This is a genomic window from Psychrobacter namhaensis (assembly GCF_016107545.1).
In the GTDB taxonomy this organism is placed as follows: Bacteria; Pseudomonadota; Gammaproteobacteria; order Pseudomonadales; family Moraxellaceae; genus Psychrobacter; species Psychrobacter namhaensis.
In genome coordinates, this window is the sequence record NZ_JABASS010000004.1 from 1 (window position 1) to 115,343 (window position 115,343).

Here is a 115,343-nt window from a genome sequence, read left to right on the forward strand (position 1 = left end):
GTGGCTTGTTGCGTTCAAACTTGGCCTTTGCCATGGGTATTTCCTCTTTTTTTGGTGAATCTTTATCAATCAAAGATCGGTGAATAGCTGTTTGACGGTCTATGATATATATAAAACCATCAAACCGTTGACGCTATGGTTTATCTATCTAAACTATTTTGCAAAACTGTTTTTTGCTCTGTTACTGTCTACGTTTTGATCCAGTATCTGTGTGACCACTGAATACGTAGATATAGACATTATACGTGCTTTTTAATCTATTGAACAACGTAAGGCATTATACGCTACAGCAATGGTTATATTTTATCTTACTAGCAGTTATTAATGAAGCTGTCTTACAAATAGGGATATTATTTATTAATAAACTGACAGCACTAAAAGGCAACACCTCAGTGTCACCTTCAAATCATTACCTGCCACACTGTATTTATAATTTTCAATATCTTATGAATTCAATAACAACGCAAAGCTATATAAATAGCAAAACAAGCAAGTAGGGTTTCACTAATAAATGGAGCTCATATCGAGAATTGAACTCGAGACCTCTCCCTTACCAAGGGAGTGCTCTACCGCTGAGCTATATGAGCGTATATCAAACCTTTAAGCTGCACTAAAAAAAATATCACGATACAGCAAAATAACTGTGGTCGTGATGAATAATTAATAGGCTTTGCGACGGTGTATATATGGAGCGGGTGGCGGGAATCGAACCCGCGTCATTAGCTTGGAAGGCTAAGGTGTTACCATTATACCACACCCGCATTGACTCTCATTCAGATCAACTCTAATCGAGAGTTGTTAACTACAAAGAGTGTGCTTGGCGCTATGACAAACTTTAAAAAATATGGTGGTGGGGGAAGGATTCGAACCTTCGAAGCTTTCGCGACAGATTTACAGTCTGTTGGGTTTGACCGCTCCCCAACCCCACCTTAGGTTGCTTTGAACAAAAATGACTTTCATTTAAGACAAATTCATAAAAAGCTACTTTGAGAGAGATGGTGCCGACTGCCGGGATCGAACTGGCGACCTACTGATTACAAGTCAGTTGCTCTACCAACTGAGCTAAGTCGGCTTGTTCTCTCAAAGTGGAGGCTATTCTATCAAATATTTTGAGATGCGCAAGCCCTTTTTTATCTTTTTTATGATTATTTTAATAATAATTTTCAAGTAATTGATTATGCTGATATTTTTTATAATTAAAAAGATCGTTATTTGGCGCGTTTGTGACCTGCCCTATATTTCTCGGTTAAACGGCTAGCGAATGCGCAAACCATTACATGCCATTTTTACCGCTTTAACCAATGCCAACGCTTTTTTATTGGTCTCATCCCACTCCGCTTCTGGCACAGAATCAGCGACGACGCCAGCACCTGCTTGAATGTGGATCTCACCGCGGCGCATCACAGCGGTACGAATAGCAATCGCTGTGTCCATGTTGCCATGCCAGCCCAGATACCCCACTGAGCCGCCAAACACGGTGCGACGCACAGGCTCTATCTCATCAATGATCTGCATGGCACGGATTTTGGGAGCACCTGTCAGCGTACCTGCTGGGAAGGTGGCACAAAAAACGTCCAATGCGTCTTTATCCGGTGATATGGTGCCCTCCACATTGGACGCGATGTGCATCACTTGTGAGTAGCGCTCCACAAACATCTTTTCGGTGACCTTGACACTGCCATACTCACAAACACGGCCAATATCATTACGACCCAAATCAATGAGCATCAGGTGCTCGGCTATCTCTTTTTCATCATTTAGCAGCTCTTGCTCAAGCGCCAGATCTTCTGCTTCATCTTGACCACGTTTGCGGGTACCAGCGAGCGGTCTCACAGTCACTTTACCGTTTTCAATACGCGATAGTATCTCAGGCGAAGCCCCAATAATGTCAAAGCGCTTATGATCATCAAGCGTATAGCCATGCACCAAAAACAGATAAGGCGATGGATTTAAAAACCGTAGAGCGCGATAGACGGCCAGTGAGTCACCTGTATAGTCGGCTGTCAAACGCTGCGCTGGAACCACCTGCATGACATCGCCTGCTAAGATGTATTCTTTTATCTTATTGACGTCACTACAGTATTTATCTGCGCCGGTTTTTGACGTGAACTTTGGTGTGGGCATCACAGGGGCGCTCAGATTTGGCGTTTCTGCCAGCTTGTCTTCTATTTTTTCTAGATCACGAATGGCTTTACTGTGCCCATCCTCATCATTGCAAACGGCATAAACAATAATAGACAAGGTGTTTTCTAAACTATCGAAAACAATCACGCTCATGGAAAGCATGAGCCACATGTCTGGCATCGACATTGGATTGGGTGCATCAGACAGACCCACCGTTGGCTCTATGACACGTATCATGTCATAGCCAAAGTAGCCGACCAACCCCCCACTAAAGCTCGGTAACGCAGCAATATCGGCTGTCGTTGGCATCTTATACTGCGCCATCAATGTGCGAATAAAGTCAAAAGGGTCATCCACCGCATCGACATCGATATGATCATTTTTTTTGACCGTCATATGGCCGTCTGTATACTGCAAAATCAGCTCGCTACCCAGACCAATCATCGAGTATCGCGCCCAACGCTCCCCGCCGACGACAGACTCAAATAAATACGCAGAACCGTTTAAATCACGCACTTTAGAAAAAACAGATACGGGAGTTTGTGCATCCATTAAACGTTTTTTCACCAGTGGTGCGTGACTAAAGCCACGGTCTTTAAACGCTTGATACTCTTTAAAGGTCATCATAGTAACGCTCTCTTAGCAAAATATTGGCAAAAGATATAAACAGTAGAAACAATAATAAAAATACAAATGAAATATAGCGTCAACACTCTACTGAATGCTGACGCTATAAAAAAAGGCGGGTGATAAACAATGGTTAGAGTGACTGATAATCGATATACGAGTACACCAAAGCTCGCTGACGATCACGCTATCCATAAGGACTGGCCAGTTAGCCAAGCCCCTAACATTTACCCGTACTCACAGCTTGGCGCCTACGTAAAAACCAATTACGCACCGCCCATATTAAATAACCACAGCGCCAGTCCGATCACAAGAATGGCAAGAAATACCCAGATAAACCAACTGCCGCTCGGTTTTTTCTCTACCTGCCCTGCATTGGCTGGGTTACTAACGGCCTGATCCATCGCGTTATTCCCTTCGGTACCGAGATCACGAGACTGGCCTAGATTAGCCGTACCCGAAAACTGAGCGGTGGCCGCCTGCTTAGCACGCAGTACCTCAGGATCAGCTTCTTCTTGTAGTTCAGTTTTGGTCGTCTTATCGTGCTCTGGTTGGACTGCTGGCTCTTCATGTACAACTGGCTCTTCATGTACAACTGGCTCTTCATGTACAACTGGCTCTTCATGTACAACTGGCTCTTCATGTACAACTGGCTGCTCTACTAATGAATCGTTATCGACAGAGACTGTCGGTGTGCTTTGTTTGGTTGTCACAGCTTCCTCCTTGATACCAGTCGCTGGCGATTCTGACACGGTGGCAGCTTCGCTCGATGCTGACTCTACATTATCTGTCGTCGGTAAAAACTCTTCGATACCTGTTTTTTGTACCACAGGCTCTTTAACGGTTGGCTCTTCGTTCATGTGTGCTTCTTTTACAGTCTCAGCAGCTTCTGTTTCAGCCGTATTCGTACTAGCCGCTGTACTCTCTGCCGTCACTGGCGCCAACCCTTCAATATCTTCTGCCTCGTCAACAGGCGCATTCACCTGAAAGCGAAAGCTTGCAAAACCAATCGTATCGCTCACTTGTAAAAGGTGCGATTTATTACCCTCGATACGTTCGTCATTAATAAACGTACCGTTTGATGAGTCCAAATCTTTCACATACAGTTGACCCTCTAATACGCTTAGCACGGCATGGTTACGCGATACTTGCTTGCTGCCGAGCACCACATCATTATCACTGCCACGACCAACAGACAAGCTTTCACTGACCGTTAATGTCAACTCGCCAAGCGCCTCTGTTAGCGCATTAAGCTGCCAAGTGTCTGCGTCTACCGTCGTTTTCACGCTATCTGTATTATTCATTATGCTGTCACTCCTTATTTTCTATTAAAGTTCAAATGGTTCTAAAACAGTATGGCCAGTTTTCTCAAGATTTTTTAAGTATGTTGATGTGAGCTGTAATGCATTATGTAATGACTATTTACGTTATTTATTAAGTTATTTAGGCAAAAAGCGAGGCTTTATCACACCATCAAGCTTACTATACGGGATACTGAGCACGGGCATGCCGTAAGCATAGGGACCGATAGAATAATGCTGATAACGAATATTGATGCCTTTATCCGTCAGTGTCACATTGTCACTTAAGGTAAACGGCCAATTTTTCTCATAGCTGCTGATGTCATCGTCCACCGTTTTCACCCACGTTTTATAAGCATCATAAGCGAGCGCCTTAAAACGTGCCTTCTGACCTGATTGCAGCATGTCATTCAGCTGAATGTGTTTTTTGCTGCTGAGATCAAACATCAAGTACTCACTATAAGGCATACCGTGAGCGCCACCAGTGAAGACATACGTGTTAATTTCAAACAACTCAACGTCATTGATGTGACCTAAGTAGTCCGGCGTTACCGTCAGACTGTAAGCCCATGAACGACCCTCAGGCATGTCTCTCAACTGCGATTTAGCAAAATCATCGATAGCTGCTGTCACCTCTGCCTGACTGCTTATCGTCTTAATAGGCGCTGACTCAGTCGGTTTGCTGTTTACGACTAAGTGATTAATACGGGCGTTGGTAATATCATTTATCCAATCATGATTGGTCTGAAGATATTTAACCTCAATCTCTGGGCAGTTGTCTTTCTCAACACACTGCTCTTGCAGATTTTTAGGCAAAGTATAGTTCAGATAGTCAGTGCTACTAATCAGGCTGCCAGCGTTTGCGGACATAGCCATTGTCCCTAGTAGCACCCCACTCACTAGTAGACCTAACAGACGTGTAGGACTGGCGTTTATCGCTAAGCGCCCCGCCGTTTCTGGGGTTTTGATATCGAAGTGATTCGCAGCGTTCATATATCCTCTTTTATCCACATAAGACGTTACTGAATATTCTACCGTAACCATGGCAACGTATTGTAGGAACACTGTTTGTGTTTTTGAGGTGCTATTCCTACTGAGCACACCCCTAGCCTCATTCAATAGATAAATAATAGTTAATAAAAAAGACACGGCTGGCGTGTCTTAAGAGATGGCTATACCTTATATTTACGGATATTAGTGCTCACGCGTACTACTAAAGGTTACTTCTGGATAACGATCTTGCATCAGCTGCAAATTAACCCGCGATGGCGCAAGATAGGTTAAATAACCACCACCATCTAGCGACAGCTGGTCGTGGGCTTTTTTCTTAAACTTAGCCAGTGCCACTTCATCATCACAGTGAATCCAGCGTACCGTGGCAATCGAGACCGGCTCAAAGATACATTGTACCTTGTACTCTTCTTTGAGACGATGCGCGACCACCTCAAACTGTAGTACACCCACCGCACCCAAGATTAAATCGTTGTTAATCTGCGGCATAAACACCTGTGTTGCACCCTCTTCACTTAACTGCTGTAGACCTTTTTGCAGCGCTTTTGATTTCAGCGGATCTTTTAGCACCACACGGCGGAACAATTCTGGGGCAAAGTGCGGAATACCGGTAAAGTTCAACTCCTCGCCTTCGGTGAAACTGTCACCGATAGAAATCGTCCCATGGTTATGAAGCCCAATAATGTCACCCGGATACGCCTCTTCTAACGCTTCACGGTCACCAGCGAGGAAGGTCAATGCATCGGCAATACGCACGTCTTTACCCAAACGCACATGCTTCATTTTCATGCCTTTCTCGTACTTACCTGAGCAGACGCGTAAAAAAGCAATGCGGTCACGGTGACGCGGATCCATATTTGCCTGAATCTTAAAGACAAACCCACTAAAATCTGTCTCCGTTGCTGCCACTTCACGCTCTTGCGTGGGATGGGATTTTGGCGGCGGCGCATACTTCACTAACGTATCGAGTACCATATTGACACCGAAATTGCCGAGTGCCGTGCCAAACAACACAGGCGTCATCTCACCCGCTAAAAACGCCTCAACACTGAACTCTTCTAACGCCATTTGTACCAGCTCAAGTGATTCTTCAAAGGCATCAAACATCAATGTCCCTAGACGCTCACGTATATCCGGATAATCATAGCCTTCACGGGTCTCAGCCACCGTCATCTTACCGCCATGACCTTTTTGATAAAAGTAAGTCTTATTTTCGGTCAAATGGTACACGCCGATAAAATCTTGTCCCATGCCAATAGGCCAAGTCACAGGAATACATTTAATTTTTAGCACCGCTTCGATTTCACTAAGTAGCTCTAGCGGCTCACGAATCTGACGATCGAGCTTATTGACGAATGAGATAATCGGCGTATCACGCATCCGGCAAACTTCCATCAATTTGATGGTACGTTCTTCGACACCCTTGGCACCGTCCACCATCATCAGCGCGCTATCCACAGCGGTCAAGGTACGATAGGTATCTTCACTAAAGTCGGCGTGACCGGGTGTGTCTAGTAAGTTGACGATGTGGTCTTGATAAGGAAACTGCATGACAGAGGTAGTAATCGAGATACCACGCTCTTGTTCCATACTCATCCAATCTGAGGTGGCATGACGATCTGTTTTGCGGCCTTTGACTTCACCAACCACCTGAATCGCCTGCCCCCACAACAGTAACTTTTCAGTCATGGTAGTCTTACCTGCATCGGGATGCGAGATGATGGCAAAGGTACGGCGTTTGGCAACTTCTTTGGCTAATTTTTTTGGATCTACGCTCATAGTTTTCGGCTTCAACGGTTGTGTCATTTAGAAATCAATCTAAATAAATAGAATAAATAATGAGCGTATTGTAGCGGATTTAGCAGAATGGTGCAGAATAAGCGTATAAAAAAACCCGCTCTAATCGTCAAACACAGAGTGTCAGTCGCCTTTTTGGTGGCAATTTATGACAGGGTGTTTGGCCTCGTACTTACAAATACACAGTATATGTTTACGACTGACCTATATAGGAACTTCACTAGTTTGTTATGCTAAATCCCATATTAAAATTTACCGCTTAAATATAAAAATTCAAAATATTAAAATAAAGGATGTGTTATGAAAACATTATATTCTACTAAAGCTACGGTTACTGGCGGTCGCATGGGTACAGCAACGCTAAGCGATAGTGATCTTGAAATAAACATGGCACCGCCAGGCGGCAACCAGAAGGGCAATAATCCTGAGCAGTTACTTGCTATGGGTTACGGGGCTTGTTTTGATAGCGCCTTGGGTGTGGTCAAAAAAATGGAAAGCGCAAGCTTCGGTTCAACGACTGAAACTTCTGTTGATTTGTTACAAGGTGACAATCATGAGTACAAACTTTCCGTAAAAATTCACGTCATTGCTGATAGCACTGATCTATCAGCGGACGACATTCAAAAACTGGTCGAAAAAGCCCACCAAGTTTGTCCCTATTCAAAAGCGACCCGTGGCAATATCGATGTAGAAGTCACCTCAGAAGTAAAATAAGCAGTTAGGGCTTATCTTTACAGAAAAGGTTTCGTATAAAAGAATCCAGTCAGCGCTGGATTCTTTTTTATTTTAGATTTTGGAAAACCCTAGAATATCTCGTAACGGTTAAGCAGTTCGGCACGCGCTGATTTTAGCGTTATAATAAGCACATATTTTATCTAACAGATACTAAGTGACTTTTATGAGCGATAATATGAGCGACAGTAATCACAACTCCCACCAGGCACTCGACCCCAAAGCCCTACCAAACTTTGACACCATGCCCAATGTCGCGACCATGGACACCAGTCACGTCGACAAAGACCAACCGCCTTTTATTTTGGTTGATGGCTCTTATTATCTATTTCGTACTTATCACGCTTTACCAAAAACCATGCAAAACTCGCAAGGGCTGGTAACCAATGCCATTCGTGGCACGCTCAATGCGCTGCTAAAACTGATGCGTCGTTATCATCCAACCCATATGGCCGTGTGTTTTGATACCAAGTCGCCGACTTTTCGCCATCATATGTCTGCTGATTACAAGGCGGCTCGTCCACCCATCGATGTAGAGTTGGTAGAACAGATTCCTTACATTCATCGTTTAGTGATCGCGTTAGGCATTCCGCTGTTACGCATCGAAGGCGCAGAAGCCGATGACATTATCGGCACACTGGCCCACCGTGCGGTTGAACAAGGTCATCATGTGGTCATCTCCACGGGCGATAAAGACATGATGCAGCTGGTCAATGACTGCGTGATACTAGAAGACAGCTTTACTGGTAAAGTGACGGACACCCAAGCGGTCATTGATAAATTCGGTATCAACCCAAATCAAATGATTGATTTTTTAACTTTAATGGGTGACGCCTCTGACGGTATCAAAGGCGTGCCTGGTATCGGTAAAAAAACCGCGAAAGACCTGCTTATTGAGTATGGCACCATTGACAATATGTTAAAGCACATTGGCTTTATTAAAGGCCGCGGAGCCAAAGGTCTGATTGAGCACGCAGACGATATTCCGTTCAATGCAAAGCTGGCCACTATCGTCACAGATTTGGAGATCGGTCAAGACTGGAATGACTTAAAAATCAATACAGACCCTTGTGCCCACATAAATGAGTTGCGCGAGCTGTATGGTGAGCTTGAGTTTAGAAATGAGCTGGCATCGCTTGATCATCCCAACCATCCCGCCAATGCTAATGGGAACGGCTCGCAAAGTGTCGCTGATAGCCAAGCGGATGCCAAATCCCAAGCGCAAATCGCCAAATCGCTACAATCAACCAAGATCGACAATATCAAAGACAGTAAACATCATGACAAAGCATGGCACACTGTTTTAGATGAGCCGGCATTTGATAATTTGGTCAAATTATTAGAATCTGCGCCGCACTTCGTCATTGATACCGAGACGACCAGCGTTCACTGGCGCGAGGCACAAATCGTCGGTCTATCTTTTGCCGTACAAGCCCATGAAGCTTATTATATACCGCTAACGCACAGCTTAGAGGGCGATGAGCTGACAGCCAAGCAACTTGACCGCGACATGGTATTGGCACGCTTAAAGCCTATTTTAGAAAACCCAAGCATTGGTAAAATCGGTCAACATTTAAAATACGACGCTCATATCCTCGCCCACTCCGGTATTGACCTCATCGGTGCCATCCATGAGCAGCCAAATAACTGGGCAATGGATACCATGCTCGCCAGCTATGTGATTAATGCGGCTGTCACTCGTCATGGTATGGACGATCTGGCACGGCACTATCTGCAAACGCAAACCATCAGCTATGAAGATGTCGCTGGCAAAGGGGCGAAACAAGTCACCTTTGATCAAGTCGCCATTGATATCGCCAGTGACTACGCGTGTGAAGATGCCGATATCACTTATCAGCTGTTTGACGTGTTTAGCGTCGAGCTTGCTAATGACGCCAATAATGCCAAATTACTCCATGAGCTAGAGATTCCAACGGCCCAAATACTTTGTCAAATGGAAGCGCACGGTATCCTAATCAAACGCTCATTTTTGAACGAGCTGTCCAAACGCTTTGATGAAGAAATCATTGCCTTAGAAAAACGCGCGTATGAAGTCGCTGGCGAAGCATTTAACTTAGGCTCACCGAAACAGCTTGGTGAGATGCTGTTTGACAAACTGGGCGTCCCTGGTGGTAAAAAAACCAAGTCTGGTCAATACTCAACAGGTGAGGCGGTCTTGTCAAAGATTGACCATCCATTGGTTGAAATCGTCCTTGAATATCGCGGTCTTTCTAAGCTAAAAAGTACTTATACCGATGCGCTTGATAATGTGGCAGATGCTAAGACTGATCGCGTCCATACCAGCTACCATCAAGCATTAACCAGTACGGGCAGGCTGTCCTCAACCGATCCTAACTTGCAAAACATTCCGATCCGTACGGCCACAGGTCGCCTGATTCGCCAAGCCTTTATCGCACCAGAAGGTCGCGTGATCTTGGCCGCGGATTACTCACAAATTGAACTGCGTTTGATGGCGCATTTTTCAGGCGATAGCAACCTGACTCGTGCCTTTAACGAAGGGCTGGATATTCACGCGGCCACCGCGGCCGAAGTGCTTGGAAAGGATGTCTCAGACGTGACACCAACCGAGCGCCGTAATGCCAAAGCCATTAACTTTGGACTGCTCTATGGTATGAGCGCCTTTGGCCTTGCCAAGCAGATACAAATGAGTCGCGGCGAAGCGCAAGATTATATCGATATGTACTTTGAGCGTTATCCAGGCGTCAAGAACTATATGATCAACACGCGTACCAGCGCTTATGAGCAAGGCTATGTCGAGACGATACTGGGTCGCAAACTCTACACGCCCGATATCACTCACAGCAATCGTATGGTCAAACAGGGCGCTGAGCGTGCGGCGATCAATGCACCGCTACAAGGCTCTGCCGCTGATTTGATTAAACTTGCCATGATTGCCGTTGATAAAGTATTACCAAAAGATCAGGCCAAAATGCTGCTACAAGTGCATGATGAATTGGTATTTGAAGTTGATACGGATAAAGTGGATGAGATTAGCCAGTTGATTACCGATGCGATGCAAGATGTCTTGACCACGACAGCGGTAGATAAAGGTTGGAGTGTAGACTTTGCCGTGCCGTTACTCGTTGAGACTGATAGTGGGCAAAACTGGGATGAGGCGCATTAATCGCTGATTTCAGTTGGCTAAGATATAAAATGAGTTGGTTTTTTAAGCGCTCAAAAAAAAGCGCAAAGAAAGCCAACTCACCAGTGCTAATGCGCACTAACATAACAGTTTGGAGAGTACAGTCGATTCACTTTAAGAACGATATAAGGCGACTGGAATGAATTTTTCGCAGCCTCTGTATTAGCAGCAAGCAAGGAAAATTGATACCAGTCGCATGTCGCTATTAACGTATCAATTTTATTTTGTACTGCCTATAGTTAATCATCATACTTATGGTTAAACACGTTGTGCTGTCCAGCTTAACCTTTCCTTATGACCAGTTGGTTAATATAACTAACTGACCACAACAAATTTGGCGTTATAATAGCCGTCTATTAAATAGTATGTCATTGGATAATTTTCGATCTACGGTGAGCCTTTGCGCTCACTTTTTTATTTTTCAAAAACTAGGAGTTTCCTACTTTGGCTTCAGATGGCATCATTGAAATCCCTGGCAACTTGCTCTTGTTCGCCTGTTTGCTACGTTGCGCGCAATATCTTTGGCAGAGCCATCTTAAACAAACACGGGCTTTTTGGTTGGCTGCGGCACTGATATTTTTTACTGTGATACGCCGCGAATTGAACTACCTACCAGATTTATTTGTACCCAGTGACTTCTCATTTCTCAGCCAATCTTATGACTGGTGGGAAGATAGCATTTTGACCGTTATTTACCTCGTTGCGCTTGGCTTGCTGGCTTACTCAAGGCATTATCTTTATGCGGTATTGAAGCGCGTTCCTGTTTCTCTTTATCTCAGTGTCACGGCATTGGCGGTAATACAATATATGGGAGAAAATGCGATTATGTTCCCTCACACTATTGGCGGTATCGTCGAAGAGTTGACTGAAACGGTGATCTACACTATCGCTTTGGTTTATTTATGGCGATTGCACTTGAGCGATTATAGTGGTCAACCATAGAGCGTAAGCAAGCCATAACGTCCTCCGACATCACGAACAATGCCGCGACCCTCTTACAGACACTGGCCAAAACTGTGCCCAGCTCCTCGATGCATTTGGTCAATACCAGATTGGTGCCAACTAAGTCTTTAACATGATGTCATTACACCCCTCAAAAACTCATTATCATCTTATAAATTTCCATGACAGCTACTCAATATGAGTGGCCGTTGTTACTTGTCCTCACACGCTCATCGCTTGCGCTGCCGCTCTATTGATAAAATTACTGTCTCTCCTCTCTATACTCTAGCGGGTCTTCTTGAGTTATTGTTCGGGCTGTCTTACATTTTTTGAACATGCTGTGACAGCATACTACTATGAGTGGTCAATATAACGCGTCACACTATTCTTGATAAACAAAACCAATAATAACCATCGATAGTAAGGAACCCATTATGGACAACTCAAAAACCCCACTACCAAAAGAGATGGATCAAATTGATGGCAATGCCCGTCGCAACAATGACAATAACGATGTCACTCTAGATAACCAAGACAACCAGTTAGTCGATTTAGACAACCCTATGCTACATACAACTGATGATGACGACGTGATTGATAACAGGGCAGGTTTTGATAATTCAGAAGTCGGCACGGATGCAACTCAAGGTTTGACGCCCATACATCGTCAGAATATCGATGAAGCACGTGTTGATGAGGTGTTGGTTCAAGACAACCTTGATGACAGTGACTATCCAGATGTGGTAGACATCGCGGATAAAGAAGCGGCAGAACGTAGTAATGATGATGATTTTTAATAAAGCCACTTAAACCATTTTTTGGGTTTAGGCGTGTGTGCCTTATTTGCAACATAAAAGCCCCTTTATTGCTATTATTTTACTGTTATTAAAGGGGCTTTTGATACGAAAACAAACGTAACTATTTACGCCCAACCTTCTAACGTTCCCGCCCAGCCTTGTACTAAGGGCACACTTAGGGCTTCGAGCAAATCAATGTGAGCCTCATCAAGGTTTAGTGCTGGAATATAATGATACTCTTGCCCGCCAGCATTCAAAAAGTTATCACGGTTTTCAATCGCCAGCTCCTCTAACGTCTCGAGGCAATCCGCTGAGAAGGCAGGGCTGATGACTTGTACCGAACGTACCCCTGACTTGCCCCAATCCTCCAGCACCACATCGGTATAGGGCTTGACCCACTCTTGTTTGCCAAAGCGTGATTGAAAGCTGATAATCCATTCATCGGCTTGCAAACCAAGCGCGTGCGCCACTTGCGCCGCCGTACACTTACAACGCTTAGGATATGGATCACCTTTGTCCGCATAAGGTTGCGGGATACCATGAAAGCTAAACATGAGCTTATCAGGCTTGCCATGCTCTGCTTGAAAACGACGTACCGAATCGGCCAGTGCTTGAATGTACAGTGGGTGGGCAAAGTAATCTTTAACAATCGTATAGTTTGGCAAGTTGCGTTGCTTGAGCGTCCACTTAGTGAGCGCATCATACACCGCCCCACCTGAAGAAGCCGAATACTGAGGGAACAAAGGCAAGATGACGAAATGGTCAACCCCTTCACCGCGCAACGTATCCATCACCTCAGGCAATCCAGGATTACCATAACTCATCGCTGGATGTACAGAGACACGAAAGGGGCCCGCACTATCCCCCAAACGCGGCTCTAACAACTCAACTTGGCGCTTTAGTATCTTACGAATCGGCGAGTCCCCTTCCCAAATGCTGGCATAAGCCTTTGCCACGCGTTTAGGGCGACTGGGCAAAACAAACAGGTTTAGAATAATCGCCCACAAGAATTTTGGGATTTCAATCACCCGTGGGTCTGACAAAAACTGTTTTAGGTAACGACGCACCGCAGGCGCGGTCGGCTCATCAGGTGTACCAAGGTTAACTAATAGGACGGCGATACGGGGTGGCAGTTCAGGTTTCATAGCAGCACTGTTTTAGGAGTAGGTTAATTAGAGAAAAACATGGGATCATGTCAAAGATTAGCAGATAAAAGAGTGTTAAGTCATTATTGAATGAACGCCCGATTAGTGTAGCATTTTATCCCTTAACAACGCATGAGAAAAGATCACTTATATCGTATGATACTCGATCACTATTCTTTATCACCCACCATTATCTATCTATTATACCGTCACGATAAAAACTCGGCTCAAAAGATGTCCCTCGAAGGTTGTACTCATATGCGCATCACCATACAATAGGCAAGCGCGTTGTAGTAAACAAAGTGTAGGTAAAAAAACGTAGGTAAAAACAATGTCGGCAACACAGCCTATCGACATATTGCCATTTTATTTTATTGATGATTGTTGTCTTGCGAGGTAGCTTTGAACGCACGCCCTGATAATACCAGTGACCAGCTCCCAAAAGATGAAGCTGATTTGACTAGCCAAGTGGACACTGTTGGCTCAGTTGGGCTTGTCACGCCCGAGATTTTTCACTTCCCTGAGCCATTAACCTTAGAGTGCAATCGTACCCTGCCCTCGTTTGACTTGATCGTCGAAACTTATGGCACGCTCAACCGCGATAAGTCGAATGCCATACTTATTTGTCATGCGCTGTCAGGCAGCCATCATGCGGCAGGTTTTCATAGTGCCGATGACAAAAAGGCTGGCTGGTGGGACAACATGATTGGCCCGAATAAAGCCATCGACACCAATCAATTCTATGTGGTGTGTGTCAACAATATCGGTAGCTGCTTTGGCTCCACAGGCCCCACAACGATCAATCCAGACCGCGTCAGCTCAGACGAGCATCATTTAGACAAACCACATACAAGTGATCATAACGAAGCTCAAGTTTATGGGCCTGATTTCCCTTTGGTCACCATTAAAGACTGGGTAAAAACCCAAGCCATGCTGTCAGACCGCCTAGGCATTGACGTTTGGCACGCCATCGTCGGTGGCTCAATGGGCGGGATGCAGGCGCTACAATGGTCGGTTGATTACCCAGATAGGCTTAAGCGCTGTGTGGTGATTGCCAGTACCCCCAAGCTGTCCGCACAAAATATCGCCTTCAATGAAGTCGCGCGTCAGTCCATTCTCTCTGATCCTGACTTCAAAGACGGGCGCTACTTACAAGCAGGCACTTATCCTCGTCGTGGCCTGATCCTAGCGCGCATGGTCGGACATATCACCTATTTGACCGATGACGCCATGAAAGCCAAATTCGGCCGTGATTTAAAATCCGGCAAGTTTATGTATGGCTACGATGTCGAGTTCCAAGTCGAAAGCTATCTACGCTATCAGGGCGAACGCTTTAGCGAAAACTTCGATGCCAATACATATTTGCTAATGACCAAGGCGCTAGATTACTTTGATCCGACGCGTGATTATCCAGCAGCACTGGCAACAGAATCGACAGAACCATTAGTCCCACTTGAGGACTCAATTGGCGCATCAGTCGAAGCCACCAAGAAAGCCACTCAAAATGCACTAGAAGAGACGGTAACCTCGATAGATGAGGGCGAGAATAACCGTCAGCAAGAGCTTAACGCACTTAAAGCCGCCTTTGCTCACACCCAGTGCCAATATTTGGTCGTGTCATTCACCACTGACTGGCGCTTTGCCCCAGAGCGCTCACAAGAGATTGTCGATGCGCTGATGGCCACGGGTAAGCCGGTCAACTACATTAATGTCGATGCACCGCACGGTCATGACTCATTCTTATTTGATATTCCGCGTTATATGGGCGCCGTCAAAGGGTTTTTAACCGCGCCATTTATAACAGGTAGCCTGCCGAAAAACAGCCGCGGTAACAGTCATCAAAAAACAGGAGCGCGCTCATGAGAATGGACCATCAGTTGGCTGAGCGCTGGATTGCCCCGCACTCACACGTGCTCGACTTGGGCTGCGGTAATGGCGAGCTGCTCGCGCACTTGCAACAAAACCGCGGTGTGTCGGGATATGGGCTGGAGATTGATGAAGAAAAAATCAATGACGGCATTGCCAAAGGTCTATCTATTATTGAGCAAGATCTCAATGATGGTTTAGCACGTTTCGCTGATAACAGCTTTGACACTGTCGTTATGGCGCGGGCCCTACAAGCGGTAAAATCACCAGATGTATTATTGCTTGATATGCTGCGGGTGGCTCGCGAGGCCGTCATTACCTTTCCTAACTTTGCTCACTGGCAAAACCGCCTACACTTGGGACTAAAAGGCCTCATGCCCGTCTCAGAAGCTCTGCCTTATGAATGGTATAACACCCCAAATATTCATCTGTGTACCTTTAAAGACTTTGAGCAGCTGTGCGCCAAGCACGATATTCATATCATCAACCGCTTTGCGGTCAGTGACTCTGAGAAAGGTCACACGACTCTAATGAAGTCGTTGATACGACAAGCTCCCAATCTGTTGGCCGATGTGGCTATTTACCGTGTCACCAAACAACAGCCAAAATAATCCAAAGGTTTATTAATGAGCGTGCAGCGGTTCCATAAGGACAGTTTTTAACCTTAACACGGTATTAATCCTTTATTGCGCTTAAGTAACTCTATGATTTTATTGAAGACAATGAAGTACAAATAGGAATTAAATCGTGTAATTAGTATTTGAGTTTCGTAAGTTTGGGTGTTAAGCTAGCAAAATAGTGTCAATCGCACCATGTTTTTCACCGTTTATCGGTTGAATTCAGGCCATCTGCCATGACTTTATGCGTTGTCACACTACAATGATGAATGATATTGCTAATAATTAGGTAAGTTGCTAAAGCAAGATTTCACCTAATTGTTATCACCGTCTAAACGGATTTGACGGTACAACTTTTTCTTTTGCTTATTAACTGCCTAATTTTGGAGCTGCTATGAAATTATTAAAAGCTGCGTTGTTTACTGCCTTATTTTCTTGTGCCGGTATTGCCAACGCTGAGTTAATATCAAACGTACCACTGGACACGTCACGCTTTGAGCTGATGCCTATCAGTGAGCTATCCAATCGTGCGGCTCAAGGTAATGACCATGCTCAGTTTTACCTAGCCAAGCGTTTGCAAAAAGGTGAAGGGGTTGCCCAAAACACGCAACAAGCGATTCAGTGGTACACCAAAGCAGCAAACCAAGGCGTCGCTCCTGCTCAATTGAACCTTGCCATCATGTACTTACGCGGTGAAGGTGTCCAACCAAACTTGCAACAAGCCCGTGTTTGGTTAGAGAAAGCCGCCATGCGTGGCGATAACCGTGCTAGCTATACGCTTGCGTTGTTAGACGAAAAGCAAAAAAATCTTGTCGATGCGTATAAATGGTACGACTTGGCTGCCCGTGATGGTATGCTCGATGAAAAAGTCCGTAACAAAGCCCGCGGCAAAATCGGTCAGTTGGCATTGAACTTATCAAGTGCAGATATCGCGAGCGCCCGCAACCAAGCGGATACTTGGTTCCAGAGTAAGTAAGTTTAACAAAATACAATTTTAGTTTAAAAATAAAAATCCAGCCTTTGAGCTGGATTTTTTATTATTGGCTTCTTATTATTCATCATCATAAATTTGCTGTATCGTTTTACCACCTTTAAACTTAATAACTCTTTTAGTTATTTTTCGACCCTCACCACTTGCTCCTAAACTTAATCCTTCATTACTACCTCTAGCTCCAACGTGACCTTCGCCTGAAATATCATAATATTCTTCTATTTCTACTTCTTCAGCGTTTTCTATTCTTCTAGCAATAGCCATTTCTTGAGCAGCTTTAGCCTGATTCTGTAAAACACGTGCTCTAATATCCTCTTTGATAGATTCTTCTTCTAACACTTTCAAGTTAGATTGGTCGGTGTCATCGCTAAAATCTTGGATACGACTATTGAGAACTTCATAAAGCACCTGAGATGGAAACATTGCTGCTCTTAATATATTTAATGGATCTACCATAATAATTCCTAAAATTTAATCATAAGTAGATTGAATAATAGCATTAGTATTACTTTGGCATTTGAAAATTTTTTTCATCCAAAAGGCTTATATTTCTAGTTGCTAAACACCTTTAAAATATCATTCTGACTATGATATTTTAAAGGTGCTACTACAATGCTACATTCAATTAGAACATTAATATTTTTAAGTTTCAAAACCCACCCAAAATTTGCTACACTACGCGCGCATTGGCCAATTCCACAATTGCACCAATGTTTTATCACTTCAAAAAACTTAACGTATTGCACTAGGTTTGCGACCTAGCCAGCAGGAGAAAGACATGAGTACGACCCAAGATAGTAATATCCAAGATACCACTGTAATTGATGATAAGTCCGCCCCCGCCTACGATAGCGTCACTAATAATATCGTTGTGGCCGCTCTTTATAAATTCACGCGCTTTGCTGATTTTGAGCAATACCGTGAGCCAATTTTAAACACTATGCTCGATAATGACGTCAAAGGTACCTTGTTAATCGCAAGCGAGGGCATTAACGGTACGATTTCTGGCACGCGCCAAGGTATTGATACTGTCCTTGAGTATCTACGTAGTATCGAAGCGATTGGCAGCTTTACCTTTAAAGAGTCTTATACCGACGCCCAGCCTTTTTATCGCACCAAAGTAAAGCTCAAAAAAGAAATCGTGACTATGGGCGTAGAAAACATCGACCCACTACAGTCAGTCGGTCGTTATGTGAAGCCTAGTGAGTGGAATGCGCTAATCTCAGATCCAGACGTTATTCTCATTGATACGCGAAACGACTATGAGGTAAAAATCGGTACGTTCCAAAATGCCGTCAACCCCAACACGGAAACTTTCCGCGAGTTTCCAGAATATGTGGCAAAAGAGCTGGATCCCGCGAAGCATAAAAAAGTTGCGATGTTTTGTACGGGCGGTATCCGCTGTGAAAAGTCCACCGCTTATATGCGTGAGCAAGGGTTTGAAGAGGTCTATCATTTAGAAGGTGGTATCTTAAAGTATCTGGAAGAAGTCCCGGCCAGTGACTCTATGTGGCAAGGCGACTGCTTTGTCTTTGACAATCGCGTTTCGGTCAATCACAACTTAGAAAAAGGCAACTATGAGCAGTGTTTTGCCTGCCGTATGCCCATCACTGCTGAGGACATGCAGAGCCTTGCCTATGTTAAAGGCGAGTCATGCCCGCATTGTATTGACAAAGCCACCGATGAGCAAAAAGCCCGTTTCCGTGAGCGTGAGCATCAAATGCAGTTAGCCAAAAAACGTGGCGAAGCCCACATTGGTAGCGACGTCATCGATGTAATAGAAAAACGCAAAGCCGCTAAAATTGAAGCGCGCCTGCAAGCAGAAGCGGCTAATCATATCAAAGCTGACTAGGCTGTCGCCTGATGCCATAAAAAAAGAGATGACCTATTTACTAGGGCATCTCTTTTTTAACACAGTTTTTTATGGGGAGTTGTAGATTCAGGCAATCAACGCTGTTATTAGAACAAAATACGCACGCGGATGGTTTCTTCGACGTCTTTGAGCTGGTCTAGCGCGGCATCTGAATCGTTATAGTCAACATCCATCACCAGATAACCGACATCGCCTTCTGTCATTAGGCTCTGTGCGAGGATGTTAATCCCTGCTTCAGCGAACAGACGGTTGATCTGTGACAATACGCCCGGTACGTTTTTATGTATATGGAGCAGACGATGCGAGTTTTCTTTAAACGGTACAGAAACTTCTGGGAAGTTGACAGCGGTCGCGGTATCGCCTTGATCGGAATATCTGACGAACTTATCTGCGACTTCAAGGCCGATATTGGCCTGTGCTTCTTGCGTTGAGCCACCGATATGCGGTGTCAAGATGACATTGTCAAACTTACGCAGTGGTGATTCAAACTCTTCATCCGCAGATTTTGGCTCTTTTGGGAACACGTCAATGGCCGCGCCCAATATCTTTCCAGACTCAAGCGCAGCAGCCAGATCATCAATCTCGACACAAGTACCGCGAGCGGCGTTGATAAAGTAGCTGCCCTCTTTCATTTGCGCGAACTGCTCCGCTTTCATCATGTAACGCGTGCTTGGCACATCAGGGACGTGCAACGTCACGATATCAGCCGTTGATAGCAGCTCCTCTAAGCTTCCTACTTGTACGGCATTGCCTAGTGGCAGTTTGGTCACGGCGTCATGATAGATGACTTTCATACCGAAGCTTTCTGCCAACACAGACAACTGCGAGCCAATAGAGCCATAACCGACGATACCGATGGTTTTACCACGCACTTCATGTGAGTTGGTTGCAGACTTGCCCCAACCGCCGCGATGCACGGTTGCATTTTTTTCGGGGATACCGCGGTACAGCATGATGGCTTCAGCCAATACCAGCTCAGCCACTGAACGGGTGTTAGAAAATGGCGCATTAAAAACGGGAATGCCAAGATCACGAGCCGCTTCCAGATCTACTTGATTGGTACCAATACAAAAGCAGCCAATACCGATAAGCTTATGTGCGTGCTCAAGGACGTCGCGTGTCAACTGAGTACGCGAACGAATACCAATAAAATGGGCATCCTTGATTTTTTCGATCAGCTCATCTTGATCTAGGGCGTGACTGATATTCTCGATGTTGTGATAGCCCGCTCCTTCTAGTACTTTTAACGCATTGTCATGCAGGCCTTCGAGCAATAAAAACCGGATTTTGTCTTTTTGTAGTGATAACGCCATATGAGAACTGTCCTATAATTGCTTATAAAATTATCTAAGGGATAATCTATGATGGATGAAACGAAAACAGTCTAGATATCTTACACAAAATCCGACGTCGATGTTAGCAGATTAGATGAATTATTGATTATCAAGCCTGAAAACTTTTTATGCTATAGTGAATTATTCTGTTCAACATTGACTAAATTGCTTTTTTCTACTGACGCTCAACTATAGTTAACACACTTTAAAATAGGCGCAGGGCTACTGGTATTGATTTCGCGCAGCATCGAGCGGCGTAGGCACAGCACGCAAGGGAAATTAATACCCAGTAGCACTTGGCATAGTGTGTGCCAGTTTTATTCAGGATTGACTACATGTACACTAAATCGACCACTCTATAGTTACTCACGAACGAACATTTAGTTATACCCACACAATTATATAAACATAGTTATAGGCGTTTCGTTACAGCAATTTAGCGATATAATACTCCCCTCTATGCATCGCGCTTCCGTTAATACTGAGATTTGACCATGACTTCTTTATCTAGCCAAAGCACATTTGAAACCAACACAGCCGCTGTCCAAACTATTTTAAGCACACTGCTTGATGCTCATCAGTTTGACCCAAGCCAAATCAAAACTGACCTTGAGAGCTTAGAGCACTGGGGCAAAGACTGGACCAAACACTTTGCGCCAGCCGCCGCCGCCATCGTCTTTCCAAAGACCACCGAGCAAGTTCAAGCCATCGTGTTGCTCGCTAATCAGCATAATGTCGTTCTAACCCCAAGCGGCGGTCGTACGGGACTCTCTGCTGGTGCAGTAGCATCCAATGGCGAGATTGTCGTCAGCATGGATAAAATGAACCGGATCGGTCAGTTTTATCCTGCCGATCGCATGGTTGAGATTGAAGCAGGCGTGGTCACCGAACAGTTACAACAATTCGCCGAATCAAAAGATCTGTACTACCCCGTTGACTTTGCCTCAGCGGGCTCAAGCCAAATGGGTGGCAATATCGGCACCAATGCGGGCGGCATCAAGGTCATTCGCTACGGCATGACCCGTCAATGGATCATGGGACTCACCGTTGTCACCGGTAAAGGCGATATCTTGCAACTTAACCGCGGCATGGTCAAAAACGCCACCGGTTATGACTTGCGTCAACTCTTTATCGGTAGCGAAGGCACGCTAGGGCTAGTCACCCATGCCCAAATCAAGCTGGAACGTCAGCCGCAAGACTTAAACGTCATGGTACTTGGCATGGACAGCTTTAATGATGTCATGAATGTCCTATCTGCATTTCAAGCGCAGATTGATTTGACCGCGTTTGAGTTCTTTGATGATGTCGCCATTGATAAACTCATGGCCCATGGTCAAGTCCAAGAGCCGTTTGAATCACGTACCAAGTTTTATACTTTGCTAGAGTTTGAAGCACCATACGAGCCAATCATGGATAAAGCCATGGCCATATTTGAGCACTGCATGGAGCAAGGCTGGGTCGTCGATGGGGTCATGAGCCAAAGCCTCGCACAAGCGACAGAGCTATGGAAACTGCGCGAATACATCTCTGAGACCATCTCAGTATTCACCCCTTACAAAAACGATGTATCTGTACTCATCAGCTATGTGCCTGAATTTATCACTGAGATTGATCATATCGTCAGCAGCAACTATCCTGACTTTGAAGTCTGCTGGTTTGGCCATATCGGTGATGGTAACTTGCACTTAAACATCTTAAAGCCTGAAAATATGAGTAAAGACGACTTCTTTAGCGAATGTCAGATCGTCAATAAGTATGTGTTTGAGACAGTACAAAAATATGGCGGCTCGGTGTCTGCTGAGCACGGGGTTGGTATGACCAAAAAGCCTTATCTACACTATAGCCGCAGCGAGACCGAAATAAACTATTTGCGTGACATTAAAAAAGTCTTTGACCCAAACAACATTATGAATCGGGGTAAGATTTTTGATATTTAACTGACTGTCTTATCATCAGCCTGACATAAAAAAGACGCTAAACTGCAAAAGTTAGCGTCTTTTTTTACACGTTTGAGTTTATAAATACAGCAGTACCAAAGCCGCAATAAGTAACGTACTTAAAAAGCTTTGGACGATTAAACGGGCTTGACGCGGTGCCGCAATATGAAGACACAGGTTGCCCAGTGCACTTTTAGTAATGCCAATACGTGCGCTTTCTCACCTCCGATACATTGCAAAAAAGGACCACTGCCATAATATAAGACACCTGTAATGCTTGAATAAACAAAAGGTATTGACTCACAAAAACGTAGCAAATAGTTACCACGTTAGACTGTCATTGATAAGGCAGCTTGTTATGATAGCGAACAAAATAAAGGGTGCTAAAGACAAAGCCTTGCCAACTTGAGTACCGCCCCACACATATATTTGATACCACCAAAACCAGTAGAGTCCCACAACAGGAAAATTATGAGTAAAATAGAAAAATTAGATGATTTTCATCTTACAATCGCTGAAATCAAGAAAAAAGACTATCCGCAATTAAAAGCACTGATGGACCGTGTCTATGTAAACTTAGGCGGTGCTTGGTCAAAAAACACCATTCATGCCTTAATTGATGCTTTCCCTGAAGGCCAGATTGCATTATTTGACCACGATCAGCTGATTGGTATCGTCCTATCCATGCGTGTGGATTATGCCAAGTTTTCAAACCCGCATACCTACGATGATCTGATTGGACAAAAGGAAATTATCAGAGACAATCCAGAGGGTGATGCTATCTATGGGTTGGACGCCTTGATTGACCCTGAATATCGCGGTTATCGCCTAGGTCGTAGGCTTTATGATGCCCGTAAAGAGCTTTGTCGCCAGCTAAACTTCCGCGCTATTTTGGCAGGTGGCCGCATTCCTAATTACCATAACCACCAAGACCTCACCCCTGGCGAATATATTGACGCCGTGGCAGCTCGGGAAATACATGATCCTGCGCTATCATTTCAATTATCGAACGGCTTTATCGTCAAGCGTATCTTGACCGCTTATTTGCCCGATGACAAACAATCCAAAGGATTTGCGACTTTGCTTGAATGGGCAAATATTTATTATGAGCCACAAGATTACAAGCCTAGTACGCGTAAGTCTGAAGTGCGTATTGGTGGTATTCAATGGCAAATGCGTGAGGTCGAATCACCTGAGGAGTTGTTACAACAAGTTGAATTCTTTGTCGATGTGATGGCAGACTACAACTCAGATTTTGCTTGCTTACCAGAATTCTTTAACGCGCCATTAATGGGTTTGTGTGAATCGACGGATCAAAACATCGCTATTCGATTTTTGGCAGGTTATACCGAATGGTTCAAAAATGAGATTTCGCATTTAGCGGTCAGCTATAACGTCAACGTGATCACTGGTTCCATGCCATTACTCGATGAAGACGATACTTTGTACAATGTCAGCTACTTGTGTCGCCGCGATGGTACGGTTGAAGAGCAACGCAAAATTCATATCACGCCGCACGAGCGTAGCGCTTGGGTCATCGAAGGCGGTGATGAGGTTAAAGTATTCGATACGGATGCCGGTCGTATTGGTATCTTGGTCTGCTATGATGTTGAATTCCCAGAGCTTGCCCGCCTACTCGCGCTTGATGACATGGATATTTTGTTCGTCCCTTTTTGGACAGATACCAAAAACGGTTATCTGCGGGTGCGCCACTGTGCACAAGCACGGGCGATTGAAAACGAATGCTATGTCATGATTTGCGGCTCAGTGGGCAACTTACCGCAAGTTGAGAGCTTGGACATTCAGTACGCACAGTCGTCTGTTTTCTCACCATCAGACTTTGCCTTCCCCCATGATGCGATTATGGCAGAAACGACCCCCAATACTGAAATGATCTTCTTCTCAGACGTGAATTTAGATAAGCTCACCCACGTCCGTAACGAAGGCTCGGTACATAATTTGCTTGATCGCCGTGATGATTTGTTTAGCTTAAAATGGAAGCGAAAAGCCAAAATTCCAGCGAGCAAATTAACTGATGAAGAGCGCCGTGAAAACTCAGGCAGCGTACTGACCGGTGATCCGTTACAAAACCGCGCCAAAAAGCCTTAATCGATTAAGATAAGACATCTATCATAAATCGTTTGATAATACGGCTGACCACTCAGCCGTTTATTTTTATCTATAGTCAACTCGACATAAAAAAGCAGCCATGATGACGACTGATACCAAAAAGAAAAAAGACAAACCTAAAAAAACACCAACACAAAAGGCGTGGTCTGTCTTTAGAACCATACTATTATACGGTCTGGTATTCGCGGTGATTTATACAGCGTTTAACTGGTGGCGCCAACCGGTCATGCCAGCCAACCCGCAGCTACAGTTAACAGACTATCAAGGACAACCGGTTGATTTAGCAGCGCTGAGTCGTGAGCAACCAACGCTGGTGTATTTTTGGGGGACGTGGTGCCCCATTTGTCGTGTTACCTCTCCCACGATAGACAAACTTGCGGCACAAAACCATTATCCCATCGTCACTATTGCGATCAAATCAGGTTCTGACCAAGAACTCCATCGCTACCTCACTGAAAACAACTATCGTTTTACCACAGTAAACGACCAAGAGGGCCGTGTCTTTGCCGACTGGCAAGGGCAAGTGACGCCGTCCTACGTCATTTTAAAAGAGGATGAGATGGCACAAGGTCTGACAGGGATTCAGCCCCTGTGGTCATTGAAGTTACGATTGTGGTTGTCGTCCGTTTTTTAACGTTTAGCCAATTTTTTGGCGGTTATAAATAAACCCTCAACAGGGTCACACGTATGACGTGATAGGTGACATATCCCTGAGATAAACAGTTGATTTTGGGCAAAATACGCGCGACACTGGTCAGCTCTTTTTACCCTACCCTTTTTGTCATATAATAGCTGCCGTTATCATTGCACCTATTTAATGTATTCTTATCACGGTGTTTTGTGGCTGATAAACGTATTTTATGTTGCATTCGTCTCGTGAGCATTTATTATTGACGTAACGGGGCTTATAAATAGCATATCGCAGCCTAACCTTACAGTCACAGCACCACTAAATAAAGACGCTAACAGTCTGTGCTACTGGTAAAATCTTTTAGCGTGCGGTTCGCAAACATGACAGAGGTGGCAAAATTTTCATCGCATACACACCATAGCACCTTTAAAGCGTTTTAACCCTATTAGCAAAAAAACGCCTAGGCACGTTGAAACGATCAGCTAAGCGTTGCCTTAAATTTTACATCCGATTGTACACTGACCTTTTAATCCAATCCTAACCTACCTTTTAAAAAGACACCTTTATGACTGATAAAAGTACTGATACACCAAGCCACGATTATAAAGACACCCTAAACCTTGCCGACACGCCATTTGCGATGCGTGCAAATCTTGCTAAGCGCGAGCCTGATTGGCTGGCGGCGTGGGAAGCGGATGACGTGTATGGCAAAATTCGTCAGGCACGAGCGGGTGCGCCCAAGTACATTTTGCACGATGGCCCTCCATACGCCAACGGTCAGATTCACTTAGGTCACGCGGTCAATAAAGTACTCAAAGACATTATCGTCAAGTCCAAAACACTATCAGGTTTTGATGCGCCATACGTGCCTGGCTGGGACTGTCATGGTCTGCCAATCGAGCAAAAAGTCGAAGCCAAGGTCGGAAAAGTTGGCCAAAAAGTCTCGGCCACTGAGTTTCGTGGTCTTTGCCGTGAGTACGCCAGCACACAGATTGAATTGCAAAAAGCGGATTTTAAGCGCCTAGGCGTGTTTGGTGATTGGGACAATCCTTATCTAACGATGAACTTCCATCAAGAAGCCAACATCGTACGCGCACTTGCCAAAATTCATGAAAACGGTCATGTGACTCGTGGCATGAAGCCCGTCAACTGGTGCTTGGACTGTAGCTCTGCCTTGGCAGAAGCTGAGGTCGAATACCAAGATAAAGTCTCAGATGCCATCTATGTCAGCTTTGATGTGCTTGGCACTGATAAGGTTGCGGCGCTGGCTAATGTTGAAAGCCGTATTGCCGCTGTTATCTGGACGACGACGCCATGGACATTGCCTGCCAACCAAGCCATCTCGGTACATCCTGAGCATGACTATAGCGTGGTTGCCACTTCAAGGGGCAATTTGCTGTTGGCGGCTGATTTGGTTGAAACCGCATTGACTGAGCTTAAATTGGATAACAAAGGTATCCTTGCGACTGTAGCCGGACGCGAGCTTGAAGGGCTGCGCGCCCAGCACCCACTGATTGCAGAGCGTCAAGTACCACTTATCTTAGGCGATCACGTGACCACTGACAGTGGTACAGGTCTCGTGCATACCGCGCCGGGTCATGGTCTCGACGATTATATTGTGGGTCTAAAATATAACTTACCAGTGGAAAACCCAGTGAGCGGTACAGGCGTTTATTTAGACAGCGCAGCGGTATTTGCTGGTGAGCATATTTATAAAGCCAATCCAAAAATCATCGCAGCCTTACATGACAACGGTCACTTAATTAGCCACACCAAGATTGAACACAGCTATCCACACTGCTGGCGTCACAAGTCGCCGATTATTTTCCGCGCCACGCCGCAGTGGTTTATCAACATGGAAACCAAAGGGTTACGTGAGTGCGCGCTTGCTGATATCCCATCCGTCAATTGGACGCCAGCATGGGGCCAAAACCGTATTGAAGCGATGATGACAGGTCGCCCTGACTGGTGTATCTCCCGCCAGCGCACTTGGGGCGTGCCGATTACCTTCTTTACCCATAAAGAAACGGGTGAGCTACATCCAAACACGCTTGAGCTGATGGAGACGGCCGCGCAAAAAATCAATGAAGGCGGCGTGGAAGCGTGGTTTGATGCCAGCTGTGAAGATTTCTTAGGTAGCGAAGCCGCTGATTATGACAAAGCGACGGATACGCTAGACGTGTGGTTCGACTCTGGTACGACGCACTTTGCGGTACTTGAACAGCGTGATGAGCTGACCAACCCTGCCGATATGTACTTAGAAGGCTCTGATCAACACCGTGGCTGGTTCCAAACGTCACTACTAACGTCTGAAGCCATGTACGAGCGTCCGCCTTTTAAACAAGTACTGACGCATGGTTTTGTCGTCGATGAAAACGGCCGCAAGATGAGTAAGTCACTCGGCAATATCATCACGCCGCAAGAAGAGATCAACAAAACGGGCGCAGATATGCTGCGTTTATGGATTGCTTCAAGCGACTATCGCTATGAGATGAGCGCTGGTAAAACAGTGTTTAAAGGGGCAATCGATATGTATCGCCGCATTCGTAATACGCTCCGTTTCTTACTTGCCAACACCGATGATTTTGATCCGGCAACCAACAGCATTGATATCAATGAATTGGTGAGCCTTGATAAGTTCATCCTTGAGCGCGCGCAAACGGTACAAGCGCAAATCATTAGTGCATATGATGCGATGGACTTTCACCAAGTCACTCAACATGTGACGGCATTTTGTTCGCAAGATTTGGGCAGTTTCTATTTAGATATTATCAAAGACCGTCAATACACCACCCAGACTGATGGGCAGCCACGTCGCTCTGCGCAAACGGCTATTTATCATATCGCTCATGCCTTGATTCGCTGGATCACACCGATTTTGTCATTTACGGCGCAAGAGGCTTGGGAAGTATTGAATCAACGTGATACGGCTAAAGGTGGCTACGTCTTCACTCAAGAATGGTATGAGTTCCCAGAGTTTGAGCTCAGTGCCATCAGCAACGATGACTGGCAACGTATTATGCTGGCCAAGGACATGGTAAATAAACATATCGAAACCGCACGTGGCGAAAAAATCATCAATGCCAACTTATCTGCCGATGTGAGCCTATATGCGGACGGCGCGATGTTTGAGAGTTTGGCCAAGCTGGGAGAAGAGCTGCGTTTCGTCCTGATTACCAGTAGTGCCACATTACAGCCCATGAACGCGGCACCTGTTGACAACGTTGCCCTAGATGAGCAAGCTGACAGTGATACAGAAGCATCTGTAGAGTTAGTGGTGGATGTTAGTGCCGCCACGGGTACCAAATGCGTGCGCTGTTGGCACATCCGTGATGACATTGGCACAGATAGCGCCCACCCTGAAATCTGCGCTCGCTGTGTGACCAATGTCAGCGGTGATGGCGAGGTGCGTCACTATGCCTAACTCAACGGGTCCGTCAGAAAATAACCAGCCACGTGTAGAAGTCGATCATTCGCCCAAGCCTGCGCATGCAACGACGGGCAGCTCGACAACACCCAGAAGTCGCTTAACTAAGACGCCAAAGGTCATCGCTAATGGTCGACGCGCGTTTATGTGGTATTTGTTGGCATTGGTGGTGGTGGTCATCGATCAATGGACGAAGTGGTTGGCGGAAACCAAACTGACCTTTCATGTGCCAGTGCCTGTCATCGAGCCGTTTCTTAACTGGACACTCGCCTACAACTATGGCGCGGCCTTTAGCTTTTTGGCAGATGCAGGTGGTTGGCAAAAATGGTTTTTTTCAGGCTTGGCGCTGGTCATGTCGCTGTTTTTGATCATTTATCTGATTAAAGCACCGCGTAAAGCCACACTGCTATCGTTCGGTTTAGCTTTGGTGCTTGGCGGTGCAGTGGGTAATTTAATTGACCGCTTGCTACATGGTCATGTGATTGATTTTATCCATGTGCACAATGCCGACGTTTGGCATTATCCAATCTTTAACATTGCTGATATGGGTATTAGTATCGGTGTGGCACTGATTGTCATTGACATGCTGTTTTTGGAAAAGAAGCGCGGTACTTAACGCTTATTGCTCTAGATAATGCTATTAATAAAGGCGGGTGACGTGTACGTGACCCGCCTTTTTGCCATCTATCTTTTTAACTTTATAGTCTAAACTACGATCTTGTGACGCCCAAACACCAGTCTCTGCACGAATTGAGTGGGTATACTTGTATAAAGTAATCACTGAGATTCGCCTTTTGTGAACGCAACCGTTTTTAAAAAGTACAACTTATTATACTCATACCATTACAAGCAAACGCTAGAAAATCATTTAGAATATATGAGAAAAGGCGAAGACAAAATAAGTAAAAGGATATTCTCTATGTTACCTGCTCACCCAAACTCTGTTTTTCAAAAACGAATTACCATTTCCGATGCAGCGAATAACGAGCACACAATCACTAGAAAGTCAGTCACTTTATCCGTGTTACAAGCAGATATCACCACGCTAAACGTTGATGCCATTGTCAATGCTGCCAATTCAAGCTTATTAGGCGGTGGCGGTGTGGACGGTGCGATTCATCGCGCCGCAGGTCCTGAGCTGCTTAAATACTGCCGCACGTTAAATGGCTGCCCGACAGGCGATGCTAAAATAAGCCCAGCGTTTAATTTGCCTTGCCAGTACGTGATTCATACTGTCGGCCCTGTTTGGCATGGTGGCAATCGAGATGAAGAGGCGCTGCTTGCCAGTTGTTATCAAAAATCTCTCGCAATAGCGACTGAGCACAATCTGACGAGTATCGCCTTTCCCTCTATCAGTACTGGCGTCTATGGTTATCCTTTAGACCAAGCGGCTGAAGTAGCAATTGACGCCGTACAGGCCTATATAAAAGGCTATGAATCAGACGATAAACAAGCATCCAATCTCCCAATTCGTGAGGTGATTTTTTGCTGTTTCTCTGATAAAGCGGCAACCATTTATAAGCAATTATTAGAGAAGGAAGAATAAGTAAACTTGCATAATCGAGCCGCTATCAAATAAATATAGTGCTACTGAGATAAATTTTACGCAGCCTCTGTCTGCGCAGGCACAGCAAGCAAGGAAAATTTATACCAGTCGCACGTCGCCTTCAATGTAACGATTTCATATCGAACTGATTATGTCATCGATAATGTCTACAAGATTCCGTCTAAAAACGCCAAGCCGTCACCCGCTAAGATAAACAACAACCCTGCCATATTAATGACGACGGTCAAGTAATAGGTGAGGCGAAACTCCGGCTTTTGTGACTTATGACGCAAATAAGTCTGCGCGACCATTGCCCCGACCCAGCCGCCAAGGGCACTTAGCAAATGCAGCGTTGATTCAGGCGTTCGCCAATCGCCGCTTTGAGCCGCTGCCTTGTCTTTGGCGTACATCGCATAGGTTATGACTCCCAATGCCGCGTACCAAGCAATGATCAGCCAACTCAACTTATCTGTCGCGGCCAATAAAATTAACACACCATAAAACCCAATGCCTAAGAACAAGCGTTTCTTTTGTCCTGCTTCAAAGTCCGCTTGGGCACTACGCTTTGTATTACGCTGACGGATTTGCTGGTTTTTTTGGGCCATCTTTTGTTGTACAAAGCTCAGCTCTTGTACTTCTTTTGCTTGTATCCGTCCTTGATGGTCTCGCCCAAGCGTAAAGACGACTTGCTCACCGACCTCAGGCCGACGGCGTGCTTTAAATTCATTGATATGAAAAAAAACGGACTCACCATTCTGCGTTTCGATAAAGCCAAAGCCTTTGTCATCTTGCCACTTTTTGATGAGGCCTTGTTGCTTATTTGCCATGGATACTCCTACCCTCTTTTAGACTCGCCAAATATAGTACACTATTTGCGTTACACTATTTACGCTTACAACCTTTTCTAGATGGATTATCATTTCCGACATCTTGATGACCCTCACTTTCTATTCCAGCAACAGGTGGCTTTTACTATGACCGAATCACAGTTTATTAACCCCAATGAAGACACACGTATTACTTACGGCAGCCTTGTGAAGCTGCACTTTGAAGTATCCTTAGAAAACGGTACGGTGATTGATTCGACCTTTAACCGCGACGCGCCAGTGACCTTGACGATTGGTGATGAGAGCCTATTACCAGGCTTTGAGCAAGTGCTCATGAATCTACGCGCAGGTGACACCCGTACTGCCCATCTTGAGCCAGAGCAAGCGTTTGGCGACTGGAACCCTGACAATATCCAACATTTTAGCCGTACCCAGTTTGCGCTCGTGGCTGAAAACCCTGAAATAGGTATGATGGTGGAATTTGAGGACAAAGGTAAAAACACGCTGCCCGGTACCATCAGCGCGATCGATGATGACGAAATCGAAGTGGATTTTAATCACCCGCTTGCGGGGCAATCCGTCCTATTTAAAGTAAAAGTATTCAAAGTCACCCCGCCTGGCGTTACGGGTATAAAGTTAATGTAATAGTTTAATATAGTTATTTCACTATCGTTTATAAGCTATACAAGAGACACAGTGCTACTGAAATAAATTTTATGCAGCCTCTGTCTGCGTAGGCACAGCAAGCAAAAAAAATTTGTTTCAGTAGCGCATTATAGTGTACGTTTTTACTGATAACGGATTGTATAGTCGCTCAAATATCCTATCAACGACCACCAAACAAAAAACAAAAACGAATTTAAAAAGGACACTTACATGCAATATGAAACGCTGCCACAGCTGGATGAAAAGGTTTCTAAAATTTGCCTAGGTACCATGACATGGGGACAGCAAAACACCGAATCTGATGCGCATACACAGATGGATTTGGCACTCTCTGAGGGCGTGAACTTTTGGGACACGGCTGAGATGTATCCTTCACCACCAGATAAAGACAAGCAAGGTGATACTGAGCGCTTCATGGGCACGTGGTTTCATAAAACCAAGCAGCGTGACAAAGTGATCCTTGCCAGCAAAATATCTCCGATGGATTTTTTACGGGATGGTCAGACACGTTATACGGCCGAACACATTAGTCGTGCTATCGATGACAATTTAGAGCGTTTACAAACTGATTATATTGATATTTATCAGCTACACTGGCCTGAGCGTCAAGCGAATTTTTTTAGTCAGCGCGGTTACACAGAAGAGATGGCAGCGCAGCCGCTAGATGATTTAACGCCCTTTTTAGAAACCATCCAAGCGTTAAATGATGAGATTAAAAAAGGCCGTATTCGCGCTTATGGGCTGTCAAATGACACCGCTTGGGGTCTGATGCGTTACCTTTGGGAGGCGGATAAAAACGGCCTGATTGCGCCCATCACCGTGCAAAACCCTTATAGTTTACTCAATCGCTTATATGAAGTTGGTATGGCCGAAATCGCGCATCGTGAAAACGTTGGCCTGCTCGCTTACTCGCCGCTTGGCTTTGGCGTACTGTCTGGTAAATACCTCGACGGCAAACGCCCTGCTGGTGCGCGTCTGACGATGTATGATCGCTTTGCCCGTTATACCAATGAGCAAGCCAAGGCAGCCACCGCTCAATATGCCAAAATCGCGGCTGATGCGGGGCTAGATATGGCCCAGATGGCACTGGCTTTTGTCAACACGCGTTCGTTTGTCACCAGTAACATCATTGGCGCAACCACGACCGAGCAGCTTCAGTCCAACATCGACAGTATTCACGTTAATCTGACGACAGACGTATTAGAGGCAATTGAAGCGGTACATACACAGCATCCCAATCCGTCTCCTTAGAACGTTGCAATTAACTTAATTACCATTAAGCTTTGATGATTTACTTTAATTACTGGGATGAATTTTTTGAAGCCTCTGTCTGGCATAGCGCACAGCAAGCGAGAAAATTTCATCCCAGTAAGTCATTTTTATCAGTAGAGCATTCTTTGTTTTAAACTGACTAAATAAAAAAAAGGCGCCAATCGCGAGTATTATCACTGCGATTGGCGCCTTTTTCTTTGCGTCTGCTTTCTCACTTAAACGCAAGAAGTTACGCGTTAGGGGCTTTCGTCAATACCCGAGAATGCAGCTCAGCCAGACCTTCTTGCATCCGTGCTTGCAATAAATTGGTCAGCTCACTTTTATTCAGCCCTTTAGGATCTATCGGCTCAAGTGGTAAGACATAGGCTGTGACATCCTTGCTATCGAGCACCTTTTTTATGCTGTCTTTCATCGTCAGCTTACCGTAATAGGGTAACGCTTCGCTTAGAGTCCCATCTTTATTGACATAAGAGATAATGAGCGGACGAACAGGAACATCGGCATCTATTGCCGCTTGTAGCAATGTGCCATGTATGCGCTTGATTTTTTTACCATCCGTCGTGGTTGCCTCTGGAAAAAAGATCACCGAGAACCCTTCGGTCAAAAAACTGGCTATTTGCGCTGCGACCGAACCTGCATCCCCAGAGCCACGCTCAATAAATACCGTACCTGCCGCATGGGCCAGCTTACCAAAGATAGGCCAGTCCCCAATTTCAGCTTTAGATAAGAAGAAAGCAGGGCTTAGCGTGCCTACCACAGGAATATCCATCCATGACACATGATTAGATACCCATAAACCATGATGCTGCTCTACTGGCTCAACGGCGACGACCTTTACGCCAAAAGAGCCGGCCATTTTGCGACAAAACGTCTGGATATAGCGTGGCAGCGTTTCGCGTGGTGGCTGTTTAAACGCCCCGATACGTTGAGCGGCGCGCATGCCCCCAGCGATTGTCGTGGTCATGCCAGCAATTTGTCTGCCGCGGCCCAATTGTCGTTTGAGTGAAAAGCCTGACTTAGATTGGCTCATCTGTGTCCCTCGTGGTTAAAAAACTTATGATTATATATCTTAAACAAGCGCCATGAGTATAACAAAATTCAGTCAGTCAGTGACGATTTGTGCACTGAATTATAAATGGCTTTTGTTAGTATGTTGACCCTCGCCACAATAAGAGTGTGTGCTGGTTACAGCGATCCATTTGAGAATAAGACCTCCAATCATTGCCGTTGTAACATAAAACCATCGCTAATTATGATAATACGCTTTAATATCAAGTGATAAGGCCCTATATAGGAGATCATATGAACGTTATGTCAAAGCGTACTGAGGCTTACTGAGCTGGCTTACTGAATTGATAATAACGATATATTTATTTTATTGAATAGGTGATACTCTTTGGATTATTTTGAAAGACATGAAGGTGGCGAACGCGCCATTATCGTACATTTAGACATCCGCCAAATTCAAGATCCTGATGATCTTAGTGAGTTTGAACTGTTGGCAGATTCAGCAGGCGCAGATCGTTTGGCGCTGGTGACAGGCTCACGCTCACGCCCTGATGCCAAATATTTCGTGGGCAGCGGTAAAGCAGAAGAAATCGCAGAATTGGTGCGCGAACACGATGCGGATATCGTCCTTTTTAACCATAGCTTATCGCCCTCACAAGAGCGTAATATTGAAGCCCTGGTAAAATGCCGCGTCCTTGATCGCACCGGCTTGATTTTAGACATTTTTGCTCAGCGTGCCCGTACCTACGAAGGTAAGCTGCAAGTTGAGCTGGCGCAGCTGAACCATCTCTCGACACGTCTGGTACGTGGTTGGACGCATTTGGAGCGTCAAAAAGGCGGTATCGGCTTACGTGGACCTGGTGAAACCCAGCTGGAGACGGATCGTCGCTTGCTACAAACTCGCGTCAATCAGCTCAAAAGTAAGCTAGAAAAAGTCCGTCAAACCCGCGCCCAAGGCCGTGCTCGTCGCCAAAAATCTGACGTGCCAACCATCTCACTCGTCGGTTATACCAACGCCGGTAAGTCTACACTGTTTAATCGTTTGGTCGATGAAAACATCTATGCTGCCGATAAACTGTTTGCAACGCTAGATCCTACATTGCGCCGCTTAGACTGGCAAGGCGTGGGCCGAGTGGTGCTGGTCGATACCGTGGGTTTTGTCCGTCATCTACCGCATGAGCTGGTCGAATCTTTTCATGCGACATTAGAGGAGACACTAGAAGCCGATTTGCTGCTGCACGTCATCGACTCCTCAAGTGAAGATATGCATGAGCAAATCCAAGCGGTGAAAGCCGTACTGGCTGAAATCGACAATGATGTGCCAGTGCTCAATGTCTATAATAAGATTGATTTGACCGATGAGCCTGCACATATCGGTTATGCTAGCGAAGGTCAACCGAATCGCGTTTATGTGTCTTCTAGAGAAAATCTGGGCATGGAAGCACTGTCACTCGCTGTCCAGCAGTTGCTGACAGGTAATTTAACGACCTTTGATCTGACCTTGCCTTATAATGCGGGACAACTTAAAAACACCTTGTATGAGCTGGGCGTCATCTTAGAAGAAAGTTACAATGATAATGGTCATGAGTGCTTGACCATCCGTTTGCCAAGCGAGCGGCTAAGACAACTGCTGGGTCAAGCTGACTTAGATCCCATAGACGTACTACCGTTAGCACAGGCAACCCTACTGATGCCAGTACTTGAAGCGTTCGAAAAACCGGATGACAGTGAAGCGCCCACCATGACTGAAGCGCATGAGAAGGCTTTTGACGAGTTCGATGCGCTAAACTCTGTAGACGAAAACGTAGAGATGTCAGCAGCGAAAGAAACACCAACGCCTGACTCCCAGAGTTGATTCAGTGGCCAGCTTTTTAAAACTGCTCGTGTCTCAAAGTCACGTTATCAGCTAGTGGTAGATAATAAAAGGATGATATCAGTCGATATCATCCTTTTTTATGGCATGTGTTTGATTTTTAGTTTTTAGATTTTTCAGCTTCTAGATTTTTACAGTCTTCGCAAAGTAAAAAAGCCCTATTCCCTATAAACTTTATAATTTTGCCTACTCTCTATATAATCGCTTGTTACGTATTCAACAAATATTGATGTATAAGCCATCCTTATTAGGGCACTATTACCCATACTGCATCTTGTTGCTACTCTACTTATCCCTGACTTGGCCAGAATTTCTTATGAAATCTACTCCCTCCTCCCCTTTGCCGCTGTGGCTAGCAGTCATTTTGACCTTAGCGATGGTCATCTTTGTCCGTGAGTCTGCCGTTATTATTTGTCAGTGGGCTGGCATAGAAAAAGCGGCCAACATCGTCGGGCTGGTCGCGATGTTCTTTATTTTGATGACGTGGCGACTGCTCAAAGGATTACCGAGCTGGCTGACCCAAGCCAGTAATACCTTATTGGTCGATAGCGGCTTTGCCTTCTTGCCCGTCTCCGCTGGCGCAGGCTTATTGCTATTTGCTTTAGGTGATGAGCTATGGGGCGTGATGCTAACGATGATCATTAGTACACTCATACCACTTTGGGGGCTGGCCATACTTGCCAATCGCTGGCTAAATCACGATACGAGTAACGATCACACCACCGTGAACGAGCACAAGGGACAGCTGTGAGCTGTGTGAATAAGGAAATCTTATGAGTTTTGATAGTGTGTTTACAGCAACCCTTGCGGCGATATTGTTAACCTTAGCAGCCCATGTGATAGCCCGTGTCTTGGCACGTAAGCTTTCATGGTTGCCGATGGTCATTACGGCGCTTGTATTGGTCCTCGTGTTTTTATTCATTCTGCAATGGGATTACAATCACTATTACGGTGTGGCCAAGCCTGTATTTGATCATCTATTAGGATACGTCACTGTACTACTAGCAGTACCGCTGGCCGCGATGAATTTTAAAGGGCTACCCATCAAAAAACTCACGTTAATCGTCGCGCTTGCCAGTGTCGTCGGCGCGTTATTGCCGATGTCATTGGCTTATCTGTTTTCGTTAAGTCATGACACGATCCTAGCCTTTGCTACCCGTTCAGTGACGACACCCATTGGCCTGAGTGTGGCAGATTTGATTAAGGCCCCACTAGCAATGGCAAACTTAATTATTATTGTCTCAGGACTACTGGGAGGAAGTTTGGCGCGCTTCTTATTTCGCGGTATCGATGATGATCGCGCTAAGGGCCTCGCCCTTGGCTTGGCCGCTCACGCTTTTGGCACCGTAGAAGCATGGCAGATTAGTCACACTGCTGGGCGTTATGCGGCGTTTGGACTGGCAGTCAATGGACTAGTCACCGCTGTCTGGGTACCGATTTTTATCAGTGTGCTTAGTCATTAAGCACGCTATATCATTAGACTAACGTGGCGTCTTGGCCTTTGAGACGCCCCATTTGCTCTGTTTTTTGTACTACCACTGTTTAAATGTGCACAAGGTTTTATTGTGTTATAAAGGTCGAGTGAGTGACTCACACAATGGAAGGGAACGCCATAGCGTATTGATTTATCTAACGTTATTTTGGCATTTGTCTGCGTCAAAAAATTATTATATGTTATAGTAAATAACTATTATTTTTTGTATCTATTGCAAGTGGTTTTAGTTAGCCGTGGTTTTTGCGAGATCATCATAGCTGTTATGGCTATAAAGTCCTGCGAACCCGATAACCGCTTAAACGCGCAAAACGACGCGCTTATAGGCAAAGCAATTTGCTATTACTCGATAAAAAGTGATAACCCTATGATGAACGTTGCAACTTTAGTTACTCGCTGCATGTCTCCTATTTTACTAACCGCCGTTGCCCTATCTAGCTTACCCATTGCCGCTCAAGCGGGAAATATGTACATCTATAAAGATAAAGGCGGACAAGTCCTACTAACTAATGTCAATCCAAGTGGCAACTTTGATAAATTTACCAAAAAAGTAAAAGTGACTTACTACAAAGACTCTAAGATGTATGACGGCAGTAGTAGCAGTAATAACTACGGTAGCAGCTCTGCTAGCAGCAGTGGTAGTCGTAACGCTTATGACAACTATATTCGCGCCTCTGCCAACCGCCATGGCGTCGACCCTGCCCTTATGAAGGCAATGATGCATACTGAGTCAGCATTTAATCCAAATGCACGCTCGCCCGTCGGAGCGCAAGGTCTGATGCAGCTGATGCCAGCTACGGCTCGCCGCTTTAATGTAAGCAACCCGTGGAACCCTGCTGACAATATTGAAGGCTCAGCCAAATACATCGCTTGGCTCATGCGCCGTTTCAACAACAATATCGAACATGCAGTCGCCGGTTATAACGCTGGCGAAGGCAATGTCGATAAGTACGGTGGCATTCCCCCTTTTAAAGAAACGCGTAACTACGTCCAAAGAGTCATGAGCCGCTACCATAGCTTATATAAGAATGATGCAGGGCTTGCTGGTGCTAGTATGAGTGCTAGCAATCAAATGACTAATGCGAATACCACAAGCGGTGGGCTGCAAAATGTCAGCTACGGCACCAGCAGTAACAATAACGCCAGTTATAGCAATTCAGCCTACGCCGCATTACGCTAATATAAAGACAAAAAGATCAACTAAAAGACCAGACATCAAAAAGCCCGTTAATACCTTAACGGGCTTTTTGATACTTAAACACCAAACGCTACGTGTTAGATAAAAACTTATTTAACACTCACAGTATGGTCTACCGCTTACTTGTTAGCGGCTTGAGTGGCAGCAACTTCAGCAGCGAAATCTTCTTGTTTCTTCTCGATGCCTTCACCAACTTCTAGACGTTTGAAACCAAGTACTTTTACGCCTTCAGATTTTAGTACGTCACCAACTTTTTTCTCGTTGTCCATGACATACGGTTGACGTAGTAAAGTTACTTCGTCTAGGTACTTACGCAGACCACCTTCGATCATTTTTTCAACGATGTTGTCAGGCTTACCAGACTCTTTCGCTTTGGCTTCGATGATGTCTTTTTCGCGTGCTAGTACGTCAGCTGCCACGTCTTCGTCATCAACAGCAACAGGGTTGAATGCAGCAATGTGCATGGCAAGGTTTTTACCAGTCTCAGCGTCGCCACCTTCATAAGAAACCACAACACCAATACGTAGGCCATGACGGTACGATGCGATGTTAGCGCCTTCTAGCGTTTCAACACGGCGGATTTGGATGTTTTCACCGATTTTTTGTACGAGTGACACACGGGCTTCTTCAACAGTTTGGCCATCGCCATAAGGCAATGCAGAGATGGCAGCAACGTCAGTTACGTTGTTTTCTAGCGCAAGGTTAGCCACTTTTTCTGCAAAGGCAGTGAAGCTGTCATCTTTTGCTACAAAGTCAGTCTGGCAGTTAACTTCTAACAAGAATGCTTTGTTGTCGCCTTGAGCAATGATGATAGCGCCGTCAGCTGCGATGTTACCTGCTTTTTTGGCCGCTTTTGCTTGACCAGACTTACGCAAGTTATCGATGGCAACTTCAACATCACCATTTGATTCTTCTAACGCTTTTTTACATTCCATCATGCCAAGACCAGTACGGTCACGCAATTCTTTTACCATTTTGGCAGATACTTTTACTTCTGACATAAGAGTTACCTTAGTATAGTTATGTATGGGAGAGCTTAATTTTTACTTGATGTCTTTTTACTGCTCGTTTGCATAGTGTCGCCTGTTGTAGTCATGAAAACACTTTTGGTGCTTGTTTAATAGACATTGCGTCTAACAGGCGCCAACATAAGCGACAATACTCGCCTATGAACGAGTCGTCCATTAACAACAAGGCATGACGAGTAAAACTACATCATGCCTATTATAAGCTTATACGCTGTTAACGGCACTGTGGGGATGCCTGATAGCGACACTACCAAGGCAACCTGTCCATTATAGCGCTATTTACTGAGTCTTATAGATCAGCTTGTGCTTCTGCTGGGTTTTTTACAGCAGGGGCTTCTTCTGGCTGTTCAATAGCAGCTGGTGCTTCGTCAGTAGCAGCAGGCGCTTGCTCAGCTTTACCGCCAGCTTGAGTCTGTGCGTATTCTTTACCAGCGATGATCGCATCAGCCATAGAAGTCACATATAAAGTCACAGCACGGATCGCATCATCGTTCGCTGGGATGATGTAATCAACGTTGTCTGGGCTAGAGTTTGTATCAACGATACCGATCACTGGGATACCCAAGTTTTTGGCTTCTTTGATAGCGATCGCTTCGTGATCTACGTCTACAACGAAGATTGCGTCAGGTAGGCCGCCCATGTCTTTGATACCGCCTAGTGAACGCTCAAGTTTTTCCATATCACGAGTACGCTCTAACGCTTCACGCTTGGTTAGCTTCGCGAAAGTACCATCTTCTGCTTGCTTCTCAAGCTCTTTTAGACGGTTGATTGACTGACGTAGTGTCTTCCAGTTAGTCAACATACCACCTAACCAGCGATGATCAACGTATGGCATGCCAGCGCGAGCTGCTTGCTCACGAACGATGCCGCTTGCAGCGCGTTTAGTACCAACAAATAATACTTTGTTTTTCTTAGCAGCTAAGCCGTTTACGTAAGTCAATGCTTCGTTAAACGCTTTTACTGTGTGCTCTAAGTTGATGATGTGAATCTTGTTACGGGCACCGAAGATATATGGACCCATTTTTGGGTTCCAAAAACGTGTTTGGTGACCAAAGTGAGCGCCGGCTTGTAGTAAGTCGCGCATTTCGATTTTGGTTGGATTCTTTGTAGCCATGTGAATATATCCTATTGGTTGGGTTATGCCTCCACATCACAAAAACTGCCTATCTAGCGACACGCATCTGCTACCGGTTCGTTTTTATCAGTAAAGCACTAACGGTTCACAAATTAATCAAGTCGCCAAACACCCAGCAATTTTTTGCCATGATGTGTGTGTCATTGGTTGGTTTAAAAAAGAAGCTATCGTCAGAGGTCAGCAACATACTCACACCTGAACTATAAAGCGAATTATAAAAATAGCTGCGCTGTATTTTATCACATTATCGATTAAAACCTCCAGCAGTTTATTAGGCGCGTGACAATGCGATAAAAACAAAAGTACAGCCGTATCAAAAGACAAAAAAAGCGACACCGCAGCATCGCTTTTAATGGTTAGCTTGTTTTTAGACCACTTAACGCTCAACCCTCTCGCTTTGGTTGGCTCAGCGTACATCAGGTTATGTGATACAAATACCAATGACCGCTTTATAGCCACGCCACGTAAATGGGGTGACATAACTTTGGCGATCTTTTGACAAGTAAGACACACTTGGTGCCCCCTCAACGATATGAGGCGGCGAGATAATAAACTCTGACCCAAATTCAGTACGAGCATTACCAGAGATGGTATTGGCCATTTCCCCCAACAAATCTTTCATCATGGTAATGGAGGAATCAGGCTCGCCCATCACTTTGATGACCTCTCGCAACATCACACTCGGCGCACTCACATACACACAGCCTGCAAGCGGCCCTGATATCTGGATGATGCCGCTATAGTCATAACCAACTGCACTTTTATTGTTGTTCAAATAAGGGGTGTCAATCGCCACTTCTGAGCCATCAATCTGGGCAAAAAATGCGTTAATTGAACTGAGGAACACACCCAATTTTTCTACTTTAACCATAATATATTAGTATCCATCTGTATTACGTGGTGGCAGCATCATTAATCCTGCAAACAAACCACAATCTCGCCAACTTGCGAGCGCCAAGTGATGGGGATGATAAAAGAACGCTCGTCGTTCGGCAATACAATGCTTTGCGGAGAGCCTTTAAACACAAATGGCACAGAGATATGAAACTCTGAACCAAACTCTTTGCGCGCATTACCCGCGATGGTATTGGCCACCTCGCCTGCCAAATCTATGTAATTGGCCTCACTTTTATCAGTCTCACCCATGCTGTCCAATATAGAAGACAGCAATTGATGGGTTGCCGAAAAATACACCACGCCTTTTTGTCCACCTGAGATACCGATCACACCCGTATAGTCATGAACTTTTGGCTGGTTGTTCTCTAACAAGTAAGGGGTATCAGCGACGAGCTCTTCTCCACCGAACTGATCAAAATAATGACTGATAATACTTAAAAAAATCTGTAGCTTTTGTTCTTTCATAGTGACATCTGCTTTAGTCGATGAATGGTGTTAGTCTTGCATCAGCTCATACAAAGACTCTACAAGCTCTTCTTCTGAAAAAGGCTTGCATAAAAAGCCGCTGGCACCCAACGACAATGCCTCAATGCCAGTGGCTTTGTCAGACAAGGCTGACACCACTAAGATACGGACTTCAGGATCAATCGCAATGATTTTTTCAATACATTCAAGTCCATCCATTTGCGGCATGGTCAAGTCCATGGTGATCACATCAGGACGATGGATGTTAAACTTTTCGATGGCCTGAACCCCACTGGTGGCCGTGGCCACCAACATAAACTGGCCTGAATCATACGCGCGCTGAATACGGTTTCTAATAATATTTGAATCATCAACAATCATTAACTTATGCATAACTTATCTATTACCTTGAATGAAGGGCTTGTCGTCCTTGACAATGTACCTGCGGTTTTTAATTTTAATTAAGCTTTCGGTAACGTAATAACAAACCGTGTCATCTGACCCAGCTCGCTATTCACATTCAGCTTGCCATCATAATCTTTTACTTGCGCTTTAATGATGTCAAGCCCAACACCGCGGCCGCCATCTTCATCTGCGTGTTCTTTGGTAGAGAAACCAGAGGAAAACAGTTGCTTAAGTAAATCACCCTGACTGAGCTGATTTGCCTCTTCGGCACTAAAACGGCCTTCTTTGCTTAATTTGGTACGGATGCCATCGTAGTTGATACCTTGACCGTCATCTTGCACCATCAGCGTAAAATCTGACCCGTTGTCTTTTACTTCCAAATCAATCGTCCCGACCGCGGCCTTCCCAGCAGAGTGACGAGTACTTGGTGTTTCGATACCATGCACCACCGCATTACGTAGTAGTTGAATACTAATCTCTTTGATCGGCTTGGCAAGATGCGCTGGGATGTCCGCTTGTGTCAGTGTATTACTCTTGAGCTGTACTTGCTTACCTTGCCTTGTGGCAATGTCTTTAGCAAAGTCTTTGTAAAAAGACAGCCGATCATCTTCTGCGTCACCGTCCAGATCGATGTCCTGACCACCATACGTATCTATACTACCGATTGAGTGGTTTGCTGCCTGACTTTCAGTAACGACCGTTTTTGAGACGCTGTTTTTTACGATGTCGTTATCTGCGGCAAGCGGTGTTGGTACGTTGGTCGCTTGCGTAGCCGCTGGGGCTGGGGCTGGGGCTGGGGCTGAACGATTGATGCGTTCACCCAAGGTGGCAATGGTATTTGATAGACTTAACAAGTCATCTAAATGTACGGCCAATGGCAAGAAATCATTACCCGATAGCTGACCTTGATTTTGCAATGCATGTAGTTTGTCTTCTGCATCTGAGGCAATCTTGGTAAAGCTGTGCAGTTTTAACGCAGACGCCTCCCCTTTTAGGCTATGCATTTCGCGATAGATGGCTTTTAGCTTACCTTCTAGCTCGTATTGTGAACTACCCGGATTTTTTAAGATGTTGTTCATCTTTTCGATGTGCATCTGAGTGTTGGTAATAAACTCGTTGATGATCTTTGGATTCACATTCAAGATGGTGGTGAGCATCTCAATCTGCATATCGTTTTGCGACCGCTCTTTTTCTAGGCGCTGCTCTAGATAAACGGCGTCTGACACGTCGTTGACGTTGACCAAAATACGGGCAATGTCTTTGTTGTCATAAACACGCGAAAACTTAAAATCTAAGAAGCGATTGTTCAGCGCTTTACTGCCAGCGGTGTTGTGGAGCATCACTTTATGCAACGGGTTGAGCGAATCCACCAATTTTTCTTTGACTCGGGGGTTATAAAGCTGTTCAATAAACTGCTGTGTGGTTTTTAGGTCTTTATCAGAAATACGCCCACGCAAGACATTGGTAAAGTTCTCGCCTGCCAAACGATCAGCACCGATAATGTCGTTGAGTGCGCGAGAATGCTGCTGACCAATATTGAGGTCTTTATCAAGCAAGAATAGTCCCGTATTGACCGTTTGCATAATCTCTTGCGTTTCGCGACGAGCAGCAAATGCTTCGGCATCCGTCTCCCGTAAGCGGCGCACAAAGAAGAAAACAAAGATTAAGAAGTACGTAAAGATAGCGGCAACACCCAGCACCTGAATAAGACGAATGGTCGTCGCCTGACGCTCTGCACTATTGAAGACGTCTTTCGTCAGATTGTCTAACGAATCGTTGATAAACAAACTGGATGTCTTTGCCTGCTCAACCGCTTGCGTCAACGCATCGGCAGAGGGCACCATGACGTTGTCAGCATCTTTAAGATACGTTTGAATTTTAGGTTCTAGCGCTTGCCACTGCTCATTGGCGGCAGCAACGTTGGCTTGCGCCTTGCTATCAATGTTTGGCAGATCATAAGTATTGCCTTCAGCATCAGTGATCGTGCCACCTTGCTCAATAGCAGTCATAGAGCTGGTAATCAGCGCCGTGTTTTGCTCCAAGCGGCTCAGCACTCGTTGTATGTGTGGGGATTTGGTATCCTCACCATAACTACTGTCTAAGTCAAAGAGATCCTTGATTACCGCTTGCGCGCTATTAGCGACTTGGTTGGTTTGATCAATCAGCGCCGTGTTTCTTTCTAATAAATTTGAGGTATAAAACGTAAACGCTAGCAAAGCACCAATCAGCGATAAAAATAGGGCAATTGAAACAATTAGACCTTGATAGCGCTTATTGTCAACATGAGGTGTGGTTGCCATCTTTAGAACTCCTTAGTTCACTTGCTTAGTATTGGTGGCAGAAGTGCTCTTGTCAGCAGAGGTATCTACACCCAACCAGCGCTCTTCAATCTCTTTAAACGTCCCTTTTGCTTTAAGCTTCACAATACCCTCGTCCACTTTATTAATGAGCTCGTTATTGCCCTTGGCCATCAAGATCACTTGCTGCGCTGATGGGTTATCCTCTCCCTCATAAGGCACGATGGTGACATCATATTCTGGATGGTTTTTTGCGGTGAACTGTAAGATCGGTAAGTCGTGCAAAATGACATCGACTTTGCCTTGCATCAAATCTTCATACAACAAAAAAGCCGTGCTACGAGTCGTCATTTGGCTATATTTGCCCATGGCATTGAGCTGATCTTCTTGTTTTGAGCCTTCCATAGCAGCGACGTGCATACCTTGCAAATCTTCTATGCCATTGATGGTCACATCACTTTTTGCGTACATGATAGAGGATGGATTAAAAAAGTAAGGCGCGGATAATCCGTATTTTTCGGCGCGGTCATCTTTATAAGAAATACCTGAGATTGCTAAATCGCGACCTCCTGATGCCACACTATCAAACATGTTTTGCCACGTTTCTTTGTAAAACTCGACTTTGAACCCTTGTTCTTCACCAATCGCACGAATTGAATCGATATCAATGCCTTGCATATTGCCGTAGTCATCTTGGAACGAAAACGGAGGCATCGTGCCTGTGGTCGCCACTTTTACAGTGGGCGCGGTATCAGGCAACTGACTAACAAAACTGTCTTTTTTTTCTGTGACTGGGGTTCCAGTCGCACTGGCATTTTCTTGGGTGGCAGAGTTACCACAGCCAAATAAGCCCACACTCAACACCATTGGTAACACGCGATATAACTGCACCATAATCTACCCTTTAAACTTAACGTTGTTGTACATATTAAGGAATGACAATCTAGCAAGGTTAGGTAATATTTCTACAATATTTTCTTACAGAAAGTTACGTTCGATCATACTTGGGTAAATTTGCGATTGCAATAATTATGTTTAGTTATTACATACAATTTATTATAGGTAGGCCAGACTGCGATAACGCTTCATATCTATAGGTAGCTGTTTATAAAGGAGACTTGGCTATTAGGGAGCGCTGCTAGCGTTTTTAAAAGAAACCGACGGTAGTTTGGGCTAATAAAGTAGTCCATATATTTTTAGGAGGGCGTTGGTACCCAGTCAAAAGAATGAAAGGACCATAAAAAAGTACTTATACATAGGACGTATAAGTACTTTTTAGAATGTGGTGTAAGAAGCGTAATACTTAGCGCTTACTCAGCATCATCAAGATTTAAATTACGGTCTATTTGCCAGATTAAAAAGGAACCAAGGCTCATGAGAGCAAACATAGCTATACCTATCTTCAGTACGGGGTTGACCGGAAATAGATTTAGTAATAAACCACCAAAAATACCAACTGAAAACATAAGCGAGCCTTGTAGCGCACTTGCCATACCAGCACGGCGTTTTTGGAAGGCTAACGCAATGGCAGAGGCGTTCGGCTGTGTCAAACCCAAACCTGCGATACAAAAGAAAATACAGGCAAGTACCAAGGGCAGCCAGGCATCCGTACCCAAAAAGAGGCCGACCATAAACAACACACCCGCAGAAATAACCTGCATCATGGCACCAAAGCGTAAAATACTTAAAATACGAAAGCGGTTGGTCAGCCATTGGTTCATCTGTGTCAGACCCACAAAGCCTGCAGCATTCATCCCAAACAGCCAACCAAAGTGTGTCGCTGAGACGCCATAGGTATCCATAATCAGCTCAGAGGCCGAGCTGATGTAGACAAACATGGCCCCCATCAACAGGCCACCGCCAATCGCCGGATAATTAAAAGTGGGGTCTTTTAATAAGTCCCAATACTGACTGAGCACTTCTTTGGCAGGGCGCACATTACGGTTCTCTTCAGTCAATGTCTCAAAAAAGAAAAATTTAGTGAGTAATAGGTTGAGCGTACCAAAGGCTGCCAAGAACCAGAAAATAGAGTGCCAACTAAAAAACTGTAAAAATAGAGCACCAAGCGATGGGGCTAATATGGGGGCTAAGCCCATCACCAAAATCATAATAGAAAATGCTTTGGCGGTTTGTTTGGCTGTCAGGCGATCACGAATGGCGGCACGTGTAACCACTGCGCCCACACAAGCGCCAAGTGCTTGCATGGTTCGTCCAAAAAACAACACATATTCATTATTAGTGGTCGCACAAATAACGGAAGCGATGACATACAGTGTCATACCAATATATAAGGGCTTAACGCGGCCAACACGGTCACTAAAGGGGCCGTAAAACAGCTGACCAAACACCAATCCCAAAAAATACGCTGGTACAGAGTTGGCCATAAAGGCCGTGGAGACGCCAAAGTCATCGGCCATTGATGGTAGTGCTGGCAGATACATATCGATAGATAATGGTCCTACCGCTACGATAAGCCCAAGCATCATAATCCATGCGACAGGCAAATCAGCAGAACGCACACGCTCAGAGGCGACGGGTTTATTGGGGAGGGTAGATTTTGGAGCAGACATATTTAGACCGTTTTATATAGTGGTTATTATTTTATTATTCATGTTGTCTTTTTCGTTAGCGGTTATTAGGGCGTGTCCTCATATTAAAAATGGTGATAAAAATGAGATAAATTGCTGGCAAACAAGGAAAAGAGCGCAGATAATATCGAGATATTAACCAGCTATTTGACGCTGTTTGACAAAATTTAGCCATTTTTAGTCCATTTAGATGACTATCGATTGAACTGAGGACATGCCCTAGTACAGAAATCAACGGCTATTCACAACAGCCGTGCACCCCTGTATGCATCTGTGCAAACGGACAATGTTATGACAGGGTTATATTGTACTAGCGTCGCTTATACTTCAATAGTGGCATGACGTTAATAAAACAAATCTCAACCACTAAACACCATCAGAAAAATGCCTCAAAATAGGGCCAAGCGTTTAATGCCACTCTTGTTAGGATCGATTAACGGAACTGACGTTTGCCAAATACCGTACTGGCTTGCTTGGCTTTTCTGAGCGCCAGCTTACGGTTGCGACCGAGCATCATTTTTAGCTGCCATACTTTCTCTTTATATAAAGTAGCCTTAGGCTGCTGATGCATGGCATTGATGATGCGCTTACTCGCCAGCACAGCATCCGGAGAACGCTCTGCAAATTCAGCAGCGAGCTTTTGCGCCTGCTCAAGCGGCGTCTCACTACAATGACTGATAAGACCCAGCTCGCAGCCTTTACTCGCATCAATGATACGTGCACTCATGGCCAGCTCTTTTAAGGTGTCTTCTCGCACCACCCCAAACGCAGATTGGGTCAGCCCCATATCCGGTACTAAGCCCCACTTGGCTTCCATGATAGACAGTTTACAATCAGGATGACTGACTCGTACATCACACGCTAATGCCAGCTGTAGGCCTGCACCAATACAGTAACCTTCTAGTACCGCAATGACGGGCACAGGCACATCGCGCCAAACGAGACAGACTCGTTGAAATGAGCTCTGCCATGGTTTTATAAGCTCCCACACGGCAAATGCTTGGTTTTTTGGATGGTTTAAATCACCCAAGTCAATGCCCGCACAAAAGGTCGCTTCCGCCCCATTTAAAATGACCGCTCGTATTGTTTTGTCTTTGCTAATACGACCTGCCACTGCAATCAGCTCATTTACTACTTGAAAGCTCATGGCGTTTTTTTTGTGCGGACGATTTAGGGTAACCGTTAATATGTTATCAGTGATACTAACTTGTAATGTCTCATACTGGTAAGTGGCAATCGCGTTCATAACAATCCTTATTAAAAATAAACATAGTGTTGATAGCAGCAATATTAGCAGGCTTACCCCTATTCTACCGTAGCAATAACTGACTGCCACGGTACGCCCGACAAGACCGCTCTAAAATATCTATAAGATTCTGTCCACCATTTATCCGCAAATCGATTAAGAGCCCTTAACTTTTGAGCCACTGTCTTACCTACTATCTCGTTTATATCATCTTCCACGTCATATCGTTTTCACTTAAACGGTGATAATTCAGCTGAGGATAGGCGGACAGATCTAGCGCTTGTAAGTTGTTTAATGCGGTTAGCAGTGCCTCATAGTAAGGCTCGAGCATAGCAAACTGTGCGGGGGTGGTATGCTGGATATTTAACAAACACTTGTCTTCTAAGTCTTGACTGGCCTGACGTAACTGCGGTACCCCAGTATAACGACTACCGCCCAATATACGATGGGCAATTTGCGCCAGTGTATTACGATCACGCGCGATCCACGCTTGGGTTAGGGCTTGCTTCTCATCGTTGATCGTATCAAGCATCATAATGATAAGCTTGGCTGCTAGGTCAGGTTTGTTCGCCGACCGCGTAAGCGCATCTTGCCAGTCTAAAATGGCTAAAGTATCGTTAGCAGATCCCCCTACATTACCGCTGCTTGCATAACGATGGCTGCCTAAATCCTTTCTTTCTTGCTCAGATGCTTGTGAGTCCGTATGGGCTGTCATCGTATTATAAGCACTGGCTGCAGGGTTTTTCGGTGGGTTTAAGAGTGAGATGGTTCCCTGATTTTGCAAACGTAAACTCTCATAGCGCGGCTGAGTGTCACGCGGGGTTTCTCGTCTGTAGTCCTCACGAGGCTGACTATCACGCAAATAGTCATCCCGAATTTTTTTCAATGATAAAGGCCGCGTAATTTTTTGCTGACTTACCCTATCAGAGGCACTACTGCGATTGCTCTCCTCCCCTTTCACCAGTGGATAAGCCATCATGGTAGAGTCTGCAGGCCAACTTGAATACTTTTCAGCCTCTGCATTTTGCAAGTCCATAGTGTGCAAATCATTCTCTGGTGCGTCATTAGCTTGTAAGTCAACGCTATGTAGACTGGAATCAGGCAACACCGTTAGTTGAGGGGTGGTCGTTGTGCGTCCCAGCCATTTTTGCAGCACTTGCAGTAACTGAGGCTGGCTAATCGGCTTACCCACATAATCATTGATGCCGCTTGCGATCAGCTTGTCACGCTCATCGGCCAAGCCATGAGCGGTCAAGGCAATGATGGGGATTCGGCCATCATCGTGCTCAATATTGCGAATTTGTCTTGCGGCTTCATGGCCTGACATGCGCGGCATTTGAATGTCCATAAAGATTAAGTCAATATTGTTTTTATCCGGACTAGGGCCTTTATCGTCAAAACCTGCCTCTTCATAAAGTGCGCTGTTTGATTTCTTGTTTATTTCATCGCGCGTTTCAGCTTTAGAGATTTGGGTTTTATTCGATAGACTCTGCTTGTCATTTTTCGTGGTTTTGAAGTTTTTGGTTTGTTGTTTACTGATGATCTCGATGGCATCAAACCCACTACTCGCCGTAATCACCTGAATGCCAAGCTCGCTGAGCAAAGCATCGAGCACCAGTAAGTTGGGTAAATGGTCATCGACTGCCAGCACAGTCACGCCTGTCCAACGTGGTTCTTGCAGATTTTTTGGCACGCTGCGGTTTTGTGTATCGAGCATGGCGTAGAGTTGTCTTTTATCTAGTGGCTCATACAGTACATTGGCATGATAACGATTTAGTAGCGCTTGATCGGCGGCCACTTGATAACCAAATACCGCAAGCTTGCCTTGATAATGGAGACGAATCTGTTTGAGTAGCGCCATCATATCGTCTTGAGTATCATCATCAACGATGACCCAATCCCAATAGTTGCCACGCTCCTTTAATGACTCAAGCACCCCTGGCAGTGAGTTGGCTTGCGTCAATTTAATCGGTAAGTACTGCAAGCTGGCTTTGAGCACTTGGATGGACGCGGTATGATTGATCCAAACCAACACGTTGAACTCGTCGGTCTCACTTGCCAGTGGTGCCAAGACTGGCAGCTCAATCGTCTGACCAGTGGCGGCTTCTAACACATCGACATGTGCTGGCATGCGAAACCAAAAAGTGGCGCCTTGATTGGCAATATTTTCTTGGGCATTGTCATGAAACCCAATATCACCGCCCATTAGCCGGGTTAATTGCTTAGAGATGACCAGACCCAGCCCTGTGCCACCATATTGGCGAGTGATGGATGGATCACCTTGGCTAAAGCTTTGAAACAGCATTTTTTGATCGGCCAGAGAAATCCCTTTACCGCTGTCTTGCACACTGATCATCAAGTAATTGTCTCGGTGATCGTCTAAGCTGACGCGCACCACCACATCGCCGCTGTCGGTAAACTTAATGGCATTGCCGACGATGTTGGTCAGTACTTGTTTGAGGCGCAAGGCATCACCGTTGATGCGCATCGGTACGTCGTTATAAAACAGCACCGCCATACGTAGACCTTTTTCTGCAGCCACTGGGGACAGCATATCGACTACATCGTAAATGGTGTCATAGAGATCAAACTCATGGCGATCGAGTACCAATTTGCCGGCTTCTATTTTAGAGAAATCCAAAACATCATTCACGAGTGCGAGTAAGTGAGCTGAGGATTTGCGGATGGTCTGCACATATAAGTCTTGTTCAGGGTTTAATTCACCATGACGGGCCAGCAAATTAATAAAGCCATCAATACTGTTTAGCGGCGTGCGCAGCTCATGGCTAATATTGGCCAAAAACGCAGACTTGGCTTGGCTGGTCGAGATTGCCGCATCACGCGCATTACGGATAGAGATGTTCTGCATCTCCATCTCATCAAAAGCCAGGCGCAAATCATCTTCGGTTTGCTCAGCATGATCCTTGAGATCCTGAAAACTTCTGTGCAAGCGGCGCAACGTTTTGACCAAATCTTGCTGTAATAAGTTAAGCTCACCATCGGACTCAACCGGAATCGGCTGATACAGATTATCGACATGGGTGCGTTGCAGCTGTAAGCGTAGCTCATAGATTGGAGCGATCCAGCGTTTTGAATAGATGTTTAAACTTAGCAATAAAATTAAAATAGTGAATAAACCCGTAATCACCAGCGCCATGGCAATACGATACCGAGCAATATAGAGTGGCTCATTGTCCATATCGACGAGCAGCCATAGCCTCTGCCCTTCAAACTCTCCTAGCACACTGCCATAAGCCGTCCCAATAGGCGTTGGTCTTTGCGATAAGAAGTTCTCTGTTACATCTATCGAAGGCCACGCTTCATTTAATCCATAGCCTACTGCCGCGAGTACTTGATTATTCTCGTTAATAATAGCAATGCGCTGTACGTGCTGCTCGGATTGCATGCGTCCTAATTTATCTTGCACACCCTCAAGTTTAGTGAGCACGGTATTATCCGCATTGTCATCACGGCTTGCTTGCGAACGCTCCTGCTCTAATAATTCAGGAATCAGCTCAGCAATCGCTGGGGTGTAGCGAATCAGCACCGCTTCGGCCAACACTTCTTGCTCTGAGTTGCTGGCACGCATGGTTTCATAAAAGACCAAAATACCACCGACAGCCGCTAACACACAAATGGGCAAAAACACCAAGATGATGAGCTGACCATACGCACTACTGGTATCAAAACGTTTTTTGTATGCCATGCTAGCTTTACTCTCTACTGGGGTTTGCACTGTGTATAAATGACAGTGGTCAGTTGTGGTTGCCACTCATTAAATCTTAACGGCTGTAGGTATTTTAACAGTATTTATAAAGGTAGATACTGTCATCGCAAATGAGTGAATGGGCTGCCGCTATAGATTGTATGATTTTAACTGTCCAGCCGATATTAGACACGCCTCATTTACCAAAATCTCTTGATGCTCTCAGCGTAGCCAAAAACAAAATGATATAATGACGCAACTTCTTATTTTTTACCATTTTCTTGTGACTACAATAATATAATTGGCCACTAAATCACAGGCTTACACCGGTAGTCACGAGGTTAAGGCTTTTATTCAAAAACCAACATTAAATTTAAAAAATAAACCTCTGTTTAAAAATCAATTTTGAACCTAATAAGGATACCTTATGTCCGATACGGCCATGTCAAACGCTAACTTTATTACTCAGGTCACTGTCCTTGCCGATTGCGTCGGTCAGACACCATTGGTCAAATTGCAACGCTTACCTGAGCAAGCGCAAATGACCAACGGTGCAACATTACTGGCCAAGCTTGAAGGTAATAATCCAGCTGGCTCTGTAAAAGACCGTCCTGCTTTCAATATGATTTATCAAGCAGAACAGCGCGGTGACATCAAGCCTGGCGACACCCTGATTGAAGCCACCAGCGGCAATACTGGCATTGCCTTAGCCATGGTCGCTGCGATGCGTGGCTATCCGATGACATTACTGATGCCAACCAATTCAACTCAAGAGCGCAAAGACGCCATGATTGCTTATGGTGCAACCTTAATCGAGGTGGATGAGGGCATGGAAGCAGCACGCGATCTGGCATTGCAAATGCAAGCAGACGGTAAAGGTGTCGTGTTAGATCAATTTAACAACCCTGATAACAGCCAAGCCCATTACCTAACCACAGGGCCTGAATTATGGGCACAAACGGACGGTAAAATTACTCACTTCATCAGCTCAATGGGCACGACCGGTACGATTACGGGTGTCTCGCGTTATCTGAAAGAAAAAAACCCAGACATTAAAATTATCGGCCTTCAGCCTGATGAAGAAGCCTCGATCGCTGGTATCCGCCGCTGGCCTGCCGCTTATATGCCGGGGATTTTTGACGCCGATCTGGTCGATGAGGTTATGGATGTCGATCAGAGTGTTGCGGAAGTTTACATGCGCAAACTGGCTAAGACCGAAGGTATCTTCGCTGGAGTGTCTTCCGGGGCAGCCGCATGGGCCGCGATGGAAGTTGCTAAAGAAAACCCGAATGCCGTCATCGCTTTTATTGTTTGCGATCGCGGTGATCGTTACTTGTCGACGGGTTTGTACAATGTTGATGATAGCAATGTCGATAATAGTGCAAACGTTAACTAACGCCAGACAACACCGCCCAATATTGTTGAATCCACTTAAAAAACGTACAAAGCAACCGAGTGCAGACATACATGTCATACTCCAAGCGCAGTTAGCATCGTCACTCTTTATAGTGGATTCATTGTAAGCTTATAAATAGTCAGGACCACCTATGCCACAAGCCCTACCATCCGACCCTATCTTAGTCTTTGATATTGAGACTGTCGCTGATGTTGATGCAGCTCGCCGTATCTATCCCCAGTTGGCAGCGCTCAATGATGCAGATGCGCTAAGTGCATTGACTGCGATACGTACGCAAGAGGCTGGCCATGATTTTATGCGCTTACCATTGCAGCGCATCGTTTGTATTTCTGCGCTTTATATCAAAGAGGGTAAGTTATCGTTATTTTCGTTGACCGCAGATAAGTTTAACGAAAAAGACATTCTAGCCAAATTTTTTCGGGCGTTTAGTGACATTGAAACACTGCCTCAGCTCATCAGCTGGAATGGCTCGGGTTTTGATATTCCGGTGCTGATATATCGCGCCATGCAGTATGACTTGTCAGCCCCTTGGTTGTTTGAAGAAGGCGAACGTATCAAAAACATGCGATTTGATAATTACGTCAATCGTTTCCACACTCGCCATCTTGATTTGATGGACAGGTTTAGTCAGTACGGTGCCAGTCGCCGAGAAGCGATGGATGTGGTGGCCAGTTTGTATGGGCTCCCCGGTAAGACAGATGTCGATGGCAGTATGGTTGGCGATCTCGTCAGCAAGGGTGATTGGCAGACGCTATCAATATATTGTGAGTCTGATGTCATGAATACTTGGCTGATCTATCTGCGCTGGTTGCGTTTAACCGGTCAGTTGTCCTCAGCAGATTTTACTGCTTGGCAGCAGCAAAGCCATGATTATTTGGTCAACTATACCCAAGCAGATGGCAGTGCTCGCCATCAAGACTTCATTGCTGATTGGTCAACTGCGCCCAACACATAAAAAACCGCGTGACACATAGCGGCTTTTAGTGGCTTTCATCTTCATTTTTTAGTTATTTATCATTTATCATTAAGGCATGTTTATGCAACCCACCGATTCAAAAACATCTACAACGCTTGATGCGACGCAAAAAGCCAGCGATACCCAAACGATTGCCATTCCTCCTAATAAGAAAAAGTCTAAACCCTCATCAAAAACGCGTCGTCGTCTAAAAGACGCTGAGCCATTACCTTTTACAGTAGATGGCTTATCGCATGATGGTCGCGGCGTTGCCGTATATGGTAACGGCTTTGGGACAACGGACGGTCATATCGAGGACAAGCATGGCAAAAAAGTCTTTGTGAGCTTTGCACTACCCGGTGAAAGTGCGATGGTTAGACTGACCAACGTGCGCAACAGCTTTGAAGAAGGTGACGCTATTAGCATCACTGCAAACCCAAACCCTGAACGCGCCGTACCGCCCTGCCCGCACTTCGGGGTCTGTGGTGGTTGTAATTTGCAGCATTGGGAGCCTACAGGACAGATCAATTTTAAACAGTCCGTCTTGGCTGAAATGCTCCTACATCAAGCCAATATAGCGCCTGACCATTGGCTTGAGCCAGTCGTTGGCGATCGCCTGGGTTATCGCACCAAAGCTCGTCTTGGCGTACGTTATGTCGTCAAAAAAGAGACGGCTCTAGTCGGCTTCCGCGAGCGCTCAAGTAACTTCTTAGCAGAGTTAAATGAGTGTCATATCTTAGATCCCCGTATTGGTTTTGAGATTGAAAATCTAAAATCGCTGATTAGCACCTTAGAGAGCCGTGACAAAATTGCTCAGCTTGAATTGGCAATGGGTGAGCAAATACCGGAGCTACCCGATGGCGATCAACCTGTTGCCCTGATTGTGCGAAACTTGGCGCCGTTATCAGATGCTGACATTGATAAGTTAAAGACATTTTTTGCAGCGCGTCACTGGCAGCTGTATTTACAGTCCAAAGGCGTCGACAGTATTGAGCGCATCGCCTTGACGGACGCTGACGATATGAGCCAGCAGTTTGGACGCTTGTATTATCAACTGCCAGAGTACGATCTGACATTTGAATTTATTCCGACTGACTTTACCCAAGTCAACTTATCTGTCAACCGTCAAATGACCAAGCTTGCTTGTGACTTGTTGGATTTAAAAGCAGGTGAGCGCGTACTGGATCTGTTTAGTGGACTGGGCAATTTTAGCTTGCCACTAGCGCGCCTCGTTGGGGAAACCGGCTCGGTGGTCGGGGTCGAAGGTAGCGAAGCGATGACGGCACGCGCCGCTGATAACGCACGTCGCAACGGCATCAATAATACTGAGTTTTATAGCCAAGACTTGACACAAGACTGTACGGACAAACCTTGGGCCAACCAAGGCTTTGATGCGCTACTGATTGACCCACCGCGCTCTGGTGCTTGGGAGATTATGCAGTATTTGCCAAAATTTAATGCTGAACGCATCGTTTATGTGTCTTGCAACCCAGCAACGCTCGCCCGCGATACCAAAGCACTGTTAGAGCAAGGCTATCGTTTGACTCACGCTGGCGTGATGGATATGTTTTGCCACACAGGGCATGTTGAGTCCATTGCTCGCTTTGAAAAAATAGCAGTTTAATGCTTTTCTGCTTTACCTAAGCTGGCCAAAACGATAAATAGCCGTGTTTATAGTCACTAATGCTTGACCAAAATTGGGTTAAGCTAGGCTAATAAATGACGGCTCTTTATCCTGATTCACAACAGACATTACATAGCCTCGCTTGATTTGTCCCCTTAAAATGAGATAATAGCAAACAATCTTCCTATGTTTGTTGAATGAAAACTTAGTGAACGTTTGCACTCATAACTTTATATATTTTTCGCGTATTCTATAGCTGCTAAGAATCACAATTTTTAGCAGTTGTAGTGGTTTGTAGCTGACACTTTATGAGTGTCACTTCGAGGTTTTTGCGTAGTAAATGAGGTTATAATTAACTCAATATAGCTAAGAGGAGTCGGCTATGGTAAAGATTCGTGAAGGATTACCACTAGTGGATGGACAGACCACGCAAGCCGATAGCGCAGCACTAGCGGCACAACTGGTGGCGAGCCAACGCTCTCATCAGTCTGCCAATAGCTATGCCCAAATCCCCCTCGATATCAAATACCAGCTATCCACTCACAAGCTACACACCACTTTTGATCGCTCAGCATTACATGCTTTTCATAGTCATGACCCAAAACTTGAGAACGAGTATTCTGACAACCCGCTTCTAGATGAGAATAATACACTCTCAAAACAAGAGCTGGAGGCGGTTGATTTAGATCAGGTCAATATTGACATTCCGACTTGGTTAGACAATGTCGCCAAGCGTATCGGCCAAGAGTCCGTTCCTAACCTAAGCGCTGCTTGTGAGTTTATTCGCAGTCATATGAATACCAGTGAATCTGAGCGCTCAGGTGCTTATGTGACGGGTATTGGTATGACGGACATACTGACCTATCTTTATCAAGATGAAGATGCTCTTGTCGCGGCTATGCTATACCGCAGCGCGCGTAAGTCCATTATTAGCCTCGCTGATATCGAAAAAAACTTCGGTGCGGATATATCGACTTTGGTCAAAGACACCTTAGCCATGGGTAAGCTGTCTGAGATTATTGAAAGTAACAAACGCTTAGAAGACCACTTTGTAAACAATCAACGAGATCAGCTATCCAATATCTATAGCATGCTGATTTCTGTTACCAATGACGTGCGCGTCGTACTGATCAAGCTGGCTGAACGTACCTTTGCCATGCGCGAGTTGACCTTCTCTAATGAAGAACGGCAAAGCCGCGTCGCACGCGAAGTCATGACTATTTATGCCCCGTTAGCGCATCGACTGGGCATCGCCCAGCTCAAATGGGAGCTTGAAGACTTAGCTTTTCGTTATCTGGCCCCCCAGCGCTATAAAGAAATTGCCAAACTACTGTCTGAAAAACGTAGCGAACGTGAGTCCTATATTCAACGCGTGCAAGACAAGTTGAATGAAGCATTGCTGGACGCCAATATCGAAGGTGAAGTTTCTGGACGCGTGAAGCACATCTATTCTATCTACCGAAAAATGAAGCTCAAAGGCTTATCGTTTGATCAGCTTTATGACATTCGTGCGCTGCGGGTCTTGGTCAATAACCCCTCAGATTGTTATCACGTGCTCGGCTTGGTCCATGGTTTATGGCGTTATATCCCCGAGCAGTTTGATGACTACATCACTAACCCCAAATCTAATGGTTATCGCTCACTACATACAGCGGTTATTGCTGAGAATAAGTCACTTGAAGTACAGATTCGCACTCATGAAATGCACTTTGAGGCCGAGCTTGGCATGTGTGCGCATGTCAATTATAAAGAAGGCCTGAAGAAGAAACAGGACAACTATCTTAATCAAAGAATCAGCTCCTTGCGTCAGCTCCTATCTATCAATAATGAAACGCGCAATCAACCGCGCTCGTCGTTACTAACAGGCGAAGAAATAGATGACATGGGGTTTGATGAAGAAGAGCAAGTCGTTGATTTTGATGAGCTCGAACGCATTTATATCTTCAGTCGTGATGGCGATATTACCGAATTGCCAAAAGGCGCAACCGTCCTTGATTTTGCCTATTACGTACATACGCAAGTTGGTAATCGTGCGCAAGCGGCTCGAGTCAATCAGCGCTATGTGCCCCTGACCTACCAGCTCAAAACTGGCGAACAAGTTGAAATTATTACCAAGGCGTCACGCGAGCCCAATCGCGACTGGCTGGTTGCGTCACTCGGTTACATCCATACCAACCGCGCGCGCTCGAAACTGCGTCAATGGTTTAACAAGCAAGATCGCGATAAAAATATCGAGATTGGCCGTCAAATGCTCAGCAAAGAGCTCGAGCGATTGTCAGTGCATCCAAACAGCATTGATTTAAACGATTACACTCAGCATTTTCATGTCAATAATACCGATGATATTATCGTTGGACTGGTCACGGGTGACATTGGTCTCAACCAGCTCACCAGCCATATTTCTCGGCAACTACATCTAGAGCCTGAGATTCCGCCAGAAAGTTTTGTGCCAAATACGGATACCAGAGACGCAGGTAAACTTGATGCGTATAAAATTCGTATCGATGGTCTGGATAATATTGAAATCAACTTAGCAGGCTGCTGCCATCCTGTGCACGGTGAGCCGATTGCTGGCTATATCACCTTGTCACGGGGTGTCAGTGTCCATAACCGCGGTTGCCCTGAGTACTTACGCCTTATAGAGCGTGACCCTGAGCGCGAAATAGAGGCGGCTTGGCGGGTTCAATCTGGCCGCTATCAACCGGTTGATATTCACGTAGAAGCCTATGATAGACGAGGATTATTGCGTGATTTGACACAGATTATTGACAAAGAAAACGTGAATATTCGTCAAGTTGAGACACTGAGCAATGATGATAATATCGCCTTTTTAAAATTTCATATCGAAGTTTCAGGATTGGCACATTTATCTAAACTCCTCGCCAAATTGGAGCAACAGCACGGTATCTTACATGCACGGCGTGCTGTCGCCTAAGTAGCCCTGCTTTACCCTACATTTATTTAAAATAGAGTTCTTATAAAAACACCATGCCTGAATTGCCAGAAGTAGAAACCACTAAGACAAGCCTTGCACCATTGTTAGGGCAACGCGTCATCGATGTAAAAGTATTTCAACCAAAGCTACGCTGGTCTATGCCCGATGACTTGGATAGCTTGGTTCATTACACATTAGACAGTGTCGAGCGTCGAGCGAAGTATTTAATACTGAACTTTCTGCCATTAGCACCTAAGGATGACAGCACTGCTGCGCAAGCAGGAACATTATTACCGCGTCAGCTCTTAGTGCATTTAGGAATGTCAGGTAGCTTACAGCAGCACAGTGACGGTACTGATACACGTAAACACGACCATTTGGTGATAGTGTTTAGTGACGTGGACAACACAAAGTCGCAGCTACACTATTATGACCCCAGACGTTTTGGCTCAGTTTTATGGTATAAGGATTATGGGACGAAGCTGTTAGATCATCTAGGCCCCGAACCATTGGCGGATGAGTTTACTGCAGACTATTTATATCAGTTCATCCAACGCACAAATACAGCTGATATAGATGACACTGATAAAATAGGCCGTAAAACCAAATTAAAGAAACCACAGCCCATTACCCGCCCCATTAAATCTGTCATTATGGAACAACAAATTGTGGTTGGGGTTGGGAATATTTATGCGACCGAAAGTTTGTATCTGTCAGGGATCCATCCTGCTACCCCTGCCCATCACCTGTCTTACGATCAGCTCACTGTGTTGGTTGCCCATATTAAGGCAATCTTACAAAAAGCCATAGAGCTTGGAGGGTCAACCCTACGAGACTTCACGGTAGCAAGTGGCCAAACAGGTTATTTCCAACAGACATTAAACGTTTACGGCAAGCAAGGTGAGACTTGTCCGCATTGTAGTACAGTACTTGAGAACATCAAGCTAAATGGCCGCGCTAGTGTTTACTGTGCCAACTGTCAACCACTCATCTAAAGGCTGTTTTAGCAATGTATGTCTATGGCACCCTAAACATGGGTAGCCTGTTATATAGTCAGATTAATATAAAAGAGATACACGGGGCTGGGATAAATTTTTTGTGGCCTCTGTCGGCGTAGGCACAGCAAGCCAGAAAAAGTTGAACCAGTCGCGCAGCATAGTATCGTGTATCCATTTTATTCAGTATTGACCATAACAACTAAATACTTCCGTTTAAACGTTCTGCCTTTTTTATTACGCTCGCTACATAGTACGCATTTTTGTTGCTTATTCACGTACATCTTGCTTTAATAGTGCTAACAGCTACATAAGTCGTGCAGCTTTTTTGGTTGCCTGTAATATCAGTCTACCTATTATTTTATACTGTTTGTGCATAGCAACGGCAGCAGTCAGTAATCATACCCCTTATGAATTTTAGGACATCGTTATGACGGTTAAAGCCAAGAACCAACGCTCAGTTAAACAGAAAGTTTTTACTGTAGCTGCAAGTTTAAGTTTATTGGCCGCTAGTACGCAGCCTGCCTTGGCAGCCATAGAAATTGATGAAACAGACTTTGGTCCTTCGTATGAGACTATGGTGGTGGATACGGTTGTAGGTAAGCCGCTACAACTTGTCAATGCCGTTGCTGGTACTGCCGCCTATCTTGTCAGTCTACCCTTCTCGCTTATCGGGGGTAATGCCGATCAGGCGCAGCAGAAATTATTTGTAGAGCCTTGGGATGCGATGGGCCGTTGTCTAGGTTGTACTGTTGCCGAAGACAATTATTATAAATCACAAGCCACTAATGATAATGTGGTACGTATCGTTGTTGACCAACCATCAGAGATTTTGATTAACACTAATGATTATGTGATAGTCACTCCATAAGCGATTTGCTCTTTTAGAAGTTTTTAAACGGTACGTATGATTTAAAAGCTGCAACTTTATCAATCGACAATAAAAAAAGGCTAACATCGCGTTAGCCTTTTTTTGTTGCTTGACTCTTATTAAGCCAAACTATTAAGCACCTTTTTTACTACGACCATGACGCTTACGCTCACTTTCGGTCAAATAGCGTTTGCGGATACGTATGGCTTTTGGCGTTACTTCCACGAGCTCATCGTCTTGAATGAATTCAAGCGCCTGCTCAAGAGTGAACTTGACAGCTGGCGTCAACGTCAACGCTTCATCAGTACCACTAGCACGTACGTTGGTCAACTGTTTAGCAGTCGTTGGGTTGACCGTCATATCATCGTTACGCGAGTTCAGGCCAACAATCATACCTTCGTAAACTTCAAGCTGTGGCTCAGCGAATAATTTACCGCGTTTTTGTAGGTTAAACAGGGCAAAGCCTAGGCAAGTACCATTGGCCATAGAAACCAATACACCGTTAGAGCGACCACCCACATCACCGATCTTTTGCGGACCGTAATGTGAGAAGCTTGACGTCATGATGCCACTACCTGAAGTCAGCGTCAAAAACTCTGAGCGGAAACCAATCAGACCGCGTGCTGGCATCGTAGCTTCAATACGCATACGACCTTTGCCATCCAGCTCCATGTTAGTCATCTCGCCTTTGCGTAGACCAACCTGCTCCATGATAGAACCTTGATGCTCTTCTTCGATATCAAAGACAACATTTTCATATGGTTCTTGCAGCTTACCATCAACTTCTTTGACAATAACTTCTGGACCTGAAACACCCAGCTCAAAACCTTCACGGCGCATGTTTTCAATAAGTACAGACAAATGAAGCTCACCGCGACCTGATACTTTAAATTTATCAGGAGATTCTGTGTCTTCTACACGCAGCGCCACGTTATGAATCAACTCACGCTCAAGACGCTCACGAATATTACGTGAAGTCACAAACTTACCATCACGACCAGCAAAAGGTGAGTTATTAACTTGGAAGTTCATAGAGACAGTTGGCTCATCGACCGTTAGCGCTGGTAATGCTTCAACGTGATTAGGATCACAGATAGTATCTGAGATATTAAGAGCATCAATACCTGTGATACAAACGATGTCGCCCGCTTGTGCATCTTCTACTTCGATACGATCCAGACCATGATAGCCCATGATTTTTAGGATACGACCATTACGCGTTTTGCCATGCTTATCAATGACAGTAACTTGTGTATTGGTTTTAACCTTACCGCGCTGAATACGACCAATACCAATAACGCCGACGAAGCTATTGTAGTCGAGGCTTGAGATTTGCATACGGAACGGTGCATCTGCATCAACCTGTGGAGGCTGTACAACATCGACAATAGTTTTGAAAAGTGGTGTCATGTCATCAGCTAAATCATCGGCTTCTAGACCTGCAATACCATTCAACGCTGAGGCATAAACAACTGGGAAATCCAACTGCTCATCTGTGGCCCCTAGGTTGTCAAACAAATCAAAAATTTGATCCATGACCCAATCAGGACGTGAGCCCGGACGGTCAATTTTATTGATAACCACAATCGGCTTTAGGCCTTGCTCGAATGCTTTTTGCGTGACAAAACGAGTTTGAGGCATTGGACCATCAACCGCATCAACCACTAGAAGTACGCAGTCAACCATCGACATGACACGCTCAACTTCACCACCGAAATCGGCGTGACCTGGGGTATCGACGATATTGATACGGTATTCAGTTTCTGAAGTTTGATCTGTCCAGCGGATGGCTGTGTTTTTAGCCAAAATAGTAATACCACGTTCTTGCTCAATATCGCCTGAATCCATTGCACGTTCAGCAATGTTTGCACGGTCGCCAAAAGTACCAGACTGATGTAATAACTTATCAACCAAAGTTGTTTTACCGTGGTCAACGTGGGCAATAATTGCAATGTTACGCAGGTGTTTGATATCGTTCGCCATATAAAATGCTCGTTTCGTCTTAAAAAAATGCAGTAGCAGTAAGCGCCGCTGGATAAACTTTTATCATAAATCAGTTAGACATTGAATACCTAAATTTGACAACGGCACAATAGGGCAGTTAATCAAACAACTTCAATACAATCAAGTATCTACACTGATTAATTCATCATACAGATAGCTATGCTAAAGTACATTCTGTCAATTTACAGAATGTTTGGGCAGCTAGTATAACATTATTGCTTCATAAATTTATGTAATAACTTGCTTATATCAATACATAAATAAAAAAAGCCACCCAATGGGCAGCTTTTTTTGTAACTTCATGTTTGACTACATAACCAATTGGTTATTACTTACTGAACAACCATGTCTTTAGTTTGTTCAACAGTCATTGTTTTGTCACCAGTGATGATGGCATAAACACGACGGTTCATAGCACGGCCTTCTTCAGTGTCGTTTGGCGCGATTGGGTTGTCATAACCATAACCAACGGTTGATAGACGGTTTGGAGCAATACCGAATTCGTTAGTTAGCATAGATTTAACGGCAACGGCACGAGCTTCAGACAGACGTTGGTTGTAACGTGCTGAAGGACCAGTTTTAGAAGCATGACCTTCGATACGTGCGGTAGAGTTAGGATACTCGCGCATCTTCTCTGCTACTTTAGCGATTTCAGGCTTGTACTGGTTTTTGATAGCTGATTTGTCGTTATCAAAGAACACACGTAGTTCCATTTTCAGCTCATCAGTAATATCTACTGGTACTGGGCAACCGCGCTCATCAACAACCACATTCATTGGAGTGCCTGGGCATGCATCGATGCTATCAGGTACGCCATCACCGTCAGAATCAAGATCAGACTCAACAACTACTACTGGCGTAGTGTCAACTACTGGCTCTTGCATTGGTGGTACTGCTACCGTAGGCGCTAAATGGCCACCCAATACAACTTCTAGACCGGCCAAAGCCATGCCTTCCCACCAGTTGTTATCAAAGTTATGGATCGCACGAGCTTCACCACGTAGGCTTAGCGCGTCGTTAATGCGATACATAGCACCTAGACCTAGGTTACCGATAGTATCTTTAGTGCCACTAACTTTATCACCAGCCGCATCTTCGATTTCAATTTTAGACTGACCAGCACCAACCAATACATATGGCTTAAGCGCGTTGTCAGTATAACCAGTAAACTCTTCAGTACCGATTAAGAAGTTACCCGAAATCATTTCTTGTTCAGCGTCGTAAGAACCAGAAGCATTGCCAGGAGTAACATCATTGCTAGCAATAGCATCAGTGTTTGACACACCATATTCTACTTGAAACTGAGTAGAAGGCGTTAGCTCGATACCTAGTGCAGCACCTGTGTATAAACCGTCTTCTTTATAGTAGCTATTACCGTTACCGCTATAGTCTCCTAATAGTTCAGCTTGATCATCATCAGCTGCTTCGCTGTAGTGATAACCTAACAATAGTGGGCTAATAGTAACGCCAGCATTCGCTGCTAAAGGAGCAGCCGTTACGGCAACCAAAGCTAGAGCAATTTTATTCAATTTCATGGACTTCCTCCAAAGGATAATTTTAGTGATGCGTGAAGCAAAACCGATTTTCAAGACATTCTAAAGTAGACATCTTTTACGCATTTTAAGTTACAAAGCAAAACCAATTAAGAAGTAGCTTAGCGATTATCAATTCAGTTTACAACTTTTTTCGTTAACGAGCTACACATTATTACACGATAATGTTGTAACTAAAACACAATAACCTGCTGAAGTTACCTAGAACTAACACACCTTACGCTTTTTATCTTTTGTATGTCAGTTCACAAGAGATAGCAGTCTTAAAACTATCTATTGTCTGCGCTTATTTTAATATAGTTAGTAATTTTTCTCTATTACTAAAACCTTTCCTTCACTAATTGAAACATTTTTTGACAGTAGACATATATTCTGTTTATATTATATAAGTCAACATTATTTCACCCTATAGCCTAGTTGTTTTTTGCTTTAGATCTACACATTGCTATGTCCTTACAAGTCTATTTCAAAATGTTTAGATGAAAAGATAACTAGAGAGACAACGCTAAAAAATGAGCTTGCTCTATTGTATGGCACCAAACTCCTTCTCATAGGTAATAAAACCTTATGACCCCGCTTGATAAGACATCGTTAAGTGATAGAAAACTCTCTACCTCTATCTTACTCATATTACCTTTAGGTAAGAGTGGTTTGGTTCGTCACAGACTTTGGCAATATGGAACTCAGATCTATACGGCCTTTCGCTATCATTTTACAGTGAGCCAAATTCTCTCAGTAGACATGAGCGCTTATAGGTATAAAGGAAGGCAAGGTTTTACCTTGGTTGAGCTGATTGTCACCATAGCGGTATTGGCGATTATAATGACGATTGCAGCTCCCGCTATTCGTACACAGTTAGCGCGTATGGAAGCCAAACGTATTAAAAATCAGGTAGAAAACTCACTTACCTTGGCAAAAACGGAGAGTTATATCAGAAGACAGAATATCATTGTTTGTCTGTCTAACGCAGGCGGGCGCTGCCACAGAGACAGCGATAAGACACTTTTATTGTTTATAGACAAAAACGACAATAAAAATTTTGATGCTCAAACAGATCTTTTAATAAGGCAACGCGCTTTGAATCCTAAATACGCGAAGCTGAGTTTGCGCGTAGGAGGCAGGCGTCACTACATCAAATTTTGGGGTGATAGTGGAAAACCGCGAGGGCACTTCGGTCATATCAAATACTGTCCAACCGTGGCTTATAATAACGCAATGTATTTAATATCTTTTAGTCAATCGGGCAGGATTAGACAAAAACTTAACGAAAATCATCCCACGAAATGTGATCAATAGTAAGAATAGCAAGATTGGCACGTATTATGTTTTAGTTGACTTTGTACATCGCACTTTTCATCATAATGACCGCTTGCTCGATCCCCACGAATATAGCATCTGCAATGAGCGCATGACCGATGTTTAACTCATAAATGCCTTCAATTTGCGCAATAGCCCTGACATTATCACGTGTCAGACCATGACCGGCGTTAATTAAAAGTTTGTTATTTATACGTTGGGCACTGACGACTGCTTGTTTGATTCGTTTTAGCTCAGCATTTTGCACGTCTATGTTGCCTGCCAAGCCCGCCTCTGCATAAGCACCTGTGTGCAACTCAATAGCATCTGCGCCGCAATCTACGGCGGCAGCAATTTGTGTTTCTTCAGGATCAATAAACAAAGACACTTTACTGCCTGCAGCTTGTAACTGGCTAATATATTCTGTTAACCAAGTTACCTGCCCTGCCACATCAAGCCCGCCTTCTGTCGTCAGCTCTGCACGCTTTTCCGGTACTAAGCACACCCAAAATGGTTTTACTTTATTAGCAATTGCCAGCATCTCATTGGTTGCCGCCATCTCTAGATTCATTCTGGTGGTCAACTGCGCCGCTATCTCATACACATCTGAATCTTGAATATGACGGCGATCTTCGCGCAAGTGTATGGTGATGCCATCTGCACCTGCCTGCTCACAGAGTAAAGCAGCATCCAAAGGACTGGGATAGTTGACCCCGCGTGCTTGACGCAAAGTGGCTACATGGTCAATGTTCACCCCTAATAAAGGTTTTCGTGAGGTCTTTTCCGATAGAGGTAACGCAGAGGGGGGCATAAGAAATCCTTTTGATAACGATACTCAGTTGACTTATATGTAATGATAAAAAGGTACTATTTCACATGACTTCACATGACCTTAATTTAACAGCGGTGCTACTCAGCAAATATTCTCTTTACTGTTGGTAACGCTGCTGCTGTTGCCATAGCAAACGACTTTGTAGTGGTTGATACTCAAGCAAATGATCAATCAGCTGTCGATGTAGTTTTGACCAGTGATTTAGCGTGGCTTCAGTAATGCCCAATTTTGCCATCTGGATAATGTCAGTACCCATCAGAACCGTTTGTCCAGTAGCACTCTCTAAATGCTCAGACTGTCTATTATTCTGAAAGACAGGTACTAAGCCAACATCAGGCAAAAAACGATAACAGCAATCGGAAGCAATAACATCCTCGACACTGTCGTGCGTGAGCGTGAGCGTAAAACCCAGCTCGTTAAATAAATGATGCTCAAACTGCCGTAAACACAACCGTAACTCATTGGCGCTTAAAGGCTGCCTAAGTTGCCGTAAACTGTTCTCATAATGCTGCCACAATACTGGCATTGGGTCTTCAGTGGGTAGCAAGCGCCATAATATTTCATTCAAATACAACGCTGAGTACTGCTGCTGACCGGTAATATTTTCATAAGGCCTAGCGCTTAATACCGCCCCGAACGTGTTGGGCACACTGTCTTTTTGCGTCTCATCTGTCTGGGTAGTCGTTTGCGATGCGACACCAATTTGGCTGAATGTCTTTAAATCACGTTGACCTGTGGCAAAGAGCTGTAAAGGCATAAACAGTGGTGCGCCCTTTTTCCCCACGCCATGTATCACACCATGCTGCTGAGAAAAAAGATAATACAAGGCACGCTTTTCTTGGTAGGGGCGCTGATGTAATAAATAACCGATTAACGCTTCATTACGCATTTTTTATTACCTCAGCATCAAGCCTTTATACGATCGTAAAAAGGCGGTTATTCAATCACTATCAGTATCCCAGACTGGTCAACGCACGTTCGTCATCAGACCAGCCGCGTTTCACCTTCACCCACAGTGTCAGCATGATTTTTTTATCAAAAAGTTGTTCCATGTCTTTACGAGCGTCCATCCCGACTTGTTTAATACGCTGGCCTTTATCACCAATGACGATGGCTTTTTGACCACTGCGTTCGACATAAATAGTCGCGTCAATAAACGTACAAGCCTTACGTGGACGACCTGTTTTTGGATCAGTATGGGCAGGCTCATCCTTGAACGCATCAATCTGTACCGTTAAATCATAGGGCACTTCATCACCCGCACTACGCATGATTTTTTCGCGGATGATCTCACTGGCCAAGAAACGCTCTGAGCGATCAGTGATCTGTTCGGTATCATAGATAGGTGCCGCAACTGGTAGATGAGACGCAATCACTTCTTGCAGGCGATCGAGGTTTTGGTTTTTTAACGCAGATACTGGCACGATATCGGCAAAGTCAAAACTGTCGTTAAAGGTCTCAATCAGCGGCAACACGCTGCCTTTATCTTTTAAGGTGTCCGATTTATTAATCACCAGCACCACGGTTAAGTCCGTATCGCCAAGCTTTTGTAACGTTAGTAAATCATCATCACGCCACTGGTCTGAGTCGACAACGAACAACACCAAATCCACGTCTACTAGGGCCGATACGGCGGCTTTATTCATGCGCTCATTAATAGCTCGCACTTCATTACGGTGGATACCAGGCGTATCAACAAACACAGCCTGCATCTCATGGTTTGACAAAATACCATGGATACGGTGACGAGTCGTTTGCGGTTTACGTGAAGTGATAGATAGCTTTTGACCCAGTAAGTGATTCATCAAGGTCGACTTGCCAACGTTTGGTCGCCCAACGATGGCAACATAGCCAGACTTAAAATCATCAGCCATACGCGTATGACCGCTTGGGGCAAAGAACTCTTCAATTGCCATGTCATTTTCTAGCGATATATCTTCTGACTGATCGATACTCTTATTCGTTAGAGCAGCATTCGTTAGAGTGTCATTCGTTAGAGCATCATCTTGGCTTGGATGCGTCTCTGTTTTTTTGATCATATCGTTGGTACTGTCTTCATTATTTGATGGCACATCAGTACGATTGCTCATAGGTTAATCCTGTAGAGTTTATAACCAGCCAAACGGCATTTCATAGTGGATTGGGTATATCCGCACTAAAAAAATGACACCGTTATCGGCTGGGAAATATTTGAGGTTTTAAAATAAGTAACATTTAATATAAATAGAATAAGTGCTTACTAAAGTAAGAACCACTTAGAAAGATATCGTAAATGTAAAGTGAGGTTTGCCGCGAAATTTATACCCATTAAGAGCGCTTTTTGGCTGAACCTGGCAGTTTGTGTAATTGATTGATCATAAGCTCTGCCGCTTTTTGTTCGGCGATGCGGCGGCTCTCACCAGATTCAGTAATGTCAGGACAGTTATTGATATTAACATGGCAACGTACGACAAAAATTTGATGCGGCGCGTTACCACGCGTTTCCATCAGCTCGTAATGGGGCAAATCAAACTGCTTAGATTGTAGCCATTCTTGCAGTCGGCTCTTGGCATCTTTTAATGCTTTTTGATCATTCACGCTATCAATTAAATCCCCGTACCACGAGAGCACACAGTGACGCGTAATCTCCATATCTTGGCTGTCTAAGTAGATCGCTCCGATTAACGACTCCACAGCGTCCGCCAATATAGAGGCACGATTGCGACCACCGCCCTTGCGCTCCCCTATCCCCAATATGAGGTGATTAGAAAGCTCGAGATTTTGGGCAATAATAACCAATGACTCCTGACGCACCAAAGTCGCGCGCATGCGAGTAAGCCGCCCTTCATTTTGGCTAGGATAACGATGGTATAAAGCTTCACCCACAATCATCCCTAAAAGCGCATCTCCCAAAAACTCTAAGCGCTCATAGTTTTTTTTGCTATCAAATGAGCGGTGTGTCAATGCAAGTTTTGGGAGACTCACATCATTAAACACATAGCCTAATTTGCGTGTTAATACCGTTAAACGCTGAATAAATTCTGCGCTAACAAGCGTATCAACAGACGTGCTATTTTTTTGGGAAGTAGGAACCGCTTGGGAGTGCTGCGAAGTTGGTTTCATGCGAGGCTTATGGTTATCCCTTCTGTTTTACTGGTTTAATAAGTAATCGTAGTTAGTGGTTGGTTACGAAAAAAATGAACGCTCTCTTTCGTTATTCTGCTGTTGCCATCTCGATGTCACCTTCAAAACGATTGACGATATCAACATTGCCAAAAAAGGTATTGGTGACGGCGTACTGTTTATGAATCGCCAATTGTCCCGTTTTTTTATCAGTAAAAGTAAAGACGTCTTCTGCCTTGGTGTCATAGTCACCATTGATAGATAACTGTTTATTGACCCGTTCAACGAACTGCTTGGCCGTCTCATTGTTTTTATTTGACTCTTTAAGCTGAGCGCTTAAGGTCTTGCTCAATTGATAATCGCCAATCTGAGCCGGTACGATAGCAATGATTAATTTGGCAGCAATACCCAAAACGATAATGATTAAAACGATGCTCGTCACACTAGCACCACGCTGCGTGGACAAACCAGATAATTGCTGCATTATAGTCTCTCTCTACTGGTAAATGACTGTTTTTGGATACCTAGGTGCTAGGTAATCGCTGATTAAACAGCAACAATATTAGCACAAAATTATTATCGTTAACTCAACCAATAGAGCTTCTTATACACTTAATCAATCGTACCATTACGGGTAAAGGTTGGTAAATTTAGCCCAGGTGGTTTATGCATCCAAATATATACCGCCTTACCAGCTAAATTCTCATCAGGCACAAAGCCCCAGAAACGACCATCAGCACTGCGATCACGGTTGTCACCCATGACAAAATACTGGCCTTCTGGCACACGAATGCGCCAACTCGTCCCTTCTGAACTCACCACCTCTGGCGATTGCTGTTGTAAAAACGGCGCGTACTGCGAGCTATTCATACCATCTAAGTAGCGCACCAGATGCTTGTTGTCACCTTGCGTCTCTTCAAAGTACCTCGCTTCTTTCTCTTCTTGCTGCCCCAGCGCGGCAGCGCTTTCTTCTGTAAGCACTTGTCCTGGACCAATTTGACCTGGTAAATAAAGCTGTGAGGTCAATTCAGTATTTGCCGCAAAAGTTACCGGTTTAGTCTCAACTGGCACATCATTGATCGCCAGTGTGCCTTGATCATAGCTGACAGTATCGCCAGGCAAGCCAATCACACGCTTGATATAATAAATACTCGGATTTTCAGGATAACGGAATACGGCTACATCACCATGTTCAGGTTCGCCCGTATCCAAAACCTTATTATACGTCAGCGGTAGTCGCACGCCATAGGCGTACTTATTAACCGCAATAAAGTCGCCAGTATATAAAGTCGGTACCATAGAAGATGAAGGAATATTAAAAGGCTCAATCAAAAACGAGCGCACTATTAATACGACGGCCAGTACGGGGAAAAAGTCATAAGCCCAGCGTACTAGCAAACTTTCATGACCACGGCCACGAGTTTTACGCTGTTTGAGCGCCAACTTATCTAATAGCCAAACAATCCCTAAGCCTATAGTCAACGGCACTAAAATTAAATTAAAATCAAAATCCATACCAAATTGCCTATTAAAGAGCGGCTTATCTCACAGCTTTGACGATAAGACCAACCACACTTGACGTATTATGTGCAAAAATCAAATAAGATAGAGACAAGTATTAACTATCCACTTGTAATACCGCTAAGAAGGCTTCTTGCGGGATTTCTACGTTCCCCACTTGCTTCATACGTTTCTTGCCCGCTTTTTGCTTAGACAATAGCTTTTTCTTACGTGAGACATCGCCACCATAACACTTGGCTAAAACATCTTTGCGCATGGCTTTGACCGTACTACGACCAATAATTTGGCTACCAATCGCTGCTTGAATGGCGACATCGAACATCTGACGCGGAATCAACTCTTTCATCTTGGTCACTAGCTGATTGCCACGGAAACGCGCTTGATCTTGGTGCACAATCATCGCTAGCGCATCCACTTTATCGCCATTAATCAAGACATCTACCTTGACCAGCTTATCAACTTGATAACGCTCAAAGTTATAATCTAGTGAGGCAAACCCACGAGAGACCGACTTTAGACGGTCAAAGAAGTCCATGACCACTTCACCCATCGGAACATCAAAGATCACTTGGACTTGCTTGCCCATAAAGCGCATGTCTACTTGTACACCGCGACGCTCGATACACAAGGTCATGACATTGCCCAAGTAGTCTTGCGGCACCAAAATCTGACAACGGGCAATCGGCTCGCGGAACTCTTCGATATTATTAGGCTCAGGCAATCTCGATGGATTATCCACATAAATCACTTCGCCGTCTTTCTTTTCAATCTCATAGATCACTGAGGGTGCGGTGGTGATTAAATCCAAGTCATATTCACGCTCTAAGCGCTCTTGGATAATCTCCATATGCAGCATACCTAAGAAGCCACAACGAAAGCCAAAGCCCAACGCATCAGAGGTATCCGGTTCAAAAAATAACGAAGCATCGTTAATCTGTAATTTCTGTAGTGCTTCACGGAATTTTTCGAAGTCATTGGCATCTACTGGGAACATACCTGCATAGACTTGCGGGGTAATCTGTTTAAAACCAGGAATACGCTCGACATCAGGCGTTTTGGAATGAGTAATGGTATCACCAACTGGTGCGCCAGCAATATCTTTGATACCAGCGATAACAAAACCTACTTCACCTGCTTCTAAAATACCCGTGTCTAAGGGCTTTGGGGTAAACACACCGATAGAGCTGACTGGATGGGCATCGCCGGTCGATTTGATATAAATCTTATCGCCTTTTTTTACCGTTCCTTGGCGCACGCGTACTAAAGAGACCACGCCTAGATAACTATCAAACCATGAATCAATAATTAGCGCTTGCAGGGGCGCGTCACGGTCGCCCGTTGGGGCTGGAATAAATTCGACCAGCGCTTCTAACAGCTTATCAACGCCCAAACCCGACTTGGCAGAGACTCGCGGCGCATCAACCGCGTCAATACCAATGATGTCTTCAATTTCTTGAATAACACGCTCAGGCTCGACTTGTGGCAAATCGATCTTATTTAAGACCGCCATGACCTCTAGACCCTGATCAACAGCCGTATAGCAGTTGGCCACCGACTGCGCTTCTACGCCTTGCGCGGCATCAACGACCAAAAGTGCGCCTTCACAAGCGGCTAATGAGCGCGACACTTCATAAGAGAAATCGACGTGTCCTGGGGTATCGATAAAGTTCAGCTGATAACGCTCACCATTAGGATGGTCATAAAATAAAGTGACCGACTGCGCTTTGATAGTGATACCGCGCTCACGCTCAATATCCATGGAGTCAAGTACTTGCGCCTGCATCTCACGATCTTGCAAGGCACCGCACATTTGAATAAAACGATCAGCAAGCGTCGACTTGCCATGATCAATGTGGGCAATGATTGAAAAGTTACGAATATTGGCTAATGCAGTCACAAAGCGCCTACTAAATTAAGGGTGATAGAATAATAAAACTAAAGGCTATTCTAGCAGTTTTCCACTATAAAGTAAGGCGATTTTATTAGCAGTGAGGGGATTTACCAATGAAGTAACCAAGGCTTGACTGTGGGCAGAGAGTATTTAACACATTAGTAACGCATAGCAACCATTGCGACACTCATTTATTTTAGGCAAAAAAAAACCAATCACAAAGGATTGGCTTTTTAAATACTGCAGTCTTACTATAAATGGTGGCGATGAAGAGACTTGAACTCTTGACCTCACGATTATGAGTCATGCGCTCTAACCAGCTGAGCTACATCGCCATTTAAGGATCGGTATTATGCCGATACAGGTGACAGTCGTCAACCCCTAGTTAGCATTTTTTGCAAAAAATATGAATTTTATTCAAATTAAGCGCAAATATTCATATCACAAACAATAAAAAGGTTTGGTAAACCGATAAGCCGGGTTCTGTCGTGGACAATCATTCCTCTAGGCGTATCATCACTGATACGCTCAAGCAACCTACCCGCATCGAACGCGGGCCGCGCCATGCCGATGCCTATTTGGTCTTGCTACGCGTGGAGTTTACCATGCCGTGAGATGTTGCCATTCACGCGGTGCGCTCTTACCGCACCCTTTCACCCTTACCGATGACATTGACGTCTTGCGACAATCAAATAAGCCAAAGGCGGTCTCCTCTCTGCTGCACTGGTCGTCAGGTTACCCTGCCCAGCCGTTAGCTGGCACGCTGCCCTATGTAGCCCGGACTTTCCTCCCCTGCTCGTCTGTTGCCAGTGTGCAGCGGCGATTGCCTAGTCTACCAAGCGCGCTAGTATAGCAAACCTCACGCTTTGCTGGGAATCTCTTTTTGGTTTATTTTTAGTATACGTACGAATGTATTAGAAAACGTATTAGAAACGCGTTAGAAAAATTTAAATAAAATCTTTTGGCAAAGATAAGTCCATATCGTTCGAAGCATCATTCATCTGCTTAGCCAATGTCAACCACTGCGTCTTTGGATAATTCTGGTCTAAATAATTTTGTAAAAACTTCATGGTACTGGTGGCAATTTCAATGTCTGTATTAACATTAAAGTCGACATCATGAATATGGTTGTAGATGACGCTATGCACAGTGAGGCCGCGCGATTTTATGGCTTCCAAACTGAGTAACGTATGATTGATGCTGCCCAAACGCCCTGAGGTGACCAAGATTACAGGATATCCTTGAGTCGCAATATAATCTAACGTTAATAAATCTTTGGTTATCGGTACCAGCAGCCCGCCTGCCCCTTCTAGCAGCACCATGTCATAATCCACTTGTAAGGCTTTGGTAGCGTGGGTAATCACCTCAGGGTGGACAACGTCGTTAGCAAGGACGGCAGATAAATGCGGTGAGGCGGGTTTCTCATAGCGATAAGGACAAGTGGTAAAATTCAGATCACACGGCTGTAGCTCAACCCCCATCAGTTCGCGATGGGTCACAATATCATCAGCAATGTTCATTGTGCCGTTATCTGGATTTATTGAAACGCCTGTTTGCACCAGCTTTTGCGTGATGACGTTCACGCCTTGCTGAGTGAGGGCTTTGGCAAGCATGCCTGTCGCATAGGTTTTGCCAATCTCGGTATCGATACCTGAAACAAATAAAACGCTCATCATTGACCTTGCTTTGTTAAATATACGCGTATCACTTTTAGCAGGGCTTGGCATAAAGTCATCAGTTCATCATCAGTGATGACATACGGCGGCATAATATACACCAGTTTACCAAATGGTCTGACCCAAATACCGTGCTCAATCAATAAAGACTGAAACACGGGCATATCAACATCGGCTTCTAACTCGATAACGGCGACCGCACCAAGACAACGTACCTCAAAGACGCCCTCTAAAGTTGCAGCGACGCCAAGTTGTTGCTCCATAATGCGTTGCATATCGGCAGTACGTGCTTCGATGTCATAAGACGTAATCAAGTCAATCGACGCACAGGCGACTGCACAGGCCAGTGGGTTGCCCATAAAAGTAGGGCCATGCATCAGCGCTGGATAGTCACTATTATGAATGGTATCGGCGATTTTTCGGGTACATAACGTGGCTGCAAAGGTCATGTAGCCGCCCGTCAGCGCTTTGCCAATGCTCATAATATCAGGACTGATACCAGCATGCTCACAGGCAAATAGTTTGCCACTACGGCCAAAGCCAGTGGCGATTTCGTCCGCAATTAACAGTACATCATGCTCATCGCACAGTTGACGCAGTAATTGCAAATACTCAGGGCTATAAAAACGCATGCCGCCTGCGCCTTGAATGATTGGCTCAATAATAAAACCCGCCAGCTGCGCGCCATACTCTACAAAGAACTGAGACAGTGCAGTGCGGTCCTCTACTGTCAACGCGCGCTCAAACCCAAGTGGCGGCGCAGGGACAAAGTGTTGCATCGGCAACTGCTTACCATACAAGCTATGCATACCATTAATAGGATCGCAGATACTCATCGCGTGCCATGTATCACCATAATAGCCTGAACGCGTCGAGGCAAACTGCTGCTTATTGGGACGATTGCCGGCTATTTGATATTGCAGCGCCATCTTTAGGGCAACTTCTACGGCGATGCTGCCACTATCGGCATAAAATATGGCGTCAAGTCCGGCAGGTACGATTGAGAGCAGTTTTTTACCCAAGTCTATAGCGGGCTGATGGGTCAAGCCACCAAACATCACATGCGCCATTTTGTCCAATTGCTCCGTAATGGCGGCATTCAGTTTTGGGTGGTTATAGCCATGCACGCTCGCCCACCATGATGACATCCCATCAATAAGGCGGGTGCCACCTTGGGTGACAATATGGATCCCATCGGCATGATCAATCACGATATTGGAATAGGTCGGTGGCAGGCTGGCGTATGGGTGCCAGAGATGCTGCTGGTCAAAGTCGCTCATTGACTGAAGTGTGTCTGTCGTCATCGTTTTGTCCCTAAAACACTTTTACATCAACTTTTATATGTAGTCAGTTCTAAATCAAACCGATACGCTAATACCGCTGTGCTACTGGTGCAAATTTTTCTTATGGGCTGTTCGCAAGCGTGACAGATACTGCGTCAAATTTATCCCAGCAGCCCTGTATCGTTTTCATAGTGAGTCAACTACCTGTTTCTTTAGTAACTTATTGACCCGTAATGCGCTTGTATTTGGCAAGCAAATCACTCTCGGTTTCGACATGGTTTGGGTCATGAGGAATACAATCAACAGGACAAATCACCACACATTGCGGTTCATCAAAATGACCCACACATTCGGTACACAGATTAGGGTCAATGACATAAATATCATCCCCTTCTGAGATCGCCTCATTGGGACAGGCAGGCTCGCAGACATCGCAGTTGATACATTCATCAGTGATTAGTAGCGCCATAACTGGCTCCTTTTGTGTGTTACTCGTATCAGTCGCAACGGACAATTTTTAACGGTGGTCGTCAGTATAATCAGCACATAAATCTACTTCAGATTCAACTTTTCTACAAAGGCTTGCGAGACACAGGGAGGGACAAATTTATTGACATCACCCCCCAGTTTGGCAATTTCTCGAATCATGGTCGATGAGATAAATGAATAGTTCTGAGATGGCGTTAAAAAAACGGCTTCAAAGTTTTCATCAAGCTCACGATTCATATTGGCCAGCTGAAACTCATACTCAAAATCGGACATGGCGCGCAGACCACGCAACACTGCCGTGGCCCCTTGCACACGCATAAAATCGACCAGCAACCCTTCAAAACCCACGACCGATACTTGCGGCAAATCAGCAAATACTGTCTCGACTAAGCCGACGCGCTCCTCGAAACTAAACAAAGGCTTTTTGTGATGCCCTGAGGCCACTGCGATCACGACCTCGTCGAATAGCTTAGTGGCGCGTGTGACCAAGTCCACATGACCATTGGTAATGGGGTCAAAAGTACCAGGGTATAAAATTTTGGTGTGCAATTTTGAAGAAGTAGGAAGGCTCATAGCTTGGCTAATATGTTCGGTAATATTAGGCCATATGCTAGCAAATTTTGCTCAAACTTAATACTTATCTGCTACATTTGTCCTAACAGCTGAGTTACATTTTTGCCAGAGGCTTTGCTACAATAGTGGGTTCGACTCATCCGTCTTATCATCCCTTTATACGGCAATGCTATTTATGGGGTTAGGGTGAGGAATCAGTAGGACTAGTCAGATAAGGTGCCTGTATTTTTTGGGCCGTCCTTATGGAGAAATTATGTCAAAAAAATCAAAAAAGCCTGACAACCAAATTTGCGCCAACAAAAAAGCGCGTCATGAGTACTTCATTGAAGAAACGTTTGAGGCAGGGTTAGCATTACAAGGCTGGGAAGTCAAAGCCATTCGCGCAGGTAAGATGACGATTACCGAAGCGTATGTCATCTTTCGTAATAATGAAGCTTTCTTATTTGGCGCGCATATCCAGCCGCTGCTATCTAGCTCAACGCATGTAAGCCCAGACAGCATTCGGACGCGTAAGCTACTGCTTAATCGCCGCGAAATTGAAAAGCTCTTCGGTGCCGTCAATCAAAAAGGCTATGCTTGCGTGCCCTTATCTTGCTATTGGAAAAACTCACTCGTGAAATGCCAAATTGGCTTGGCACTGGGTAAGAAACAGCACGACAAACGTAAAACGCTCAAAGACCGTGACTGGGAACGTGATAAGCAGCGCGGCTTTAAACAGCATTTAGGTTAAATGATGGGTTAAAAAACCTTTAAATGTGCCATGAAAAAAGGACGATTCACTATTCATTTGAATCGTCCTTTTTTATTGCCAAATCGGTGCTATTCAAGGCTTTACACCGTTTTAACCATTTTTCTCATGTGCATTCCTTTATGAACACCGCGCAATTGACGCACACCGTGAGCAATCAAACAGGCAATGCCCAGCCAGATCAACCCGTAACTATAAACCATCGCTGATTCAAACGGGTTGCCCAATACGGTTATTGCCAAAATAAATAACAGCGCTGGCTCTAAATAACTCATCATACCGTAAACGTTCACTGGCAGCATCTGGCTGGCATCCACGTTGGTTTTCATGGCTAAGACACTGAGCACGCCCAATCCCATGAGCATCACAATAAAAAATCCCGACCCCGTCACGACCATCACACTGCTGGGTGCAAAAAGGAATAAATAAGCCACGGCAAATGGCGCAAAAACCGTCAAATCAACCAGCAATCCAGTCACGGCACCGATACCTTGTAGCCTACGAAGAATATAATAAATAGGATAGGTGCCACATACCCACAGTGTGGCCCAAGAGACGCTTTGCGTGCGTACAATCTCACTACCCACTCCTAACGCTGCAAATGCAACGGCAAGCCACTGTAAACGGCTCAATTTTTCACCAAAAAAAACACAACCAAACACCACCATCATCAGGGGGAATAGAAAATAACCCATCGCCGTTTGCACGCCTTGACCATTGACGGGCGCCCACATAAACAACCAAAATTGGCTCAAGAATATCGGCGTTGGCAAAAGCAGCCATGCCCCCTGCTTTACCGTGCGCAAGGCTTTTAACTTATCAACGTGTTGACCCAAGCCACCATTAATAAGCAAATAGCCCATGAGTACCGCCCACATCGCCAGCATACGCCAGATAAATACTTGCGTGCCTGACAAGGGCGCTAAAAAACTGCTATACGCGTAAAGCACGCCAAACAATACGTTTGACAATACCGCTAGGCCCACACCCAACATCAATGTGCGTTGCTGCGCGCTCCCCGTTGTCCAAATCGCTGGCAAAGGCAAGCGTGACATCGTGGTGGCATTAAATACATTAGCTAGTGTTGAATTGGACATATAAGCACCATAGTGTTGAGTAACGGTTAAAAATCAGCGGTTATTTTTTATAGCGATGCGTTGTTTGTTATGGTCTATTCTACTGAAGCGCTAAGATATAATTTCTCTATATATCATTAATATTGGTTAAAATTATTAATTTATCTTCTATAACTGAATTATTTATCATTTTTTAATTTATAATGATAATTACTATCAACATATCTAACCAGCACGTTTCTTTGAGGGAAACCTATGAGCCAACATCTAGATGACATCGACAAAGCCATTTTAAACTTGCTACAGGATGACGCGACACTACCGCTAAAAGCCGTGGCAGAACGGGTTCACATCTCTATCGCAACGGCTCAGCGCCGTATTCAGGCCCTGTTAAATAATGGGGTCATTACCAAGCAAGTCGCGATCGTCGATCCCAATAAGGTCGGTTACGGACTGACGGCAGTGGTCATGATCGAGATGGAGCGCTCCAATACGTCGATGCAACATCGGTTTGAGCGCTTGATGGATGCCCAATCGCAAGTGATGAGCTGTTATGAAGTATCGGGCGATTTTGATTTTATGTTGATGGTCAACGCCAAAAACATGAGCGACTATCATCAGTTCACCCGCAGCTTGTTAACGTATGAAAACAACGTCCGCAATTTTAAAAGTCAGTTTGTGATGAACTTTACCAAGAGTGGCACAAAGATTGTGTTGGATTAGACGATGCCGTTGGATTAAACCTATCTACCAGTTTTACTGTCACCGTCTTAGCACTCAAAAACCATAACCGTACTCTTGTAGATTATCTTACGCTATCAATAACTTATCCCTGCCTGAGTCGAATTCATGTTAAAATGAGCGCTTTTAAATTAGCCATTAATCCCAGCATTAACCCAATCGTTAATGTCGGCTATATTTTTAGTACATTTTTTCTAATCAACAGGTCCGCCCATGTCTGCCGATACCATTGCCCGCACCGCCTTTAAACAAGGCACCAAACCTCTTTATGACTACGACAAACATTGGGCGAGCTGCTACGAGCCTGCGCCTTATCTGCCCATGAGCCGCAAAGAGATGGACGATTTGGGCTGGGACGCCTGCGATGTCATCATCATCTCAGGCGATGCTTATGTCGATCACCCAAGCTTTGGCATGGCCATCATTGGTCGCCTACTAGAGTCGCAAGGCTTCCGCGTGGGTATCATTGCCCAGCCCGACTGGAAGAGCAAAGACGCTTTTATGGAACTTGGCAAACCTGTCTATGCTTATGGCGTGACCGCAGGCAACATGGACAGTATGATCAACCGCTATACCGCTGATCGCAAGATTCGTAGCGATGATGCCTACTCTCCTGGCAACGTGGCCAATAAACGTCCTGACCGTGCGGCTATCGTCTACAGCCAGCGCTGCCGTGAAGCCTACCCTGATGTGCCCATTATCTTGGGCGGTATCGAGGGTAGCTTACGCCGTATTGCGCATTATGATTACTGGTCGGACAAAGTCCGTCGTAGTATCTTGATGGACGCCCGTGCTGATGTTTTGTTATATGGTAACGCTGAACGTGCCATCGTCGATGTGGTACATGGCCTATCAAAAGGCTATACCTTTGAACAAATGAGCAAACTGCGCGGTACTGCGTATCTGTTGACCCCGACACGCCGCCATTGGCAAGAAGATATGACCGAAGTCGCGAGCAATGATGTCGATACCGTTGGCCGCGTTGACCCAATTATCAATCCCTATGTGATGACAGAAGACGTCGATCAATGCTCCATTGAACAAGACAAGACAAGCGACTCACCGGTTGGGCAGTCGATGTCTGCGCAGTATCAGGGCTTTGTCGCAGAGCCTGTGACCAATAAAGTCATCAACGCTCATCAAGTGGACGAAGAGACGCAGGTGGTACAAATGCGCGGCTTTAATAAGCCGATGACGGCGCGTAAGCACAAACTTAAGATGCCACCACGTGAGCAAACGGTGATTCGTCTACCTGACTACGAGCACGTCAAATCTGACCCCGTACTGTATGCGCATGCTAGCCGTATCTTGCATCTTGAGACCAATCCGGGTAACGCTCGTGCGCTCGTGCAACGTCACAGCAGCGGTGCTGGTAACTCACATACCTCCATCGATGTTTGGCTAAATCCACCACCGATTCCACTCTCGACAGAAGAGATGGATTATGTGTTTGACTTGCCTTATGCCCGCTTGCCGCATCCAAGTTATGGCGATGCGCGCATCCCTGCTTATGACATGATTAAATTTTCGGTCAATATCATGCGCGGCTGTTTTGGCGGTTGTACCTTCTGCTCGATCACTGAGCACGAAGGACGCATTATCCAAAACCGCTCAGAAGACTCAATCTTGCGTGAAGTGGAAGCCATTCGCGATACCGCGCCAAACTTCACTGGCGTGATCTCTGATCTTGGTGGCCCCACGGCCAATATGTACCGTCTAAACTGTAAAGACGAGACCATTGAAAAGAACTGCCGTAAGCCCTCTTGTGTCTACCCTGACGTCTGCGAAAACCTGATTACCGACCACAGCAATTTGACCAAGCTGTATCGCAAAGCGCGTGACATTAAGGGCGTGAAAAAGATCCTGATTGCCTCAGGTTTACGTTATGATTTGGCGGTCAAAGATCCTGAATACGTGAAAGAATTGGTCAGCCATCACGTTGGCGGTTATCTAAAAATTGCGCCTGAACATTCAGAAGAAAACGTCTTATCAAAAATGATGAAACCTGGCATGGGCAGTTATGATAAATTCAAAGCCATGTTTGAGCAGTACAGCCAAGAGGCAGGTAAAGAGCAATATCTGATTCCTTACTTTATCGCCGCCCATCCGGGTACCAAAGATGAAGACATGATGAATCTCGCCCTTTGGCTCAAAAGCCACGGCTACCGCGCCGACCAAGTGCAGGCCTTCTATCCTAGCCCGATGGCGACGGCGACCACCATGTATCACACCCATAAAGACCCCCTACATAAAATCAGCCGTAGTGAAGGTGATATGGACATCGTCAAGTCTGGTAAACAGCGTAAACTGCACAAAGCGTTCTTGCGCTATCATGATCCAAAAAACTGGGTCATGCTGCGTAAAGCACTACAAGACATGGGACGCAGTGATTTGATTGGCAAAAACCGTGGCTGCTTGATTCCACCATTTAACGCCAGTTTGGAAGGCCGCGATGCCGCGCAAGACAGCTATCAATCAGCGCGCAAAAAGAACAGCCGTCTCGGCAATGACTCGGTCAAACGTAGTAATAACTCAGCTACCAATAATGCGTCGAACAACACGGGCAAAAATACTGCTAGTAAAAATACCAAAAAGCGCGTGAGTAAAGGTAACTTCCAGACTCAGCACACAGGTCTACCACCGCGTAAAACCAAGTAGTAATAACGTCTGAATCTCGCTCCATAAAAAGCGCCTATCGGCTAACAACCGATAGGCGCTTTTTATTTGCATGGGTTTATTTGCCCACTTTATTATTCAAATTTGGCTGTCTCCTATAATACCTTAAATATAACGTTACATTACTCAGAGGTTAAATAACCCCGCGAACACGTAACAAACAATTTCTAACATTCTCCAACAATCGTATTCGTTACTATATGCGCTATATGCTTAACGCATTGTTAAAAACAAATACACTATAGTTTTGCTATCTTTGGAGAAAGCCATGAAGACGTTAACGAAAATTGCGACCGCCTTACCTGCCCTTGCCCTACTAAGCGCTTGCGCAACTACCGCCCCTACGGCACCAAACGGATCAGACACGCCTGCCTCAGAAAGCGTCACTGATGCCGCGTATGATCGTATGGCACCTGCCCCTTATACTTGTACTGACGACAGCAAAATCATGGCAAAACAATCCATCAATAAAAAACAAGTCATGCTAAACGCAACCTTACCTAAAGTGAAATGGACAGAGCAGCCCATTATTTTAAACGGGGAAGTACAAGGTGATGTAGCAAGCTATGTCAACGACTCAAACCCAGAGGCGGTCTACGCATGGCACATGAAAGGTGACAAAGGCATCTTTGCCATCAAATGGGCAAATGGTAAAGAGTACCAAGTAAACTGCCAAATTTAGTAAACCAATCATCAGTAAACTAATAATTGGTAAAGAAGCACCATCAATATAAAGCAGCCATCATAGAATGGCTGTTTTTTTATGCGTGTTCATTAACAACGTAGATAAGGAAAAGCTGTGACAGGAAAGTACGTTTTTGCTAGGGCGTATTCTCATTTTAAAAATAGTGCAGATAATATCGAAATATTAATCAACTATTTGCCGCTGTTTGGCAAAATTTAGCTATTTTTAGTCCATTTAGAGGACTATCGATTGAATTGAGGACACGCCCTAGACGGCTTAACGCTTTTGCCTAGAGAAGTATAAAGAAACCTGTCAAAATAGAGCATATATGACACAGTTCACGCCTGATAATACAGAGGATATATCGATGACTAAGCGCCTAATAACTATGATGATCATCACGACTGCCAGTGTGTGGGCGCTGACTGGTTGCGACAACAGTGCTGAGACTAATACTCAAACGCCTGAGATTGCCAATCAAGCTGCTGAACCAGCCGTAACAACAGCAGAGCCTTCAACATCAACCTCAGCGCCACAGACGGTGGACTGGTCGCTAGTCGCCAGTGGTGAAAAGCCTGCTGACCTTGCTAATTATCAGTATCCATTCGCACTCGACAGCCAAAACGTCCGTGATTATGCAGAGTATTTCGATGTGAGTAACGCCACCGCGCAGCACAATCTAACAGTGAGCATGGCAAGTAATGAAGCACTGTCTAAAGCCTTGGACCAACTCAGTGACACCTACGTCTCACATGAGATAACCGATGGTGATGATATGAAGCTTATCATTCATACCACGCCTGATGTCGCTGCCAGTAGCTACGATTATGTGCTGTCCGATGACTTTGCGAAAGGATTGGTGCTACCGATTGAGATTAAACCTGATGGTAAAAAAAGCGAGGCGAAAGCGCATAGTGAAATGCAGGAGTAGCGAGTCTACCGATATGCAGTGATGCGTAGGCATATTAAGATAGGCATGATCATGTTACTTGGGGGCTGTATCCTACGCGAGCGATCACGCCCATTTATTATAGTAAAGCACGCACGAGCATGTAGCCGCCCATCCCAAACATCGTGACATTTTCCGTTAAGGAGATAGCGCCTAACGGCACATTGCTATCGCCGCCGACGCACGCACATTTTAGCTCACGCTTATCGATATACACGGCTTTGATGACGGATACGCCACCGATTAAGCCGATGGTAAACGCGACTAGACCCGCAATAGGATTGAGCCAAGGTTGATCGGCAAGCATAGCAATCCCTGCAAACGCTTCTAAAAACGGATAGACATAGGCGTAACGTACCATGCGGCGCGCCAGCAAATCATAACCCAAAAACCCCGTCGTAAACCCTTCCAAATCCTCAAGCTTTTTAATCGCTAATACACACATAGATAGCGCGACAAACCACATGAGCGCTTGTATGGATAATACGCTGATTGAGAATGCCCAGCATAATGCCAAGGTCATGAGGGCAGTAACAGAAAATATGGCAATGATAGGCGCGTAGGTTTTATCATCCTCTTTTTTAGGCTCACTATTGCCTAAAAACACCTGCAAATCATCATTTCCGCCAATGCGCTGGCCATCAATAAAGGTCTGTGGCGTGGTCTTGACCCCAAGCGTTTCTTTAACCAATGTATTCTCATCTTGGGTGGTAATATGACGATCGATAATGTCATAGCCTGCATGCTTGAGCGCGTCTAATGACTTGAGGCCAAACGGGCATAAATGATCGGCCATCACCATACGAAAAATGATGGCGCGTTTGCCATCCCCACCGATAGGCTCGCCTTGTAGGGTATCGATGAGATGCTGTACTTTTTGGTTGTGGCTGGTGTCGGAATCAGACTGATGATTGGTATGGTCTGCCATAACGCGCTCCTTACGTTAATCTTATTCGCTTTTTGCTAGTCATCTTGCTGATAACTTTAACTATTATCTTATAAGCATCGGTAAGGGTTATCTGAATCAGTCTTGTTAACTTTGTTAGGTTTAATGATAAGTAGTCGGTTTTGTTAGAGTGCGTTTGTGCTAGTAAATAATGAAAAAGACAAGATTGAGGTCAGGCATCTGGGGTGCGGGTGGCGCACGCTTTTTTATAATAACTGGTGGGTAAGCGGAAAGAATTGTCTGGAGCCATTGAGCTAGGGCGTGTCATCAATTAAGCCAAACAGCATAAGAAATCAGATGAATTGCACTCAAGAAATGACAGGCTAACTTATCGTAGCGAGTAGCAATCGCACGGCACTGCTTAATCTTGGCGAAGAAGTTCTCGATCAGATGGCGTGCTTTATAAATTTCTTCAAAGTCTCCTAGCTGAAGTCGATGACGCTTAGGTGGTATAACCGCATTACGGTATACTGATTTAATTGGCTCAATGACGCGGACATCAGCATCATAAGCTTTATCGGCAAGCCAAGTTTATACTAACATTGAGCAATTTATCCGAGCTAAAAAGGTCATGAACTGCACCATTTGTTAGATGAGAACCAGTAGAATTTTCTAGCGGTTTTAAAAATGAATCACTCCAAGTTCATTAAAAAAGAGTGAGTTCTCTTTTAGTGGGTTCTAAGCATGATTTTTCGATTTTATGGTTAATGTTCCATTTAGGGGGAAAGAAGAGCTCTAATGGCATAGGTGTCTCTTTATATTGTTGTTTGATACGCTTATTTTGTACCTGCAACTCAGGCATTTTTACTCTCAAAAGCTTGTCAGTTTCACAAAAGCAGTTCTGCAAGTCTATTAAACTCGGTTCTCTACCAAAAAGAGGCTTAAAATCATCAAACCCAAAAATTGATTGATATTTTTCAAAATTATCTTGAGTGAACTTAATAATATCCTCATTACTGTATTTCTTAGAAGATTCATTTGTGAAGCACTTTTTGACCCCTCTTATGGCTCCAATTCCTGCCTTAACAAATGAATCTTCACAAAAATCAATGACGTTGGAGTAATTCATATCAATAGCATACTGATATGCTAAAAAGTCTCCAATGAAAGAGCACTCCCTTAGTAAGTCAAAAACTTCTGAAAGAGAATTTGAATCAATTATCTTATCTAATACAGACTGATCAATTAATTCTTCTTTTACCATCTGAAGCCACTTTTCGTGCTTGAAATCGAGATGGTTATACAGAGTATGAGTTCCAGTCATCATATATGCATTATTAAAGATAGGACCATGCTCTTTACGTAATAATAAAGCATTATTAATACGTCTTAAATCAAAGTTTTCTATAGAAATTCTCCCAACTTCTTTTTCTAGATACTCCCAAGTTTCAGGTTTGTTAAATATTTTGAATACAATGATACGAAGTAGAATATCTTTATCTGAGAAGTTATCATCAGTGTAAATTACATTTTTAATTAAATACTGACTTACCCTATCCATAGCTCTATAGACATTAGTAAATTTGTACATATGTAGAGTTGAATCTTGTGTCAGAGGGTAGTTTTCTGTGTACTTATTCCAAAAGATGTTCATTCTTTCTTGAATGAAGTAGAAGTAGTATTTGAAAATATCTTCGTTCGGTTTTATCATTTTTTCTACCGTTCATGATAAGAATATTTGTTAAGTGTAAGCAATATAGACTATAAAGTATGTAAATACTTAAGGTTCACTTCTTTCAAACTTCTTATATTCAAGTGTCCTTTTTTTACGATTACCTATGATAATTCCACCTTCATTCTCAACAACTTGATTGAACACTGAGTATCCCAATGTAATTGCTTTGACCCATAGCTGCAAAGGACATTTCTCAACTTCATACCCTTTAACAAAAATTCTTATTGTTTTCAATAGATCATATGAGATGTTATCTTTGTCGGTAAAGTCAATATTATTTTCTTTTGACATTGAGAATAACCAAGCGCTCAAGCCTTCTTCAATTACTATCGGTCTACCACTATCTTGATTCTCATCAATGGAAGGTTCGCTTTTCCTTTTGTGCTTAATCAAAGCTCTAAAAGTAGGTGACCAGTGTAACACTGCAGCAAATGCGAGGTGAAACACATCGTGATACTTATAATTATCACTGTCTTGATGATTATCATTTAAAGCACTACCAATGAATACACCATTCCATTTAAGGTAAGACTTACCGTTCGATTTTTTAATTATATGTACTTCAAAATTGATTGGTAGTTGTTCATCTGAATCGAAACCATCATCAAAACATAATTCAGGTAATTTAAGTTGATCAATTTCTATAAACCTATCCCTTATCTTAAACGTGTTTCTCTCAACTATTGCCAGTAAACTAAGCTCAAGAAAACTCATAAATTGTAAATAGACGTCTAAAAAATTCCTTAAAGCATTAAGATTAGGTTCTTGATTTAAGCAAACCAATTGACTCATAAGTTTAACAAATAACTCTTCTTCATCAATACCAGCTTTTTCCTTACTATTAACTTGAATGATTGGCCGATCTATTATATCTGTAATAAGTAAATCGTTCCCTACTGTAGTAAAAGATTCAGTGCTTTCAAACAGCTCATTAAAATCAATATTTTTAACTATAGTAATTAGAGTAAAGTACCAAAAAATATCACCCATTTCTTCAATAATTTGATTGTTGGACTCATTACTTAATGAACTATTTAACAATTTCTTTTTTAAAAGCGAAATCAGACTACCTACTTCACTAAATAAACCCATTTGAGCTCCGAAAAGAGCTTTATTGGGTTCAAATTTGTTAGTCTCCTTTACAAGATCAACATAACTACTTAAGTAAACTCTATCATTCTTATTCATATCATTTTCCAATCAGATGGCCTACCCATTACCATAGTCTCAATGGGTTCTCGATCATAAGCCCATTTAATAAATTCAGCTAATTTAGGATAGTTATTATCATCAAAGGTTTTATGATTTGAGTTCTTGATGCAAATATCCTGACCATTACAGTTTCTAAACTCACCAGGTATCAATTTAGAGTTATTTCCGTAATAAACAAAATTATTAGAAATAAGTACTTTGATACCACTCAAGTCAGTTTCTTTATGGCCTTCTACAGTATTACCATCTTTATCAGAATGTACTGAGTTTAGCTGAATAAAATGTCCATTTTCATAGTGATAAATGTTATCCCCTACCTGTTGAACTTTGTTCTTAGATAAAACTGGTATCTTTGCTTGGAACCTATCATCAGTTGAATACTCTTGGAATGTCAAAGTTTCGGTTACTTCCATAATATAAATAAGCTTACCGACATCGCCTCTAGGTTCTGAACCAGTACCTATTATAAAGTCTCCATCATTTGCAACTTTTCTTATAACTTGTTTGCAGGTAGCTAATGTCAGGTACCCATGGTATGGATTAGGGGCAAAACCTTCATCATATTTCATTACATAAGAATATAATTTCATGATTATCTACACTTATGTCTAGTAGGAGTAGGTGGGTTTAAAGAAATACCCTGTTTATCTTGATAAACATCATCTTCCAGATTATCTAAACTTTCAAGTGTAGTAGAAGGTAGTATAGAGCTATTAGATTGTGAAGCTATAGCAAGAGGTGTCGTAGATGAAAAATATTCTGCATATATAAATATTACTTTAATAGCATATTGCGTAGCTAAATTGAGAATTATAGATTCTAAGTACTTACAATCATTAAGTTCTTCAGTCATATAAATGAAAATAATATCTAATTCTTTAAATTCGAACGGTAGATCGAGTAAGCTCGATTTGAGCTCCCAATCGCAATTGATTCGCTTATCATAAAATTCAGGTACATACTTTTTATTTAATATGACCTTGACAGAGTTTAGATGATCAATGCTAGATTCAGCTTGGCTAGTGTGTACGAATAGAGCCTTCATATCCTTCCTTAGATTGAATAATAAATATATGAGTCTACTCTACAAAAATCAATTAATCTAGCAGTTTGAAGAGATGCAGATAATGGTTTTGGGGGAAAGTTATTATGTATTTATAATCTAATGTTGGACAAAATTCACTATTAATTCAAAATCTAGCTGTACCATCACCATCACCTACTCCCCAACCATCACCAAAAATTCATCCTCACCCACCACTTTGACACCCAGTTTTTCCGCTTTGGTTAGCTTAGAGCCAGCTTTATCCCCTGCCAGTAGCGCAGTCGTTTTGGCGGAGATGCTACCTGAGACTTTTGCGCCTAGCGCTTGTAGTTTGGCTTTGGCTTCATCACGCGCCATGCTATCGAGCGCACCCGTGATGACCCACGTTTGCCCATCGAGTGGCAGACCTTCTGAGGCGACCTGCTCAACCTTGTCCCAATGCACACCCGCCTCGCGTAATGCGTTGATGACCTCAATATTGTGCGGCGCGCGGAAGAACTTATAGGTCAGCTCGGCAGTGATTTCTCCGACATCGGGCGTTTTTATCAAGGTCTCAATACTAGCTGCCATGAGGCTATCTAAGTCGCCAAACTGCTGAGCAAAATTCTGTGCTGTGCCCTCACCAACACCGCGAATACCAAGCGCATAGATAAAGCGAGCCAGTGTCGTCTGCTTACTGGCTTCGATAGCATCGATGATGTTTTGAACCGATTTTTCACCCAATTTTTCAAAGTTAATCAGCTCGTCCTGATGATTGTGCAGCTGGTAAATATCTGCGACCGTTTTGACCAAACCATGCTCAAAAAAGCTAATCAGCCAGCTTGCGCCGAGCCCGTCGATATCCATGGCACGGCGTGAGACAAAATGAATGAGCGCCTCGGTCTGCTGGGCTGGGCAAAACAGACCGCCACTGCAGCGCGCCAGCGCTTCGTCTTCTGGCAGGACCACAGGCGAGTCGCAGACAGGGCAGGTCGATGGCAGTGTCACTGGCTCAGAATCCTCTGGACGCTGATCGTGCCAGACGCGCGTGACTTTGGGAATGACGTCTCCTGCCCGATGAACGCTGACCATATCGCCTGCACGCACGTCTAAACGCTGAATCTCACCAAAGTTATGCAAGGTGACATTGCTGACGGTGACGCCGCCCACTTTTACTGGCTCAAGCTTACCGACGGGTGTGATTTGTCCCGTTCGCCCCACTTGCCACTCGATATCGTTTAGACGCGTCATGACCGTTTCGGCAGGGAATTTATACGCAGTTGCCCAGCGTGGCTCCCGAGATAAAAAACCCAGCTGCTGCTGCAGTGCCAAATTATTGACCTTAATCACCATCCCATCGATTTCAAACGGCAGATCGCTACGCGCCTCAATCACAGACTCATAATAGGCTTGTGCCGCGCGTGGATTTTGTACCACTTCTACCGCGCTGACCGTAAAGCCAATGTCTGTTAACCATGCGAGCGCTGCTGATTGAGTATCGATACTCTCAGGTAGACCTTGATTGACCGAATAGCCATAAAATGCGAGTGGACGACTGGCAGCCACGCTTGGGTCTAGCTGACGTAGGCTCCCAGCGGCGGCATTGCGTGGATTGGCAAAGGTTTTACCCTCGCTCTCTTCGGCTAGTCGATTGAGACGATCAAAGCCTGCCTTTGGCATGAGCACTTCACCGCGCACTTCTAGCAGCTCGATATCAGCAGCAGCGGCTAACCATAAGGGCAGATTGCGAATGGTCTTGGCGTTTTGGGTGATGTCCTCCCCCGTTTGCCCATCACCGCGCGTGACCGCTTGCACCAACTCGCCATATTCGTATTTTAACGAGACCGCCAGACCGTCCAGCTTTAGCTCCATCTCATATTCAGGATTCTGTTGCGAGACGCTAAGACGGTCATTGACGCGGCGCATAAAATCACGCAGATCATCGTATTCAAAGACATTGCCTAGAGATAGCATCGGGATGTCATGGGTGACTTGGGTAAAAGCAGACAGTGGCATATCGCCGACTTGATTGATCGGGCTATCAGGCTGCACCAAATCTGGATAGGCTTCTTCTAGCTCAAGTAAAGAGCAGCGCAATTGATCGTATTCGCTGTCTTCTAAGGTAGGATTGTCGAGCACATAATACGCATAATTATGCGTTTTAATCGCATCGATAAGTGCGCGCATTTGGATAACGATATCGTCGTGTGTGTCAGTGACATTAGAGGATTGCGCAGGTGTTTTTTGAGGGGTTTTACTTTGCGCAGCAGTCGGTAAGATAGGATCAGTCATAGTCGGCGTCTTTACGGTTCAAGATACCGATATGATAACAAGTTTGACAAATACTCGGATGAAATTTTATCAAAAACTACCGCTAATCCTAAATAAAATAAGGACACGCATTATCATGCGCTACTGGGATAAGTTTTTTTTGCTTACTGTGCCTTCGCCGGCAGAGGCTGCGCAAAACCTGTCCCAGTAGCCCTCTAATTATTTTATAGTGGATAAAGTGTCGTGTTATAAAATATATAAACCATAAAAAAGGCAAATAACGTCAATCGCTATTTGCCTTTGAGATATTTGAGATAACGGATAAGCACTTTTAAATGCTGGTTTGCTTGGCCTTTAAGCGCTTAGCCTTCAAGCGCTTAGCCTTCATAGTCGCGGACTTGGTTACGCAGCTGCTGCTTGTATTCAGGGGTGATTGGCTCGTTCTCTTCATCCAGCATAATGGCGTCCAAATCGCTTGCCATCATATAAGCAATGCTCATCATACTATCGAAACTGCGGACGGCTTGTGGATGCGGTAAGGATAAAAACACCACCACGCCATTATAAGTATTGGTCGCGACACTATGCGGATCAAAGGGCGCAATACCGCTGTCGGTGATGCCCATCATGCTAAACCATAGCATGCCTGTGCCGTCTTTTTGCTCATAGCGATGGAACATATTCATCGCCCCATAGCGCAGACCGTATTTATCAATCAATGCCAACAAATCACGGCCACGGATGACTGCTGCTGGGCGGTCACGATACTGGTGCGGCAAGATGGTGATATTGATGTTGTCTTTGGCATGGATCAATGGGCCGTTTTGCGCGTCATCAACAGGCGCTGACAGATGCTGATCGAGTATCGGACTGTTATTATCAAAGCTTGGCTCTTCTGCGGTATCAATCGATGGCATCAGACTGTCTGTCGCCGACACCAAGCTTGAAAACGCGTCAGGCTCTTGCTCGATATGCATCTGCTCAGCGGCTTCTACAAACTCAGCATTGTCGGTACGCTGCTGCTCATCTTGCCAGCGAGCATAGTCGGCATTTTCGTTGGTGTGGCTATCCTCGCTCCCATCACCGCGTCCAGCCGTCAACTGCGCATCGACATTGGTGTGCGCTTGGGTCAAGGGTTCTTCTTCAACGACCGCATTCAAATAACTACGATCAGGGCCGATACTCGTCTCGCCGGCGACCGTATCATCCAAGTCTGGCTGATCGACGATATTGCGCTCATGACGCGGTATGATGGGGATACCGTTTTTATCATAATTAACCGCTACCGCCTCAGCATCTTTACGGCGCTTAAAGCTACGAATGACCATAAACAGCCCTGCAAGCACGATAAATGCGGCAATGGCGATCAATATAAACTGAATAGCGGTCATGAGAAACACATCCTAATATATGACAAAAGGGAATACACAAGAGGGGATAAATGGCAATAGTCTAGCATGGCTAATTCATATCGTCACCATATAGTCATCGTTTATCGTCAGCCCGACACACTTGCGTGATATGACAACCTCAGTCCTAACTATACCATTAGCACGGGCTGTCAGTTATCAATTATTTGTGCGATTCAGCCACGTCCTTAATCAGCAAGGTAACGCGCCGCCTCATCGAGTGACACACTGACCAAAGTCGACACACCGGCGCTTGGCATGGTGATGCCTTTTAGCTCATCAGCAATTTGCATCGTCAGCTTATTGTGACTGATAAAGATAAACTGCAAATCATCTGCTAACTCGTGAATTAAGCTGGTAAAGCGGGCAACGTTGGCGTCATCAAGTGGGGCATCGACTTCATCAAGCACACAAAATGGGGCAGGATGCTGCTTAAATATCGCAAAGATCAGGCTCAGTGCCGTCAGCGTTTTTTCACCGCCCGATAGCACAGCAAGGCGACTGTTACGTTTGCCCTTTGGCTGTGCCATCAAGGTAAGGCCTGCCCGCCACTGCTCAGATTTATGTTGATCAGCGGGTATGTGAGCTGGCATATCCTCCGTGTTTAAGGTCAAACTTGCTTGCCCGCCACCAAAAACTTTGGCAAATAAACTGGCAAGCTCATTATTGACGGCAGCGAGCGTCTGCATAAACAATGTCTTAGTGGTTTCATCAATCGACGCAATCGCCTGCGTCAAGGTGCCTATACTCGCCGCAATGTCTGCTGTCTGCTGCGCCAATGGCTCTAAGCGCTCATTGACTTCCGCCAGTTCTGCCACTGCCGCCAGATTGACCGCGCCAATTTTGCCCAATTGCTGCTCAAGCTTTTTGTGTTCCCTCTCAAGCTCAGCGATTTTATCTGGGCGTACGCGGCGATCATGCGCGATAAAATCCGCCAGTAGATTTGAGACACTGGTTTGTTGCTGCGGCGGCTGTCGTAAGTTTGACGGCGCTTTATACTTGTCACTTGCACGATAGTAAGCAGCTAAGGCATCATGCGTCTGGCTGCTGGCGTCATCCAAACGTGCCGCGCTTAGTGCCAGCTCAGTGGCATGATGGGCGAGCTCACTTTGCTGATCTTGTAGCGTCTGTTGTAGCGTATCTAGCGCGGTCTGCTGCTGAGTATAGTTTTGCTTAAGTACCGTTAGCGCGGTCTCACGCTCTGTTAGTAGGGCTTGCTGCGCATCGCGTGCTGTCTGTGCATCTTGCAATGCCGCTTGCAGTGCTGGCAGTTTATTTTGCTGCTGCTCATAGCTTGCCTTTAGCCGCTGCTCGCTTTGTAGTGACTTATCCTGCTGCTGAGTGGCCCGCTCAAGGCTGCTCATGATATGTTCTAGACGCATCTCGCTTTGTTGAACACGAAGCTGCAAGGCTTGCCAAGCGTCGTCATCTGCTTGACGGGTGCGGGTAAGCTCACTGCGCTCGGCTTGCAACTGCTGGCTTCTCGCCCGTGCATCCGCTATTTTTGGCGTCAGCGCTGCTGTCTCATTGTGAATGTGCTGCTGCTCATGATGAAGCGTTTGCTGCTCTTGCGCCAGTTCTTGTTGCTCTTGTTCAAGTGCGGCTTTATCAGTATTTAGACGGTGGCTATCGGCTTGCAAGCGCTCAGCATTGGCACGCTGCGTGGTAAGTTGCTGCTGGTATTGATGCTTGTCACGGATGAGTTGCTCAGATTGCGCGCGCGTTTCCTCGACATTGATCATCAAGGCATCGTAGTTACGCTGGTTGTTAGCGATGGCTTTTTTCTGATCTTGTATGGTCGTTTCAATCTCATCCAGCATTTCTTTTAGCGCTTGCAAACGGGTGCGCTGCTGCAAGCGCTGCGTGAGGAACTGATTACCGCTGTCATTTTGACCATCTTGCGCACCAGCAAACTTACTGAGGTTCAGCGTACCCTGACGACTCAGCAGCCAACCATCAGTGCTTAGCAAAATGGCTGACGCTGGTAAGAATTTTAAGACTTCCACAAGCGCGTCTAGATTGTGTTCGTCATTTATATCAGCCGATGCCACATACAAATAACACTGCTGCCAAAGTGCCAATGAGGGCTGCGAAATCAGCTCGGATAAAGGCCATACCTTATCAACCACCGTATCGGGCAAAGGCTGGATAAATGGGTCTACGCTACCCTCACTTTGCTCAACAGATAACCATAAACTATGCCCTGTCTCTATGGCCGATGTATCTTGTTTATTGGTACTATGATTTTGCCCAGTTTGATACGTCAATACCTCTGTGACATGGGGCGCAAGCGCTTGCCATAAGCTAGATACTTTTTGCGACTCTTCATTACTATTATCCGCGATTGCTGGAGGGTTTTGATTGCCGGCCAGCACGTGACTGTCTAACCACAGCGCCAATACGCTATCGAGTAGCGGTGCGTACTCTCGCCCTTTTGCGCTTAACTCAATTTGCTCACGCAATGTGGTCACGGCTAACTTATTATAGTCGCTGACCGCATTATTTTTTGAATCAGTCGTTAAAGCAGCGGTTTTTTGCTGAGCGTGTGCGGTTGGTTTGGGATGCAGTATCCGATGCAGGGTATCGTATTCACCTGCCAATAACGCATGACGTTTTTCATGCTCACCCAACTCGCGCTGCTGCATTATTAGGCTTTGCTGCAGATGCTGCGCTTGCGGCTGTAATTCCGACAACCGCTCATCGACGCTGTCTTGCTGCCGTTCAATCTGCTGTAGTTGTGTATTTAGCGCCTCAACTTGCGTCTTTAGTGCCTGAGACAAAGTCTGCGTATCTGTATTTTCTGGTACACCGCTATTATCAGAGGGTGATAGTGACTGTTGTAATTGCTGCCACAGATGTTGCCAGTTTTGCTGGCGGCGCTGCCATTTATCATAACTTTGCTGATAGCGCTTTTGCGATTGGGCATTAATCGCTTGCTGCTGATCAAGCGTACGAGCGTTATCCTGCAAACGCGATAGCTGGTTTTGTGCTTCATGCCACGCACGTTGCAACGGTTGCTCATTGCGTTTATGCGACTCACGTTTGCGGGTTAACTCAGTCAGCTGCGGACGCAATTCATTTAGTATATTCTGCTGCTTGGATTGCTGCGCCTTTAACTGATTCATGTCAGTGACTGCTTGCTCACGCTGCTCATCTAGGCTGGCTAATTGCTGCTCAATGGCGGTCAGCTGTGAGGTTGCATCGCTCAGCTTGTGCTCAGCTTGTTGATGGCTTAGCTGCTGCTGATAATGCGCACTTTGCGCCTCGTCTTTTAGCCATTGCTCTTGGTTAATATGAGTAGCAAGCTTATCTTGCTTGGCTTTTAAACTCTCATAGCTGGCTTGCAAGGTGGCGACCTCGGCCGCGCTACGCTCGTGGGCTGCTTTTTGCTGCTGCTGAGTGTGTTTGGCTTGATACAACTGTTGAATGGCGAGCTGCTGCTGAATATCAGCAAGCGTTAAGGCAAGCTCTTCATAGCGCTGCGCACTGGCGGCTTGCTTAGACAGTGTCTTTTGTTGGCGTACCAACTCGCTTTGCATGTCGTGCAGACGGGCCAGGTTTTCTTGGGTTTTCTCGAGCTTTTTTTGGGTTTCTTCACGGCGTGCTTGATAGCGCGAGACGCCTGCTGCCTCCTCGATAAACTCACGCAGCTGCATGGGGCTGGACTCGACGATACGCCCAATCATACCTTGCTCAATGACGGCATAACTACGCGCGCCAAGTCCCGTACCCAAAAACACATCGACGACATCACGGCGGCGACATCGCGTGCCATTGATAAAGTAATCTGAGCGACCCTCTAGATTTACCTGACGGCGGACGGACAGCTCTTGATAGAGATTAAACTCATGGCGAATGCCCGTTTGCTCATCTTGGGTATGCTCAAAAGTCAGCTCGACACTGGCGACACTTTTGGCAGCCTTGTCCTGCGTCCCAGCAAAGATCACATCACTCATCGCGCCACCACGTAGCTGCTTGGCAGAGGTCTCGCCCAGCACCCAGCGGATGGCGTCAATGACGTTGGATTTACCGCAGCCGTTTGGCCCGACAATGGCGGTAATACCATGACGAAAGGTAAAAGTCGTTGGATTGGCAAAGGATTTAAAGCCTGCCAGCTTTAGAGATTTTAGGCGCATGAAGGATCAGTAAACTTAGCAAAAACAGGCGGCTATTCTACCTGAAATGAGGATGGGTTTTTAGGGTTTGTCTGAGTCAATTAAATCAATCCAATCGCGCTTAATAACAACTGTCCCCCTGCAAATAATAACAGCACCCCAAATGCACGCTTAAGCATAAGGGCCGGCAGTACATGGGCGAGCTTGGCACCGATTTTTGCCATCGCAAAGCTAGCCACTGAAATGCACAAAAATCCCGTGATATGTACAAATCCTATCGTACCCTCAGGCAGATTGACCACGTCTTGGCCAAACCATGCAAACCCTGTTGCGCCCGCCAGCGCAATCGGTAGACCGCACGCCGCAGACGTACCAACCGACTGTTTCATCGGTAGTCCTGCCCAGTTCAAAAACGGTACGGTCAAACTACCACCGCCAATCCCAAAGATAGACGATGCCATGCCAATGCCCGTACCCGCACCAAACTGCACGCCAGTAGAAGGTAAGGGTTTACCCAACTGCTCTTTGTTAGAAAAAAACAGCATCTTTAAAGCGACCAGTAGCGCGCCAACACCAATGATGGCCTGCAACGCCTTGCCATCAATCATATCCGCGATACCAGCGCCGACCAGACTACCAATGATTAAGCCCAGCGCCATTTTTCGCCATACTTCCCAGCGCACACCGCCGCGCTTATTATGAGCAGTGAGTGAGCTGATCGAGGTCACAACGATGGTCGCAAGGGAGGTGCCAATGGCCAAATGCGTCACTACTTCTGGCGAAAGATCATAAGCAGTAAAAATCCAGACCAATGCTGGGACGATAATCATACCGCCGCCCACGCCAAATAAGCCTGCGCTGACACCCGCAAATGCCCCTGCAATTACAAACCACACATATAACATCATTGAATCAGCCTTTTATCACGCTTGTTTTTTTATGACACTGGTATTTTAGAAACCACTTACCTACAGTCGATTGACCTTAAAAGGATACAGCACTACTGTCAGCGCTATAGTAGAAATCTTTTGCATCATTGAACCACGCTTGCGAACGGCAAGCCATAAAATCATATCAGTAGTACATGACTATGCACGACTTTTTTATTTTGAGCTAAAAGACCTCTTGCAAAAGTAGCAAAGGGAATTAAAATAAGAAGACACTCATAACTTTTTAGGAGCCATGCCAAACATAGATAAGCTACTCAAACAAAGTGACGCTGGTTTTAAACGCTATACTGGCATTCATAAAGCCACCTTTTATGACATGCTTGATGCCATGCAAGAGCATGAAGCATCTAAGACCAAATCAGGCAGACCAAGTGTGCTCAGTCTTAAGGAGCAGATACTACTAGCTCTGACTTATTGGCGTGAATACCGCACGCTTTATCATATCAGTATGGACTTTGGTATTCATGAGTCTTCTGCTAGCCGTATCATTCGTAAAGTAGAAGACACACTGATTGACTCTGGCAAGTTTGAATTGCCTAAAAAACTACCTAGTCGTGTCGATGAGGACATCAATTGGTCAGTCGTCATCGTCGATGCCACCGAAACCCCAATTGAGCGTCCAAAAAAAACCAAAGAGACTACTACAGCGGTAAGAAAAAACAACACACCTTAAAAGCGCAGGTTATCGTTCATTGGCAAACCGGCTTGATACTTGATGTGCAAACCTGTAAAGGGTCAATCCACGATTTTAAGCTGTATAAAGATACTTGTCCTGATTGGTTACCTGAGAATACTAACTATCTAGCAGACAGTGGTTATCAAGGGTTAGCAAAGCTACATAACCAAACTTTCACACCATTTAAGAAACCTCGTGGTGGTCAGTTATTGGAGATATGCAAACAGGCCAATCACTATCTGGCAAAGTTCCGTATTGTGGTTGAGCACAAAATAGGCTTAATCAAGTTGTTCAAAATCGTGGCTCATAAATATCGTAACCGTCGTCAGCGCTATGATCTTAGAATGAAGCTGTTTGCTGGTATCATTAATTTCGAGCTAAACCTATGACTTTTGCAAGAGGTCTAAAGATCTTGTGGCGCTCGATTGAATTTGCCAAAACATAATCTGACCTTTATGCTGTCTGTTTTATACTGTTTACTAGTGATCATTTTTTAGTAATGATCTTTTTAGTGATGATCTTTTTAGTGATGATCTTTTTAGTGACGATCTTTTTAGTGATGACCGCCTATCACATAGTGACGGTTTATTATGATAGCTACTCAGTATATCAAAGATTCCCCATGCGACATTAACCACATCGACGAAACTTATGCTGCCACCTGACCATTTATCTGACTATACATCCGATTCCATATCCGATTTTGAGGTATCTGACTCTGGATCATTCACGCTGGACCACTTACCTGAGCTCAACCACCGCCATCTTGTCAGTAGTAGCTCAACCAATAGCGAGCTGATAGCAGACGTGCAAGATGGCACGCTAAATCCTGCCAAGATGCATCTATTGACCGCAGAAACCCAAAGCTCAGGTCGTGGACAACACGGACGCTCATGGCAGTCACCGCGCGGCAATGTCTATCTATCGTTATATCATCCGGTGCACATGCCAGTGAGTGGTTTATTGTCCTTAATCATTGGGGTTGAGCTGGCCAAAATGCCCGTTCTCCAGACCTTAAATGAGCAATTGCACGCACAAGGTCTGACGCCAATTGGGGTGAAATGGGCAAATGATTTGGGGTTTTACCAGCCGCAAAATCAGACCAAAAACCCAGAACAAACTGAGCTGGATAGCTCAGTAGTGAATAGTGCTGCCTTAAGTCAGCAAACGTTGCCCTTTCATAAACTGGCTGGCATTTTGATAGAGCCAGTGACACAAGCGGGTAAATTGGTGGGCGTCGTGATGGGCATTGGCTTAAACGTACAGACCGCCCCCAAGCTAACAGCACAAACTGCTGAAGGCATGAGTTATCAAGCGATTAGTATACAAGATGTTTATGAGACGCTAAAACTCGAGGCCCATACTGTGAGACTACCAAGTCTAAAAACGCTGTACCAACAAATGAGCAAAGCATTGATGGTAGCGATGACACGCTTTGAGCATCTAGGGCTGGAGAGGCCAACCGGTCATACCTATTATTTGGACAGCTTTTTAAAGCAGTTTGCCACGATGGATGCGTTGGCAGATCTACGCTTACGCGTCACCCAAGATTACAACAATCAAGAACAAATCGTGATGGGCGATGCTTGCGGTGTCGATACAAACGGATGTTTGCAATTACGCCAAGATAACGGTAAGATTTCTGCGCTTTTTACCGGACGCATCGACGTTATTCATCAGGTTTAAACCGCTTATTTAACGAGCAACCACCGTGAGGCAAGTGTCAGCTTAGTGTGTTGATCACAGGCTTACTGGATATAAAGGGAATTTTATGCTCTGGCTTGATCTTGGAAATACCCGCCTTAAATACTGGCTTACCGATGATATCGGGCAGATAGTCGCGCATGATGCCAAGCAACATCTGCAAGCACCTGCCGAATTATTGATGGGTCTGACCGACCGCTTTGAGCGTTATGCACCCGACTTTATTGGGATTTCATCCGTCCTAGGTGACGATCTCAATGTTAAGGTCTCAGACACCTTAAGCCGTCTAAATATCCCGTTTGATTTTGTGCATGTCAATGCAGCGCACCCGCTTATGAATAGCGCCTACAATGACCAGCAGCTCGGCTGTGATCGCTGGCTACAAATGCTAGGGGCGGTCGATAAGAAAAAACGTCAATGTGTGATTGGCTGCGGTACAGCCGTAACGATTGATTTGATCGATCATGCCGAGCATTTGGGCGGTTATATTTTCCCCAGTATTTATCTGCAACGTGAGTCCCTGTTCTCTGGCACCAAGCAAATCACCATCTCTAACGGGTCTTTTGATAGCGTCGGTCAAGGAGTGACCACCCAAGATGCGGTACATCGCGGGATATTATTGTCGATTGTTGGCGCGATCAATGAGATTAGTCATCGACACCCTAACTTTGAAATGATTATGACGGGCGGCGATGCGGCCATTATTGCCCAACACGTCAACCGCCCTGTGCACCTGCGTGATGACTTATTATTAAACGGCTTGGCGCGTTATTTCGACCACAGCAAACAGCCGTAACTTTTTATGAACCTTGTGAAATCAGCATAAAAAAGCAGTACATCTTAGGTGTACTGCTTTTTTGGTTATCACGATAGTCCATTCTATTTAAAACCGATACAGAGTGAATGGGATGAATTGCCTATGCAAGCACTACATCAAGTAGGCTTAGCAAGTTTCACAAAGGTAGTCGGCCTTTTTGAGTTTGGTATTACTTCGTTTCTACTTAGTTTCGTTAAACAGCTCACGACCGACCAACATACGACGAATCTCGCTGGTCCCTGCGCCAATCTCATACAGCTTGGCATCGCGCCAATAGCGACCGAGTGGATACTCGTTGGTATAACCATTACCGCCAAATATTTGAATGCCCTCGCCCGCCATCCAAGTCGCTTTTTCTGCGCACCATAGAATGACACTGGCACAGTCTTTACGTACCTCTCGACTGTGACCGGCTCCGCGTTGGTCTAGCATGTCGAGGTTCTTACCGACGGTGTATAGAAAGCTACGTCCTGCTTGCAGTACCGTATACATATCGGCAACTTTGCCTTGTATCAACTGGAACTCACCAATGGCTTGACCAAACTGCTTACGATCATGGATATAAGGCACGACATTGTCCATCACCGCTTGCATGATGCCGATAGGACCTGCGGCCAGTACGGCACGCTCATAATCTAGGCCACTCATCAGCACCTTAACGCCTTCATTGAGACCGCCCAAGATATTTTCGCTTGGTACTTCGACATTGTTAAACGTCATCTCACCCGTATGGCTACCGCGCATGCCAAGCTTATCTAGCTTTTGCGCGGTACCAAAGCCTTCCATGCCTTTTTCGATAATGAAAGCCGTCATGCCTTTAGCGCCCATCTCAGGATTGGTCTTGGCATACACCACCATCACATCAGCATCAGGTCCATTGGTGATCCACATTTTGCTGCCGTTTAGCACATAATGACCATTTTTTTCTTCTGCTTTTAGCTTCATACTGACGACATCTGAGCCAGCACCCGTCTCACTCATCGCAAGCGCACCGATGAATTCACCGCTGATGAGCTTTGGCAGATACTTTTGCTTTTGGGCCTCAGAGCCGTTACGTTTGATTTGATTGATACACAGATTGGAATGCGCCCCATAGCTCAGCGCCACCGAGGCTGACGCGCGGCTGATTTCTTCCATGGCGACCATGTGTGCAACGTAGCCCATGTTAGAGCCACCGTACTCTTCAGGAACGGTAATGCCATGCAGGCCGATGTCACCCATCTTTTGCCATAAATCCATGGGGAATTCATCACTGCTGTCGATTTCGCTTGCGCGTGGGGCGATTTCTTTTGCCGCAAACTGCTGCACCACATCACGTAGCGCATCGATATCTTCGCCGAGCTGAAAGCTCAAACCAGGTAAACTCATAACCATTCCTTGTATTTTAATATTTAGTTTTTACAATCGTTTTTTAAGACTGACGTTTATTAATTAGAGCACGGGCCACGTTTGAGCCGTTAGCACGCCCTAAAAATTTACTGATACGCTCGCCTGCCACGACCAATTTATCCAAATCTATTCCCGTGCTGATACCCATGCCGTGTAGCATATAAACCACGTCTTCGGTTGCGACATTGCCCGTGGCCCCTTTGGCATACGGACAACCGCCAAGCCCGGCGACTGAGGTATCAAATTCACTGACGCCCATTTGTAGGGCAGCCAAGGTATTGCTTAATGCCTGACCATAAGTGTCATGAAAGTGCCCCGACAGCATCGCGATGTCAGCATGTTCAAGTGCAGCTTGCAGGGCGCGCTGTACCTTGAGCGGTGTCCCAACACCAATGGTATCAGCAATACCGATTTGTTCTGAGCCAATCTCTATTAGTCGTTTGGTCACATAAGCTACCTGACTGGGGTCAATCTCGCCTTCATAGGGGCAACCGACTGTACAAGAAATAACGCCGCGTACTTTGATGCCGTGCGCTTTTGCAGCAGCAGCAACGGGCGCAAAACGCTCGATACTCTCATCAATACTGCAATTGATGTTCTTTTGGCTAAAGGTTTCACTGGCTGAGCCAAAAATGACGATTTCATTTGGACGATGCACAACAGCATTTTCAAAGCCGCGCATGTTGGGCACCAGTACTGAGTAGCAAACGTCCGGCTGCCGCGTAGGCGCTAGCGCGTCAAGTAACGCGCTGTTATCGCCCATTTGTGGCACCCATTTTGGCGAAACAAAGCTAGTAACCTCTAATTTTTTGATACCTGCTGCGACCAAATCATTAATGAGCGCTTGCTTGACAGCCGTCGGCACCGTCATCGATTCGTTTTGTAGTCCATCACGCGGGCTGACATCAACGATGGTGACGTGGTCTGGATATGAGTGGCTCATGCTTGTCATCCTTTTAGTTATTCGCCTTTTTATAAAGGTCTGTCAGCTACTAGCCTTCACTTAGCCTTCACTATCTATGCGCAATAGCTCATCACCATCAGCAACCAAGTCACCTGGGGCAAATAATAGCTCTGCCACCACACCATCAGTCGGCGCGGTAATGGTGTGCTCAATCTTCATGGCTTCGATGACAGCAAGAGGCTCACCTTTTTTGACAGTGTCGCCTATCGCTACTTTAAAGGCAACCACTTGCCCTGGCATCGGTGACTTTAAGCTGCCAACCGCTGCTGTGTCTTCGCCCACATGTGCCATGATATCAATCAGTGTAATCTCATCGCGTCCACCATCCGTGAACACATAAACCGTCTCATGATGCACCCAGCTTTGGGCACTGATACGTGCTCCCTCTAACCACAAGGTATGATTATGCGCATCACGGCTGGCATAGCTGACTTGCCCTTCATAAGCCATTTCGGTTTGGGCTGCCACATTACTATTGTTATTGTCCTGCTTATTCGCGATTTCTTTTTCAATGACAAGCGTAAAGCTACTGAGATTTTCGCTCCCTTTTTTACTGTCAGCACAATCTGCGTTGTGCCAATTGCTGATGCGCGCGCGGTAGGACTGCTCATCATAAACCAAGCTAAATGATCGAGTATAATCATTATAAGCACGAAAACCGGTAGGCTTACTAAACGGGTCTGTACTAGAGCGTTGCGCGGTGGCTTCAGTGGCAAGCTGCTGCGTAATAGCCGTCACCACAAGCATCGATAGGTTAAGTGGATGCTGATCAAACAATTTGTCTTGCTCGCGTTCAATCAACGCGGTATCCAGATTGGCCCCACTAAACGAATCGGTATTTAAAATATGACGCAAAAATGCCACGTTGTTTGGCAAACCCACAATACGCGTCTGCGCCAAGGCGCGATCAAGTCTCGCGAGCGCTTGCTCGCGCGTGGGAGCGTGCACGATAAGCTTGGCAATCATAGAATCATAAAAAGGGCTGATGACATCGCCCTCTCGTACGCCATCGTCGATACGCACATCACTAATATTAAAGGTGCTGTGCTCAGGCTTTTGATAAGTGAATAACGTCCCTGTCGCTGGCAAGAAGTTATTGTCAGGATTTTCGGCACAGATGCGCGCCTCAATGGCATGACCGTTGATAGCCAGATCGTCTTGCGTTTTTGGTAATGGCTGACCTGCGGCGACCAAAAGCTGCCACTCGACCAAATCGACGCCAGTGATGGCTTCGCTGACCGGATGTTCAACTTGCAAGCGCGTGTTCATCTCCATAAAATAAAAATTCATCGAGTCTTCGCGCTGCTCAACAATAAATTCAACCGTGCCTGCGCCAACATAATCAACGGCACGCGCAGCTTCGATCGCTGCGGTCCCCATCGCTTCGCGCATGGCAGCATCGACACCAGGGGCTGGCGCTTCTTCTAATACTTTTTGATGGCGGCGCTGCACGGAGCAATCACGCTCAAACAGATGCACATAATTGCCTTGCGTATCACCAAATACTTGGATTTCAATATGGCGCGGTTTTAGCGCGTATTTTTCGATCAATACTTGATCATTGCCAAAACTGGTGATCGCTTCACGGCGGCACGAGTCGAGCAGGTCAATAAAATCGCTACTTTGCTCAACGATACGCATACCTTTACCGCCGCCGCCCGCACTCGCTTTTATCAAGACAGGATAGCCAATATTATCTGCCTGCTGCTGCAGAAACTGGGCATCTTGGTTATCACCGTGATAGCCGGGTATCAGTGGCACGCCAGCGGCCTCCATCAAGCGCTTAGACTCAGACTTGCCACCCATAGCACGGATAGCATCAGCCGATGGACCGATAAATACCAAGCCAGCCTCTTGGCAAGCTTGGGCAAAATCTGCGTTCTCACTTAAAAACCCGTAGCCTGGATGGATGGCCTGTGCGCCCGTCTGCTTAGCAATAGCAATGATGGCATCGCCTTTTAGGTAGCTGTCTTTTGGGGCCGAGCCGCCCAGATAGATCGCCTCATCACAGACAGCCACATGCTTAGCACTGCGGTCTGCATCAGAATAAACAGCGACGGTGCTGACACCTAGCCGCTTGGCAGTCGCGGCCACTCGGCAAGCAATTTCGCCACGGTTGGCGATTAGAATTTTAGAAAACATAACTATCCCTGTGTCTTATCGTTTTTATTTGACGGCTTGTCTATTTTTTATTGCTGGTCTGCTGTCAGTTAATCTACTGTCAGCCAATCAGGCTTGCGCTTTTGCAAAAAGGCTTGCACGCCTTCCTTACCTTGCTGTGACGAGCGGATATCAGCGATCCCTTTTACTGTATCGGCAATCAACTCATCGGTGATCGGTGCACCAGCGATTTCGTGTAATAGCTGCTTGCAGGTCTTGACCGCATCAGGGCTGTTTTTGACGACTTTGGCACAGAATGCAGCCACCTCGTCCTCTAGCCCCTCTTCGCTAACCCGCTCATGGATAAAGCCCAGCTGACGCGCTTTTTTGGCATCAAAAACCTCAGCACTTAAAAAATAACGCTGCGATGCTCGTGCGCCCAGCGCTCGGATAACATAAGGACTGATGGTCGCAGGTGCTAGTCCCAAGCGCACTTCACTCAGACAAAAATTAGCTATCTTAACAGCGATGGCCACATCGCAGACAGCGACTAGTCCCATACCGCCTGCATAGACGTCGCCTTGGATTGCCGCAACCGTTGGCTTGGGACACTCATAAATGGTCTTGAGCATTTGCGCCAATTTATCCGCGTCCGCTAGGTTTTCCTCATAGCTGAAATCTGCCATGGCACGCATCCAGTTCAGATCAGCGCCAGCACAAAACGCCTTGCCAGCAGCCGCTAAAACGATCACTCGCACGTTATCATCAGCGCCAAGCGTGATAAAAACGTCTGTCAGCTCGGCAATCATCTCATCATTAAAAGCATTGCGTATCTCAGGGCGATTCAATGTCACCGTCGCGACATGCTGCTTGATATCTACCAGCAAGCTTTTATAATTGTTTGTCTCTTTTTGCATTGTCTTCTCTTTTTTTAGTCCCTATCCGCTATCTTTACTCACGAATATATTTGTTAAGCGTCGTTGAATATTAAAACTAGTGACTAAGCGTTCACTACATTCTAAAAACACCATAAGTCGTCTCTTCAATTGGTGCGTTGTAAGCTGCGCTCAGTCCTAAGGCTAGTACCTGACGCGTATCAGCAGGATCAATCACACCGTCATCCCATAGACGCGCCGTGGCATAATACGGATGACCTTGCTCTTCGTACATCTCACGAATCGGCGCTTTAAAGGCCGCTTCATCTTCATCACTCCACGCCTCACCTTTGCGGTCAAAGTTATCACGCTTGACGGTTGCCAAGACCGATGCCGCTTGCTCACCGCCCATCACGGAGATACGGGCGTTTGGCCACATCCATAAAAAACGCGGGCTATACGCGCGGCCGCACATACCGTAGTTGCCAGCGCCAAATGAGCCGCCGACGATGACCGTGAATTTTGGTACTTTTGCATTGGCCACCGCCATGACCATCTTGGCACCGTGACGGGCAATGCCTTCGTTTTCGTATTTACGACCAACCATAAAGCCCGTGATATTTTGCAAAAACACCAATGGGATTTTACGCTTACAGCACAGCTCAATAAAATGGGTGCCTTTTTGTGCTGACTCGCTAAACAAGATACCGTTATTGGCGATGATACCGACGGGCATACCCTCGATATGAGCGAAGCCACAAACCAGTGTCGTACCAAAACGCGCTTTGAACTCATCAAACGCACTGTCATCAACGATACGGGCAATAATTTCTTTGATATCAAACGGCTTGCGTTTGTCCGTTGGAATGACACCGTATAGCTCTTTGGCATCATAACGTGGCGGCTTGGGTGCAATTTGATTGGGAATATTTTTGGCAGGACGATTTAGATGGCTGACGATATTACGGGCAATCGATAACGCATGGGTATCGTTTTGCGCTAGATGATCGACCACGCCTGATAGCCGCGTATGCACGTCACCGCCGCCCAAGTCTTCTGCCGTCACCTCTTCCCCAGTCGCTGCTTTAACAAGTGGCGGACCACCCAAAAAGATGGTGCCTTGATCTTTAACAATGATAGATTCATCGCTCATCGCTGGCACATACGCGCCGCCAGCCGTACAGCTGCCCATGACTACGGCAATTTGCGGAATACCTGCGGCACTGAGGTTGGCTTGATTAAAAAAGATACGACCAAAATGCTCTTTATCAGGGAACACGTCATCTTGATTTGGTAAGTTGGCACCACCTGAGTCGACCAAATACACACATGGCAAATGATTTTCTTGCGCGATTTCTTGCGCGCGTAGATGTTTTTTGACCGTCATTGGATAATATGTGCCGCCCTTTACCGTGGCATCATTACAGACAATCATACACTCCGTGCCATTGATACGGCCGATACCTGCTATCACGCCCGCCGCCGGAATCTCTTCGCCATACATATCGTGCGCCGCCATCGGGGCCACTTCTAAAAATGGTGTGCCGACATCCAGCAAACGCTCGACACGCTCACGTGGCAGCAACTTACCGCGCGCCAGATGCTTGGCTCGGGCGCGCTCTGAGCCGCCTTGGGCAACTTTACGCAGATGCACATACAGATCATCGACGATCTCTTGCATGGCGGCACTGTTTTGCTGAAAATCGCTTGAGTTCGGACTCAGTTTACTGGTTATGATAGCGCTCATGATATCCCTTTTCTTTGTTGCATAAATGCGAGTCACTTTTTTCTTTTCGTCTCGACTCATCATAATGATTGTCAATAGTACAGATGCTAAATGGTCTTTAGCACTATAAGCTAACTAGGCAATTTACTCTAAGCCCAACTCTTCTGTCATTTGCTCGATGATTTTATATTTTTGAATCTTGCCAGTGATGGTCATTGGGTATTCCGTCACGAAGCGATAGTAGGTCGGCACTTTATAATGAGCGATATGCTCACTACAAAACTCACGTACTTCCTCTTCAGTCAGGCAGCCAGGCTCTTTTGGAATGATCCAAGCGGCCAGTACTTCGCCATAACGCGCATCTGGTATACCAACGATTTGTACGTCACGAATTTTTGGATGACGATATAGATAGTTTTCGATTTCTACCGGATAGATGTTTTCGCCGCCGCGGATGACCATGTCTTTACTACGACCAACGATTTTGACATAGCCATCTTCATCCATCGTGGCCAGATCACCTGTATGCATCCAGCCATCTTGGATGGACGCGCGTGTTTTAAAGCGGCTGCCCCAATAGCCTTTCATCACCGAATAGCCACGTGTGAGCAACTCACCAGTCTCGCCGATCGGGACGATATCGCCCGTTTCTGTATTGATAACCTTAACCTCAAGCGCAGGTTGTACCAGTCCTACGGTCGATACTTGCTTTTCAAGTGGTGTGTGTTCGTTGGTTTGACAAGACACCGGACTGGTCTCCGTCATCCCATAAGCAATGGTGACCTCGCTCATGTGCATCTTATCAATGACGCGGCGCATGACTTCTATCGGGCAGCTGGAGCCTGCCATAATCCCTGTGCGCAAGGTTGATAAATCAAAATTCTCAAATTCAGGATGGTCGAGTTCGGCGATAAACATCGTTGGCACACCATGTAAACCGGTACACTTTTCTTCTTCGACCGCCTGTAAGACGGACAGTGGCTCAAAGCCATCATTAGGATAAACGATACAACCGCCATGCGTGAGAATCGCTAAATTGCCAAGAACCATACCAAAACAATGATAGAGCGGTACAGGAATGCACAGTCTGTCTTTTTCAGTGAGGTTCATGGCCTCACCGATAAAGTAGCCGTTATTTAAGATATTGCGATGGCTGAGCGTGGCCCCTTTTGGCGTGCCCGTTGTACCACTGGTGAACTGCACATTAATGGCATCGGTGTTTTTCAGCTGGGCCTGACGCTCAGCGACGCGCGGATCATTGGCATCACCCTCAGCCATCCATGCAGAGAACTTCTGCATAAAACCAAACTCTTCATCACTGCTTGGCTCATCGATCCAAATGATGCGCTCAATCGTCGGAATCTCAATCAAGTCAAGCTGGGTATAGTCTTTATGATAAATCTCAGGGCATAGCTCACGAATCAAACTGGCGTAATCACTGCTTTTAAAGTGACGCATCAGCACCAGTGCGGAGCAGCCCAATTTGTTGAGCGCGTACTGTAGCTCAAAGGTACGATAGGCAGGGTTGATATTGACGAGGATGACACCGGCCTTTGCGGTCGCTAATTGCATCAATAGCCATTCAGCATTGTTGTGTGACCAAATGCCGATGCGATCGCCAATCTCAAGTCCCATCTCAATCATGGCACTTGCCAACTGATTGACCTGTTGTTGTAGCTGTTGATAATTCCAGCGGATGTTTTGATGGCGAGAAACCAGTGCGTCGCGCTCAGGATATTTGGAGACAATAGCATCAAAAAAATCCCCAATGGTCGCTTCAATCAGCGGTACATCAGGGCCTTTATCATAGCTTTGGGTCAGTGGGGCATTTGCTGAGCGTACGCCCATATTGACTTTGGGAATACTATTTAAAATAGCGTCGAAATCAGGAGTTTGCGTCATAACGAGTCCTTTCGTTTTACTTTTTATGTTGCTGATTGGTCGCCTGTGGTCACACCCTCTTCCTTGAACAGGTCTTACCTAGCGTTAGCTACTATACCGTCATAAATGAAACGCTGTCAATAATATCAATACAATATGTATCATTTAATAAGGTAGCACCGATACTGGTATTGATTTAAGACAAGCGAATCCCTCATTTATATGGGATGGAATCTTCATATGGGATAGAATCTCTCACGCCAGATCACTCTAACGCCAATTCCTTGATCATGTGCTCGGCGATTTTATATTTCTGAATCTTGCCAGTGACGGTCATGGGATACTCATCAACAAAGCGAAAGTGGGTCGGTACTTTATAATGAGCGATGTGCTCACAACAAAACTGCCTTACTTCCTCTTCGCTTAAACTATTAGGCTCTTTTGCAATAATCCACGCGACCAATACTTCGCCATAGTGCTGATCTGGTATGCCCACAATTTGTACATCCCGAATCTTGGGATGACGATACAGATAGTTTTCGACTTCTACTGGATAGATGTTTTCGCCGCCACGAATGACCATGTCTTTACTACGTCCAACCACAGTAATATAGCCATCTTCATCCATCGTGGCCAGGTCTCCCGTATGCATCCAACCATCCTGAATGGACGCGCGCGTTTTAAAACGACTGCCCCAATAGCCTTTCATGACTGCGTAGCCGCGCGTGAGTAGCTCACCCGTCTCACCAATCGGGACGATATCACCCGTTTCAGTATCGACAATTTTAACCTCAAGTGCTGGCAGCACCATTCCCACTGTAGACACTCTTTTTTCCAGAGGTGTTTGCGTGCTGGTCTGACAGGAAGCGGGACTGGTCTCCGTCATCCCATAAGCAATAGTCACCCCGCTCATGTGCATCTTATCGATGACACGGCGCATGACTTCAATAGGACACGTCGTGCCGCCCATGACGCCAGTTCGTAAACTGGATAAATCAAAATTGTCAAACTCAGGATGATCGAGCTCCGCAATAAACATTGTTGGTACGCCAAGTAAAGCGGTGCACCTCTCTGCTTCTACCGTTTGCAGCACTTTCAGCGGATCGAAACCATCATTAGGATAAACCGCGCAACCACCGTGGGTTAAAATGGCTAGGTTACCTCCCACCATGCCAAAACAGTGATAGAGCGGTAAGGGAATACACAATCTATCCTCCTCTGTCAGGCGCATTCCTTCGCCTATAAAATACCCATTGTTTAAGATATTGCGATGGCTGAGCGTTGCACCCTTTGGGGCGCCTGTCGTACCACTGGTAAACTGCACACTAATAGCATCGGTATTTTTTAGCTGGGCCTGACGCTCAGCGACGCGCGGATCATTGGCATCACCCTCAGCCATCCACGTAGAGAACTTCTGCATAAAACCAAACTCTTCATCACTGCTTGGCTCATCGATCCAAATGATGCGCTCAATCGTCGGAATCTCAATCAAGTCAAGCTGGGTATAGTCTTTATGATAAATCTCAGGACACAGCTCACGAATCAAACTGGCGTAATCACTGCTTTTAAAGTGACGCATCAGCACCAGTGCGGAGCAGCCCAATTTGTTGAGCGCGTACTGTAGCTCAAAGGTACGATAGGCAGGGTTGATATTGACGAGGATGACACCGGCCTTTGCGGTCGCTAATTGCATCAATAGCCATTCAGCATTGTTGTGTGACCAAATGCCGATGCGATCGCCAATCTCAAGTCCCATCTCAATCATGGCACTTGCCAACTGATTGACCTGTTGTTGTAGCTGTTGATAATTCCAGCGGATGTTTTGATGGCGAGAAACCAGTGCGTCGCGCTCAGGATATTTGGAGACAATAGCATCAAAAAAATCCCCAATGGTCGCTTCAATCAGCGGTACATCAGGACCTTTATCGTAGCTTTGGGTCAGTGGCGCGTTTTCCGAGCGTGCACCTACATTGATAGTGGGAGTATTACTTAGAATAGCGTTGAAATCAGGAGTTTGCGTCATAACGAGTCCTTTCGTTTTGCTTGTAGAGGTGCTATTGATACTGGTCAGTAGACCGTTCTTCCTTGAACAGAACTTACACAGCGTTAGCTACTATACCGCCATAAATGAAAATCTGTCAATAATATCAATACAATGTGTATCACTTAATGAGTCATTTAAAATCCTAGCTTAGCAGCAGATAGCACAAAGGCTTGACCGTCATTTGCCATAAAAAAACCAGTCACACCATTTTGGGTATGACTGGTTTAGACGTGAAAAGCGACTATTAATCATTTTACTACAGATTTATCTGATAAGACTGCCAGCTTTAAGCCGCTTTCTATGCTTTAGGTGTTGGTGGCGCTTTGATGGTCACTGTGGCGCTAACTTTATGGTTATCGTCGAGCAACTCCATCATCAGCTCATCGGCACTTTCGCTCGTCACTTGCCAGTTACCCTCAGAACGCGGTACGCCCGTTGCCATCACAGAGATGGCTTTGTTTTTTAGGCGAATCATCGGCGGTTTGTGGTCATAACCGCCATGCTCATGCCCTAAGATATCATCAGCGATGGTCGCAGCCTGTGCGCGTAACGGCGCAACATAGCGACAGGCGACCCCATTGATCGACATACAGTCGCCAATGGCATAAATATTGTCAGTATTGGTACGCAATGTGGGCGCGTCAACCACAATCCCAGTGCGGCGATCAAACTCAACACCAGCGGCAGTCGGCAACTTATCATCAACGGTCAGACCCGTACTGGCAATGACATGATCAACGAGCAAGGTTCCAGATTGCAAATCGGTGCGACTGTCAGTTGACCCTATTGGCTCATAGCTGACTTGCAACTTGCCCTCATGTCCGCTGTCACTGCTACGCGTGACCTCAGACACCTGATAACCACCCAAAAACTGAATGCCTTGTGACTTCACGGCTTGGGCGATACGAGCGGTCGCTTTTGCGGGTAGCATTTGCGATAGTGGTGCGTCATTTAAATCAATCAACGTCACTTGATGCCCTGCTTTTAGCAAGTCCTCTGCAATCTCAGTCCCAACCATGCCAGCACCGACAATAGCAACTTGCTGACTGCCTGTCGCTAGCTTTTCTTGGAGCTGGCCAAAGCGTTCGATATGGTTGACGTGCCAGACCAGATCCTCCGGTAGGCTTTTTGGAAAGATAGGATGTGCGCCCATCGCCAGCACCATTTTTTCATAGCTCACCACAGCAGGGGTTTCTGCTTGTTCAGTAGCCGCGCATTGTACGGTTTGACTCACAGGATCAATATCAAGTACGTGGGTATTGGCAAGTAACGTCACTTGGGCAGTCTTTGCCGCATCACTTCCTGTCGCTCGCACCAAATCTGACGCACGTTTGTTTTGGCTAATCGCCATCGTCAGCATTGGCTTGTGATAACGATCACCACTATCCGCTGTGATCAAGGTGATCGGAATGTCTGCGTCTTTCGCACGGATGGCATCGATGACATGCCAACCTGCCAAGCCTGCACCAATAATGACGACACCGTTTTCTGATGATGTGGCCGATGTTGCCGATAGGTTTTCTGCGCTCATATTAGCTCCAATATAGCTGAGGAATTATTTTAATTATCAAAATATTGACCGCTATTGTATCAGTAAACAGATAGTCACTCACCTACGCATTCAGGCGTACTGACTATATATAAACGTATTCGCAAAAAAAGCGCCTAATGCTAGACGCTACTTTTCAAATAAAAAAACCGTTCAATTTACACGCTAATGATTCAAAATCTTAGACAAAAACAGTTGTGCGCGCTCACTTTTTGCTCCCTCAAAAAACTCCTCCTTACTACAGTTTTCTACGATATGCCCTTCATCCATAAAGATGATACGATTGGCCACCTGACTGGCAAAACCCATTTCGTGCGTCACACACATCATGGTCATACCATCACGTGTCAGCTCGACCATGACATCGAGCACTTCTTGAATCATCTCAGGATCAAGCGCCGAGGTTGGCTCATCAAACAGCATCGCCACAGGATCCATCGCAAGCGCCCGCGCAATCGCTACCCGCTGCTGTTGACCACCAGACAACTCCGCTGGATATTTCGCTGCTTGTACCGTCAGACCGACGCGGTCTAGATACGCCATGGCTTTTTGCTTGGCCTCACTCTCTTTGCGTCCCAGCACTTTGATCTGCGCAACCGTGAGGTTGTCAATGATGGTCAAATGCGGAAACAACTCAAAATGCTGAAACACCATACCCACGCGGCTGCGCAATTTAGGTAAATTGGTCTTCGGTGCCCCAACTGAGATACCATTGACCATGATCTCACCTTTTTGAAAAGGTTCCAGCCCATTTACCGTCTTAATCAAAGTAGACTTGCCACTACCCGATGGCCCACAAACGACGACCACATCGCCTTTATGTACATGGGCGGTACAGTCAGTGAGCACTTGAAAGTCGCCATACCATTTGCTGACACTGTCCATCTCAATGACCATCTCATCACTAGCATGCCCACTGTTGGTGACCAGTCCACCAAAAGCATTCATATACGTATCAGCTTCGCTCATCACTGGCTCCTAACCACATTATTTTTGATAGTCGTCATTAATAATCGTCATTAATAACCGTTGTTCAATAAAAGTTTTAAAATTAAAGTACGGACTAAGTTAATCTTAAAACCTTAAACGCTTTTGTAGCTGTTGCACGCCAATGGAGGCGCTCAAACTGATGACAAAATAAACGGCACCCGCCCCTAAAATATAAGGCGTCAGTAAGCCCATTAGCTCGCCGCGGACATAGGCGGCGCGAAAAAAATCCGTCAGACCAATGGCAAACACCAGTGTCGTATCTTGGAATAAAATAATACACTGCTGCAAAATCAGTGGCAGCATCTTGCGAAAGGCTTGCGGCAAAATAACCAAGCGCATAGTCTGCCCATAAGTCATACCTAAGGCTTTAGCGGCATTAACCTGCCCACTACCAATCGATTGAATACCGGCACGGACCACCTCTGAGAAGTAAGCGGCCTCAAACATCATAAAGGCCACCACACACGAGGCAAAAGCCGCGTCAAGTTGTAGATACTTATCTGCTATCCAAAAATAAATCATCGGTACGGCAAAATAAAACCACAGTAGTACCAATAGTAGCGGTACAGAACGGAAATAATTGACGTATAGCTTCGCTGGAACTTCAAGCGCTTTGATACCAGACAAGCGCATCAATGCCAATACCGTCCCTAAGCTGATACCACCAAGAATCGCTAAAAACAATACTTTTAAAGTGGTGAGCATGCCGCCCATCAAACCCGGATAGGCCGTTGCCAACTCGGTCATCATATTCATTTCTGACCTCCTGCAATCAGTCCAGGCACACGCAATTTACGCTCAATCAAACCCATAATAGCGATCAAGGATAGATTAAAAACCAAATAGATAATGGTCGCATAGGTATAAATTTCGATGCTGTTTTGGGTATATTCACTGATGGTTTTGGTTTGGCTAATCAGCTCCATCACCCCCACTAAAGAGGCCACAGACGCGTTTTTAAAACAGTTGGTCAGCTCAGAGCTGAGTGGGGGCAAAATGATACGAAACGCCTGCGGTAACAGCACTTCTTTATACACCTG

General features: G+C 45.3%; 88 protein-coding genes, 5 tRNA genes, 1 other RNA gene and 3 pseudogenes (1 of these 97 running past the window's edge). 36 read left to right on the forward strand and 61 right to left on the reverse strand.

Annotated elements, in window-relative coordinates; genetic code table 11:
- Positions 1–512 precede the first annotated feature (512 nt).
- From JFC06_RS04775 to JFC06_RS04810, 8 genes are all read right to left on the reverse strand, one after another.
- Positions 513–587, reverse strand: a tRNA-Thr gene (locus tag JFC06_RS04775).
- A 100-nt stretch (positions 588–687) separates the two neighbouring features.
- Positions 688–761, reverse strand: a tRNA-Gly gene (locus JFC06_RS04780).
- 84 nt (positions 762–845) lie between these two features.
- Positions 846–929 (reverse strand) — tRNA-Tyr (locus JFC06_RS04785).
- Positions 930–996: 67 nt separating this feature from the next.
- Positions 997–1,072 (reverse strand) — tRNA-Thr (locus JFC06_RS04790).
- 182 nt (positions 1,073–1,254) lie between these two features.
- Positions 1,255–2,751, reverse strand: coding sequence for an anthranilate synthase component I family protein (locus tag JFC06_RS04795; RefSeq protein WP_198334155.1), 1,497 nt, complete (start codon positions 2,749–2,751; stop codon positions 1,255–1,257).
- Between the two features lie 266 nt (positions 2,752–3,017).
- Entirely contained in the window at positions 3,018–4,055 is a 1,038-nt protein-coding gene (locus JFC06_RS04800) for an FHA domain-containing protein (RefSeq protein WP_198334156.1), read from the reverse strand.
- A 135-nt stretch (positions 4,056–4,190) separates the two neighbouring features.
- Positions 4,191–5,045 (reverse strand): RsiV family protein, encoded by an 855-nt coding sequence (locus JFC06_RS04805; RefSeq protein WP_198334157.1) that lies wholly within the window; start codon positions 5,043–5,045, stop codon positions 4,191–4,193.
- A 201-nt stretch (positions 5,046–5,246) separates the two neighbouring features.
- The gene (locus tag JFC06_RS04810) at positions 5,247–6,842 is read right to left on the reverse strand and encodes a peptide chain release factor 3 (RefSeq protein WP_193004632.1); all 1,596 of its coding nucleotides are present in this window, start codon (positions 6,840–6,842) and stop codon (positions 5,247–5,249) included.
- A 318-nt stretch (positions 6,843–7,160) separates the two neighbouring features.
- Here JFC06_RS04810 and JFC06_RS04815 point away from each other — a divergent pair, with 318 nt between their 5' ends.
- The 4 genes from JFC06_RS04815 (at position 7,161) to JFC06_RS04830 (ending at position 12,494) form a co-directional block, all read left to right on the forward strand.
- Positions 7,161–7,574 (forward strand): Ohr family peroxiredoxin, encoded by a 414-nt coding sequence (locus tag JFC06_RS04815; RefSeq protein ID WP_198334158.1) that lies wholly within the window; start codon positions 7,161–7,163, stop codon positions 7,572–7,574.
- A 196-nt stretch (positions 7,575–7,770) separates the two neighbouring features.
- Positions 7,771–10,737, forward strand: a complete 2,967-nt coding sequence (gene polA, locus JFC06_RS04820) for a DNA polymerase I (protein WP_198334265.1) — start codon at positions 7,771–7,773, stop codon at positions 10,735–10,737.
- 462 nt (positions 10,738–11,199) lie between these two features.
- Positions 11,200–11,697: a hypothetical protein gene (locus tag JFC06_RS04825; RefSeq protein WP_198334159.1), complete on the forward strand. Its 498-nt coding sequence runs from the start codon at positions 11,200–11,202 to the stop codon at positions 11,695–11,697.
- Positions 11,698–12,131: 434 nt separating this feature from the next.
- A complete protein-coding gene (locus JFC06_RS04830; RefSeq protein ID WP_198334160.1) occupies positions 12,132–12,494 on the forward strand; it encodes a hypothetical protein in 363 nt (120 codons plus the stop codon).
- Positions 12,495–12,619: 125 nt separating this feature from the next.
- Here the strand turns inward: JFC06_RS04830 and hemH are convergent, their stop codons facing one another.
- Positions 12,620–13,639 carry a ferrochelatase gene (gene hemH, locus JFC06_RS04835; protein WP_193004636.1) on the reverse strand — a complete coding sequence of 340 codons (1,020 nt, stop codon included), beginning with the start codon at positions 13,637–13,639 and terminating at the stop codon, positions 12,620–12,622.
- 468 nt (positions 13,640–14,107) lie between these two features.
- Here hemH and metX point away from each other — a divergent pair, with 468 nt between their 5' ends.
- From metX to JFC06_RS04850, 3 genes are all read left to right on the forward strand, one after another.
- Positions 14,108–15,502, forward strand: coding sequence for a homoserine O-acetyltransferase MetX (gene metX, locus JFC06_RS04840; RefSeq protein ID WP_320158227.1), 1,395 nt, complete (start codon positions 14,108–14,110; stop codon positions 15,500–15,502).
- Positions 15,499–16,116 carry a methionine biosynthesis protein MetW gene (gene metW / locus JFC06_RS04845; RefSeq protein ID WP_198334162.1) on the forward strand — a complete coding sequence of 206 codons (618 nt, stop codon included), beginning with the start codon at positions 15,499–15,501 and terminating at the stop codon, positions 16,114–16,116. Before metX ends, metW begins: the two co-directional genes overlap by 4 nt.
- Positions 16,117–16,516: 400 nt before the next feature.
- Positions 16,517–17,098 (forward strand): tetratricopeptide repeat protein, encoded by a 582-nt coding sequence (locus JFC06_RS04850; protein ID WP_198334163.1) that lies wholly within the window; start codon positions 16,517–16,519, stop codon positions 17,096–17,098.
- A gap of 75 nt (positions 17,099–17,173) precedes the next feature.
- Here JFC06_RS04850 and JFC06_RS04855 read toward each other — a convergent pair whose 3' ends face one another.
- Entirely contained in the window at positions 17,174–17,569 is a 396-nt protein-coding gene (locus JFC06_RS04855) for a hypothetical protein (RefSeq protein WP_198334164.1), read from the reverse strand.
- A 322-nt stretch (positions 17,570–17,891) separates the two neighbouring features.
- Here JFC06_RS04855 and trhO point away from each other — a divergent pair, with 322 nt between their 5' ends.
- A complete protein-coding gene (gene trhO, locus JFC06_RS04860) occupies positions 17,892–18,965 on the forward strand; it encodes an oxygen-dependent tRNA uridine(34) hydroxylase TrhO (RefSeq protein ID WP_198334165.1) in 1,074 nt (357 codons plus the stop codon).
- A 107-nt stretch (positions 18,966–19,072) separates the two neighbouring features.
- Here the strand turns inward: trhO and serA are convergent, their stop codons facing one another.
- A complete protein-coding gene (gene serA, locus JFC06_RS04865; RefSeq protein WP_198334166.1) occupies positions 19,073–20,299 on the reverse strand; it encodes a phosphoglycerate dehydrogenase in 1,227 nt (408 codons plus the stop codon).
- A 515-nt stretch (positions 20,300–20,814) separates the two neighbouring features.
- Between serA and JFC06_RS04870 the strand changes: the two genes are divergently transcribed.
- The 6 genes from JFC06_RS04870 (at position 20,815) to JFC06_RS04895 (ending at position 29,991) form a co-directional block, all read left to right on the forward strand.
- Positions 20,815–22,257 carry an FAD-binding oxidoreductase gene (locus JFC06_RS04870; RefSeq protein ID WP_198334167.1) on the forward strand — a complete coding sequence of 481 codons (1,443 nt, stop codon included), beginning with the start codon at positions 20,815–20,817 and terminating at the stop codon, positions 22,255–22,257.
- A gap of 471 nt (positions 22,258–22,728) precedes the next feature.
- Positions 22,729–24,366, forward strand: a complete 1,638-nt coding sequence (locus JFC06_RS04875; protein WP_193004643.1) for a carbon-nitrogen hydrolase family protein — start codon at positions 22,729–22,731, stop codon at positions 24,364–24,366.
- Between the two features lie 103 nt (positions 24,367–24,469).
- Positions 24,470–25,021 (forward strand): protein disulfide oxidoreductase, encoded by a 552-nt coding sequence (locus JFC06_RS04880; RefSeq protein ID WP_198334169.1) that lies wholly within the window; start codon positions 24,470–24,472, stop codon positions 25,019–25,021.
- A gap of 562 nt (positions 25,022–25,583) precedes the next feature.
- Positions 25,584–28,442, forward strand: coding sequence for an isoleucine--tRNA ligase (gene ileS / locus JFC06_RS04885; RefSeq protein ID WP_198334171.1), 2,859 nt, complete (start codon positions 25,584–25,586; stop codon positions 28,440–28,442).
- Complete coding sequence (lspA, locus tag JFC06_RS04890; RefSeq protein WP_198334173.1) at positions 28,435–29,061, forward strand: signal peptidase II; 627 nt, start codon at positions 28,435–28,437, stop codon at positions 29,059–29,061. The genes ileS and lspA overlap by 8 nt, the downstream gene beginning before the upstream one ends.
- Before the next feature lie 303 nt (positions 29,062–29,364).
- Positions 29,365–29,991, forward strand: a complete 627-nt coding sequence (locus JFC06_RS04895; RefSeq protein WP_198334175.1) for an O-acetyl-ADP-ribose deacetylase — start codon at positions 29,365–29,367, stop codon at positions 29,989–29,991.
- Between the two features lie 167 nt (positions 29,992–30,158).
- On the opposite strand, the gene JFC06_RS04900 is transcribed toward JFC06_RS04895, so the two are convergent.
- A complete protein-coding gene (locus JFC06_RS04900; RefSeq protein ID WP_193004648.1) occupies positions 30,159–30,818 on the reverse strand; it encodes a DUF1294 domain-containing protein in 660 nt (219 codons plus the stop codon).
- Between the two features lie 147 nt (positions 30,819–30,965).
- On the opposite strand from JFC06_RS04900, the gene fkpB reads away from it, so the two are divergent.
- Together fkpB and JFC06_RS04910 are read left to right on the forward strand one after the other, a co-directional pair.
- Complete coding sequence (gene fkpB, locus JFC06_RS04905) at positions 30,966–31,463, forward strand: FKBP-type peptidyl-prolyl cis-trans isomerase (RefSeq protein WP_198334176.1); 498 nt, start codon at positions 30,966–30,968, stop codon at positions 31,461–31,463.
- Positions 31,464–31,694: 231 nt separating this feature from the next.
- Positions 31,695–32,735, forward strand: coding sequence for an aldo/keto reductase (locus tag JFC06_RS04910; RefSeq protein ID WP_198334177.1), 1,041 nt, complete (start codon positions 31,695–31,697; stop codon positions 32,733–32,735).
- Positions 32,736–32,985: 250 nt separating this feature from the next.
- Here the strand turns inward: JFC06_RS04910 and JFC06_RS04915 are convergent, their stop codons facing one another.
- Entirely contained in the window at positions 32,986–33,786 is an 801-nt protein-coding gene (locus JFC06_RS04915) for a lysophospholipid acyltransferase family protein (RefSeq protein WP_193004651.1), read from the reverse strand.
- Between the two features lie 366 nt (positions 33,787–34,152).
- On the opposite strand from JFC06_RS04915, the gene hflX reads away from it, so the two are divergent.
- The 4 genes from hflX to JFC06_RS04935 all read left to right on the forward strand — a co-directional run bounded on the left by hflX (position 34,153) and on the right by JFC06_RS04935 (position 38,309).
- Positions 34,153–35,619 carry a ribosome rescue GTPase HflX gene (gene hflX, locus JFC06_RS04920; protein WP_227670134.1) on the forward strand — a complete coding sequence of 489 codons (1,467 nt, stop codon included), beginning with the start codon at positions 34,153–34,155 and terminating at the stop codon, positions 35,617–35,619.
- 334 nt (positions 35,620–35,953) lie between these two features.
- Positions 35,954–36,388, forward strand: a complete 435-nt coding sequence (locus JFC06_RS04925; protein WP_193004652.1) for a CidA/LrgA family protein — start codon at positions 35,954–35,956, stop codon at positions 36,386–36,388.
- A 22-nt stretch (positions 36,389–36,410) separates the two neighbouring features.
- Positions 36,411–37,100 (forward strand): LrgB family protein, encoded by a 690-nt coding sequence (locus tag JFC06_RS04930; protein ID WP_193004653.1) that lies wholly within the window; start codon positions 36,411–36,413, stop codon positions 37,098–37,100.
- Between the two features lie 396 nt (positions 37,101–37,496).
- Positions 37,497–38,309, forward strand: a complete 813-nt coding sequence (locus JFC06_RS04935; protein ID WP_198334179.1) for a lytic transglycosylase domain-containing protein — start codon at positions 37,497–37,499, stop codon at positions 38,307–38,309.
- A gap of 137 nt (positions 38,310–38,446) precedes the next feature.
- Here the strand turns inward: JFC06_RS04935 and tsf are convergent, their stop codons facing one another.
- The 10 genes from tsf to JFC06_RS04985 all read right to left on the reverse strand — a co-directional run bounded on the left by tsf (position 38,447) and on the right by JFC06_RS04985 (position 52,094).
- Positions 38,447–39,328 carry a translation elongation factor Ts gene (tsf, locus tag JFC06_RS04940; RefSeq protein WP_193004655.1) on the reverse strand — a complete coding sequence of 294 codons (882 nt, stop codon included), beginning with the start codon at positions 39,326–39,328 and terminating at the stop codon, positions 38,447–38,449.
- 316 nt (positions 39,329–39,644) lie between these two features.
- Positions 39,645–40,469 carry a 30S ribosomal protein S2 gene (gene rpsB, locus JFC06_RS04945; RefSeq protein WP_193004656.1) on the reverse strand — a complete coding sequence of 275 codons (825 nt, stop codon included), beginning with the start codon at positions 40,467–40,469 and terminating at the stop codon, positions 39,645–39,647.
- Positions 40,470–40,911: 442 nt separating this feature from the next.
- The gene (locus JFC06_RS04950) at positions 40,912–41,361 is read right to left on the reverse strand and encodes a chemotaxis protein CheX (protein WP_193004657.1); all 450 of its coding nucleotides are present in this window, start codon (positions 41,359–41,361) and stop codon (positions 40,912–40,914) included.
- 41 nt (positions 41,362–41,402) lie between these two features.
- Complete coding sequence (locus tag JFC06_RS04955; RefSeq protein ID WP_198334180.1) at positions 41,403–41,852, reverse strand: chemotaxis protein CheX; 450 nt, start codon at positions 41,850–41,852, stop codon at positions 41,403–41,405.
- Positions 41,853–41,882: 30 nt separating this feature from the next.
- Positions 41,883–42,245 (reverse strand): response regulator, encoded by a 363-nt coding sequence (locus JFC06_RS04960; RefSeq protein WP_087814005.1) that lies wholly within the window; start codon positions 42,243–42,245, stop codon positions 41,883–41,885.
- A 68-nt stretch (positions 42,246–42,313) separates the two neighbouring features.
- Positions 42,314–44,557, reverse strand: a complete 2,244-nt coding sequence (locus JFC06_RS04965; RefSeq protein ID WP_198334182.1) for an ATP-binding protein — start codon at positions 44,555–44,557, stop codon at positions 42,314–42,316.
- Between the two features lie 12 nt (positions 44,558–44,569).
- Positions 44,570–45,448, reverse strand: coding sequence for a substrate-binding periplasmic protein (locus JFC06_RS04970; protein ID WP_198334183.1), 879 nt, complete (start codon positions 45,446–45,448; stop codon positions 44,570–44,572).
- 416 nt (positions 45,449–45,864) lie between these two features.
- Positions 45,865–47,124: a multidrug effflux MFS transporter gene (locus tag JFC06_RS04975; protein WP_198334185.1), complete on the reverse strand. Its 1,260-nt coding sequence runs from the start codon at positions 47,122–47,124 to the stop codon at positions 45,865–45,867.
- 451 nt (positions 47,125–47,575) lie between these two features.
- On the reverse strand, positions 47,576–48,388 hold the full coding sequence (locus tag JFC06_RS04980; RefSeq protein WP_198334187.1) for a crotonase/enoyl-CoA hydratase family protein: 813 nt from the start codon (positions 48,386–48,388) through the stop codon (positions 47,576–47,578).
- 202 nt (positions 48,389–48,590) lie between these two features.
- The gene (locus tag JFC06_RS04985) at positions 48,591–52,094 is read right to left on the reverse strand and encodes a hybrid sensor histidine kinase/response regulator (RefSeq protein WP_198334189.1); all 3,504 of its coding nucleotides are present in this window, start codon (positions 52,092–52,094) and stop codon (positions 48,591–48,593) included.
- A gap of 442 nt (positions 52,095–52,536) precedes the next feature.
- Here JFC06_RS04985 and cysM point away from each other — a divergent pair, with 442 nt between their 5' ends.
- The 6 genes from cysM (at position 52,537) to JFC06_RS05015 (ending at position 60,891) form a co-directional block, all read left to right on the forward strand.
- Entirely contained in the window at positions 52,537–53,490 is a 954-nt protein-coding gene (cysM, locus tag JFC06_RS04990) for a cysteine synthase CysM (protein WP_198334266.1), read from the forward strand.
- Positions 53,491–53,641: 151 nt separating this feature from the next.
- Positions 53,642–54,466 carry a 3'-5' exonuclease gene (locus tag JFC06_RS04995; protein ID WP_198334190.1) on the forward strand — a complete coding sequence of 275 codons (825 nt, stop codon included), beginning with the start codon at positions 53,642–53,644 and terminating at the stop codon, positions 54,464–54,466.
- Positions 54,467–54,548: 82 nt separating this feature from the next.
- Complete coding sequence (gene rlmD, locus JFC06_RS05000; RefSeq protein WP_198334192.1) at positions 54,549–56,090, forward strand: 23S rRNA (uracil(1939)-C(5))-methyltransferase RlmD; 1,542 nt, start codon at positions 54,549–54,551, stop codon at positions 56,088–56,090.
- 382 nt (positions 56,091–56,472) lie between these two features.
- A complete protein-coding gene (locus JFC06_RS05005) occupies positions 56,473–59,025 on the forward strand; it encodes a RelA/SpoT family protein (RefSeq protein ID WP_193004666.1) in 2,553 nt (850 codons plus the stop codon).
- Positions 59,026–59,078: 53 nt separating this feature from the next.
- A complete protein-coding gene (gene mutM, locus JFC06_RS05010) occupies positions 59,079–60,020 on the forward strand; it encodes a bifunctional DNA-formamidopyrimidine glycosylase/DNA-(apurinic or apyrimidinic site) lyase (RefSeq protein WP_198334194.1) in 942 nt (313 codons plus the stop codon).
- A gap of 430 nt (positions 60,021–60,450) precedes the next feature.
- On the forward strand, positions 60,451–60,891 hold the full coding sequence (locus JFC06_RS05015; protein ID WP_198334196.1) for a hypothetical protein: 441 nt from the start codon (positions 60,451–60,453) through the stop codon (positions 60,889–60,891).
- A 132-nt stretch (positions 60,892–61,023) separates the two neighbouring features.
- Here JFC06_RS05015 and typA read toward each other — a convergent pair whose 3' ends face one another.
- On the reverse strand, positions 61,024–62,874 hold the full coding sequence (gene typA, locus JFC06_RS05020; protein WP_193006266.1) for a translational GTPase TypA: 1,851 nt from the start codon (positions 62,872–62,874) through the stop codon (positions 61,024–61,026).
- A 353-nt stretch (positions 62,875–63,227) separates the two neighbouring features.
- Positions 63,228–64,430 (reverse strand): OmpA family protein, encoded by a 1,203-nt coding sequence (locus JFC06_RS05025; RefSeq protein WP_193006265.1) that lies wholly within the window; start codon positions 64,428–64,430, stop codon positions 63,228–63,230.
- A gap of 585 nt (positions 64,431–65,015) precedes the next feature.
- On the opposite strand from JFC06_RS05025, the gene JFC06_RS05030 reads away from it, so the two are divergent.
- Entirely contained in the window at positions 65,016–65,744 is a 729-nt protein-coding gene (locus JFC06_RS05030) for a GspH/FimT family pseudopilin (protein ID WP_227670135.1), read from the forward strand.
- A gap of 31 nt (positions 65,745–65,775) precedes the next feature.
- Here the strand turns inward: JFC06_RS05030 and JFC06_RS05035 are convergent, their stop codons facing one another.
- The 13 genes from JFC06_RS05035 to coaD all read right to left on the reverse strand — a co-directional run bounded on the left by JFC06_RS05035 (position 65,776) and on the right by coaD (position 77,111).
- Positions 65,776–66,555, reverse strand: a complete 780-nt coding sequence (locus JFC06_RS05035; protein ID WP_198334197.1) for a pyridoxine 5'-phosphate synthase — start codon at positions 66,553–66,555, stop codon at positions 65,776–65,778.
- Between the two features lie 118 nt (positions 66,556–66,673).
- Positions 66,674–67,465, reverse strand: coding sequence for a DNA repair protein RecO (gene recO, locus JFC06_RS05040; protein ID WP_198334198.1), 792 nt, complete (start codon positions 67,463–67,465; stop codon positions 66,674–66,676).
- A gap of 61 nt (positions 67,466–67,526) precedes the next feature.
- Complete coding sequence (era, locus tag JFC06_RS05045; protein ID WP_226949498.1) at positions 67,527–68,492, reverse strand: GTPase Era; 966 nt, start codon at positions 68,490–68,492, stop codon at positions 67,527–67,529.
- A 391-nt stretch (positions 68,493–68,883) separates the two neighbouring features.
- A complete protein-coding gene (gene rnc, locus JFC06_RS05050) occupies positions 68,884–69,678 on the reverse strand; it encodes a ribonuclease III (protein ID WP_193006261.1) in 795 nt (264 codons plus the stop codon).
- Positions 69,679–69,769: 91 nt separating this feature from the next.
- Entirely contained in the window at positions 69,770–70,162 is a 393-nt protein-coding gene (locus JFC06_RS05055; RefSeq protein WP_227670136.1) for a DUF4845 domain-containing protein, read from the reverse strand.
- 128 nt (positions 70,163–70,290) lie between these two features.
- The gene (gene lepB, locus JFC06_RS05060; RefSeq protein WP_198334201.1) at positions 70,291–71,193 is read right to left on the reverse strand and encodes a signal peptidase I; all 903 of its coding nucleotides are present in this window, start codon (positions 71,191–71,193) and stop codon (positions 70,291–70,293) included.
- A gap of 103 nt (positions 71,194–71,296) precedes the next feature.
- Positions 71,297–73,096, reverse strand: coding sequence for a translation elongation factor 4 (gene lepA / locus JFC06_RS05065; RefSeq protein WP_193006259.1), 1,800 nt, complete (start codon positions 73,094–73,096; stop codon positions 71,297–71,299).
- 252 nt (positions 73,097–73,348) lie between these two features.
- A tRNA-Met gene (locus JFC06_RS05070) sits at positions 73,349–73,425 on the reverse strand.
- 121 nt (positions 73,426–73,546) lie between these two features.
- Positions 73,547–73,929: RNase P RNA component class A (rnpB, locus tag JFC06_RS05075), an RNA gene on the reverse strand.
- A gap of 108 nt (positions 73,930–74,037) precedes the next feature.
- Entirely contained in the window at positions 74,038–74,763 is a 726-nt protein-coding gene (gene bioD, locus JFC06_RS05080) for a dethiobiotin synthase (protein WP_198334203.1), read from the reverse strand.
- Positions 74,763–76,070, reverse strand: coding sequence for an adenosylmethionine--8-amino-7-oxononanoate transaminase (gene bioA / locus JFC06_RS05085; protein ID WP_198334204.1), 1,308 nt, complete (start codon positions 76,068–76,070; stop codon positions 74,763–74,765). Before bioA ends, bioD begins: the two co-directional genes overlap by 1 nt.
- Positions 76,071–76,269: 199 nt before the next feature.
- Positions 76,270–76,518, reverse strand: a complete 249-nt coding sequence (locus JFC06_RS05090; protein WP_198334205.1) for a YfhL family 4Fe-4S dicluster ferredoxin — start codon at positions 76,516–76,518, stop codon at positions 76,270–76,272.
- Between the two features lie 83 nt (positions 76,519–76,601).
- Positions 76,602–77,111, reverse strand: coding sequence for a pantetheine-phosphate adenylyltransferase (coaD, locus tag JFC06_RS05095; RefSeq protein ID WP_198334206.1), 510 nt, complete (start codon positions 77,109–77,111; stop codon positions 76,602–76,604).
- 253 nt (positions 77,112–77,364) lie between these two features.
- On the opposite strand from coaD, the gene smpB reads away from it, so the two are divergent.
- Complete coding sequence (smpB, locus tag JFC06_RS05100; RefSeq protein WP_193006254.1) at positions 77,365–77,841, forward strand: SsrA-binding protein SmpB; 477 nt, start codon at positions 77,365–77,367, stop codon at positions 77,839–77,841.
- A 101-nt stretch (positions 77,842–77,942) separates the two neighbouring features.
- Here smpB and rarD read toward each other — a convergent pair whose 3' ends face one another.
- Positions 77,943–78,956 (reverse strand): EamA family transporter RarD, encoded by a 1,014-nt coding sequence (gene rarD, locus JFC06_RS05105; protein ID WP_198334207.1) that lies wholly within the window; start codon positions 78,954–78,956, stop codon positions 77,943–77,945.
- Between the two features lie 234 nt (positions 78,957–79,190).
- On the opposite strand from rarD, the gene JFC06_RS05110 reads away from it, so the two are divergent.
- The 4 genes from JFC06_RS05110 (at position 79,191) to JFC06_RS05125 (ending at position 83,968) form a co-directional block, all read left to right on the forward strand.
- Positions 79,191–79,658, forward strand: a complete 468-nt coding sequence (locus JFC06_RS05110) for an Lrp/AsnC family transcriptional regulator (RefSeq protein ID WP_198334208.1) — start codon at positions 79,191–79,193, stop codon at positions 79,656–79,658.
- A 231-nt stretch (positions 79,659–79,889) separates the two neighbouring features.
- Entirely contained in the window at positions 79,890–82,334 is a 2,445-nt protein-coding gene (locus JFC06_RS05115; protein WP_193006398.1) for a YgiQ family radical SAM protein, read from the forward strand.
- A 286-nt stretch (positions 82,335–82,620) separates the two neighbouring features.
- Entirely contained in the window at positions 82,621–83,034 is a 414-nt protein-coding gene (locus JFC06_RS05120) for a hypothetical protein (RefSeq protein WP_198334209.1), read from the forward strand.
- A 370-nt stretch (positions 83,035–83,404) separates the two neighbouring features.
- Complete coding sequence (locus tag JFC06_RS05125; protein ID WP_198334210.1) at positions 83,405–83,968, forward strand: hypothetical protein; 564 nt, start codon at positions 83,405–83,407, stop codon at positions 83,966–83,968.
- Positions 83,969–84,065: 97 nt separating this feature from the next.
- On the opposite strand, the gene JFC06_RS05130 is transcribed toward JFC06_RS05125, so the two are convergent.
- The 10 genes and pseudogenes from JFC06_RS05130 to JFC06_RS05175 form a co-directional block, all read right to left on the reverse strand.
- Entirely contained in the window at positions 84,066–84,914 is an 849-nt protein-coding gene (locus tag JFC06_RS05130) for a MauE/DoxX family redox-associated membrane protein (protein WP_265091396.1), read from the reverse strand.
- A 285-nt stretch (positions 84,915–85,199) separates the two neighbouring features.
- Positions 85,200–85,445: pseudogene (locus JFC06_RS12455) on the reverse strand (transposase); the annotation flags it as partial.
- 133 nt (positions 85,446–85,578) lie between these two features.
- Positions 85,579–86,583: a nucleotide kinase domain-containing protein gene (locus JFC06_RS05140; RefSeq protein WP_198334211.1), complete on the reverse strand. Its 1,005-nt coding sequence runs from the start codon at positions 86,581–86,583 to the stop codon at positions 85,579–85,581.
- Positions 86,584–86,652: 69 nt separating this feature from the next.
- Positions 86,653–87,795 carry a pyrophosphatase gene (locus JFC06_RS05145; RefSeq protein WP_198334212.1) on the reverse strand — a complete coding sequence of 381 codons (1,143 nt, stop codon included), beginning with the start codon at positions 87,793–87,795 and terminating at the stop codon, positions 86,653–86,655.
- Entirely contained in the window at positions 87,792–88,409 is a 618-nt protein-coding gene (locus tag JFC06_RS05150) for an Nmad2 family putative nucleotide modification protein (RefSeq protein ID WP_198334213.1), read from the reverse strand. Before JFC06_RS05150 ends, JFC06_RS05145 begins: the two co-directional genes overlap by 4 nt.
- A 2-nt stretch (positions 88,410–88,411) precedes the next feature.
- Positions 88,412–88,864, reverse strand: a complete 453-nt coding sequence (locus JFC06_RS05155; protein ID WP_198334214.1) for a hypothetical protein — start codon at positions 88,862–88,864, stop codon at positions 88,412–88,414.
- Positions 88,865–89,038: 174 nt separating this feature from the next.
- Positions 89,039–91,030 carry an NAD-dependent DNA ligase LigA gene (gene ligA, locus JFC06_RS05160; RefSeq protein ID WP_406947979.1) on the reverse strand — a complete coding sequence of 664 codons (1,992 nt, stop codon included), beginning with the start codon at positions 91,028–91,030 and terminating at the stop codon, positions 89,039–89,041.
- A gap of 461 nt (positions 91,031–91,491) precedes the next feature.
- Entirely contained in the window at positions 91,492–92,505 is a 1,014-nt protein-coding gene (locus JFC06_RS05165) for a cell division protein ZipA (RefSeq protein WP_198334216.1), read from the reverse strand.
- Positions 92,506–92,711: 206 nt separating this feature from the next.
- Positions 92,712–96,659, reverse strand: a complete 3,948-nt coding sequence (locus JFC06_RS05170) for an AAA family ATPase (protein WP_198334217.1) — start codon at positions 96,657–96,659, stop codon at positions 92,712–92,714.
- An 80-nt stretch (positions 96,660–96,739) separates the two neighbouring features.
- Entirely contained in the window at positions 96,740–97,543 is an 804-nt protein-coding gene (locus JFC06_RS05175) for a sulfite exporter TauE/SafE family protein (protein WP_198334271.1), read from the reverse strand.
- Between the two features lie 277 nt (positions 97,544–97,820).
- Here JFC06_RS05175 and JFC06_RS05180 point away from each other — a divergent pair, with 277 nt between their 5' ends.
- The 4 genes and pseudogenes from JFC06_RS05180 (at position 97,821) to JFC06_RS05195 (ending at position 100,764) form a co-directional block, all read left to right on the forward strand.
- Complete coding sequence (locus JFC06_RS05180; protein WP_198334218.1) at positions 97,821–98,261, forward strand: transposase family protein; 441 nt, start codon at positions 97,821–97,823, stop codon at positions 98,259–98,261.
- Between the two features lie 8 nt (positions 98,262–98,269).
- Positions 98,270–98,653, forward strand: a pseudogene (locus tag JFC06_RS05185) (transposase family protein); the annotation flags it as partial.
- Positions 98,654–98,915: 262 nt separating this feature from the next.
- Positions 98,916–99,950: a biotin--[acetyl-CoA-carboxylase] ligase gene (locus tag JFC06_RS05190; protein WP_198334219.1), complete on the forward strand. Its 1,035-nt coding sequence runs from the start codon at positions 98,916–98,918 to the stop codon at positions 99,948–99,950.
- Positions 99,951–100,035: 85 nt separating this feature from the next.
- The gene (locus JFC06_RS05195; RefSeq protein ID WP_193006813.1) at positions 100,036–100,764 is read left to right on the forward strand and encodes a pantothenate kinase; all 729 of its coding nucleotides are present in this window, start codon (positions 100,036–100,038) and stop codon (positions 100,762–100,764) included.
- A 201-nt stretch (positions 100,765–100,965) separates the two neighbouring features.
- Here JFC06_RS05195 and JFC06_RS05200 read toward each other — a convergent pair whose 3' ends face one another.
- From JFC06_RS05200 to JFC06_RS05250, 12 genes and pseudogenes are all read right to left on the reverse strand, one after another.
- Positions 100,966–102,153, reverse strand: coding sequence for an isovaleryl-CoA dehydrogenase (locus JFC06_RS05200; protein WP_193006814.1), 1,188 nt, complete (start codon positions 102,151–102,153; stop codon positions 100,966–100,968).
- A 43-nt stretch (positions 102,154–102,196) separates the two neighbouring features.
- Positions 102,197–103,117 (reverse strand): hydroxymethylglutaryl-CoA lyase, encoded by a 921-nt coding sequence (locus JFC06_RS05205; protein WP_198334220.1) that lies wholly within the window; start codon positions 103,115–103,117, stop codon positions 102,197–102,199.
- A 60-nt stretch (positions 103,118–103,177) separates the two neighbouring features.
- Complete coding sequence (locus tag JFC06_RS12460) at positions 103,178–103,588, reverse strand: acetyl-CoA carboxylase biotin carboxyl carrier protein subunit (protein ID WP_406947980.1); 411 nt, start codon at positions 103,586–103,588, stop codon at positions 103,178–103,180.
- A 129-nt stretch (positions 103,589–103,717) separates the two neighbouring features.
- Positions 103,718–105,280: pseudogene (locus JFC06_RS05210) on the reverse strand (acetyl-CoA carboxylase biotin carboxylase subunit); the annotation flags it as partial.
- Positions 105,281–105,348: 68 nt separating this feature from the next.
- The gene (locus JFC06_RS05215; RefSeq protein WP_198334222.1) at positions 105,349–106,155 is read right to left on the reverse strand and encodes an enoyl-CoA hydratase/isomerase family protein; all 807 of its coding nucleotides are present in this window, start codon (positions 106,153–106,155) and stop codon (positions 105,349–105,351) included.
- A gap of 94 nt (positions 106,156–106,249) precedes the next feature.
- Positions 106,250–107,860 carry a carboxyl transferase domain-containing protein gene (locus JFC06_RS05220; RefSeq protein ID WP_198334223.1) on the reverse strand — a complete coding sequence of 537 codons (1,611 nt, stop codon included), beginning with the start codon at positions 107,858–107,860 and terminating at the stop codon, positions 106,250–106,252.
- A gap of 123 nt (positions 107,861–107,983) precedes the next feature.
- Positions 107,984–109,741, reverse strand: coding sequence for an AMP-binding protein (locus tag JFC06_RS05225; protein WP_198334224.1), 1,758 nt, complete (start codon positions 109,739–109,741; stop codon positions 107,984–107,986).
- Positions 109,742–109,985: 244 nt separating this feature from the next.
- A complete protein-coding gene (locus JFC06_RS05230; RefSeq protein WP_198334225.1) occupies positions 109,986–111,743 on the reverse strand; it encodes an AMP-binding protein in 1,758 nt (585 codons plus the stop codon).
- A gap of 319 nt (positions 111,744–112,062) precedes the next feature.
- Positions 112,063–113,295 carry an FAD-dependent oxidoreductase gene (locus JFC06_RS05235; protein ID WP_198334226.1) on the reverse strand — a complete coding sequence of 411 codons (1,233 nt, stop codon included), beginning with the start codon at positions 113,293–113,295 and terminating at the stop codon, positions 112,063–112,065.
- A gap of 183 nt (positions 113,296–113,478) precedes the next feature.
- Positions 113,479–114,210: an amino acid ABC transporter ATP-binding protein gene (locus JFC06_RS05240; protein ID WP_198334272.1), complete on the reverse strand. Its 732-nt coding sequence runs from the start codon at positions 114,208–114,210 to the stop codon at positions 113,479–113,481.
- Positions 114,211–114,387: 177 nt separating this feature from the next.
- Positions 114,388–115,059 (reverse strand): ABC transporter permease subunit, encoded by a 672-nt coding sequence (locus JFC06_RS05245; RefSeq protein ID WP_198334227.1) that lies wholly within the window; start codon positions 115,057–115,059, stop codon positions 114,388–114,390.
- Positions 115,056–115,343, reverse strand: partial view of an amino acid ABC transporter permease gene (locus tag JFC06_RS05250; protein ID WP_198334228.1) — the 3' end only. 459 nt of this gene lie beyond the right edge of the window; the window shows 288 of its 747 coding nt (coding positions 460–747); its start codon lies off the right edge, out of view; its stop codon occupies positions 115,056–115,058. Before JFC06_RS05250 ends, JFC06_RS05245 begins: the two co-directional genes overlap by 4 nt.

Bases quoted from the DNA above. Each gene is read 5' to 3' on its own strand.
- JFC06_RS04795 (WP_198334155.1), bottom strand. From the start codon at position 2,751: ATGATGACCTTTAAAGAGTATCAAGCGTTTAAAGACCGTGGCTTTAGT.
- JFC06_RS04800 (WP_198334156.1), bottom strand. From the start codon at position 4,055: ATGAATAATACAGATAGCGTGAAAACGACGGTAGACGCAGACACTTGG.
- JFC06_RS04805 (WP_198334157.1), bottom strand. From the start codon at position 5,045: ATGAACGCTGCGAATCACTTCGATATCAAAACCCCAGAAACGGCGGGG.
- JFC06_RS04810 (WP_193004632.1), bottom strand. From the start codon at position 6,842: ATGAGCGTAGATCCAAAAAAATTAGCCAAAGAAGTTGCCAAACGCCGT.
- JFC06_RS04815 (WP_198334158.1), top strand. From the start codon at position 7,161: ATGAAAACATTATATTCTACTAAAGCTACGGTTACTGGCGGTCGCATG.
- polA (WP_198334265.1), top strand. From the start codon at position 7,771: ATGAGCGACAGTAATCACAACTCCCACCAGGCACTCGACCCCAAAGCC.
- JFC06_RS04830 (WP_198334160.1), top strand. From the start codon at position 12,132: ATGGACAACTCAAAAACCCCACTACCAAAAGAGATGGATCAAATTGAT.
- hemH (WP_193004636.1), bottom strand. From the start codon at position 13,639: ATGAAACCTGAACTGCCACCCCGTATCGCCGTCCTATTAGTTAACCTT.
- metW (WP_198334162.1), top strand. From the start codon at position 15,499: ATGAGAATGGACCATCAGTTGGCTGAGCGCTGGATTGCCCCGCACTCA.
- JFC06_RS04850 (WP_198334163.1), top strand. From the start codon at position 16,517: ATGAAATTATTAAAAGCTGCGTTGTTTACTGCCTTATTTTCTTGTGCC.
- JFC06_RS04855 (WP_198334164.1), bottom strand. From the start codon at position 17,569: ATGGTAGATCCATTAAATATATTAAGAGCAGCAATGTTTCCATCTCAG.
- trhO (WP_198334165.1), top strand. From the start codon at position 17,892: ATGAGTACGACCCAAGATAGTAATATCCAAGATACCACTGTAATTGAT.
- serA (WP_198334166.1), bottom strand. From the start codon at position 20,299: ATGGCGTTATCACTACAAAAAGACAAAATCCGGTTTTTATTGCTCGAA.
- JFC06_RS04870 (WP_198334167.1), top strand. From the start codon at position 20,815: ATGACTTCTTTATCTAGCCAAAGCACATTTGAAACCAACACAGCCGCT.
- JFC06_RS04875 (WP_193004643.1), top strand. From the start codon at position 22,729: ATGAGTAAAATAGAAAAATTAGATGATTTTCATCTTACAATCGCTGAA.
- JFC06_RS04880 (WP_198334169.1), top strand. From the start codon at position 24,470: ATGACGACTGATACCAAAAAGAAAAAAGACAAACCTAAAAAAACACCA.
- ileS (WP_198334171.1), top strand. From the start codon at position 25,584: ATGACTGATAAAAGTACTGATACACCAAGCCACGATTATAAAGACACC.
- lspA (WP_198334173.1), top strand. From the start codon at position 28,435: ATGCCTAACTCAACGGGTCCGTCAGAAAATAACCAGCCACGTGTAGAA.
- JFC06_RS04895 (WP_198334175.1), top strand. From the start codon at position 29,365: ATGTTACCTGCTCACCCAAACTCTGTTTTTCAAAAACGAATTACCATT.
- JFC06_RS04900 (WP_193004648.1), bottom strand. From the start codon at position 30,818: ATGGCAAATAAGCAACAAGGCCTCATCAAAAAGTGGCAAGATGACAAA.
- fkpB (WP_198334176.1), top strand. From the start codon at position 30,966: ATGACCGAATCACAGTTTATTAACCCCAATGAAGACACACGTATTACT.
- JFC06_RS04910 (WP_198334177.1), top strand. From the start codon at position 31,695: ATGCAATATGAAACGCTGCCACAGCTGGATGAAAAGGTTTCTAAAATT.
- JFC06_RS04915 (WP_193004651.1), bottom strand. From the start codon at position 33,786: ATGAGCCAATCTAAGTCAGGCTTTTCACTCAAACGACAATTGGGCCGC.
- JFC06_RS04925 (WP_193004652.1), top strand. From the start codon at position 35,954: ATGAAATCTACTCCCTCCTCCCCTTTGCCGCTGTGGCTAGCAGTCATT.
- JFC06_RS04930 (WP_193004653.1), top strand. From the start codon at position 36,411: ATGAGTTTTGATAGTGTGTTTACAGCAACCCTTGCGGCGATATTGTTA.
- JFC06_RS04935 (WP_198334179.1), top strand. From the start codon at position 37,497: ATGATGAACGTTGCAACTTTAGTTACTCGCTGCATGTCTCCTATTTTA.
- tsf (WP_193004655.1), bottom strand. From the start codon at position 39,328: ATGTCAGAAGTAAAAGTATCTGCCAAAATGGTAAAAGAATTGCGTGAC.
- rpsB (WP_193004656.1), bottom strand. From the start codon at position 40,469: ATGGCTACAAAGAATCCAACCAAAATCGAAATGCGCGACTTACTACAA.
- JFC06_RS04950 (WP_193004657.1), bottom strand. From the start codon at position 41,361: ATGGTTAAAGTAGAAAAATTGGGTGTGTTCCTCAGTTCAATTAACGCA.
- JFC06_RS04955 (WP_198334180.1), bottom strand. From the start codon at position 41,852: ATGAAAGAACAAAAGCTACAGATTTTTTTAAGTATTATCAGTCATTAT.
- JFC06_RS04960 (WP_087814005.1), bottom strand. From the start codon at position 42,245: ATGCATAAGTTAATGATTGTTGATGATTCAAATATTATTAGAAACCGT.
- JFC06_RS04965 (WP_198334182.1), bottom strand. From the start codon at position 44,557: ATGGCAACCACACCTCATGTTGACAATAAGCGCTATCAAGGTCTAATT.
- JFC06_RS04970 (WP_198334183.1), bottom strand. From the start codon at position 45,448: ATGGTGCAGTTATATCGCGTGTTACCAATGGTGTTGAGTGTGGGCTTA.
- JFC06_RS04975 (WP_198334185.1), bottom strand. From the start codon at position 47,124: ATGTCTGCTCCAAAATCTACCCTCCCCAATAAACCCGTCGCCTCTGAG.
- JFC06_RS04980 (WP_198334187.1), bottom strand. From the start codon at position 48,388: ATGAACGCGATTGCCACTTACCAGTATGAGACATTACAAGTTAGTATC.
- JFC06_RS04985 (WP_198334189.1), bottom strand. From the start codon at position 52,094: ATGGCATACAAAAAACGTTTTGATACCAGTAGTGCGTATGGTCAGCTC.
- cysM (WP_198334266.1), top strand. From the start codon at position 52,537: ATGTCAAACGCTAACTTTATTACTCAGGTCACTGTCCTTGCCGATTGC.
- JFC06_RS04995 (WP_198334190.1), top strand. From the start codon at position 53,642: ATGCCACAAGCCCTACCATCCGACCCTATCTTAGTCTTTGATATTGAG.
- rlmD (WP_198334192.1), top strand. From the start codon at position 54,549: ATGCAACCCACCGATTCAAAAACATCTACAACGCTTGATGCGACGCAA.
- JFC06_RS05005 (WP_193004666.1), top strand. From the start codon at position 56,473: ATGGTAAAGATTCGTGAAGGATTACCACTAGTGGATGGACAGACCACG.
- mutM (WP_198334194.1), top strand. From the start codon at position 59,079: ATGCCTGAATTGCCAGAAGTAGAAACCACTAAGACAAGCCTTGCACCA.
- JFC06_RS05015 (WP_198334196.1), top strand. From the start codon at position 60,451: ATGACGGTTAAAGCCAAGAACCAACGCTCAGTTAAACAGAAAGTTTTT.
- typA (WP_193006266.1), bottom strand. From the start codon at position 62,874: ATGGCGAACGATATCAAACACCTGCGTAACATTGCAATTATTGCCCAC.
- JFC06_RS05025 (WP_193006265.1), bottom strand. From the start codon at position 64,430: ATGAAATTGAATAAAATTGCTCTAGCTTTGGTTGCCGTAACGGCTGCT.
- JFC06_RS05030 (WP_227670135.1), top strand. From the start codon at position 65,016: ATGACCCCGCTTGATAAGACATCGTTAAGTGATAGAAAACTCTCTACC.
- JFC06_RS05035 (WP_198334197.1), bottom strand. From the start codon at position 66,555: ATGCCCCCCTCTGCGTTACCTCTATCGGAAAAGACCTCACGAAAACCT.
- recO (WP_198334198.1), bottom strand. From the start codon at position 67,465: ATGCGTAATGAAGCGTTAATCGGTTATTTATTACATCAGCGCCCCTAC.
- era (WP_226949498.1), bottom strand. From the start codon at position 68,492: ATGGCAATTGAAGAGTTCTTTGCCCCAAGCGGTCATACGCGTATGGCT.
- rnc (WP_193006261.1), bottom strand. From the start codon at position 69,678: ATGAAACCAACTTCGCAGCACTCCCAAGCGGTTCCTACTTCCCAAAAA.
- JFC06_RS05055 (WP_227670136.1), bottom strand. From the start codon at position 70,162: ATGCAGCAATTATCTGGTTTGTCCACGCAGCGTGGTGCTAGTGTGACG.
- lepB (WP_198334201.1), bottom strand. From the start codon at position 71,193: ATGGATTTTGATTTTAATTTAATTTTAGTGCCGTTGACTATAGGCTTA.
- bioD (WP_198334203.1), bottom strand. From the start codon at position 74,763: ATGAGCGTTTTATTTGTTTCAGGTATCGATACCGAGATTGGCAAAACC.
- bioA (WP_198334204.1), bottom strand. From the start codon at position 76,070: ATGACGACAGACACACTTCAGTCAATGAGCGACTTTGACCAGCAGCAT.
- JFC06_RS05090 (WP_198334205.1), bottom strand. From the start codon at position 76,518: ATGGCGCTACTAATCACTGATGAATGTATCAACTGCGATGTCTGCGAG.
- coaD (WP_198334206.1), bottom strand. From the start codon at position 77,111: ATGAGCCTTCCTACTTCTTCAAAATTGCACACCAAAATTTTATACCCT.
- smpB (WP_193006254.1), top strand. From the start codon at position 77,365: ATGTCAAAAAAATCAAAAAAGCCTGACAACCAAATTTGCGCCAACAAA.
- rarD (WP_198334207.1), bottom strand. From the start codon at position 78,956: ATGTCCAATTCAACACTAGCTAATGTATTTAATGCCACCACGATGTCA.
- JFC06_RS05110 (WP_198334208.1), top strand. From the start codon at position 79,191: ATGAGCCAACATCTAGATGACATCGACAAAGCCATTTTAAACTTGCTA.
- JFC06_RS05115 (WP_193006398.1), top strand. From the start codon at position 79,890: ATGTCTGCCGATACCATTGCCCGCACCGCCTTTAAACAAGGCACCAAA.
- JFC06_RS05120 (WP_198334209.1), top strand. From the start codon at position 82,621: ATGAAGACGTTAACGAAAATTGCGACCGCCTTACCTGCCCTTGCCCTA.
- JFC06_RS05125 (WP_198334210.1), top strand. From the start codon at position 83,405: ATGACTAAGCGCCTAATAACTATGATGATCATCACGACTGCCAGTGTG.
- JFC06_RS05130 (WP_265091396.1), bottom strand. From the start codon at position 84,914: ATGGCAGACCATACCAATCATCAGTCTGATTCCGACACCAGCCACAAC.
- JFC06_RS05140 (WP_198334211.1), bottom strand. From the start codon at position 86,583: ATGATAAAACCGAACGAAGATATTTTCAAATACTACTTCTACTTCATT.
- JFC06_RS05145 (WP_198334212.1), bottom strand. From the start codon at position 87,795: ATGAATAAGAATGATAGAGTTTACTTAAGTAGTTATGTTGATCTTGTA.
- JFC06_RS05150 (WP_198334213.1), bottom strand. From the start codon at position 88,409: ATGAAATTATATTCTTATGTAATGAAATATGATGAAGGTTTTGCCCCT.
- JFC06_RS05155 (WP_198334214.1), bottom strand. From the start codon at position 88,864: ATGAAGGCTCTATTCGTACACACTAGCCAAGCTGAATCTAGCATTGAT.
- ligA (WP_406947979.1), bottom strand. From the start codon at position 91,030: ATGCGCGCACTTATCGATGCGATTAAAACGCATAATTATGCGTATTAT.
- JFC06_RS05165 (WP_198334216.1), bottom strand. From the start codon at position 92,505: ATGACCGCTATTCAGTTTATATTGATCGCCATTGCCGCATTTATCGTG.
- JFC06_RS05170 (WP_198334217.1), bottom strand. From the start codon at position 96,659: ATGCGCCTAAAATCTCTAAAGCTGGCAGGCTTTAAATCCTTTGCCAAT.
- JFC06_RS05175 (WP_198334271.1), bottom strand. From the start codon at position 97,543: ATGTTATATGTGTGGTTTGTAATTGCAGGGGCATTTGCGGGTGTCAGC.
- JFC06_RS05180 (WP_198334218.1), top strand. From the start codon at position 97,821: ATGCCAAACATAGATAAGCTACTCAAACAAAGTGACGCTGGTTTTAAA.
- JFC06_RS05190 (WP_198334219.1), top strand. From the start codon at position 98,916: ATGCTGCCACCTGACCATTTATCTGACTATACATCCGATTCCATATCC.
- JFC06_RS05195 (WP_193006813.1), top strand. From the start codon at position 100,036: ATGCTCTGGCTTGATCTTGGAAATACCCGCCTTAAATACTGGCTTACC.
- JFC06_RS05200 (WP_193006814.1), bottom strand. From the start codon at position 102,153: ATGAGTTTACCTGGTTTGAGCTTTCAGCTCGGCGAAGATATCGATGCG.
- JFC06_RS05205 (WP_198334220.1), bottom strand. From the start codon at position 103,117: ATGAGCCACTCATATCCAGACCACGTCACCATCGTTGATGTCAGCCCG.
- JFC06_RS12460 (WP_406947980.1), bottom strand. From the start codon at position 103,588: ATGGCTTATGAAGGGCAAGTCAGCTATGCCAGCCGTGATGCGCATAAT.
- JFC06_RS05215 (WP_198334222.1), bottom strand. From the start codon at position 106,155: ATGCAAAAAGAGACAAACAATTATAAAAGCTTGCTGGTAGATATCAAG.
- JFC06_RS05220 (WP_198334223.1), bottom strand. From the start codon at position 107,860: ATGAGCGCTATCATAACCAGTAAACTGAGTCCGAACTCAAGCGATTTT.
- JFC06_RS05225 (WP_198334224.1), bottom strand. From the start codon at position 109,741: ATGACGCAAACTCCTGATTTCGACGCTATTTTAAATAGTATTCCCAAA.
- JFC06_RS05230 (WP_198334225.1), bottom strand. From the start codon at position 111,743: ATGACGCAAACTCCTGATTTCAACGCTATTCTAAGTAATACTCCCACT.
- JFC06_RS05235 (WP_198334226.1), bottom strand. From the start codon at position 113,295: ATGAGCGCAGAAAACCTATCGGCAACATCGGCCACATCATCAGAAAAC.
- JFC06_RS05240 (WP_198334272.1), bottom strand. From the start codon at position 114,210: ATGGTCATTGAGATGGACAGTGTCAGCAAATGGTATGGCGACTTTCAA.
- JFC06_RS05245 (WP_198334227.1), bottom strand. From the start codon at position 115,059: ATGAATATGATGACCGAGTTGGCAACGGCCTATCCGGGTTTGATGGGC.